The following is a 110,200-nucleotide window of genomic DNA, read 5'->3' on the forward strand; positions in this document are numbered from 1 at the left end:
AGGTTGACGGCGAGCACCGACGACCAGCGGTCGGGCGCCATGTTGACCAGCAGCTTGTCGCGGGTGATCCCGGCGTTGTGCACCATCACGTCCAGCCGGCCGTGCCGGGCGCGGACGTGCTCGAGGATCCGCTCCCCGGCGTCGGCAGCCGTCACGTCCAGCTGCAGCGCGGTGCCGCGCACCTTGTTGGCCACCGCCGTCAGCTGCTCACCGGCGGCCGGCACGTCCACCGCGACCACGTGCGCGCCGTCGCGGGCCAGCGTCCGGGCGATCGCCGCGCCGATGCCGCGCGCAGCGCCGGTCACCACGGCCACCCGGCCGTCCAGCGGCCGCTCCCAGTCGGCCGGCAGCGTGCCGGCGGTCGAGTCCACCGCGAGCAGCTGACCGTCCACGAAGGCCGACCGCCGGGACAGGAAGAACCGCAGCGCGGCCACGGCGCTCGGCGCCGTGACCGGCACCGAGCCGGTCAGCACCACGCCGTTGCCGGTGGACCCGCCGCGCAGCTCCTTGGCCAGCGACCGCAGCAGGCCGTCGACCCCCTGCCGGGCTGCGGCGACCGCCGGGGCGTCGTCCGCGGTGGCCGCCCGGGACACCGTGACCACCGGGCCACCGCTGCGCAGTCCCTTCACGGGACCCGCCGCAGCGAGCACCGGCTCGGTCAGCTGGTCCGGACGTTCGACGGCCGTGAGCACCAGGACGACGGCGCCGTACCGGACGTCCGGCGCCGGGTGCCGGTGCACCTCCAGGTCCCAGCCGTCGAGCACGGCCGGCATCCCGGCGGCGGCTGAGCGGGCCTCCGCCCCGGCCCCGGGCGCCACGCCGCCCGCCGGCCCGGACAGCAGCCGCGCCAGCGCATCGGCGTCGTCCCCGCGGCCCAGCACCAGCACGGGCCCGTCGACCAGCGGCGCGCCGGGGGTGTAGCGCCGCAGCACGGCGGGCCGCGGCAGCCCCAACCGCTTGGCCATCGTGGCCGTCGGACCGCTGTTCACCAGCTGCAGGTAGGTGTCCGGCATGTCACGCCGCCTCGAGCAGCACGGCGACACCGAGCCCACCGGCGGCGCACACCGTCACCAGCGCCCGCACCGGGGAGTCGTCGCCCGCGGCGACCTGCGCCACGTGCCGGGCGTGCAGATCCTTGGCGGTGCTCGCCACGATCCGCCCCCCGGTCGCGGCGAACGGGTGCCCGGCCGCCAGCGACGACCCGTGCACGTTCAGCCGCTCCCGCTTCACCGACCCGAACGCGCCGGGCAGACCCAGCCGTTCCCGCCCGAACTGCTCCGACTCCCACGCCGCCAGGATCGTCAGCACGGTGGAGGCGAACGCCTCGTGGATCTCCACGTAGTCCAGGTCGTCGAGCGTCAGCCCGTGCCGGGCGAGCAGCCGCGGCGCCGCGTAGGCAGGGGCCATCAGCAGCCCGTCCTCCCCGTGCACGAAGTCGACGGCGGCGACCTCGGCGTCCACCACGGCGGCGAGCGGCGTCAGGCCGTGGTCGGCAGCCCACTGCGCCGAGCCCAGCAGCACCGTCGAGGCGCCGTCGGTCAGCGGCGTCGAGTTGCCGGCCGTCATGGTCGCGGGGGCGGTCAGGTGGTTGCCGAACGTGGTCCGCAGGCCGGCCAGCTTCTCCAGCGACGTGTCCGTGCGCAGGTTCGCGTCCCGTGCGAGCCCGCGGTAGCCGGTGACCAGGTCGTCGAAGAACCCGCTGTCCCAGGCAGCGGCGAGGTTGCGGTGGCTGGCCAGCGCCAGCTCGTCCTGCGCCTCGCGCGTGATGCCCCACTCGGCGGTGGTCAGCGCCTGGTGCTCGCCCATCGACAGGCCGGTGCGCGGCTCGTCGACCCGCGGCGGGTTGGGGGTCAGGTCCTTCGGTCGCAGCCGGGCGAGCACGGCGGCTCGCTGGCCGACGGTGCGCGCCCGGGAGAGGTCGAGCAGCACGCGCCGCAGCCCTTCGCTGACCGCGATCGGCGCGTCGGACGCGGAGTCGACGCCGCCGGCGATGCCCGACTCGAGCTGGCCGAGGCGGATCTTGTTCGCCAGCAGCAGCACGGTCTCGACGCCGGTGGCGCACGCCTCCTGCAGGTCGACCGCGGGGGTGCGCGACGAGAGCGCGGAGCCCAGCACCACCTCGCGGGTGAGGTTGAAGTCGCGGCTGTGCTTCAGCACCGCACCGGCGGCGACCTGACCGATCACCTCGTCCTGCAGCCCGTACCGGGCGACGAGCCCGTCGAGCGCGGCCGTCAGCAGGTCCTGGTTGCTCGCATGGGCGTAGGGGCCGCCGGCGCGGGCGAACGGGACCCGGTTGCCGCCGAGCACGTAGGCCGGACGTGCGGCAGACGGCGACGTGGGGGACGGAGAGCTGGGGGACGGAGAGCTGGGGGACGGGGAGGTGCGGGCCATGGGAGAAGTCCTCTCGCATCGTCACTGATGGGCCTGCTGCGGTGGCTCAGAGATCGCGGGTCAGAGGTGCGGCGCGCCGTCCCGACATCGGCGCGGGACCTTTGTCCCTTGGATCTGTCCGGAACCGATGGTACCTGATACCGTCGGTTTCGTGAGTGGTCGTGAACCGACCCGGTCGACGACGACGGGCCTTCGGGCGGTGGGCGAGGACGCCCCACCGGCGGACGGTCGCGCCACCCGGTGGGCGGACCACCGCGAGGCCCGGCGCGCGGTGCTGGTGCAGACGGCCCGCCGCACGGTGCACCACGACGGCCCGGACATCTCCATGGACGAGATCGCCGCGGCGGCCGGCACCTCCAAGTCGATCGTCTACCGGTACTTCGCCGACAAGACGGCGCTGCAGGTGGCCGTCGCCGAGCTGGTCGTGCGGGACATCCGGGACGCGCTCGCGGATGCGCTCGCCGCGCACGGCACGCCTCGCGAGGGGCTCCGCGCGATGGTCGACGTGTACCTGGAGATGATCGAGTCCTCGCCGTCGGTGTACGCGTTCGTCACCCGCGACGGGTCGGTGGAGCACTTCCTCGACCAGGTGACCGCCCTGGTGGCGGGCCCGTTCGCCCGCGAGGTGGCCGCGCGGTCCGTCGACTCACCGGGCAGCGCGGCCGCACTGGCCGCGGCATGGGCTGCCGGCGCCGTCGGCTTCGTCCGCGGCGCCGGGGAGTGGTGGCTGCTGCACCGCCACGAACCCGCGGCACCGAGCCGGGGCGAGCTCGCCGGCCGCGTCTCCACCTGGTTGTGGGCCGGCCCCGTCGGCCTCGTCGTGCGCCCCGGCGCCGCAGCTCGTCCCGAGGAAGGCACTTCGACGATGAAGGAGACCTCATGACCACCACCGCCGAACGTCCGGCCACCGCCCGCACCGCGGACGCGCGCGTCGACGTCCCGACGCTGGAGCAGCACCTGCTCGGCCGCTACGCGGACCTGCGCCGCAGCGCCCGGGCGATCGTCGCCGACCCGGCCTTCCAGAAGATCGAGGGCCAGCCTTACGCCGAGCACCGCGAGCGGGTGCTGACCCAGCTGCGCCGCCTGGTCGCGGAGACGGACGTGCTGCGGGCCTTCCCGACGGCGCTCGGCGGCGCCGACGACCACGGCGGCAGCCTGGCCCGGTTCGAGGAGCTGGTGGCCGGCGACCCCAGCCTGCAGATCAAGGCCGGTGTGCAGTGGGGCCTGTTCGCCTCGGCGATCCTGCACCTCGGCACGGCCGACCACCACGAGCGGCTGCTGCGGGACGCGATGTTCCTGCAGGTGCCGGGCGCGTTCGCGATGACGGAGACGGGCCACGGCTCGGACGTCGCCTCGATCGGCACCACGGCCGAGTACGACGCCGCCACCCAGGAGTTCGTCCTCCACACGCCGTTCCGCGGCGCCTGGAAGGACTACCTCGGCAACGCCGCCACCCACGGCACCGCCGCGGTGGTGTTCGCGCAGCTGATCACGGCGGCGCCCGGCGGCGAGCGGGTCAACCACGGCGTGCACGCGTTCTACGTGCCGATCCGCGATGCGGTCACCGGCGAGTTCCTGCCCGGCGTCGGCGGTGAGGACGACGGGTTCAAGGGCGGCCTCAACGGCATCGACAACGGCCGCCTGTGGTTCGACCACGTCCGCGTGCCGCGCCGCGACCTGCTCAACCGGTACGGCGACGTCGCCGCGGACGGCACCTACAGCTCGCCGATCGAGAACCCGGGCCGGCGGTTCTTCACCATGCTGGGCACGCTCGTGCAGGGGCGGGTCTCCCTGGACGGCGCCGCCACCAACGCCAGCAAGCTCGCCCTCGCCATCGCGGTCACCTACGCCAACCAGCGCCGGCAGTTCGCGGGTGCGGACGACGACGAGGTGGTGCTGCTGGACCACGGTGAGCACCAGCGCCGGCTGCTCCCGCTGGTCGCGGAGGCCTACGCCTCGACCTACGCCCACGAGGAGCTGCTCGCGGCGTTCGACGACGTGTTCTCCGGGCGGGCGGACACCCCGGCGACCCGTGCCGACCTGGAGACGCTGGCCGCGACCCTGAAGCCGACGTCGACCTGGGCCGCGATGCGCACCATCCAGACGTGCCGCGAGGCCTGCGGCGGCGCCGGCTTCCTCGCCGAGAACCGCCTCGTCGGACTGCACCAGGACCTCGACGTGTACGTGACGTTCGAGGGCGACAACACGGTGCTGTACCAGCTGGTGGCCAAGCGGCTGCTCGGCGACTACGCCAAGGGGCTCAAGCTGCACTCCGCCGGTGACATGGCGCGGCTGGTGGCCGAGCGGGCGGCAGACGCCGCCCTGCACCGCACGCCGCTGGTGCGCGCCGCCCAGACGATCGCGGACGTCGGCGACGCCCGCCGCTCGGTGGGCCAGCTGCGCGACGAGTCCACCCAGCGCCAGCTGCTGACCGACCGCGTGGAGACGATGGTCGCCGAGGCCGCCGCCGCACTCGCACCCGCGCGCAGCCTGCCGCCGGCCGCGGCGGCGGCCCTGTTCGAGGCCCACCAGCACGAGCTGATCGAGGCGGCCCGTGCCCACGCCGAGCGCGTGCAGTGGGAGGCGTTCACGCGGGCCCTGGCCACCGTCGACGACCCCGGCACCCGCCGGGTGCTCACCCGGCTGCGGGACCTGTTCGGGCTCACGCTCGTGGAGCGGCACCTCGCCTGGTACCTGATCCACGGGCGGCTGTCCGCGGGCCGTGCGCGGACCGTCTCGTCGTACATCGACCGGTTGCTGGTGCGGCTGCGTCCGCACGCGCAGGACCTGGTGGACGCCTTCGGCTACGGACCGGAGCACCTGCGCGCAGCCATCGCGTCCGGTGCCGAACAGGTGCGGCAGGACGAGGCCCGGGCGTGGAACCGGGCGCAGCGCGCGTCGGGCGAGGCGGCGGTGCCGGAGCGGCACGTGCGGGGCTGAGGCCGCGAGGTGGGGACCTGCAGGGCTCGCGCCCCGGTCCCCGCCCGTCAGCCGTTGGCCGCGGTCGGGGCAGGCGGGGTGGCGACGTCGGCAGCCGTCGGGTTGCACCGCGTGCGCAGCATCGTCAGCGCGTCGACCTGAGGCCGCCACGGCTCGATGTGCCAGGTGGACTTGCCGGCCGCGCCGAGCACGTGGCACAGCAGCTGCTCGTGCATCGTCGGGCTGTTCGCATCCGGGTGCTGGGCGACGAGCTGGCTCCACAGCGCCTGCTGCGCGGCCAGCGTGCCGGTGCGGGCCCACTCGCTCGGGGTCACCTCGAGCGAGCGACCGCCCTCGGCCACGCCCCAGGTGGCTGCCACCACCGCGCTGCCGGACAGCCAGGTGGTGACCGGGCCGCCGGTGGCCGTGGCCCCGAGCCCGCTGGCGGTGACGTGGTCGATCCGCAGCACGGCCGCGGGGGTGCCGACCACGGTGAACCGCGCGCTCGGCGTCGGTGCGCTGAGCCCGATCAGGAAGGACCCGTCGGAGGCGGAGATCACCGCGGACCCGTCCTCGAGCACGGCGGCGGTCGAGCCGGCCGGACCGGTCAGCCAGGCCAGCGGCACGGCAGGCGGTGCGGTGGTCGTCGGGCTCGTGGCGGCGGTGGTCGGTGACCCGCTCTCGGTGTCGACCTTGACCGCGAGGTGCAGGTGGACGGAGCCGTCAGGGTCGGCGCTGGAGTCGGCGGTGACGGAGGTGTCCGGGACCGCGGCGGCGCTGACGCCGTTGGCGGTCAGGGCCACGCCCCTCGTGCGGACGTCCGCCGCCGAGGGGTCGGTCGGCGCGGGCACAGCCGTGGCCCCCGTGGGTCGGGCGTCGGTCGGCCCGGCCGCGTCGCCGGCCGTGCACCCCGCCGCGAGGCCGACCAGGACGCAGACCAGGGCGAACGCGCGGCCGGCGCGCACCCGCCGGCGACGGTCCGTGCTCGGCCCGCGGTGGCTGGACACGCAGGCACCCTAACCGGGCGGGCGCGGACGGACCCGGTGCCAGGCGGTCCGCCGGGCGGCGTCACCCTGGTCCCCCGCCCCGCGCCGTCGGTGGACGAGAATGCGGGGAGGCGGCCGCCGGGCGCGCCGTGGCGGCCGAGGACGGTCCCGCCGAGCCGCCCGGGCCGACGCCGCGCGGCACCACCGCCGCGCCCCTGCCCCGACACACCTCTGGAGTGAGCTGACGATGCGGGCCTGGCCCACGGTCCCGAGCCACCTGGCATGGCTGGACCGCCACCTGAACTCCCTGCTGGCCTTCGGCCGGCACACCCCCGCCCCGGGCGGGGGCGCCTACTGGCTGGACGACGACGGCACGCCGCTGCCGGCGCAGGGGGTGCAGACGTGGATCACGTGCCGCACCGTGCACGTGTACTCGCTCGGCACGCTGCTGGGCATCCCGGGCAGCCGGCCGGTCGCCGAGGCGGCGCTCGCGGGGCTGACCGGCCCGCTGCGGGACACGCAGAACGGTGGCTGGTACCCCGGCGTCGGCGCCGACGGCACCCCCGACCCCGACAAGACCGCGTACGCCCACGCCTTCGTCGTGCTCGCCGCGTCGTCGGCCACCGTCGCCGGCCTGGCCGGTGCCCGTGAGCTGCTGACCGACGCGCTGGCCACCTACGAGCGCTGGTTCTGGGACGAGGCCGCGGGCAAGGCCGTCGACACGTGGGACACCACGTTCACCACGCTCGACCCGTACCGCGGCATCAACGCCAACATGCACACCGTCGAGGCGTTCCTCGCGGCGGCGGACGTCACCGGCGACCGCGTCTGGCTGGACCGCGCCGCCCGGATCGGCGCCTTCGCCGCCTCGGCCGCCGCACGCAACGGCTGGCGGCTGCCGGAGCACTTCGACGAGGCGTGGACCGCCCAGCCGGAGTTCAACGACGACCAGCGGGACGACAAGTTCAAGCCGTACGGCGCCACCGTGGGCCACGGCCTGGAGTGGGCCCGCCTCCTGCTGCACCTCGAGGCCTCCGGGGCCACCGGCGCCGACTGGCTCGAGGCGGCGCGCGCGCTGTTCGACCGCGCGGTCGCCGACGGCTGGGCGGCGGACGGTGCCGACGGCTTCGTCTACACCACCGACTGGTCCGGCGCCCCCGTCGTGGCCGACCGGATGCACTGGGTCGCCGCCGAGGCGATCGGCGCCGCGGCGGCGCTGCACCAGCGCACCGGTGACGAGCAGTACGCGCAGCGCTACGCGCAGTGGTGGGACTACGTCGACCGGTACGTGATCGACCACGTCAACGGCTCGTGGTTCCACCAGCTCGACGAGCAGAACCAGCCGGCCGGCACCGTCTGGCCCGGCAAGGCGGACCTGTACCACGCCGCCCAGTGCACGCTGATCCCGCGCCTGCCGCTCGCGCCGTCGCTGGCCACCGCGGTGGCGCAGGGGCTCGTGCGCTCCTGAGCCTGCCCGACGTCAGTTCCGGGTGCGGTGGGGGAGTCCCCGCCGCACCCGGACCTGTCTCCGGGTGCGCGCCGGGCCAGGCCCCTCACCAGCGCGGCGGCCGCCGCCCGTACGGGTCGTTCCGGTACAGGTCCTGCGGGTAGCGGCGCGTGGTCGCCAACCGGTGCTCCACCCCGCCGGCCCGGGCGAACGGCCTGGCCAGCACGGCCCCGAGCATGAACCCGCCGACGTGCGCCCAGTACGCGACCCCGCCCGCCGCCAGCGCGCCGAGCGAGCTGAGCCCGGACCAGAACTGCAGGAAGAACCAGCCGCCGATCAGCAGCCACGCCGGCAGCAGCGGCCAGACGAACAGCGGCGGGACCAGCACCACGATGGTGCGCACCATGCCGCGCGGGAACAGCACCACGTAGGCCGCGAGCACGCCGGCGATGGCGCCGCTCGCGCCGACCAGCGGGGTGGTCCCCGACGGGTCGACGGCGACCTGCGTCAGCCCGGCGACCACGCCGCACAGCAGGTAGAAGCCGAGGTACCGCAGGTGCCCCATCGCGTCCTCGACGTTGTCGCCGAAGATCCACAGGAACAGCATGTTCCCGCCGAGGTGCAGCCAGCCGGCGTGCATGAACATGCTGGTCAGCAGCGTGAGCCAGGCGGCGGGTCCGTCGTGCAGGACCGCGCGGGGGACCGCCGCGTAGGTGGCCATCAGCCGCGCCTGCTCGGTCGGCGTCGCGCGCACCACGGCGAGGAACACCAGCACGTTCACCGCGACCAGCAGGTAGGTGATGCCGGGCGTCGTCCGGCGCCTGCTGTTGTCGTCCGCGATAGGGATGACCACCCACTGACGCTAGCAACGGGTCTCCATACCCGCCCGGCTATCCTCGGGGATCGATGACCAGCCACGTGCAGTCGCCGGCCCCCCGTCCCGCCGCCACGTCCGACACGGTGGAGCACGCGCTCGCCACCCCGGACCTCGAGCAGCCGTACGTCGAGCTGGGCCTCAAGCCCGACGAGTACGCGCGCATCCGTGACCTCCTGGGCCGTCGGCCCACCGCCGCCGAGCTCGCCATGTACTCGGTGATGTGGTCGGAGCACTGCTCGTACAAGTCGTCGAAGCTGCACCTGTCGACGTTCGGCGAGAACCAGACGCCGGCGATGCGGGAGCACCTGCTGGTCGGCATCGGGCAGAACGCCGGGGTCGTCGACATCGGCGACGGCTGGGCGGTCACGTTCAAGGTCGAGTCGCACAACCACCCCAGCTACGTCGAGCCGTACCAGGGTGCGGCCACCGGCGTCGGCGGCATCGTGCGGGACATCATCTCGATGGGCGCCCGCCCCGTCGCCGTGATGGACCAGCTGCGGTTCGGCGCCGTCGACCACCCGGACACCGCACGCGTGGTGCACGGCGTCGTGTCGGGCGTCGGCGGCTACGGCAACTGCCTGGGCCTGCCGAACATCGGCGGCGAGCTCGTCTTCGACCCGTCGTACCAGGGCAACCCCCTGGTCAACGCCCTGTGCCTGGGCGTGCTGCGGCACGAGGACATCCACCTGGCCAACGCCGAGGGCGTGGGCAACCAGGTGGTGCTGTTCGGCGCCCGCACCGGCGGCGACGGCATCGGCGGCGCCTCGATCCTGGCCAGCGAGACGTTCGACGACACCAAGCCGTCGAAGCGGCCGAGCGTCCAGGTGGGCGACCCCTTCATGGAGAAGGTGCTCATCGAGTGCTGCCTGGAGCTGTTCGCGGCGCACGTCGTCGAGGGCATCCAGGACCTCGGCGCCGCCGGCATCAGCTGCGCCACCAGCGAGCTGGCGTCCAACGGCGGGTCCGGCATGCACGTCGACCTGGAGAAGGTGCTGCTGCGCGACCCCACGCTGACCGCGGGCGAGATCCTCATGTCCGAGTCACAGGAACGGATGATGGGCATCGTCCGGCCCGAGAAGCTGGACGAGTTCCTCGCCATCACGCGCAAGTGGGACGTGGAGACGGCGGTGATCGGCGAGGTGACCGGTGACGGCCGGCTGACCATCGACCACTTCGGCGCCCGCATCGTCGACGTCGACCCGAAGACGGTGGCGCACGAGGGCCCTGTGTACGACCGCCCCTACGCCCGTCCGGACTGGCAGGACGCCCTGGTCGCGGACTCGGTGAGCACCTCCGACGGCCAGGCGCGCTACCCGCGCGCCGAGACGCCCGACCAGCTCCGCGACACCGTCCTCGCGCTCGTGTCCTCGCCGAACCTGGCGTCGAAGGCGTGGGTCACCGACCAGTACGACCGCTTCGTGCAGGGCAACACGGCCCTCGCCCAGCCCGACGACTCCGGCGTGGTCCGCGTCGACGAGACGACGGGTCTCGGGGTCGCCCTGGCGACCGACGCGAACGGCCGCTACGCCCAGCTCGACCCGTACGTCGGCGCCCAGCTGGCGCTGGCGGAGGCGTACCGCAACGTCGCGACGACGGGTGCCAAGCCGCTGGCCGTCACCGACTGCCTCAACATCGGCAGCCCCGAGCGGACCGACTCGATGTGGCAGCTGGTCCAGGTGATCCACGGCCTCGCCGACGCCTGCGTCGCCCTCGAGGTCCCGGTGACCGGCGGCAACGTCTCGCTCTACAACACGACCGGTGACCAGGCGATCCACCCGACCCCGGTGGTCGGCGTGCTCGGCGTGCTGGACGACGTGGCCGACGCGGTGCGGTCCGGCTGGACCAACCCGGGGGACGCCGTCTACCTGCTGGGCACCACCCGGCCGGAGCTCGACGGCTCCGCGTGGGCCGACGTGGTGCACCACCAGCTCGGCGGCACCCCGCCGAAGGTGGACCTGGAGGCCGAGCGCCGCCTCGCCCTGGTGCTGGCCCAGGCCGCCCGCGACCACCTGGTCGACGCCGCGCACGACCTGTCCGAGGGTGGCCTCGCGCAGGGTCTGGTCGAGGCGTCGCTCCGCTTCGGGGTCGGTGTGCAGGTGGACCTGGACCCGTTGTGCACGCGGGACGGGCTGACGCCGTTCGAGGCGCTGTTCTCCGAGTCCACCGCCCGGGTGCTGGTCGCCGTGCCGCGCTCGGAGGAGGTCCGGCTGATCGACCTGTGCACGTCTCGCGGCGTGCCGGTGCTGCGGCTGGGCGAGACCGCCGAGACGTGCAGCCCCGGTGCCGGCTGGCCGGTGGACCCCTCCGACCACGTGCACGCGCCGTCGGTCGAGGTGCAGGGCCTGTTCACCATCCCGCTCACCGAGCTGCGGACCGCGTCCGAGGGCACGCTGCCGCACCACTTCGGCTGACGCGAGGGGCTGACCGTGCCCCGGTCCCGCGTCGCCCGCCTCGCGGACGCCCAGGTCGCAGCCGCGCTGGCGCAGGTCCGTGCCGAGCTGGGCATCCCCACGGAGTTCGCCGCGGCGGCGGCCGACGAGGCGGCGACGGCAGCGCGCACGGGACCGTTGGACGTCCCGGGTCGGTCGGTCGCGCGGGTGGACGCGACCGACCTGCCGCTGCTCACCATCGACCCGACCGGTTCGATGGACCTCGACCAGGCGCTGCACGTCGCACCCGCAGGTGACGGCTGGACCGTGCACTACGCCATCGCGGACGTCGGCGCTTTCGTCGTCCCGGGAGGCGCCCTGGACACCGAGACCCATGCGCGAGGCACCACCTGCTACGGCCCGGACGGCACCGTCCCGCTGCACCCCACGTCCCTGTCGGAGGGCGCCGCGAGCCTGCTCCCGGACCAGGAACGCCCGGCGGTGCTGTGGCGGTTCGACCTGGGAGCCGACGGCGAGCCGGCCGCGGTGCACGTCGGCCCCGCCACGGTGCGCAGCCGGGCGCAGCTGGCCTACCCGCAGGCCCAGCGCATGCTCGACGAGCACGAACCCGGGCCGCTGACCGACGTGCTGGTCGGGGTGCGCGCGGTGGGCCGGCTGCGCGAGCGGGCGGAACGGGACCGCGGCGGGGTGTCGCTCTCGGTGCCGGAGCAGCAGGTGGCCGCCGACGGCCACGGCGGCTGGACGACGAGCTTCCGGGCGGTCCTGCCGATGGAGCGCTGGAACTCGCAGCTGTCGTTGCTGACCGGCATGGCCGCGGCCCGGCTGATGCTCGACGCGGGCGTCGGCCTGCTGCGCACCATGCCGCCGGCGGACGACCGGGACGTCGCGCGGCTGCACCGCACGGCCGCGGCCCTCGACGTCGACTGGCCCGCCGACGAGCCCTACCCGCACCTGCTGCGGCGCCTGGACTCGGCACACCCGGCGGAGGCCGCGTTCCTCGATGCCGCGACCTCGCTGTTCCGCGGCGCGGGCTACGTCGCGTTCGGCGGGTCGGACGGTGCCGCACCCCCGACGGGGTCCGCCGCCCGGCACGCGGCCATCGCGGCGCCCTACGCCCACGTCACCGCACCGTTGCGCCGCCTCGCGGACAGGTACGCCTCGGAGATCGCGATCGCGGCGTGCGCGGGGTCGGCGGTGCCGGAGTGGGTCCGCGCGGCGCTGCCCGCTCTGCCGTCGGTGATGGGCCGCACCGGTCAGCGGGCCGCCGCCTACGACCGCGAGGGGACCGACGTGGTGGAGGCGGCGGTGCTGGCGCCGCGGGTGGGTGGCACCTTCGACGGCGTGGTGGTCGACCGGCGGGACGCCGAGCCGACACGCGGCGAGCTGGTGGTGCGGCACCCGGCGGTGCGGGCCCGGATCGAGGCCGACGACGGTGCCGACCTCCCGCTCGGCGTGCCGGTCCACGCGCGGCTGGCCGAGGCGTCGGTGCCCCGGCGCACCGTGCTGTTCCGGCTGCCCTGACCGGCCCCCGAGTCGGCCGAAATCCGCTCGCCCGCGCCGTCGGCGCACTCCTACGGTCGTCGCATGGACACCGTCCGAGTGGTGCGCGCCGACCGCGGCGCCGTCCTCGTCGTGCCCGCGGACGTGCCGCAGCGGCCGACGGACCAGCGACACCCGGGCGCCGACCAGGCCCTCGACACGATGGACTCAGCCGCTCCGGTGCGCGTCCCGCTCGACCACGACGGCCTCGTCGCCGACCAGGACGGCGTCCGCCTGCCGCCGACGGTCGGCGACGTGCTGGTCCTCGATGCGTCGGCCCCCGGCGACCAGCCGCACGTGCACCACCTCGTGCCTCGCCGCACCGCGCTGGTCCGTGACACCGCCGGCGCCACCTCCCGGGAGCAGGTGCTCGCGGCGAACGTCGACGTGGTGCTCGTCGTCGAGCACCTCGACCCGGACCCGTCCCTCGGTCGCGTCGAACGTCTGCTGACTCTCGCGTGGCGGTCCGGCGCCCAGCCGGTGGTCGTGCTGACCAAGTCCGACCTGGTGCCGGACGCCGCGTCGATGGCGGCGGAGGTCGCGTCGGTCGCCCCCGGCGCCCCGGTGCACGCCGTCAGCGTGGTCGACGGGTCCGGCCTCGAGGGGCTGCGGGCCCTGCTGCGTCCCGGGACGACCCTCGTCATGGTCGGCCCGTCGGGTGCCGGCAAGTCCTCCCTGGTCAACGCCCTGGCCGGGCACCCGGTGATGGAGACGGGCGAGCGCCGTGCCGACGGGCGCGGGCGGCACACCACCACCCATCGCGAGCTGGTGCCCCTGGGCGACGGCGTGCTGCTGATCGACACCCCGGGCGTGCGGGGGATCGGCCTCGTGGCCGATGCCGAGGCGCTGGACGAGACCTTCGCCGACGTCGTCGCGCTCGCGGCCCGTTGCCGGTTCGCGGACTGCGCGCACCTGTCGGAACCGGGCTGCGCCGTGCTGGCCGCGGTGGAGGACGGCGAGCTGCCGGAGCGCCGCCTCGAGTCGTGGCGTCGGCTCGCGCGCGAGGCCGCCCACCAGGCTCGCCGGGCAGACGCGCGCCTCGCGGCGCAGGAGCGCGCGCGTGTCCGGCAGTGGAGCCGTGACGTGCACCGGTCGCTCCGCGAGCGCGACCGGGTCGAGGGGCGCGGCACCGGTCGCCGCTGAGCCCGCGGCGTCGGTGGTCGGGTCAGGGAGCCGGGCCAGGAAGTCGGGCCAGGAAGTCGGGCAAGGGGCCGGGCTCGCCCCGGGGCGGTCGCGCGTCCGCGACCGGGGCAGGATGTCCGGGTGGCGGTACGACGCAGGACGGATCCGGCCGACGGGCGGGCGGCACTCGCCGTGTGGCGCGCCGCGCCCGACGAGGTCCCGGTGGGCGCCCGACGCACCGCGGTCCGGTTCACCCTCGAGGAGCTGGCCGACGTCGCACCCGGCAACTCGGTCGAGGTGCGCGTCCCGCCGGACGGCGCCGTGCAGGCCGTCGCCGGCCCGCGGCACACCCGCGGCACCCCGCCGAACGTCGTCGAGACCGACCCCGACACCTGGCTCCGCCTCGCGACGGGTGCGCTGACGTGGACGGACGCCGTCGCCCAGGGGAGGGTGCACGCGTCGGGCGCCCGCGCCGACCTCGCCGACTGGCTGCCGCTCCAGGCTGCCCGCCCCCGCGCCTGAGTCCCGCCTAGGATCGCCGCGTGCCGGATCCCCAGCCGACCCCCGAGCCCGACGACACGGCCGTGCCGGACACCGCCGCGACGCCCGCCGACGGCGCTGCGCCCGCCGACACCGCTGCGCCCGCCGACACCGCTGCGCCCGCCGACTCCACCCTGACAGCCGACGCCGCGGCGCCTGCCGACACCGCTGCGCCCGCCGACACCGCTGCGCCCCCCGCCGACGCCGCCGTCCCCACGGAGGACGAGCTGCTCCGCACCGCCGTGCCGGCCACCGTCCGCCACGCACCCCGCTACAGCGCCTTCCTCACCACCGGCACCCTGGTCGGCCTCGTCGTCGGCCTGATCGTCGCCGTGCTGCTGGCCGACGGCTCCGTCAGCAGCACCGGCGGTGTGCTGCCGTTCCTCGGCGGCTCCAACGGCGTCCGCCTGCTCTCGGCGCTGTCCGGTGCCGTGCTCGGCCTGGGCATCGGTGCCGGTCTCGCCCTGTGGGCCGACCGGCGGTCGCTGCACCGCTGAGGTCGGATCCGCCGTCGCCCCTGTGCGACCATGGTCGCGTGGCCCCCCGCGCGGACGGACGCTTGTCCCACGACCTGCTGCCGAACGAGAAGGGCCCGCAGGACGCCTGCGGGGTCTTCGGTGTCTGGGCTCCCGGCGAGGAGGTCGCCAAGCTCACCTACTTCGGCCTGTACGCGTTGCAGCACCGCGGCCAGGAGTCGGCGGGCATCGCGACCAGCGACGGCCGGCACCTGCTGGTCTACAAGGACATGGGCCTGGTGTCCCAGGTGTTCGACGAGACGGCGCTCAACGCGCTGACCGGGCACATCGCCATCGGCCACACCCGCTACTCGACCACGGGCGCCTCCACCTGGGAGAACGCGCAGCCCACGCTCGGCGCCACCGCCGGCGGCACCGTCGCCCTGGGCCACAACGGCAACCTGACCAACACCGCCGAGCTGATCGAGCTGGTCGCCGAGCGGTACGGCAGCAAGCGCCGTGGGGAGCTCGCCCGCGGCAACACCACCGACACCGCCCTGGTCACGGCCCTGCTGGCCGGCGACCCGGACCACACCCTCGAGGCGACGGCGCTCGAGGTGCTGCCCCGCCTGCGAGGCGCGTTCAGCCTCGTCTTCATGGACGAGACCACCCTCTACGCCGCCCGTGACCCGCAGGGTGTCCGGCCGCTGGTGCTCGGCCGCCTCGAGCGCGGCTGGGTGGTCGCCTCCGAGACGCCGGCGCTCGACATCGTCGGTGCGTCCTACGTCCGGGAGGTCGAGCCCGGCGAGTTCCTGGCGATCGACGCCGACGGGCTGCGCAGCAGCCGGCTCGCGACGCCGGACCGTGCCGGCTGCATCTTCGAGTACGTGTACCTCGCCCGTCCGGACACGACGATCGCGGGCCGGTCGGTGCACGCGTCGCGCGTGGACATGGGCCGGCAGCTCGCCATCGAGCACCCGGTCGAGGCCGACCTGGTGATCCCGGTCCCGGAGTCCGGCACTCCTGCCGCGGTCGGCTACGCGCAGCAGTCCGGCATCCCGTTCGGTCAGGGGCTGACCAAGAACGCCTACGTCGGCCGCACGTTCATCCAGCCGTCGCAGACGCTGCGCCAGCTCGGCATCCGACTCAAGCTCAACCCGCTGCGCGAGGTGATCCGCGGCAAGCGGCTGGTCGTCGTCGACGACTCGATCGTCCGCGGCAACACCCAGCGCGCCCTGATCCGCATGCTCCGGGAGGCCGGTGCCGCCGAGGTGCACGTGCGGATCAGCTCCCCACCGGTGAAGTGGCCGTGCTTCTACGGCATCGACTTCGCCTCCCGCGCCGAGCTGATCGCCAACGGGCTGGCCGTCGACGAGATCGCCGCGTCGCTGGGCGCCGACTCGCTCGGCTACATCTCCATCGAGGGTCTCGTCGAGGCGACCGAGCAGCCGGTCGGCCAGCTGTGCACCGCCTGCTTCACCGGGAAGTACCCGATCCCGCTGCCGCCGGACGACCGGCTGGCCAAGAACCTGGTCGACCAGCAGCAGCTGCCCCTCGGCTCGCCCGAGGACGGGCTGGTCACCCTCATCCCCAGCGCCGGCGCGGCCGGTGCGCTGGAGCACCCGTGACCGGGCACAAGGTCACCTACGCGGAGGCCGGCGTCGACGTGCACGCCGGCGACAAGGCCGTCGAGCTGATGCGCGAGGCGGTGCGCGCAACGCAGGGTGCCGAGGTGGTCGGTGGGGTCGGTGGCTTCGCCGGCCTGTTCGACGCGTCGGCGCTGCTCGGCTACCGCCGGCCCCTGCTGGCCACGTCGACCGACGGCGTCGGTACCAAGGTGGCCGTCGCCCAGGCTCTCGACCGGCACGACACCATCGGCTTCGACCTGGTCGGCATGGTGGTCGACGACATCGCCGTGGTCGGTGCGAAGCCCCTGTTCATGACCGACTACATCGCCTGCGGCAAGGTGGTCCCGGAGCGGATCGCCCAGATCGTCCGCGGCATCGCGGCCGCCTGCCAGGTGGCCGGCACGGCACTGGTCGGTGGTGAGACGGCCGAGCACCCGGGGCTGCTCGCGCCCGACGAGTACGACGTGGCCGGCGCCGCGACCGGTGTGGTCGAGGCGGACGGCCTGCTGGGTCCGCACCGGGTCGAGTCCGGAGACGTGCTGATCGCCCTCGGGTCCAGCGGGCTGCACTCCAACGGGTACTCGCTGGTGCGCCGGGTCATCGAGGTGTCCGGCTGGCGGTTCGACCGGTACGTCGACGAGCTCGGCCGCACGATCGGCGAGGAGCTGCTCGAACCCACCCGCGTCTACGCCGCCGACTGCCTCGCGCTGACGGAGCGCGCCGCGGGCGGGATGCACGCGTTCAGCCACGTCACCGGCGGAGGGCTCGCCGCCAACCTGGCCCGGGTGCTGCCGACCAGCTCCGTGGCAGAGGTGTCCCGCGCCGGCTGGCAGCTGCCGCCGGTGTTCTCCCTGGTGCAGCGCCTCGGCGAGGTGCCGTGGAACGACCTCGAGTCGACCCTGAACCTGGGGGTCGGCATGGTCGCCGTCGTCGCGCCGGACGCCGCCGCCGGTGTGCTGTCCCACGCGGGCGAGCTCGGGCTGCCCGCGTGGGAGCTGGGCAGCATCCGGCCGTTCGACGCGGAGCGCGACGTGCCCGGGACGCCGGACCTGGTCAGCGGCACCAAGGGCGTGCAGGGCGGAGCCGTCCTGATGTCGGGCAGCTACCGCGTCTGAGGGACGCGTCGCCGGCGGGTCACGGCCTGACCCCAGGGTCGCCTCGCCAGCGGAGAGCGGTACCGGCAGCTCGCCCGCCGCTCAGGCGGTGCGGGCCGGACACCGAACGACGACCGTTCAGCGGTCGTCGTCGTCCTCGTCGTCCGAGGACCAGCTCTTCCACGAAGGGTTGGTCTCCTCGCTCACCGGGGGACGGGTCTCGGTGACGAGATCGTTGTGGCCACGCGACGAGAGCTCCTGCTCGAGAGCCCTGTAGTTGGTGTCCGGGCTGAAGTACTTCAGCTCCCGGGCCACCTTCGTCTGCTTAGCCTTCTGACGGCCGCGCCCCATGGCATCGACCCCCTCTAACGTGGAAGCGGGGCGGCTCCGTGCTCACACGTGCGGCCCCGGGGTGCTGTTTCGTCTGTTCGCAGGGCAACGCTACATGGTCCGTGAGCATTCCGACCACCGAGCCCCGGCGCCCTGGACCGGAGCCGGACCGGAGCCGCAGGCGGCCAGGACCTCCGTCCCCGAGTGTGACGAAGGTCGCACGCGACTTGTGGTGAACTGCGCCACAAGTCCGGCATGGTGCGGTATAGGCGGCCGATCGCCGGATGTACCGTTGGCGGCGAGTCGGGTAGTTCGTCCCTCTCTGGCACTCTGACGAGGACTTCCGTGCGCCGGTCAGCCCAGCGGTGACTGATGTCACAGCTGTGTCACCCATATGGGTGGCAAAGTGGCCCCGTACGAAGTGCGGCATCTGAGGCATACGTCCATGCTGGACGTGTGAGGCAAGAGGGGGAGCGACCTGCAGGCTCAGTCCCAGGTCCGTCAGGAGGTACGTCCAGGATGTCGTCCAACCACGTCGACCCCGAGACACTGCTCACGCCATCGGAGGTCGCGAGCCTGTTTCGGGTCGACCCCAAGACCGTGACGCGGTGGGCGAAGGCCGGCAAGCTCTCGTCCATCCGGACCCTGGGCGGCCACCGCCGCTACCGCGAGTCCGAGGTGCGGGGCCTGCTCGACGGCCTGCCGCAGCAGCGCCAGGTCGACTGAGAGCTGTACGGGACGCCGGACGAGGTCCGGCGTCCATCGAGCTGCGCGCCACCGCCGCTCCGGCCAGAGCCGGCAGGAGCAGGTCGTGCCGACCGCACCGCCACCGGCACGAGGCGGACTCAGTGCCGAGCGATCCGCCGCACCACGCCGGTCACCAGCAGCACCGCCACCGCACCGGCGAGCCCCAGCACCACCCGCGCCCGCTTGCGCGCCTCGGGTGCGGCCGAGGGATCCGTCGCGTCGGCCACCAGCCGCTTGCCCTCCGCGACGGCTCGCTCAGCCTGCGTCTTGGGGTTCAGCCGGTCGGCCAGCTCGTCCACCGTCGCCGCGAGCTCCCCGCGCGTGAGCTCGAGCTCCGCTTCCAGCGCCTTCATGCGCTCGGACGTGCCCAGCTTCGGTGTTGCGCTCGAGTCGCTCATCAGTGCAGGCCCTCCTTGACGGCTGCCACGTCCTGCTGGACGTTCTCCATCGCGTGCTCCGGCGTCGGCGGCATCCCACGCTTCAGGCGCCGGACGCCGACCAGGGCCAGCAGGCCGACCACCAGGAAGATCGCCACGGTGATGATCAGGGCCGCGAGCCACGGCGCCACGGCGTTCGACAGGCCGATGATCGCCGTGGCGATCGCGGCGCCGACGCCGTAGAACGCCAGGAACCCCGCGGCGATCAGCAGCCCGCCGCCGATGCCCGCCTGCTTCGCCTTCTCGGCGAGCTCGGCCTTCGCCAGGTCGATCTCCGCGCGGACCAGGCGACCGGCCTGCTCCGACAGGTCGCTCACCAGCTGACCGAGCGACCTCGTGTCGCCCGGTACCGACGTCTGCGTGACCATGGCCCGACCCTTCGTCCGTCCGCGTCCTGCGACCTCAGTCTGCTGGTCAGCGGCCCAGCACGCGAGTCCTTCGGCGTCCGGACGGGGGTGTCAGTCCGCCCAGGGGTGCACCAGCTCCTCAGCCGGGTGCGTCGGCATGGGCGCCGGCGGGACTCCCAGCACGGGCCCCGGAGGCAGGTGGTTGCGACCCCAGGCGGCGGCGCCGGCCGCGAGCAGGAGCAGGGCGACGCCGACGATCAGCAGCGCCAGCCACAGCGGCAGCACGTGGGCCAGGCCGACCACCGCTGCGCCGACCATGAGTGCCAGTGCGAGGACCGTCAGGACGGCCGCCACGGCGAAGGCGATCGCGGACGGTCGCACCTGCACGGCGCGGGCTCGCACGGACCGGCTCACCGCGTCGAGCTCCGCCATCACGGACGAGCGGACCCGGTCCTCCATCCGACCGATCCGCTCCTTCGCCCGGTCGGCGATCGGCTCGGTGGTCCGGCCGGCGAGCCGGTGGGCGAGGCGGTCGAACAGGCCGTGGTGCTCGGGCTGCGGGGCGGAGGTCACGATGACGTCCTCGGTGGATAGGCGGCGATGGCTTGGTCCAGCTTAGGAGGACGGTCACCCTGTCACCGGGACGATCGGCCCCGACACGGCGCTGACGAGGGGTGACGTGGTGCACGGACGTGCACCGGGGCTATGGGTGCCCTCCGCTCAGGGGTTTCCCGGGCGCAACCAGGGTCCGTTCAGGGTCGGTGCCTGATGCCCGCGCCACCGCACGGCTCGCAGGATCGAGCCATGCCGACCCCGAGCCCTGCCCCCGACCAGCCCGCGGGCGCCACCTCCACTGCACCCGGTGCCGAGCCTGAGCCGCCGGATGGCAGCCGGGCGCCTGGTAGGCCGAGACGGCTCGCCGCCGTGGCGGCCGCGCTCGGTGCCGGCGCCCGCCGGGCGCCGTTCGTGGAGGACGAGGTGCTCGGCCTGGCCCAGCTGGTCGGCCCCGGAGCCGTCTGCGTGGACGTCGGCGCGGAGTTCGGGCTGTACACCTGGACCCTCGCGCACCTCGTCGGCCCCGCGGGTGCCGTGCACGCCATCGAGCCCCAACCCGACCTGACCCGGGTGCTCAGACTGGCCAAGCGCCTGGTCGGTGCGTCCCACGTCACGGTCCACCAGCTCGCCCTCGGTGCCGAACCGGGACGTGGGCACCTGTCGCTGCCGAGCCGACGCGGGATGCGGGTCCACGGCCGCGCGTTCCTGTCCGACGGCACGCACGGGCTCGGCTCCAACGCCGAGTTCAGCCGGCACCGCAGCCTGCCCGTGGAGGTCGACACCCTCGACGCCGTCGCGGCACGCCTCGCGCTGGCACGACTCGACCTGGTCAAGGCAGACGTCGAAGGCGCCGAGGAGCGGCTGCTCGCCGGCGGCAGCACGACGCTCCGCACCTTCCGGCCGCACCTGCTGCTCGAGCTCGAGGACCGCCACCTGGTGCGGTTCGACACGTCGGCGCGCAGCGTCGTCGGGCGGCTCGAGACGTTCGGCTACACCCCGTCGCACTGGGCGGACGGCGCCTGGCGGCCGGGCATCGTCGGCCGCAACGTCCTGTTCCGGGCCGGCGTGACGCCCGACGACGGACCTCGACCCTGAGGCCCTCGGTGCTCGTCGCCGGCCAGACTCACCTGCTCGGACGGCTGCGCTCGGACGGCGCACTCCCGACGGCGACCGGACGGCGAGCAGCGCGCCGCGGATCGAGGCCGACGAGGACCGCCGCCCCCACCGAGACGTGCATGGCGAGCAGCGCGCCCAGTGCCGGCAGGGACGCGGCCCCGAGAGGTCCGAGCAGCGAGACGCCGAACGTCACCAGGCAGATCACGCGCCACAACCCCACCCTGCGCGCGGGCTGGACGACGCGCAGCAGCACGGTCCGCACACCCCACGCCGCGACCGTGGCGAGCACCGTGACCACGACCACGGACGGCAGGTTGACGGTCGCCGGCGGCTCGCCCGCCACGAGACGGACGCCACCGAGCGGGACGGCGAGCACCCAGACGGCCGACGCGGCGAGCGCGGCCGCGACGGCGACGGACCAGACGGGGAACGGGCGGGACGGGTGCATGGTGCGGTCTCCTTCGGACGGGGTCCCGGGGTGGGACACGTCCGACGCTGGTGCACGGCGGTCGACGGCGGATCGTGCGATGGTCGAGCTGCGGGCCGACCGAGGGACCGGGCACCCCCTACCGAGGTAGGTCGACCGTGGTGGTGCCCGTTCCTAGGCTCGGCGCATGACCTCCGACCTCGTCGAATGCCCGCCTGAGGGGGTGCTGCGGGCTCATCGCGGCTCCCTCGTGCCGGCGCTCGTCGGGCTCGCAGTGCTGACCGTGCTGGCCGCGTGGCCGCACGCGTCCGGTGGGGTCCCACCGGCACCGCTGGTCCTCGACGTCGCCGTCGGCGTCGCCGCGCTCGCCACCGTCCCGCTGCTGCTGCGCCGGCCGACCCTGGCGGGTGTGCTGCTGGGGGTGCTCGCGGCGCTGAGCCCGGCGGCAACCCCGGCCGCCACCGCGGGGACGTTCGTGGCGGCACGGCTGCATCCCGTGCGCCTGTCGTGGCGGGTGGCGGCCGCCAGCACCGCCGGGCACGCGGTCCTCGTGCTGTGGCGGCCGACGGGCCTGCCGTGGGGCTGGTGGATGCTGTGCGACGTCGCCGTGCACGCCGCCCTCCTCGGGTGGGGTGCGTACCTGCGCGCCAGGGCGTCGCTGCTGGACGTGTGGCGCGAGCGTGCGGTTCGCGCCGAGCGCGAGCAGGCCAGGCGGGTCGACGAGGCACGGCTCGCCGAGCGGACCCGGATCGCCCGGGAGATGCACGACTCCCTGGCGCACCGGTTGTCGCTGCTGGCGACCACGGCCGGCGCCCTCGAGTACCGCCCGGACCTGCCGCCGCAGCGGGTCGCCGCCGCGGCGGGCGTGGTGCGGCAGCAGGCCGGTGCGGCGCTCGACGACCTGCGCACGGTCGTCGGCCTGCTGCGGTCCGGCCCCGACGAGCTGCACCCGCTGCCGGGGCTGGCCGACCTCGCCGCGCTCGTCGAGCAGCAGCGGGCAGCCGGGGCGCACGTCGACCTGCAGGTGCCCGACGACCTCGACCTGCCGGCCGCCGTCGGCCTCGCCGTCTTCCGCACCTGTCAGGAGGGGCTGACGAACGCCCGCCGGCACGCGCCCGGGAGCGCGGTGCGGGTGGAGGTCGCGCGATCGCACGACGCGGTGCACGTGCGGGTGCAGGACGACGGTCCCCGCGGCCGCGCGGACGTCCCGATCGAGGGGACGGGCACGGGCCTCGTGGGTCTGCGCGAACGGGTCGGGCTCCTCGGGGGACGCGTGGAGGCCCGTCCCGCGGCGGCCGGGTTCGTGCTCGACGTCGAGATCCCGGTGGTCCGATGACCGCGCCGGTCCGGGTGCTCGTGGTGGACGACGACCCGCTCGTGCGGTCCAGTCTCACGCTGATGCTCGACGGTGCGGACGGCATCGTCGTCGTAGGTGAGGTCGCGGACGGCGCCGGCGTCCCGGCGGCGCTCGACGCCCACCCGGTCGACGTCGTCCTCATGGACCTGCGCATGCCGGGGGTCGACGGTGTCGGGGCCACCCGGGCGGTGCGGGCGCGGCACGATCCACCGGCGGTCGTGGTGCTCACGACGTTCGACACCGGCGCGGAGATCGACGGTGCGATGGCGGCGGGCGCGAGCGGCTACCTGCTCAAGGACACGCCGCCACGTCGCCTCGTCGCCGCCGTCCACGCGGCCGCCGCCGGGGAGCCGGTGCTGTCCCCGACCGTCGCCCGTCGGCTGATGGACACCACGGCCCGCACGGGATCCGTCCGCGCGGACGCCCGGGCGCTGCTGGCCGCGCTGACCGCGCGCGAGCGGGACGTGGTGCTGGCGATCGGCGCAGGGGCGTCGAACGCCGACGTCGGGCGCCGGCTGTACCTGTCCGTGCCGACCGTCAAGGCCCACGTGTCGGCGATCCTGCTCAAGCTCGGGCTCGACAACCGGACCCAGATCGCGCTGCTGGTGCACGACGCGGGGCTCGACGACGGCCCGGAGTGAGACGTCGCGAACCGGCGCGGCGCGGGGCATGACGCACAGGGAGTGACGCGGTCGGGGAAACAGAAGAACCCCCTGGTCACCAGGGGGTTCTCGGCAGTGGCTCCGACCGGCGTCGATCCGGTGACCTCACGATTTTCAGTCGTGCGCTCTACCAACTGAGCTACAGAGCCTCGATACGACGACGCCGGTCCGAAGACCGGCGCCTCGAGCGACCCCGACGGGACTTGAACCCGCGACCTCCGCCGTGACAGGGCGGCGCGCTAACCAACTGCGCTACGGGGCCTTGGTGTAAGGCCTTTGCACTGCTCCGTACCCCCAACGGGATTCGAACCCGTGCTACCGCCGTGAAAGGGCGGGGTCCTAGGCCGCTAGACGATGGGGGCTCACGCCCCAACGTCGAGGCGTCGGAAGACCGGTGACGATCATACGGGTCAGGCGCCGAACCACCAAAGCGGGATCCTGTGGGGCGCGACACGTCGGCGCGGGACGGGAGGATGGGTCCGTGGTCGAGATGAGCCGGGAGGACTTCGAGGACGCGGTCCGCGACGCCCTCGACAGCATCCCGCCGGAGCTGGGCGAGCTGATGGACAACGTCGTCGTGCTGGTGGAGGACGACGGTCCGGAGGACGAGCCGGCGCTGCTCGGCCTGTACGAGGGCACGCCGCTCACCGAGCGGACCGATGCGTGGTTCGGCTCGCTGCCGGACCGCATCACCGTGTTCCGCAACCCGACGCTGGCCGTGTGCCACGACCGTGCCGAGGTGGTCGAGGAGGTGGCGGTCACCGTGGTGCACGAGGTGGCGCACCACTTCGGCATCGACGACGAGCGGCTGGAGGAGCTGGGGTGGGACTAAGGCGGCGCGTGGCGGCCGGGCCGCGGAGGCAGGGGAGCGGTCGATGACGGCGGCCGAGGGACACGGGCACGGCGGGCACGGTCATCCGCACGGCGCCACGGCTGCAGGTGCGCAGCGGGGGCGGCTGCTCGCGGTGCTCGTCGTCACCCTGGCCGTCATGGTCGCCGAGGTGGTCGGCGGGGCTGTCTCCGGGTCGTTCGCGCTGGTCGCCGATGCGGGTCACATGCTGACCGACGCCGGCGGGCTGGCCCTCGCGCTGGTCGCCACCGGGCTGGCCGCGCGACCGGCGACGGCCGCGCGGACCTACGGCTGGCAGCGGGCCGAGGTGCTGGCCGCCCTGGTCAACGGCATGCTCGTCGCCGTCGTCGGCGTGGTGGTGCTGGTCGAGGGCGTCCAGCGGCTGGTGCACCCGGGACCGGTCCGGGCCGGGCTGATGCTGGCCGTCGCCGCCGTCGGGCTCGTCGCCAACGGCGTGGGGCTCGCCCTGCTGCACCAGGGGCAGCGGCGGTCGCTCAACGTGCGGGCGGCCTACCTCGAGGTGCTCGGGGACCTGCTGGGCTCCGCCGCAGCGGTGGTCGCTGCGCTCGTCGTGCTCGGCACCGGCTGGACCCGTGCGGACGGCGCGGCGTCGGTGCTCATCGGCCTGCTGATCCTGCCGCGCGCTGCGGTGCTGCTCCGGCAGGTCGCCGACGTGCTGCTCGAGGCCACCCCGGAGGGTGTGGACCTGGAGACGGTGCGGACCCACATCGGCGGGCTGCCCGGCGTGCGCGGCGTGCACGACCTGCACGCCTGGACCATCACGTCCGGGGTGCCGGTGCTCTCGGCGCACGTCGTGGTGGACGACGACGTCCTTGCCGCGGGTGGCACCGGTCGTGTGCTCGACCAGCTGCGCGGCTGCCTCACCGGGCACTTCGACGTGGAGCACTGCACGTTCCAGCTGGAGCCGGCGTCCGGTGGACCGTCGGAGCCCGTGACCCACGCCTAGGCTCCCGGCATGCGCATCGGAGTGGTGATCCTGCCGCAGGAGAGGTGGTCGGTCTCCCGGCAGCACTGGCTCGAGGCGGAGCAGCTCGGCTTCGACCACGCGTGGACGTACGACCACCTGGCGTGGCGGTCGCTGGCCGACCAGCCGTGGTTCGCCACCGTGCCGCTGCTGGCCGCCGCCGGTGCCGTGACCAGCCGCATCGCGCTGGGCACCTGGGTCGCGTCGCCGAACTTCCGGCACCCCGTGCCGTTCGCCAAGGACGTGATGGGCCTCGACGACGTGACGGGCGGCCGGCTGCTGCTCGGCCTCGGGGCGGGCGGTGAGGGGTTCGACGCGCGCGTGCTCGGGCCGGCGCCGACCAGGGGCGAGCGGACGTCGCGGTTCGAGGAGTTCGTCGAGCTGCTGGACCAGCTGCTGACGCACCCGGTGACCGATCATGCGGGGCGCTGGTACACCGCGAACGACGCCCGGATGGTGCCGGGGACCATCGCCCGGCCGCGGCCGCCGTTCGTGGTGGCGGCCAACGGTCCGCGCACCATGGCGCTCGCGGCGCGGTTCGGGCAGGGGTGGACGACGTACGGCCCGGTGCCTCCGGACGAGCGCACCGCGGCAGCCCAGGACCAGTGGTGGGCCGGTCTGGCGGAGCTCGTGGCGGCGTACGACGAGATCGAGGCGGGCGCAGGACGGCACGAGCCGGCGCGTCGCTACCTGAGCATCGACGGTGCGCCGGAGTTCTCGCTGGAGTCCGTGGAGACCGCCGTCGAGGGCGTGCACCGGGCGGCCGAGCTCGGGTTCACCGACGTGGTGCTGCACCGGCCGCGGGCCGACGGCATCTACGCGGGCTCGCTGGACACGTACCGAGCGTTCGCCGAGCGGCTGCCCGAGCTGCAGCGGGTGGAGACCACGCCGCGTCGCTGAGGACCGCTCCGGTGCCTGGGGGCGGCGGACCGTCAGCGCGTCACGAGCGCCCGCCACGCCTCGCGCCGCTCGGCCTGCTCCACCGGGTCCGGCACCGGCAGGGAGGCCAGCAGCCGCTGGGTGTAGGGGTCCTGAGGCGCGCCGAGCACCTGAGCCCCGGTGCCCTGCTCCACCAGCTTCCCGTGGTGCAGCACGGCGATCCGGTCGGCCAGCAGGTCCACCACCGCGAGGTCGTGGCTGATGAACAGGCACGCGAAACCGAGCTCCTCCTGCAGCCGCGCGAACAGGTCGAGCACGCGGGCCTGCACCGACACGTCCAGGGCGGACGTCGGCTCGTCGGCGATCAGCAGCTCGGGGTCGAGCGCGAGGGCACGCGCCAGGGAGGCGCGCTGGCGCTGGCCGCCGGACAGCTCGTGCGGGAACCGGTCGCCGTACGCCTTGGGCAGCTGGACGGCCTCGAGCAGCTCGTCCACCCGCGGACGGGCGGCGTCCAGGTCCTTGGCGACGCCGTGCACCAGCAGCGGCTCGGCCACGCAGGCCGCGATGGTCAGCAGCGGGTTGAAGCTGGTGGCCGGGTCCTGGAACACGAAGCCGATGCGGCGCCGGACTGCCCGGAAGTCGCGCTCGTGGATGCCGCGCACCTGGGTGCCGAGCACCGTGAGCTCGCCGCCGGTGACCGGCGTGAGGCCGGCGATGGCCCGGCCGATCGTCGTCTTGCCGCTGCCGGACTCGCCGACCAGGCCGAGCACCTCGCCGGCGTGGATCGTCAGGTCGACACCGTCCACCGCGGTGAACCCCGGACGGCGGAACCGGCCCGGGTAGGTGATGGTGAGCGACCTCGCCTCGACCACCGGTGCGGCGGTCGACGGCGCCGCCGTCAGCGCGGTCTCGCCGACCGGGGCCGTCCGTGCCGAGGCGAGAGCCGGGCGCAACCGGGGCCCGCCCACCCGCGGCACCGCGTCGAGCAGCGCCCGCGTGTACGGGTGCTGCGGTGCCGAGAACAGCGTGCGGACGTCCGCCTGCTCGACGATCCTGCCGTGGTACATCACCGCGACCTGGTCGGCCAGGTCCGCCACCACGCCCATGTTGTGGGTGATCAGCACGATCGCGGTGCCGAACTCCTCGGGCAGCCGCCGCAGCAGGTCGAGGATCTCGGCCTGCACCGTGACGTCCAGGGCTGTGGTCGGCTCGTCGGCGATCACCAGGCCCGGGTTCAGCACCAGCGCCTGGGCGATGACGATGCGCTGCTTCTGCCCGCCGGAGAACTGGTGCGGGTAGTGCTTGGCGCGCTCCTCCGGGTCCGGGATGCCGACCCGGCGCAGCACGTCGACCGCCTCGCGGTGGGCCTCGGCTCGGCTCAGCCGGCGGTGGGCGCGCAGACCCTCGGCGATCTGCCAACCCACCGGGAACACCGGGTTCAGGGCCGTGGACGGCTCCTGGAACACCATGGCCGCGTCGCGGCCGCGGACCTCGCGCAGCCGGGAGGGGCTGAGCGAGAGCACGTCGGAGGACGCCGCGTCGTCGTTGCGGCGCAGCACCACGGCACCGGACGCCAGCGCCGTCTCGGGCAGCAGGCCCAGGATGGAGCGGGCGGTGACGGTCTTCCCGGAGCCCGATTCGCCGACGATGGCGAGCACCTGGCCAGGGTCGACGTGCAGGCTGACGCCGCGCACGGCGGCGACGTCACCCGCGTCGGTGGCGAACGTGACCTTCAGGTCCCGGACGTCGATGACGGGCTCCTGCGCGCTCATCGGGCACCTCCCGTCGTCTCGTCGTGCGAACCGGTCTCGTCGTGCGAGGCCGCCTCGTCGGCCACCGGCGGCGCGTCCAGCGGATCGACCTCGACCGCGTCCGCCTCGGACTGCACCGCCGCCCGTGCGCCCCGCCGACCGGCCGCGCGCCGCGTCCGCAGCCGCGGGTCCGCCAGGTCGTTGAGCGACTCGCCCACCAGCGTCACCCCGAGCACGGTCAGCACGATGGCGACGCCGGGGAACACCGACGTCCACCAGATGCCGCTGGTGACGTCCGAGAGGGCCTTGTTCAGGTCGTAGCCCCACTCGGCCGCCGCGGACGGCTCGATGCCGAACCCGAGGAAGCCCAGGCCGGCCAGCGTGAGGATCGCCTCGGAGCAGTTGAGCGTGACGATCAGCGGCAGCGTCCGCACCGAGTTGCGCAGCACGTGGCGCACCATGATCCGGGCCGGCGGCGTGCCGATCACCTTGGCCGCCTCGACGAACGCCTCCGCCTTGACGCGCACCACCTCGGACCGCACCACGCGGAAGTACTGCGGCACGAAGACGACGGTGATCGAGATGGCGGCCGCGAGGATGCCGCCCCACATCGAGGACTGCCCCTTGCTGATCACGATGGCCGCGACGATCGCCAGCAGCAGCGACGGGAAGGCGTAGATGGCGTCCGCGACCACCACGAGCACGCGGTCGATCCAGCCGCCGAAGTACCCCGAGACCAGGCCGAGGAAGATGCCGAGGAAGATCGACAGCACCACGGCGGCGATCATCACCAGCAGGGCGGTGCGGGTGCCCCACACCACCCGGGAGAGCACGTCGTAGCCCCCGACGGTGGTGCCGAGCAGGTGCGCGGCGGACGGTGCCTTCTGGGCGCCGAACGCGACCGAGCCGCTGCGCAGCTGGGAACCGCCGTAGGGCGCGATCAGCGGCGCGAGGATCGCCGTGACCAGGAAGGTCGCGGTGATCACCACGCCGGTGACCAGCATGCCGCGCTGCAGCCCGACGCTGGTGCGCAGCTGGCGCACCACGGGCAGCCGCTTCCAGAGAGGTCCACGGGTCGGCAGGGCGTCGACGGGGATGTCCGCCGGGTCGGCCGGGGTGTCGTTGGGGACGGAGACGTCGGCGGTCATCAGTAACGGATCCTCGGGTCGACCAGGGCGGCGATGACGTCGACCACGAAGTTGGTCACCGCCACGATGACGGCGAGCAGGGCCACCATGCCCTGCACCGCCACGAAGTCCCGGGCCAGCAGGTACTGCACCAGCTGGAAGCCGAGGCCCTTCCACTCGAACGTGGTCTCGGTCAGCACCGCGCCGCCCAGCAGCATGGCCACCTGCAGACCGATCACCGTGATGATCGGCACCAGCGCGGGCCGCCAGGCGTGCGTGCGCAGCAGCCGCCGCTCCGAGACGCCGCGGGAGCGCGCCGCCTCGACGTAGCCGGTCTGCAGCGTTCCGATCACGTTGGTGCGGACCAGCCGCAGGAACACCCCGGCGGTCAGCAGGCCGAGGGCCACCGCGGGCAGCACCGCGTGCTGCAGCACGTCGCCGACCACCGCCGGGTCGCCGGTGGAGATCGCGTCGATCAGGTAGATGCCGGTGCCGGCGCCCTGCGTCTTCATGGTGAGGATCGAGCGCGTCGTCGCGCGACCCGCCACCGGCAGCACGTTGAGCCACACGGCGAACACGAGCTTGAGCACCATGCCGGCGAAGAACACCGGGGTGGCGTAGGCGAGGATCGCCGAGACGCGGAGCACGGCGTCGGGGCCCTTGTCCCGCCGCGCCGCGGCGATGCGGCCCAGCGGGATGCCGATGAGGAACGCCACCACCAGGGCGTACACGGCGAGCTCCAGCGTCGCCGACCCGAACGTGGTGAGCACCTGCGTCACCGGCCGGTGGTCGGTGATCGTGGTACCGAAGTCGCCGTGGGCGATGCCGGACACGTAGTGCCAGTACTGCACCAGGATCGGCTTGTCGTACCCGGCGGCGTGGATGCGCTCCTTCAGCTGCTCCGGCCCGAGCCGGCCGCCCAGCGCCGCGGTGATCGGGTCACCCGTCGACCGCATCAGCACGAAGACGACGGTGACCAGGATCAGCACCGTGGGGAAGATCAGCAGGAACCGCACCAGCAGGTAGCGGCCCAGCCCGCCGCCGCGGTGGCGGGACGCCCCGGCGGCCGGGGCAGGGTCGGCGGCGGGCTCAGCCGTCGCCACGTCGGTTGTGGACACGAGGACCTCGAGGAAGCAGGCGGCGCGATGCCGCGCGGACGTGCTGGAGGACGGGCAGGGGGGCGGCCCCCTCGACGTGCGAGGAGACCGCCCCCGTCAGCCGGGAGTCGTCCGTCAGCTCTTGGACAGGGCGCCGTAGCGGAACTTGAAGGACGCGTCGAGCGTGTCCTTCGCACCCTGCACGTTCTTGCCGACCACCGCGACCTGGGCACCCTGCAGCAGCGGCACGGTGGACAGGTCCTGGGCCACCGTGTCCTGGATCTTCTGGATCAGGGCGGTGCGGGCCGACGCGTCCGTCGTGGTGGCCTGCTGCTGGATCAGCTGGTCCACCGTCGGGTTGTCGTAGTGGTTCTTCAGGAAGCCGCCCTGCAGGAAGAACGGCGTCAGGTAGTTGTCGGCGTCCGAGTAGTCCGGGAACCAGCCGAGCTGGTACTCGGGGTAGACGTCCGACGTGCGGTCCTTGGAGTACTGCTGCCACTCGGTGCTCTGCAGGTTCACCTTGAACAGGCCCGAGCTCTCCAGCTGGTCCTTGACCAGCGCGTACTCGTCGGCGGACGACGGGCCGTAGTGGGCCGGCGTGTACTGCAGGTTCAGCGTGACCGGGGTGGTGACGCCGGCGTCGGACAGCGCCTTGGTCGCCTTGTCCTTGTCCGGACCGCCCTTGCCGTCCCCGTACAGACCCTTGAGCGACTCCGTGGCACCGGTCAGACCCTGGGCGACGTAGGAGTACAGCGGCGTGTAGGTGCCCTTGTAGACCTGGTCGGCGATCGCCTTGCGGTCGACGACGTCGGCGACGGCCTGACGGACCGCGAGAGCCTTGGCCGGGTCGGCCTGGGGGGTCTTCGCGCCGTACGGCTGGGTGTCGAAGTTGAAGACGATGTAGCGGATCTCGCCGCCGGGACCGTCGACCACCTGCACCTTGCTGTCCGAGCGCAGCGAGTCGACGTCGGTCGCCGACAGGCTGCGGAACGCGACGTCGATGTTGCCCTGCTGGACGTCCAGCTTCAGGTTCGACGAGTCCGCGTAGTACTGGACGTTGACGTTGGCCGTCTTCGGGGCGCCGTAGATGCCCTGGTAGTCCGGGTTGGCCTTGTACGAGATCAGCTCGTTGAGCGTGTAGCTGGTGATCACGTACGGACCGGCGAAGGCGTTCGCCTTGACGATGTCCGCGTCCGGGGTCAGCGCCGTCGGCGAGAACACCTTCTCGTCGACGATCGGGCCGGCCGGGCTGGACAGGACCTGCGGGAACGTCTGGTCGTTGGGCGACTTCAGGTGGAAGACGACCGTGGTCGGGTCCTTCACCTCGGTGCTGTCCAGGTTGAACAGCAGCGAGGACGGGCCGTTCTGGTCGTTGATCTTCAGCACGCGGTCGAACGAGAACTTCACCGACGTGGCGGTGAGCGGGTCGCCGTTGGCGAACTTCAGGTTCGGCTTCAGCTTGACCGTGTACTCGGTGGGGCTGGTGAACGAGGCGGACTGCGCGATGTCGGGCTTGACGTCCGGGCTCCCGTACGGGGTGTTCATCAGGAACGGGAACACCTGGTTGATCACGGCGAAGGAGCCGTTGTCGTACTCGCCCGCGGGGTCGATCGTCGTGATCTTGTCCGTCGTCCCGATCGTCAGCGCGGTGCTGGAGCCACCGGTGGAACCCGTGGTCGCGTTCGCGCCGCTCTTGCCACTGCTGCACGCAGCGAGCAGGAGCGTGGTCGCCGCAAGCCCAGCCGTGATCGCCCACACACGGCGACGTGTCGTCGCGGATGCCATCCGCCACCTCTTTCGTCGTTGCTCGATCGCCTCGCGCCCCGCGCGACGGCGTCCCGACGCGCCCCGAGCGGGCGCGCACCGCCTCAGGAGAGCACGGGAGGTTTACCGACCGGTAACCCGATGATCACGAACAGGTCTCGGTCCGCGATCCGAGGCCAGAAATCTCAGCATCCGGACGCGGCGCGGCCGGCCGGGGCGTTCTCCAGCTCGAGCAGCCGCTGCTTGCGGACCAGCCCGCCGGCGTACCCGGTGAGCGCCCCACCGGCGCCGACCACCCGGTGGCACGGCACCACGACGCACAGCGGGTTGCGGCCGATGGCGGCGCCCACGGCTCGGACCGCCGTCGGTCGGCCCAGCTCCCGCGCCACGTCGGTGTAGGTGCGCGTCTCGCCGTACGGGATGCGCGCGAGCGCGTCCCACACCGCGCGCTGGAACGGGGTGCCGAGCGGTGCGTGCGGCACGTCCAGGGAGCGGCGGGTGCCGGCGAAGTACTCCTGGAGCTGGTCGGCCGCCTCGGTGAGGACCGCCTCGGCGGGATCGGCGTCCGGGCCGGCGGGGACGGTGACGGCCGGGCCGAACCGCTCGTCGGCGGGGCGGTAGCGCTGGTCCTGCATGTACAGGCCGGCCAGGCGTCCCTCGTCGTCAGCCACCAGGGTGAGCGGGCCGAGCGGGGAGTCGACGACGGTGTGGATCATCACAAGACCTCCGATGCGTGGAGCGGGTTCCGGGGCCGGTCGGGCAGATCGGTGTCCGGGAGCTGGTTGACGGCGTGGGTGCCCGTGGCCCACAGGTGCTGCACGGCATAGGCGCGCCACGGTGACCAGGCGCGGGACTCCTGCTCGAGGGCGGCCGGTGACGTGGGCAGCCCGAGGCGCCGGGCGGCCTGCCGCACACCGAGGTCGCCGGGCAGGAAGGCGTCGGGGTCGCCGAGCGCCCGCATGGCGACGGTCTCGACGGTCCACGGCCCGATGCCCGGCAGCGCCGCCAGTGCCGCGCGAGCGGCCGCGCGGCCGGCGCCCGCGTCGAGCACCACGTCGCCGTCGGCCAGCGCGCGGGCCAGGCCGAGCAGCGTGTCGCGCCGGGACGCCGGCATGGCGAGCAGCCCGGCGGTGACCGCCTCGTCCGCGAGCAGCTGGGCCGGCCGCGGGAACAGGTGGGTCAGGCCGCCGTCGGGGTCCGTGACCGGGGTCCCGAGCGCCGTCACGAGCCTGCCGGCGTGCGTGCGGGCCGCCGACGTGGACACCTGCTGACCGATCACCGCGCGCAGCGCCATCGCGTCGGGGTCCAGGGTGCGCGGCACCCGTCGTCCTCGGGACGACCGCACGAGGGGCCGCAGCCGGCGGTCCGCGGACAGCGCCTCGTCGATCGCCACGGGGTCCGCGTCGAGGTCCAGCAGCCGGCGCGTGCGGGCGACCGCCGCCGGCAGGTCGCGAAGGTCGGTCAGCCGCACGGTGACCGGGAAGGCGCCCTCCCGCGGCGGGTGCACGGCGACCACCCCAGGGCCGTGCGGCAGCGGCACGGTGGAGCGGTAGGCGCCGCGTCGGTACTCCTCGACGCCCGGGACCGCGGTCGCCACCAGGTGGCCCAGCAGGTTCGACGGGTCGAGGGGCAGCCGGTACGGGAGCCGCAACGAGAGAGCCCCCGGGTGGCTCGGTGCACGGCGGGAGGCCGCCGCTCGCAGCTCGGTGGGCGTCAGGGCGTAGGTCGCCCGGACGGCGTCGTTGAACGCCCGTACGGAGGCGTAGCCGGCCGCGAAGGCGACCTCCGTCATCGGCAGCTGCGTCGACTCGACGAGCGTGCGGGCCGTCTGCGCGCGGCGGGCCGCCGCGAGGGCCAGCGGGCCGGCGCCCAGCTCACCCTGCAGCAGCCGCTCGAGCTGGCGGGTGCTGTAGCCGAGCGCGGCAGCGAGTGCGGGCACGCCGCCGCGGTCCACCAGCCCGTCCTCGATCAGCCGCATCGCCCGGGCCACGACGTCCGAGCGCACGTCCCATGCCGGTGAGCCGGGGCTGGCGTCGGGGCGGCACCGCTTGCAGGCGCGGAAGCCCGCCTGCTGGGCGGCCGCTGCCGAGGGGTAGAAGCGCATGCGGTCGTCCCGCGGGGTGCGGGCGGGGCAGCTGGGACGGCAGTAGATGCCGGTGGAGAGCACCGCCGTGTAGAACCAGCCGTCGAAGCGGGGGTCGCGGCTGCGGACGGCCGCCAGGCAGGCGTCCGCGTCCGGGATGCCGGGACGTGGTGCGGTGGTGGCGGCCGGTCGCACCGCGGGCGGCGCGGTGGCCGCGGGAGGGATCGGGGCGGGCACCCGTCGATGGTGCGCCCTGGGCGGCGGCTGAGGCTAGCGAGAATCCGACATCGCGGTGCTGCGGGCGGTGCTCGCGCCCGCGGTCAGGACGGCCGGTGCGACCGGCGGAACTCCAGTGCGGTCTGCTGCGCCTGCGTGTGGACGATGCGGCGGAACGAGTCGTGCAGCAGCTGCTCGCGTGGTGAGCCTGCGCACTCCTCGACGGCGGCCAGCCACGCACGCCGCGCCGCGTGCACGTCGTCGTCGCTCACGGTCACCCACGGCTCGTCCGCGGTCTCGTCGCTGGTCACCGGCATATAGTGCCTGGAAGGCGGTCGGCGTTCGGCCGACTTGTGGACATCTCACCCGCGAACCACTCGAACGTGGGCGTGTCAAGGAGCGGACAGAACCGTTCCGCGTCCGGCCGGGTGGGCGTCGGCGAGCTCCGGAGCATCGGGCATGCTGGGTCCGTGCTCGACGACTTCGACGGGGTGCTGAGCCGCGCCCGCAGCGGAGCGGGCGAGGCGTTCACCCTCCTGTACGGCGATCTGTCGAAGCCTGTCGCCGCCTACGTCCGCGCGCAGGGCGTGCGCGAGGTGGAGGACGTGACGAGCGAGGTGTTCCTCGCCGTCTTCACCGGGCTCAGCGGCTTCACCGGGGACCAGGCGCACTTCCGGTCGTGGGTGTTCACCATCGCGCACCGTCGGGTGATGGACCACTGGCGCCGCAGCGCCCGCACCGTGCCGCAGGTGCCCTACGAGCCGGCGGACGACGACCGGGCCGTCGGCAGTGCCGAGGCCGACGCGATGGACGTGCTGGGTCACCAGCGGGTGCTCGCGCTGCTGGGCCGGCTGACGGGCGAGCAGCAGGAGGTGCTGGTGCTGCGGGTGGTGGCCGACCTCACCGTCGAGCAGGTCGCGGAGGTGGTCGGACGGTCCGAGGGGGCGGTCAAGGCGCTGCAGCGGCGGGGGCTGGCGACCCTCCGCAAGATGATCGAGACGGAGACCGTGCCCCTATGACCGGTTTCGACGATTACGAGGGCATGAGGTCTCAGGACGACGAGCGGCTGCTGACCGGGCACGCAGTGCCCGGCGACGGCGCCCTCGTCGACCTGTTCGACTCGCTCCGCGCCATGGCCCAGGAGCCGGCGCCGGCCCCCACGGCCGAGCTGGCCGCGCTGCTCGAGGCCGGGCTGCCACCGCGCGTCGCGCCGGTGCCGTTCCCCGTGCTCGTGGGACGTGCCGTGCGGCAGCGCGCCAGTGCCGCGAGCCGGTGGGTCGGTGGCCTCGGGCTGGCCGGCAAGGTGGTGCTCGGCGCCGGGATCGCGATGGCCGGCGTGACCGGTGCCGCGACCATCCCGGCGGTGCCGGACGTGGTGCAGCAGCCGGCCCACACCGTGCTGGTCGACGTCGGCCGCGTCTTCGGAGGTGGTGGCGTCGAACCCGCACCGGCGCCCAGCAGCTCCACCACCGCCCCGCACCGCGACGACACGCGCCGGACGGGACTGCCTGACGACGTCTCCGGGGAGACCGCCGGTGCGGTCGGGGACCCGGGCGCCGAGCCCGCGACGTCGGCGGGAAGTGCCGACGCGAAGGACGGCCGGGACGGCTCACGTCCGGAGCAGGGTCGTTCGCCGGCCGTCGCCGGGACCGGGTCGCCCGCCGTGGCGGGGCAGGGGACGTCCGCCGAGCGCGGCTCGTCCGGCGGCCGCACGTCGTCCGACCAGGGGTCGTCGGGCGACCGCTCGTCGAGCGACCAGGCGCCCGCGACCAGCTCGAACGAGTGGATGACGCGCAAGCAGGACGTCGCCCCCGCGCCCTCGCCGGAGCCGTCGTCGTCCCCCTCGCCGAAGCCCGACGCCAGCCCGTCGCCGTCCGAGCACTGAGCGGACCGGAGCGCGTCGCGCTGATCCGGCCGGAGAAATCTCGGCGGACCCCGTAACCCTCCGCGCGGCGCCCGCGATTGCGGGGGTGAGGGCGGCACGAGCCGCCGGACAGACGGCGCGGTCCCGACGGACCGCGCTCCTGCGAACCGGAGGAATCACGTGAGCACTTCGACAGCTGCGGCCGTTCTGGCCAAGATCGCCGGGCTCAGCGTCGCGGGCAAGGCCACCGTCGGCGTCGTCATCGCCGCGGGCGTGGTCGGTGTCGCCGCCAGTGCGCCCGCCATCGCGGACCAGTTCACCGGCTCGGCCACCGCCCCGGTGCCCGGCGTGACCAGCTCCGCCGACGCGAGCGAGTCCGCCGAGGCCGTGGAGACCGAGAAGCCCGAGGCCACCGAGACCCCCGAGGCGAGCGAGACCCCCGAGGCGAGCGAGACCGCTCGTCCGCTGCCGACGGACCTGCCGTCCGCCGCGGCGTTCGGCCAGAGCGTCGCCGCGGATGCGCGCGACGGCGGTGTCGACGGCCCGCAGATCGCGCTCCGCGCGCACGAGCGCAACGACCTGCGCAAGGACGCGGCCTCGCCGGAGCCGTCCGAGACGGCCGACGCCACCGAGTCGGCGGACGTGCACGCGCCTCGCGTGCTGCCGACCGCCGTCCCGACCGCGGCCGTCGAGTCGCACCACTGAGCCGAGCGGCCCTCGAGGCCGCTCACACACGTCGCCCGGCGGACCCCCTGCTGCCGGGCGACAGCACGGGACGGCCCTCGTAGGTCGCCCAGCACGAACGCCGCCCGGTGGACCCCCTGCCACCGGGCGGCGTTCTGCTGTGTGAGACCCGCTCAGACCTGCTCGGACCCGAGCGGCGACCCCGCCTCCCCGGTCACAGCCCGCGGCCGGACGGCGAGACGAGGATCTTCACGGCCGTCTCGTTGTGGTGGATCAGGGTGTCGAACCCCTGGTCGATCAGGTGGTCGAGGCCGATCCGGCCCGTGATGAACGGCGCCAGGTCGACCTTGCCCTGCTCCACCAGGGGGATCACCTTCTGGTGCGAGTTGACGTAGGCGATGGTGCCGCGCACGTCGAGCTCTTTGAGCACGATCTTGGTGAGGTCGAACGTGCCGGGGTGGGCCCAGATGGCGATGACGACCAGCACGCCCTGCGGGGCGAGCGCGTCCACCAGCGTGTCGAGGGCCGGCTGCACCGAGGTGCACTCGAACCCCACGGCGGCACCGGCCCCGCCGGTCAGCTCGCGCACCCGTGCGACGACGTCCTCCGACCGCGGGTCCAGCACGTGCTGCGCCACGCCCGAGTCGACGGCCTTCTGCCGGCGCAGCGGGCTCGGCTCGCTGATGATCACCGTGACGCCGATCGCCTTGAGGACGGCGGACGTCAGCAGCCCGATCGGGCCGGCGCCGACCACCAGCGCCGTGTCGCCGGCCTTGGCGCCGCTGCGCTCCACCGCGTGGTACCCGACCGAGAGCGGTTCGATCAGCGCCGCCTGGTCGAGCGGGACGGTGTCGGCGATCTTGTGCACCCAGCGGCGCTTGACGGAGATCTTCTCGCCGAGCCCGCCGCCGCGGCCGCCGAGGCCGATGAAGTTCATGTCCTTCGACAGGTGGTAGCTGCGGCTGTCCGGGCCTGTGTCGACGTCGTCCGCGACGATGTACGGCTCGACCACCACGTGGTCGCCCACGGCCAGGTCCGTCACACCCTCTCCGACGGCGCTGACGACGCCCGACATCTCGTGGCCCAGCGTGATGGGCGCCGACTCGCCGCTGATCGGCTGCGGGTGCCCGGCGGGCGGCACGAAGATCGGTCCCTCCGCGTACTCGTGGAGGTCGGATCCGCAGATCCCGCACCACGCCACGTCGATGCCGACCTCGCCAGCCGCGACCGGCGGCTCCGGGATCTCGTCGATGCGGATGTCTCCGCGGTCGTAGTAGCGCGCTGCCTTCATGGCTCATCTCCCTTGATGAGGCCGGGCCTGAGAACACCCGGCCGTACGTCCATCCTGCGCCCGGCCGGACGGTGCCCCGTGGCGTGGAGGGCGTCGACGGGCACCCTCGATCGGCCGGTTCTTCCAGGTCGGCGCTATGTAGGGGACGTTCGTCCTAGGTGGATGCGCGCATCGACTCAGGCGTGCTCGGTGACGAGCCGGACGGCGAACCCGATCAGCGCCACCCCGGTGACCCGGTCGAGCGCACGGCGCACCGCGGGCCGCCCGACGACGTGCCGGGCACGCGTCAGCAGGTGGGCGTAGCCGACCTGCCAGGCGAAGGTCAGCACCACGTGGATCACCACGAGCACCGCCAGCCCGCGGGCGCCCGGCAGGGACGGGGGAGCGAGCGTCGGCAGCATCGCCGTGTAGAACACCGCGATCTTCGGGTTGAGCAGGTCGGTGGTCAGGCCGGTGAGGAATGGTGCTCGCGCGGTCGTGCCCGCGGGCGGCGTCAGCTCGACGTCGGTGCCGGCGACGGGCGCGTGCTGCGTCCGGAAGGCCTGGACACCGAGGTAGAGCAGGTACAGCACCGCGAGCACCTTCACGACGAGGTACGCCCGGGGTGATGCCGTCAGCAGCGCCGTCAGCCCGAGCACGGCCAGCGTGCCCCACACCAGCAGGCCGGTGACGATGCCGGCCGCGGCACGGGTGGCGGCCTGCCGTCCACCGACCAGCGCGGCGCGGGTGATCACCGCCATGTCCGGTCCGGGCAGGACGGTCAGCAGCGCCAGCACCCCGGTGGCGACCAGCAGGTGGCTCAGCATGGGCACAGTGTGCGAGCCGGGGGGTGCGGTTCCCAGGGGGTGTTCGGCAGTCGGTCGGTGGTCGGTCGGCGGCAGGCCGGGACGTCGCCGCAGCCGGCCGGCTCAGCCGGCCGTCGGGACCGGCAGGGTCGAACCGGCAGGCAGGGGCTGGTGCGGGCAGCCGGCCAGGACACCGGCCATCGCCGTGCGCTCGGCGGTGGTGACGGTCAGCCCGTACGTGTACTTCACGCCGACCTGCCGGGCGACGTAGGCGCAGCGGTACGCGGCGTTCGGCGGCAGCCACTGCGCGGCGTTGCCGTCGGACTTCTGCGTGTTCAGCGGGCCGGAGACCGCCAGCAGGTTGAGCGGGTCGTTGCCGAGGCGGAACCGCGTGGTGGGGTCCCAGGCGGCTGCGCCGCTGGCCCACGCGTCAGCGAGGGCGACGACGTGGTCGATCTGCACGTCGTTCGAGGTGCTGGTGCCGCGCGTGAAGGCGATGGTCGTCCCGGAGTAGGGGTCGGCGAGCGTGCCCGAGAGCACCACGCAGTCGTGCGTGCCGGGCTTGACCATCACGTCGTGCAGGTCGCGGCGCAGGATGTCGTTGCGGGTGTCGCAGCCGTTGCGGTCCAGGTCGACGGCCCGGTAGCCGAACAGGTCGCGCTGGTAGCCGGACGTGCTCGGGGAGTCGTGGACGCGCAGCGCGGCGAGGGCGGCGAGCGCATCCTGACCCCGTCCCGCGGGGAGTGCCGCGGAGCTGTCGGCGGCCGCGGCGGCGGAGGCTCGGGGCGTCGCCGACGCGGGCGTCGGCTCCGCGCGCGTCGCCGCTGTCGCGGTCGGCTCGGTGTGCGGTGCCGCCGTCGCGGCGGCGACGCCGACGCCGATCAGGCACAACGCCACCAGCAGCGCGCCGGCGCGTCCCCTACGAGCCGTCAGGGCGATTCCATTCCGCTGCATCGACGCCATCGTGTCGGCACCGGGCGGCCGTCGCGTCGCACCGGCTGCGCGACTCGCCGGGCCGTGTTGTCGATCCGTGCCTGTGCCGTTCGACCACCAGGTGAGAGGGTCGACGACCGACCCCGAACCGAGAGGTGACCACCGTGGCGAAGTACATGCTGATCATGCGGCCGTCGGACGAGACGTTCGCGGCGATGATGTCCCGGCCGTTCGAGGAGATTCTCGAGACGGTCGGGAGGTTCAACGACGAGCTGATCAGGGCCGGCGTGCTGCTCGCGGCGGAGGGGCTGGACCCGGAGGTCAGCGTCGTCGTCGACTACTCCAGCGAGCCGCCGCTGGTGACCGACGGGCCGTACGGCGAGACCAAGGAGCTGTTCGGCGGCTACTACCTGCTCGACGTGGCGAGCCAGGAGGAGGCCGTCGAGTGGGCCAAGCGCATGCCGCCGTTCCCGGGGGCGAAGACGGAGATCCGGCGCGTCACGGAGATCGACGAGTTCCCGCAGGACAACGAGTGGGTGGTCAAGGAGCGGGCGTGGCGCGAGCAGACGGGCCAGCTCTGACCCCCGACGCCGACCCCGCCGCGCCCCGACCGGCAGTCGCCGGGACGCCTCGCGACCCGCACGAGGCGTCCCGGGCGGCGGTGGAGGCGGTCTGGCGGATCGAGTCCGCGCGGATCGTCGGCACGCTGGCCCGCTGGACCGGCGACTTCTCGCTGGCCGAGGACCTGGCCCAGCAGGCCCTGGCCGAGGCGCTGGAGAGCTGGCCGCGGGACGGCGTCCCGGCCAACCCGGGCGGGTGGCTGCTGACCGTCGGGCGGCGGCGGGGGATCGACGGCTTCCGGCGCCGGGCAGCCCTCGACGAGCGCTACGCAGCGCTGGCGCAGGGGCTGCGCGAGGGGGAGCTGGTGTCGTCGTCGGGCGCCCCGCAGGCGCACGCCGGGCTCGACGCGTTGCTGCCAGACCCGGACGAGATCGACGACGACGTGCTCGCCCTGGTGTTCATCGCCTGCCACCCGGTGCTCTCCGCCGAGGCGCGCGTGGCGATGACGCTGCGGGTGGTGGCGGGACTGACGACGGACGAGATCGCGCGGGCCTTCCTGGTGCCGCGCGCCACGGTCCAGGCCCGCATCACCCGCGCGAAGAAGACCCTGGCCGCCGCGAAGGTGCCGTTCGCGCTGCCGGCGCCCGACGAGCGGCGCCAGCGGCTCGGCGGCGTGCTGAGCGTGCTGTACGTCGTCTTCACCGAGGGCTCCACCGCGACGGCCGGCGACGACCTGCTGCGCGTGGACCTGGCCCGCGAGGCGCTCCGACTGGCCCGGGTGCTGTCCCGGCTGCTGCCGGCGGAGCCGGAGGTGCACGGTCTGCTGGCGCTGATGGAGCTGACGGTCGCCCGGTTCCCGGCCCGCACCGGGCCGGACGGTGAGGCGGTCGGCCTGCAGGACCAGGACCGCCGGCTGTGGGACCGCGCCGCCGTCGCACGCGGGCAGGCCGCACTGGCGCGCGCGGTGCAGGCGGGGCGGGGTCTCGGTCCGTACGGGCTGCAGGCCGCGATCGCCTCGTGCCACGCGGCCGCGCCGTCGGTGGACGCGACCGACTGGGAGCGGATCGTGCTGCTCTACGAGGCCCTCGGGCGGGTCGCGCCGTCACCGGTGGTGGAGCTGAACCGGGCCGTCGCCGTCGCGATGCTGCACGGCCCGCTGACCGCGCTCGCGATCGTGGACGAGCTGGCGGCGGACGGGCGCCTCGCGGCGTCGCACCTGCTGCCGAGCGTCCGCGGCGAGCTGCTCGCCCGGCTCGGGCGTCCGACGGAGGCCCGAGCGGAGCTGCTGCGCGCAGCCGAGCTGACCACCAACCGGCGCGAGCGGGAGCTGCTGGAGCGCAAGGCCGCCGACCTGTCCGACGGCTGATCGCTCAGCGGTCCGCGGCCGTGCAGATGCAGGACCGGTTGCCGTCCGCGTCCTCGACCACCCAGTACCGCGGCGCCGCACGGTCGCTGACCAGGCGGCCGCCGGCGTCGAGCACCGCCTCGAGCCGCCGCTCGCCCTCGTCGATGCCCACCCACACGTCGAGGTGCCACCGCTGCTCGAACGGCTGCGCCGGCAGCGCCAGCGGGGCCTCCGCGTCTCCGGGCTCCTGCCACCACAGCGTCGGCACCTGCCCGGACGGGTCCACCGCCTCGCCGTTCGCGACCGTGCCGCCCAGCAGCGCGGCGTAGAACGGCGCGAGCCGCGACCCCGCGGCCGTGTCGAGCCCCAGCTCGAGCTGCGTGAGCCCGACGACGTCGGACGCGATGCCCTGCGCCGCCGCCACCTCGCTGATGCGCCGCGCCAGGTCGACGTCCCGGTCGGTGACCCCACCGGCATCGTGGCTGGTCAGCGTGACGATCACGTCCGGATAGGTCAGCTGCACGTCCGGGTGGTGGTTCGCGGCCTCGGCCAGCTCGCCGATCCGGTTCATCAGTGCCAGCCCGGTGGCGAAGTCGCCGGTGCGGAACCGGGCCTTGAGCCGTCCCAGCAGCTGCCGCCAGTCGGCGAGACCGGCGTCACGCACCTGGGTGGTGGTCAGCGGGGCATCAGCCATCGTGCGCTCCCTCGGTGGTCCTTCGGGGCAGGACGACCTCACGGTAAGCCGGGGACGCTCGCGGCCGCCCGATGTGCCGATCAGAACGCCCCGAAGCGCAGCCCCCACACGATGACCAGGTTCACCACGCCGATCGCGATGCCGATCCACGCGAGGACGCGGCCACGGGGGCCGTACCCGGCGGCGTCCAGGGCGTTCGCCTTGCGCAGGCCGGCGACGCCCAGCCAGACGACGACGAACGACCCGATGTAGAACCCCGTGAAGAGGCCGGCGGCCAGCATCACCAGGGACACGACGAAGGACGCCACCGCCATGCCGTTCTTCGGTTCCACGACCGGGGTCGGGGCGTACATCGGGGCGCCGATCGGCGGTGCGGGGTAGACGGGACCCGCGGGGTAGCCGGGGGCACCGTACGACGGGGTGCCGTACGACGGGGTGCCGTACGACGGGGCACCGGTCGGCGAGCCGTAGGCGGGTGCACCGGTGGGCGTTCCGTAGCCCGGGGTGCCGGTCGGGGCACCGAACGTCGGGCTGCCGTAGGCCGCGGTGCCGTAGGTCGGCGTTCCGTAGCTCGGTGTGCCGTACGGGTTCGGTACCTGGTGGTCCGGCGTGGGCGGGGCAGGGGCCGGAACCGGTGCCGCGGCCGACCAGGGCTGCGCCGGCGCGGCCCACTGCGGTGCGGGTGCGGGGGAGGCGTACGGGTCCGGCTGTGCCGGCTGCCACGACGTGAGGCCCACCGCCTCGCCGTCCGGTCCGGCCTGGCCCGACGGCGGGTAGGAGTCGTTGCTCGACACGGTGCCCCCTTCGCGATGATGCAGTCGGGGACTGTCATCGGCGCGTGGACCTGCGAACTTGAGCCGCCGATGGGCCGCGCCGGGCGCCCGCTAGACCCGCACCTGCACGCCGGCGAGCTGCTCGAGCTGGTCCCAGACGCGGCCCGCCGTCGCGGCATCCGGTGCGGCGGTGCGGGCCAGCGGCTCGACCCGCACAGGCAGGCCGCGCAGGGCGCCGGTCGGGGCGTAGTACTGCCCGCCGGTGGCGTGCGGGTCCGTCAGCGCGCGCACGGCTGACCAGGCCGCCGAGTCCTTGCCCTGCGCCCACGGCGTGTACGGGTTGCGCCGGTAGGGCGTCGTCGCGTCGCGGACACCGACCCGCTGCGGCGTCTTGGCGTCCACGCCCACCCCGGGCCGGCTGACGATCGAGGCGACGGGGACGTCGGCGGCCTGGAGTCGGCGGTCCAGCTCGAAGGCGAAGATCTCCGTGAACGTCTTGGCCTTGACGTAGGCCGCGATCAGCAGGCGAGGGGTGGCCAGGGCGTCGTCCGGCTCGAGGGCGAACCTGCGGACGAACCCGGTCGAGGCGTGCACGATCCGGCCGGTGGTCCCGTGCTCGGTGGCGGTGGAGGCCAGCCGGTCCAGAACGCCCGCCACCAGGGCGACGTCGGCCACCACGTGCGTGCCGATGGCCACCGGCAGGCCGTCGGCCGTCAGCTCGCCACGCCGGGGGTTCATGGCGCCGCCGTTGAGGAAGACCCCGTCGAGCCGGGGCAGCCGGGACAGCTCGTCGGCCGCCTCGCGCACCGATGCGAGCGAGGCGAGGTCGACGACCGTGGTGCTCACGGTCGCGGAAGGCACGTGCTCCAGCAGCGTGGCGCGGACTCGCTCCAGCCTGGTGGCCGACCGTGACACCAGCACCACGTGGGCTCCCGCGGCGGCGAGCTGCTCGGCGGCGAAGTAGCCGATGCCGGCGGTCGCACCGGTGACCGCCACGGTGCGTCCCGTCTGGTCGGGCATGTGGGCGGGGTCCCAGGGCATGGGTGTTCCTCCGGGCGGATCGAGTATGTGGATGGAGTATCCGGATCACGGTAGCACTGTAAGTGGATGAACGATCCGCTTTGGCCTAGGCTGGTGGGGTGGCCGGCCGGAGATCTGATGCGGAGCGCAACCGGGAGAAGATCCTCGGCGCCGCCCGCGGTCTCGACGGGTCGTCCCTCCGGCTCAACGAGGTCGCCCACGAGGCGGGGGTCGGGGTCGGCACCGTCTACCGGCACTTCCCCACCGTGCACGCCCTGCAGGAGGCGTTGTCGGAGCAGACGTTGCTGCGCCTGCGCGACCTGGCGAGGCAGGCTGCCGGCATGGCCGACGCGGGGGAGGCGCTCGCGGCGGTCCTCGGCTGGGCGCTGGCGCTGCAGCTGGAGGACGGCGGCCTCACGACGGTGCTCGTCTCACCGGCGGACGAGGATCCCGAGGTCGCGGCGCTGAAGCGGGAGATCCTCGACGGCTTCGGCGCCGTGTTCGACCGCGCCCGTGCCAGCGGCGCCGTCAGGCCGGAGCTGACCGTCGGGCACCTGCAGCACCTGGTGTGCGGCATCGAGGCGGCCGTCCGGCTCGGTTCGCCTTCCGACCGCGAGCTGCTGCTCGACGTGCTCCTCGCAGGCGTGCGGCCCAGGTAGGCGACCCCGCTGTCCGGGCGCGGCGTTCTCCTGCGGCCCGTCCCGGAGCGGGCCGGTCGCTGCCGCACCGGATGCGGTCAGCCGCGCCGCGCGACCGATCCGCGCTCGCGCAGCGGCATGCTCACGCGGTGCACCGGCTCGGGGGACGTGCCGGCGGTCGCACCGTCCGCGCCGATCTGCTCGACGAGCAGCTCGACGGCCCGTCGGCCCAGGTCGTGGTGCGGGATGGCGAAGGTCGTCAGGCCCGGGCGCAGCCACTGGGCGAGCGGTGCGTCGTCGAAGGAGACCACCGAGACGTCGGCGGGAACGGTCAGACCTGCCTCCTGGATCGCCTGGTAGACGCCGAAGGCGAGGCGGTCGTTCAAGGTGATGATCGCCTGTCCGGGACCCCACTCCTCGAGCAGCCGGTGCGTCGCCTCCCAGCCGACGCGGGGCTCCCACTCGGACACCAGGTGACCGCTGGCCAGCTCGAGGCCTGCGGCGTGCAGCGTCTCCCGGATGCCGGCGAGACGTTCGACGCCCGCCACGGTGCCGGGTGGCACGTCGTGCTCGTCAGGGCCCGCGCCGACCAGGTGGATCGAGCGGTGGCCGGCGTCGAGCAGCAGCTGCGCCGCCGCGCGTCCCGCCGTCAGCTCGTCCGGGATGACGGCCGGGATGGAGGTGGTGCGCTGCTCGGGCAGGGCGTTGAGCAGGATCGCCGGCACCTGGTCCAGCCCCGAGGGCAGGGGACGCGTGCGGGTGAACATCGAGGCCAGGACGATCCCGTCGACCTGCCGGTCGAGCATCGCGTCCAGCAGCTGGCGCTCCAGCTCCGGGTCGCCCTCGGTCTCACCGATGAAGAGCATGAAGCCGTGCGCACGGGCGGTCTCCAGTGCGCCCTTGATCATGTCCCCGGCGAGCTGGGAGGTGGCGACGGTGTCGGAGACGAACCCCAGCGTGCGGCTCGAGCCGTTGCGCAGGCCGATCGAGACGATGTTGGGCCGGTAGCCGAGGGTGGCCGACGCCTCACGGACCCGTTGCTGCACCGTCGGGGAGATGCGCAGCTCGTCCCCACGGCCCGAGAGCACCAGCGAGGCGGTGGTGCCGGAGACCCCGGCTGCGCTCGCGACGTCCGCGAGGGTGACTCTCTTTCGGCCCAACTCAGCTCCTCGGCTCACGCGGATCGTAGTGGGCACCGTGGAGCCCGTAGGGCGCCCGAACGCCGCCCGCACGGTCCTCACGGGGGCGCCCCGTGAGCAGCCGGGAGCGCACCGACGGCGCGGAGCCGGCGGTGGCTGCGGCGCTTGACAGGGCGGCGCCCATAGGGGACCTTAGCCGGGCTAAGCCGATTTAGCACCCGTCGGGCCACCGTTGGCCGACGACCATGGCCCGCTCCACGAAGGGAGACACCGGTGTCTCGACCTGGATCAGCTCGACGAACGGCCCTCACCACCAGCGTGATCTTGGGAACCGCGCTCGCCCTGGCGGCGTGCAGCGCCCCCGGGGGCACGGCAGCCACCTCCACGGCTGCGTCCACCGGTTCGGCGACCTTCGCCGGCGGCTCGCCCACGTGCGGCACCTCGCCGGTGACGCTGAGCACCTACATCGAGACCGGGTTCCCGCTGCCGAAGAACCTCACCGACGAGTTCACCAAGCAGTACCCGAACGTCAACTTCAAGATCCGCGAGGACCAGTTCGCGGTGATCACCCAGAACGCACCGCGCGTGCTCGTCGACGACCCGCCGGACCTGATGCGGCTCCCGCAGGTCTCCGGCCTGGTGAAGGACGGGCTGCTGCTGAACCTCGACCCCTACGCCAAGGCGTTCGGCTGGGACAAGTGGCCCGCCTCGCAGCTGGAGCAGATGCGGGTGGACGCGGACGGCCGCCGCGGTGACGGTCCGCTGTACGCCATGGGCCTGAACTTCTCGATGACCGGCGTCTTCTACAACAAGGACCTCGCCGCCAAGTTCGGCATGACCGAGGCGCCCAAGACGCTCGACGACCTCGACGCCGCGCTGAAGAAGGCCAAGGACGCCGGCATCACGCCGATCGTGCAGTTCAACGGCGGCGCCACCGGCGGGCTCGCGTTCCCGCTGCAGGGCCTGATGGCCTCCTACGGCGACGCGTCGGCGATCAACGCGTGGATCTACCAGAAGTCGGGCGCGACCATCGACACGCCCACCAACCTCCAGGCCGCGCAGCACCTGCAGCAGTGGATCTCGTCCGGCTACTTCGCCAGCGACGTCAACTCGATCGACTACGCGACCATGATGAGCCGGTTCATCGACGGCAAGAGCGCGTTCATCTTCGACGGCGACTGGGAGTCCGGGAACCTCGACCAGAAGATGTCCGGCAAGGTCGGCTTCTTCCTGATGCCCCCGGCCCAGGCCGGCGGCAAGTTCGGGGCCATGTCCGCCCCGCTGACCTACGGCATCTCCGCCAAGGCCAAGCACGCCGACTGCGCCGCCTTCTTCCTCAACTGGGTGGCCACCAACCAGCAGGCACGCACCATCGACGTCCAGGTGGGCGGCTCCCACCCGATGGGCCCGGCCGACGCCTTCATGCCCGCCGTCGACAAGAGCACCGTCACCGGCCAGACGCTGGCCGCCGGCGCGCAGATCGGCGCGGACAACGGTGCGATGGACTTCATCGCCAACGCGACCGGTGCGATCTACGCCAAGAGCTGGACCCCCAACCTGCAGAAGCTGGTGGCGGGCCAGATCGACGCCAAGGGGCTGCTGACGGCCGTCCAGGCGGACTACAAGACCCAGATCGGCAGCTGAGGGAACCACCATGCAGAAGCGGTCGACGACCATCCGGCGTCACCGCGAGGACGAGGCCGCAGCTCGCTTCACGACGGACCGCAGGCGTCGCGCACTTCGCGCGCGGCGCCTGCGGCGCGGCGGGCTGGCCCTGGCGCTCACGGCACCCGCAGTCCTCGCCTACGTGATCTTCGTGATCCGGCCCATCGTCATGACGGTGCAGTACTCGTTCTACAAGTGGGACGGGATCACGCCGTCGACCTGGGCAGGACTGTCGAACTACCTCGCGATCCTGCACAACCCCGAGCTGTCCGGCTCGATCGTCAACGCGTTCACGCTGATCCTGTTCTTCAGCTTCGTCCCGGTGGCGCTCGGGCTGTTCACCGCCAACGCGATCCGCGGGTTCGCCGCCAGCCGGCTGGCCGTCGTCGCCCGCACCGTGCTCTTCCTGCCGCAGATCATCCCGCTGGTGGCCGCCGGCATCATGTGGAGCTGGCAGCTGTCCACGGACGGCGTGGTGAACCAGGTCTTCCGGCTGCTCGGGCTCGGTCGGTTGGCACGCCCCTGGCTCGGCGACTTCGGCACGGCCCTGCCCGCGGTCGGTGTGATCGGCGCGTGGGTGCTGTTCGGCCTGTGCATGCTGCTGCTGCTCGCGGGGATGACCAAGATCGACCCCTCGCTCTACGAGGCGGCCCGCGTCGACGGCGCCGGTCCGGTGCGCGAGTTCTTCTCCATCACCCTGCCGAGCCTGCGGCAGGAGGTGGTCGTCTGCCTCACCGTGACGATCATCGCGGCGCTGGCCAGCTTCGACATCGTCTACATCGCCACGCAGGGCGGACCCGGCAACCGGACGCTCGTGCCCGGCCTGGAGATCTACTACCTCGCGTTCTTCCAGCGACAGGTGGGCAGCGCGTCCGCGCTGGCCGTGGTGCTCATGCTCCTCGTGCTGGCCGTCGTCCTGCCGCTGCAGTCGCTCAGCCGGGAAGGCAAGTCGTGATCGTCTCTCGTCGCGAGCAGTGGCTCGGCCGCGTGCTGCTCGTCGTCCTCATGGCCGTGACGGTGCTGCCGTTCGTCAGCCTGTTCGTCACCGCCCTGCACCCGTCGGGCACGTACCCGGCCGGGCTGTCGTGGCCGGCCACCCCGCACTGGTCCAACTTCACCGCGGCGTTCAAGGCGGCCGACATGGGCCGGCTGCTGTGGTCGAGCGTGCTGATCGAGGTGGGCGTCGTGCCCGTCTCGCTGCTGATCTCGACCATGGCCGGCTTCGCGCTGGGCCACCTACGGCCGCCGGGCGGCCGGGCGCTGTTCATCGGGTTCCTGCTGGGGCTGACGCTGCCCTTCGAGGGCATCATCATCCCGCTCTACTACCAGATGCGTGACCTCGGCCTGCTGAACACCAGGTGGGCGATCATCCTGCCGCTGATCGGCCTCTACATGCCGTTCGCGGTGTTCTGGATGCGGGCGCACTTCATCACCATGCCGGACGACATCTCGGAGGCCGCTCGCATCGACGGCGCCAACCTGTGGCAGCTGTTCTGGCGGATCCACGTCCCGCTGTCCATGCCCGCGCTCTCGTCGCTGGCGATCCTGCTGTTCCTGTGGAGCTGGAACCAGTTCCTGCTCGCCGTGGTGCTGGTGTCCGACCCCCTGCAACGCACCATGGCCGGCGCGCTCGGTGCGTTCCAGGGTCAGTGGGGGACCGACATCCCGCTGCTCTGCGCGGGATCGCTGCTGATCCTCACGCCGACCTTGGTGATCTTCCTGGTGTTCCAGCGGCGCTTCGTGTCCGCGCTGCTGCAGGGCTCGCTGAAGGGATGAGCGCCTCGACGCCCCGACCCCCGTTCGACCCGCAGATCGCAGCGGCGCTGGCCGCCGACGGTGACGTGGTGACCTCGCTGGCGGCGGCCGACATCCCGGCGCTGCGCCGCCGGGTGGCCCCGCCCGACGTCGCGGCGATCACCCGTGGCGGCACGTACCGCATGACGTCCCACCGGGTGCCCGGCACCGGGACGGCTCCGGACGTGGCGCTGACCCTGGTGCGGCCCGTCGTCGCGGACCACCCGTTGCCGGTCCTGTACCACCTGCACGGCGGGGGCATGGTGACCGGGGCCGCGCACGAGGAGCTGCCCTGGCTGGTGGACGTCGCGGCGCAGCTCGGCGCGGCGGTCGCGGCGGTGGAGTACCGGCTCGCGCCCGAGTGGCGCTACCCGGCGGCGCTCGACGACAGCTACGCGGGCCTGGTGTGGCTGGTGGACCACGCGACGGAGCTGGGCCTGGACCCCGGCCTCGTGGTGGTCTCCGGCGTCAGCGCGGGGGCCGGGCTGGCCGCGGCCACCGCGCTGGCGGCCCGCGACCGCAGCGGTCCGCGCCTGGCGGGGCAGCTGCTGGTGTACCCGATGCTCGACGACCGCAACGACAGCGCGTCGGGCCACCAGATGGCCGGGGTCGGCGCCTGGGACCGGGAGGCGAACGCCACCGGCTGGGGGGCCTACCTGGGGGACCGCGTCGGCGGTCCGGACGTGCCGGCCTATGCCGCGCCGGCGCGTGCGGAGGACCTCGGCGGGCTGCCGCCGACGTACCTCGAGGTCGCCTCGGCCGAGACGTTCCGGGACGAGATCGTCGCCTACGCCGCCCGGCTGTGGGCAGCCGGCGGCGACGCCGAGCTGCACGTGTGGCCCGGCGGCTGTCATGGCTTCGACTTCCTGGTGCCGAACGCCGACCTGTCCCGTGCCGCCCGCGCCGCGCGCGTGAGCTGGCTGACCCGCACTCTGGCGCGCACGGCCCGCGACGGGGTGCTCGCGTGCGCCGCAGCGAGCACGCTGGACGACGAGCAGACCCGATGACCGCCCTGGTCGCCCAGGGTGCCGCAGCGACGAAGGACCGCAGATGACCACCACCCAGCCGTCCACCGGACCGCAGCTGATCACGTACGCCGACCGGCTCGGGGGCGACCTGCGCGCGCTCGACGCGCTGCTGACCGGCCCGCTGGCCGGTGCGTTCGGCGGCGTGCACGTGCTGCCCTTCTACACGCCGTTCGACGGTGCCGACGCGGGCTTCGACCCGCGCGACCACACCGCCGTCGACCCCCGCCTGGGCGGCTGGGACGACGTACGGGCGATCAGCGCCACGCACACGGTGATGGCCGACGTGATCGTCAACCACATGTCCGCGCAGTCGGCGCAGTTCCTCGACGTGGTGGCCCGCGGCGACCAGTCACCGTGGGCGGGCATGTTCCTCACCCTGTCGTCCGTGTACCCCGACGGCGTCACCGAGGAGGAGCTCGCCGGCATCTACCGGCCGCGTCCCGGGCTGCCGTTCACGCCGATGACGCTCGGTGGTCGCCGTCGCCTGGTGTGGACCACCTTCACGCCCGAGCAGGTCGACCTCGACGTGCGGAACGCGCTCGCCTGGGAGTACCTCACGTCCGTGATCGACGCCCTGACCGGGGCCGGGGTGCGGATGCTGCGGCTCGACGCCGTCGGGTACACCGGCAAGGAGCCGGGCACCGACTGCTTCATGACGCCGTCCGCGCACGCGCTGACCGACCGGATCAGTGCCTACGCGCACGAGCACGGGGCCCAGGTGCTGGTCGAGGTCCACGGTCACTACCGCCAGCAGCTCGAGATCGCCCGGCAGGTGGACCTGGTCTACGACTTCGCGCTGCCGCCGCTGGTGCTGCACGCCCTGACGGCGGCCGACCTGGGACCGCTGGACCGGTGGCTCGCGGTGCGGCCGGCCAACTGCGTCACCGTGCTGGACACGCACGACGGCATCGGCGTGGTCGACGTCGGCGCGAGCGACCTGGTGCCCGGGGTGCCCGGGCTGATGGAGCCCGAGCAGATCAGCGCCCTGGCTGACGCCATCCACGTCAACAGCCGAGGCGGCAGCCGCCAGGCGACCGGCGCAGCCGCGTCCAACCTCGACCTCTACCAGGTCAACTGCACGTTCTACGACGCGCTCGGCGGCGACGATCGCCGGTACCTGCTGGCGCGGCTGATCCAGGTGCTGCTGCCCGGGGTCCCGCAGGTGTACTACGTCGGCCTCCTGGCCGGCTCCAACGACCTGGACCTGCTGCGACGCACCGGCGTGGGGCGCGACGTGAACCGGCACCACTACACGCCGGACGAGGTGGAGCGGGAGCTCACCAGGCCGGTGGTGCAGGCGCAGCTGACCGCGCTGCGGCTGCGGAACAGCCACCCGGCGTTCGGTGGGGCGTTCGCGTGGACGCTGGACGGGACGGCCGCCGAGATGACGTGGCAGCGCGGGGCCGACCGGGTGGCGCTGTCGTTCGACGTGCGGGACGCGTCCTTCACGCTCAGCGCGTCCGACGAGGGCGGCACGCGGGTGGTGCTGACCGAGCGGTCCGTATAGGGGGTTGTCGTGCGGCCGTTCTTGGCAGGCGACCACTCGGCACGCCTGCGGGCACAAGGTTGCGTATCCCGAACGATATTCAAGGTTAGTGCTGCTAACCTTGAATAGTGGCCGACATCCTCAAGGTTATTGCAGACCGACGGTGAGCGCGCAGGGCGGCGCAGCGGCCTGGCCGGCACACACGCACGAGCCGCGTCCGTGGCGGTCTGGCAGGCGAGGGCCCAAGGAAGACCGGATGTTCGCCGAGGTCAGCGTCAGCCTCCCGCCGCTGATCGAGGGACTCACGCTGAGCGTCCCGGGCGACACCCTCGCCGTCATCGAGCGCGCCACCGTTGCGATCGCCACGCTCGACGCCACGTACGGCGACCGTCTGGCGACCTTCGGGAGCTTCCTCATCCGCTCGGAGGCGGTGTCCTCATCAAGGATCGAGCGTGAGAACGCCGCACTCGACGACGTCGCGAAGGCCAGCATCGGGCTGAAGGCGCCCGCAGCGGCGCGCCTCACTGTCGCAGCTGCGCGCGCGGTCCAGCAGATGGTCGCCGACGCCGACTCCGGCAGCATCACGCTCGCTGCCATCCTGGCGGCGCACAAGGCGCTTCTTGCGGGCGACCCCAACGACGGGACGTACGCGGGCAAGACCCGCACCGTGCAGAACTGGATCGGAGGGTCTGACTACACCCCCCGGGGTGCGATCCACGTGCCCCCTCCGCCAGACATGGTCAACGCCTACATGGCGGACCTGGTCGAGTTCGCGAACCGCGATGACATGCCCGCCCTTGTTCAGGCCGCGCTGGTCCACGCGCAGTTCGAGTCCATCCACCCGTTCACCGACGGGAACGGGCGCATCGGGCGTGCCCTTATCAACGCGGTCCTGCGGCGTCGCGGTGTCACCCGTCGTCTTGTCGTTCCCATTGCGTCCGCGCTGGTCGCAGACATCGCTGAGTACTTCGCCGCCGTGAACGTCTACCGCGAAGGGGACGCCCTCAGCTTCGTCAGCCATCTGGCCGACGCTGCCCGACGGGCAGCCGAAGCCGCGCGCGACTCTGCCGACACGTTGGCCGCGCTTCCGGAGGAGTGGCGCAGCCACGTGAAGCCCCGAGCCGGTTCAACCACCGCCAGAGTGCTCGACATCCTCCTCGAGTACCCCGCGATCGACGTCCACACCGTGACGGCCCGGCTCGCCGTGTCGAACCAGGCGGCGGGCGAGGCGCTCAATCGGCTCACCGAGGCGGGCGTGCTGCACGAGCTGACCGGGTCGCGACGGGACCGTGCGTGGGTGGCGACCGCCGTGATGGACGAGCTCGACGGGCTCAACGCCCGTCTTCGCGGGGTCGTGGGGTAGTCCGCGCGCCTGCCGATGAGTCTGGTGGGCCCCGTGGGGATCGAACCCACAACCCGCGGATTAAAAGTCCGCTGCTCTGCCAGTTGAGCTAGAGGCCCGGATGCGTCGTCTGCGGTTCAGACGCCCGCGGTGTGCAGCGATGACGCGGTCCGAGCCTATCTGCGGCCCGGTGACCGCTTCGGTCGACGCAGCGCGGAGTGGACGGTCAGCCGCGCCGGCCGTCCACCACCACGACGGTGCGGCACATCTTGTCGGCGAACGTCTGCCGCTTCGGGTCCCACAGCGGCCAGAGGTAGCCGACGTACATCGCGGCACCGTCGACGTAGTGCGCCAGGTCCCGGACGAACGCCATGCCGGCGCCCATCGGCGCCATCGTCTGCTCGTTGAGCAGGCGCAAGCCGACCAGCTGCTTGCCCAGCGACTGGCCGGTGCGGCCCTGTCGGAAGGCGCGGTTCCAGACGGAGAACGCCAGGCCGGCGAGGCTGAGCAACGTCATCACCAGGTAGGCGGTCCCGAAGATCGGCACGGCCTGCATCGTCGCCCTGCCCTGCTCGGCGGAGGCAGCCATCGTCCGGACGAACGCGATGTATCCCGGCAGCCAGATGGCGAGCCCGACCAGGCTGAGCAGGCCGGGGACGGCCTGGTCCACCAGGAACGCCGCGACGCGGTAGGGCCACGTGGCCAGCGGGGGCAGCGGTACGAAGGGGTAGGGCGCCGGCGGGTAGCCGTACGGAGTGCCGTAGGCCGGTGCCGGCGGGTAGGGCGGGGCGGCCGGGTAGGGCTGCGCGGGTGGGTAGGCCGGTGCCGGCGGGTAGTGCTCGTCGTGCGGTGTCATCGCTGCTCCGTGGGGCGTCGGGCGGGGCATCCGGCGCGAGTATGGCAGCGCGTCCGCGCCCTGGTCGCGAGGCAGGGCGCACACGCGCACCTGCGCGCCCCCGCCCGTGGCAGCCTCTGATCCACCGCCACGGACAGGAGGACCCATGGACCGCATCGCGGCGCTGCCCAAGGTGGAGCTGCACCTGCACATCGAGGGCACGCTGGAGCCGGAGCTGATCGCCGACCTGGCCGCCCGGCACGGCATCGACGTGCCGTTCGGCTCGTTGGCGGCGCTGCGGTCCCGCTACCGGTTCGAGGACCTGCAGGACTTCCTCGACCTGTACTACGCGAACCTGGTGGTGCTGCGCACGGCCGACGACTTCGCCGAGCTCACCCGCGCCTACCTGCGGCGCGCGGCGGCCGGCGGCGTGCGGCACGCCGAGATCTTCTTCGACCCGCAGGCGCACCTGGCCCGCGGTGTGCCGCTGCGGGACGTGGTCGACGGGCTGGTCGAGGGGTGCCGGGCAGGGGCAGTCGAGACGGGGACGACGAGCGCCCTGATCGCCTGCTTCCTGCGGGACCGGAGCGTCGAGGAGGCCCTCGACGTGCTCGAGCAGCTGGTCGCCCTGGAGGCGCCGATCATCGGGATCGGCCTCGACTCGGCCGAGGTGGGCAACCCGCCGTCGAGGTTCGTCCCCGTCTTCGAGCGTGCGCGCGAGCTCGGCCTGCACCGCGTCGCGCACGCCGGGGAGGAGGGCGGTCCCGAGTACGTGCGCGAAGCGTTGGACCTGCTGGGCGTCGAGCGCGTCGACCACGGCATCCGGTCCGTCGAGGACGCCGACCTGCTGCGGCGTCTGGCGGCCGAACGGGTGCCGCTGACGGTGTGCCCGCTGTCGAACGTCCGCCTGCACGCCGTCCCGGCGCTGTCCGCGCACCCGCTCCCGCGACTGATGGCCGCCGGCGTGGTGACGACGATCAGCTCCGACGACCCCGCGTACTTCGGCGGGTACGCCGAGGACAACTACGCGGCGGTCACGACGCAGCTGGGCCTGACCGACGACGACCTGGCCGGACTCGCGCGCAACGCGGTGCAGGCCAGCTTCCTGCCGCAGGAGCGCAAGCGGGCGCTGCAGGACGAGATCGACGGGTGGCTGGCGGCCCGCTGACCCGGCTGCCTGACCCGCTGCACGGCCGCGCCCGACGAGCCAGGGCGGGACGGCCGTCGGCTACCGGCGCGGCTCGCGGATCAGCTCCTCGAGCGGCAGGATCGCCGCCCCGACCGCCACCGTGTCCCCGCCGAACGTGGACGGCAGCAGCTCGAACTGCGAGCCCGGCCGCTCGAGCGAGCTGGCCCGGACCGCCGTCTCGATGCGGCCGGCGAGCGCGTCCATCAGCCGGATGCCCACCCAGCCGCCCACCACGATCCGCGCGGGGTTGGTGAGGTTGACCAGGTTGGCCAGGCCGTAGGCGAGCGCCTCGATCGCGTCGTCGACCACCGCGACGGCGGCCGCGTCACCGGCGGCCGACGCGTCGAGCAGCTGCCCGACGGCACGCCAGCCGGTGCCCTCGAAAGCGCCGCCGGCCTGCGCCCACGCGTCGAGCATCGCCTGCGCGCCGACGTACGCCTCGATGCAGCCACGACCGCCGCACCGGCACAGCCGGCCACCCCGCTGCACCTTGGTGTGGCCCCACTCGCCGGCGCTGGAGTGCGAGCCTGCCTGCAGCCGCCCCTCCTGGATCAGCCCGACGCCGACGCCGCGGCCGAGCAGGGCCACCACGGCGTGGTCGATGCCGCGGGCAGCACCGAACCACTGCTCGGCCTTGGCCTGCGTCTTGCCGCCGTTGTCGGCGAACACCGGCACGTCCAGCGGCAGCAGCTCGTCGATCACCACCGGCGGCCAGCCCAGGCTCTGGGCGTAGAGCGTCTGCACGCCGGCCTCCGTCTCGACGATGCCCGGCATCGCCAGCCCGACCCCGAGCACTCGTGGCCACTCCCCGGCGTGCCGCTGCTGCAGCGCCGCCACCGCCTCGCGCAGGTCCCGGCCGATCGCCACCGGGTCCTCCTCGGCGTGGCCGCCGCGGAACTCCTGGTCGACGCGGGTCATCGTCAGGTCGAACAGCTCGACGGCGACCCCGCGCTCGCCGATGTCCGCGCCGATGCTGTAGGCGCCGTCCGGCCGCGGCTCGATCAGGGCGATCGGGCGACCGCCGCCGGACGCCACGGTCCCGGTCTCGTGCACCAGACCCTCGGCCACCAGGTCGGACACGAGGTTGGCGGCGCTCGCGGGGGAGAGGCCGCAGTCGCGGGCGATGTCGGCGCGGGTGGTGCGGCGGTTGAGGATCACGTGCTGCAGCACGGCGGAGCGGTTGCGCAGGCGCAGCGTGGTGACGGTGGCCTGGTCGCCACCGTTCCGCGGCCGTCCCGTCAGGTCGGTGGTCATCGGGCCTCGTCGTCGGTGTGGTCGTCCGTGCGGACGATACGCAGCAGGGTCGCGTCGGTGCGGGCGATCGCGCGCAGCCCTCGTGGCGCCGGCTCCAGGGTCACGTCGCCGCCGTCGAGCAGCACGGGCCGGTACGACGTGCCGGCGGCGGGGTCGGTCAGCTCGAACTCGAGCCAGTCGCCGGCCGCGAGCCGCACACCCAGGTCGCGGTCGGGGCGCACCGCGGGGTCCAGGTCGTGCGTGAAGGGGTTCTCCGGCAGCGGCCCGGCGCCGGTCCAGGTCAGCGCTGAGGCATCGTCCGCGCGCGCCACGTCGAACCGGCTCGGCCGCGCGACGGAGTACGACGCGCCCGCGCCCCGGAACCCGTACCCCCACGCGGGCATCACCGCGGGCCGCTCACCGGTGACCGCCGCGAGCACGTCCGGCTGCCAGTCCGCCGCCTCGAACCGCACGTTGCGCACCAGCTCGTCGAGCACCGCACCCGCCTCGGTGCCGGTCAGCTGCGCCGGTCCCTGCGCGCTCGCGAGGAACCGGTCCCAGCCCGCGGGGGGCCGCACGCTGACCGGGGACGTCGCCGTGTCCAGCTTCTTCCACGTCCACAGGTTCCAGCCGATGCCGAACGTCTCGTACAGCCGGAACGCGGTGTACAGCCAGTCGAGGTGGTTCTCGCCGCCCTCGCCCATGTACAGCGGCAGCCCCAGCCGGTCGCGCACCCGCAGGTACGGCTCGATGCTGGCGACGTCCGGCGCCGACCAGTACTTGTGGAAGTGCAGCACCGCGTTGTCGTCCCAGCGCTGGGTGAACGCCGTGAAGTTGGTCGCCCAGTGGGTGCCCTCGTACTGGATCAGGTGCACCTGGTCCACCTCGCGCACCGTCGCCGTCAGGTCCCGGTACAGCGCCACCAGCTGGTCCGCCAGCTGGTGCTGCCACTCGTTGGGCAGCGGCTCGTTGAGCAGGTCGTAGCCGAGCACCGTCGGCTCGTCCGCGTACCGCGAGGCGAGGTCGTGCCACAGGCGGAGCGTCCGCTCGCGGTAGCGCCGCTCGAGGAACAGCTCCGGCAGCCCGCGGGGGGAGTCGTCGATGTTGGTGCCCGTCTGGCCGCCGGGGGCGCCGTGCAGGTCGAGCAGCACGCGCAGCCCGTGGGTGCGGCACCAGCTGATCACCCGGTCCAGCAGCGCGTAGCCCGCCTCGATCGGCTCGCCGGACTCGTCCTGCACCACGCGGGAGTTGATCGGTACCCGCACGTGGTCCAGCCCGCTCGCGGCGATCCGCGCGATGTCCACCTCGGTGACGAACGCGTCGCGGTAGGCGCCCCAGAACTCGTCGGCCGGGCCGGGCCCGACGAGCCGCGCCACCAGCGCCTCGATCTCCCGCGGGGACTGCGCCCCGTCGCCGAGCCGCCACATGTAGCCCTCGGGCAGCAGCCAGCCGCCCAGCGCCACGCCGCGCAGCAGCAGCGGCCGCCCGGCGCCGTCGACGATCTGCCCGTCCTCGACGTGGACGAACCCCGTCGTCGTCGAGACGCCCCCTGCTGCGATGGTGCTCACGCGTGCGCTCCTGCTCTGGTGCGGCTCATTTGAGGCCCGACAGGGCGAAGCCCTGCACGATGTGGCGCTGGAAGACGACGAACACGACGAGCACCGGCACGACCATCAGCGACGCGGCGGCCATCTGCAGCGACGGGTTGGTGGCGACCTGCTGGTTCAGCAGCGCGATGCCGACGGACAGCGTGTAGAGGTTCTGGTCGGAGGCGATCACCAGCGGCCACAGGAAGCTGTTCCAGCCGGTGATGAAGGTCAGCACCACCTGGACGGCCAGGATCGGCCGGGACATCGGCAGCACGATGCGGGCGAAGATCCGTCCCTCGCCGGCGCCGTCGATCCGGGCCGCCTCGATGACCTCCGTCGGGATGGTCGTCATGAACTGCCGGAACAGGAACACCCCGAACGCGCTCACCAGCGTCGGCAGGGCGATGCCGACCAGGGTGTTGGTCAGGCCGAGCCCGTTGAGGATCAGGTAGGTGGGGATCATCGTCACCTGGACCGGGATCATCATCGTGGTCAGGACCAGGAAGAAGATCGGCTCCTTGCCGCGGAACGTGAACTTGGCGAACCCGTACCCGGCCATCGCCATCAGCAGCAGGCCGACCATGCTGATCAGCACCACGGCGAGCGTGTTGAGCAGGTAGCGGCCGAAGTCGAGCTGGCGCACCAGCTGCGTGAAGTACTGCAGCGTCAGCTGCTGCGGCAGCAGGTGCGGCGGGTACGCCATCGACTCCCGGCGCGGCTTGAGCGCCGAGACGATCATCCAGGCGAACGGGAACGCGGTGGCCAGGGCGCCGACGGACAGCGCCACGCCGGTGACCCAGGGGTGCCGGCGGCGCCGTCGCCGGGCCGGGGTGGCAGCCGGCGTGACCGCCGGGCGGGCCAGGGTCTCAGTACTCGACATCGCTCCTCCTCCCGCGCAGCTGCAGCACCGTGATGACGGCGATGACGACGAACAGCACCACCGAACCGGCGCTGGCGTAGCCGAACCGCGCCCCGGCGAAGCCCTGCTGGAACAGGAACAGGGAGATCGAGGTCGACGCGCCCAGCGGACCGCCCTTGGTCAGCACGAACGCCTCGTCGAAGAACTGCAGCCACGCGATCACGGTGGTGACCGTGACGAAGAGGATGGCGAACCGCAGCAGCGGCAGCACCACCGACCAGGTGGTGCGCAGCCGGGACGCGCCGTCGAGCGCGGCCGCCTCGAGGTACTCCTTGGGCACCCCCTGCAGCGCCGCCAGGAAGATCACGGTGTTCAGGCCCGTGCCCCGCCAGATCGCCACCAGGGCGACCGACACCTTGACCAGGCCCGGGCTGGACAGCCACGGCACGGGGCCGAGGCCGACGAGCGAGAGCAGGTAGTTCACGAGCCCGAACTGGGTGTTGTACAGGTACCCCCACACCAGCGCGATCGCGACGATGCCGGTGATCGCGGGCAGGAAGTACAGGGACCGCAGGAAGCGGAAGAACCGGCTCTGCGACCGGTTCAGCAGCAACGCGATCACCAGCGAGACGACGACGACCGACGGCACGCCGACCGCCACGTAGAACGCCGTGTTCCGCATCGCCTGCCAGAACGCCGCGTCGCCGAACAGCTCCGCGTAGTTCGCCAGGCCGACGCCCCGCACCCGGGACACGTCACCGAGGCCGGCGGCGTCCAGGTCGGTGAGGCTGACGGCGCCCGCCACCAGGATCGGCAGCACGCCGAACGCCAGCAGCAGCAGGGTCGCCGGGCCGACCAGGACGTACGGCGTCGCACGGGGTCGCACGGGGTTCAGCTCCCTTCGGTGGGGCGTCGGGGTGACGGACGGTGGCCCGGTGGTGGAGGAGGCGCCCACCACCGGGCCACCGCGGCGTCCTCAGCCGATCGACTGACCCTTGGTGGCCGCGAACAGAGCCGTGAGCGCGGTCTCCTTGTCGGTGCCCTTGAGGGCGATCGAGTTGAGGGCGTCGAGGAGCGCCTTGCCCGTGGCGCCGTCCCAGTTGGGGACCAGCGGCACGATCTTGGCGTTGGCCAGCTGTGCGGCGTAGACCGACACGAGCGGGTCGGAGGTGAGCGCGCTGTCGGCCAGCGCCGCCTTGGCGGTCGGCAGGTCGCCGTTCAGCTGGAACCACTTCACCTGGGTGGCCGGGGTGGACAGGTAGTCCAGCAGCGCCAGCGCCGCGTCCTTGTGGGCGGTCTTGGCCCAGACGGCCATGTTCGAGCCCGCGAGCAGCGAGGTGTTGGTGGTGCCCTTCGGCAGCTGCGCGACGGACCACTTGCCGGCCAGGTCGGGCGCGGCGTCCTTGATCGCAGCGGCCAGGTACGGGCCGGAGACGAGCATCGGCGCGGCGCCGGAGACGAAGCCTTGCGTCTGGTCGAAGTCACCGGCGGTCGGCACGCTCTTGTCCGCGTACAGGCCGGTGTACAGGTCGACGGCCTTGCGGAACTCCGGGGTGTCGAAGTTGACCTTGCCGTCGGCGCCGATGATGTCGCCGCCGAAGTCCCAGGTCATCTCCACGGGCAGCGGGCTGTCCCACTGCGGGATGTAGTAGCCGTACTTGCCCGCACCGCGACCGGCCAGCTTCTTCGCGTCGGCACGCAGCTCGTCCCACGTCGCCGGCGGCGTGCTGATGCCCGCCGCGGACAGGATGTCCGACCGGTAGAACAGCACCCGGGTGTCGGCGATCCACGGGACGCTGACCACCTTGCCGCCCACGGCGGTCGCCTTGCCGGCGACCCCGTCGAGGAAGTTCGAGCTGGCGAGGTTCGCGTGGCCGGCAACCGTCGCGTCGTCGAGGGTCAGCAGGGCGCCGGTGTCGGCGTAGGTGCGCAGCTTGGACAGGCCGACCTGCACCACGTCCGGACCGTCACCGGAGGCGACCGCCGTGGTCATCTTCTGGTCGACGCTGTCCCACGGGATCGCCACCGTCTTGACCTTGATCCCGGTGGACGCCGTGAACGGTGCGACCAGCGTGTCGAACTTGGTGGTCGCGTCGCCCATCACCCACACGGTCAGCGGGCCGGTCGGCGCGGCGGAGGAGGACCCGGTGCCGCCGGAGGTTGCCTGCGGCGACGTCGCACCGCCGGACGAGCAGGCCGCGAGGGCCAGTACCGCAGCGAGTCCGGCGGGCACCAGCGCGCGCCGGACGGAGGAGTTCGCCATCGAAGGATCCCTTTCAGTGGGTGCAGCGCACGCCGAGGGTGGGGTGGGACCGGTCAGCAGCCCGACGCGGGCCGGGTCGCGCGTCGCCGTGCCGACAGCTGTGTCGGGCGGGCGTCGCGGCGTCGTCACCGTCGCCGAGAGGCTTATTACACGACTTAGGCTAAGGCGTAGAGATAGCCCCGCGCAAGCCCCTCTCCTCCGGGCTGGGAGACTGTGGCGTCGTCGACGAAGGGAATCCGGTGGAGCTCGACCTCGCGGCCGCACTCGCGGACGGTCGCACCGAGTACGAGAAGATGGTCGCAGGCGACTGGTACCGCTACCGGTTCGGTCCCGAGCTCGGCGACCTGACCACCGCCACGCAACGCGCGTGCCGCCGGATCACGGCCCTGTACGACGAGGACCGCGAGGCCGCCGCCGCGATGTTCCGTGAGCTGCTCGGCACCGTCGGTGAGGGCGTCGACTTCCGCCCGCCGTTCTACCTCGACTACGGCCACCGCCTGCACCTCGGCGACCGGACCTTCGTCAACGCCGACTTCCTGACGCTCGGCGGCGGGGAGATCCGCATCGGCGCCGACGTGCTGATCGGCCCGAGCGTGCGCCTGTACACCCCCACCCACGTGCTCGACCCCGAGCTGCGGCCGCAGGGCTGGGAGCGGGTCTCGCCGATCACCATCGAGGACGGCGTGTGGCTGGGCGGCAGCGTCGTGGTGTGCCCGGGGGTGACCATCGGGGCGCGGTCCGTCGTCGGCGCGGGGTCCGTGGTGACCAAGGACGTGCCGCCGGACGTCGTCGTCGCCGGGAACCCGGCACGCGTGGTCCGCTCGCTGCTGACCGACGCCGCCGACTGACCTGCCCCGGCGCAGAAGCCCGGTCAGTCGCCTGCCACCAGCGGCAGGCGCCGCACGCTGGTGAACCGCCGCTCGCGCCCGTCGACCGGGTCGGTGAACGCCAGCTCCCCGGCGAGCAGCTGCAGCGGCCGGCTGAAGTCGTCGACCGCCACGGCGCGCACCTGCGGGTAGAGCGGGTCGTCGACGATCGGGATGCCGAGGCCGTGCAGGTGCAGGCGCAGCTGGTGGGTGCGGCCCGTCCGGGGGGTCAGGCGGTACACGCCGTGCTCGCCGGTGCGCTGCTCGAGCTCGACGAGGGTCTCGGCGTTCACCGGCGCGTCCGGCACCACCTCGGCGCGCCACTGCCCGCGTTCCTTGCGGATGTGGTTGCGCACCACCGTGGGCAGCTGCAGCTCGGGGTTCAGCGGCGCGAGCGCCCAGTACGTCTTGCGCATGCCCCGGTGCTCGAAGACGCCCTGGTAGGGCGCTCGCCAGCGACGTTCCGTGGCGAGCATCAGCAGGCCCGACGTCACCCGGTCGAGGCGGTGCACGGGGGACAGCTCCGGCAGGCCCAGCTCGGCGCGCAGGCGTACGACGACGCTCTGCGTCACGTGCCGACCGCGCGGGATGGAGGAGAGGAACGGGGGCTTGTCGATGACGACCAGCCGCTCGTCGCGGTGCACCACGTGGACGGTCCCCGGCACCTCCGGCTCGTCCCGCAGGTCCCGGTGGAACCAGACGAAGGTGTGCGGCGTGTACGGGTCGTCGTCGCGCACCGGGTGTCCGGTCTGGTGCACGAAGCGACCCGCCGCGAGCATCCCGTCGACGTCGACGTGCGCCGGCAGCTTGTGCCGCAGCCAGGCGCCCATGGTGGGCCACGCCTGCCGGCCGGGGTCGCGGTCCGCGGTGCGCAGCCAGGCCGCGGCCAGCCCGTGGCGAGGCGGCAGCGGCGAACGGGGTGGCACCTGCAGATGGTAGGAGCCGGGGACGGCCCTGCCGACGGTCGGCCCTAGCCCACCGGCAGGCCGACGCGGGCGGCCTCCAGGCTCCGCCGCAGCACCGCGAGCGCAGCACCCGCGGAGCGCGCCTCCTCGGCGCCGAGCACCGTGCCGACCAGCTCGGCGAGCCGGGCGTCGAACGTGCGTTCCGCCGCCGCCACCAGAGCCGCACCGCGCGCGGTCAGGCTGATCAGCGAGGAGCGTCCGTCGGCGGGGTTGGGCTGCCGCGAGACCAAGCCGCGGGCCTCGAGCCGGTCGGTGCCCTTGCTCATCGCGCCGACGCCGGCCGCGAACGCCGTGGCCGCGTCAGCGACGCGTGAGCCCGGGTGGTCGCGGAGCCAACGCAGCAGCTCGAACTGCGAGGTGACGATCCCGTGCTCGGCACGCAGGGACCCGCCGAGGGCGTTGTACAGGCGCGTCTCGCAGCGGACCAGGTCGTCGAACAGGGCGGACAGCTCCGCGGCCGGCAATGTCGTTGCCACGGCATACAGTCTAGTGATGCATGCCGTGGCATACAGATGGCCTGGCGAGGAGACGAGGAGCCGTTCATGAGCAGGGCACAACGAGACGCGCTGGACGTGATGCTGCGCGCCGCGCCGGCACCCGAGGGACCGCAGACGGTCGACCAGCTGCGGACCGGGTTCGCCGCGATGATGGCCGCCTTCGCCGTGCCGGAAGGCGTGCGGCAGACGGCCACCGAGCTGGCCGGGGTGCCGGCGGTGCTCGTCGAGCCGGAGGCGCGGGCCGCGGGTGGGACGGGTGGCGTGATCCTGTACCTCCACGGCGGCTCCTTCGTCGTCGGGTCGCCGCAGACCGCCATGGCGCTGACCGCGCACCTCGTGCTCCGCACCGGCGTCCGGGCCATCTCGCTGGACTACCGGCTCGCGCCCGAGCACCCGTTCCCCGCGGCGATCGAGGACGGCCTCGCTGCGTACCGCGCCCTGCTCGACGACGGCACGCCCCCGGAGTCGATCGCGTTCGCCGGCGACTCCGCCGGCGGTGGCCTGACGGTCACCACCTGCCTCGCGGCGCGCGACGCCGGCCTGCCGATGCCGGCGGCGATCGTGGCGTTCTCCCCAGGGCTCGACCACACCCGCTCCGGCGCGAGCATGACGACGAAGGACGGCCGCGACCCGTACTTCACCCCGGAGTCGTTCGGCCGCACCGGCCCGATGTACCTGGCGGGAGCAGATCCGGCGCAGCCGCTGCTGGCCCCGGCGGTGCACGCCGACCTCACCGGGTTGCCGCCGATGCTGCTGCAGGTGGGCACCCACGAGCTGCTGCTGGACGACTCGGTGCGGCTGGCGCAGCGGGCGCTCGACGCGGACGTCGACGTGGTGCTCGACGTCACGGCCGGCGTGCCGCACGTGTTCCCGGCGTTCGTCGGGACGCTGGACGAGGCCGACCGGGCGCTGGACCGTGCGGCGCTGTTCCTGCGGCAGCACCTGGAGCGCCCGGTGGGGGCGTTGCACTGAGCCGTGCGCCGTTGCTGATACCCCCTGGGGTATCGTCGTCCGGTCGGTCGAACCAGGTCGGCTGACGCCTACCCGGAGGGCCGATGATCCCCAGCGTTCTCGCCACGACGGAGCCGCGCCGCACGCTGCGCGCCGCCGCGCTCGCGCTCCGCGGTTGGACGCCCCGGCAGGCCGGTGCCGCGGTGCTGCTCACGCTGGCCTTCGCCGTGCTGCTCGGCATCCCGACCGTGCTGATCCCCAACCCGGTGTTCGGCCGGGAGGTGCCGCCCCAGACGTGGAGCTACGTCACGTGGGTGCTGTCCTCGGCGCTCGCCGGCATGCTCGCCGCGACGTACGTGCGGCCGGCGGCGCTCGTGGAGACCGGGGTGCCGGTGACGCCGACGCAGCAGGACGCCACGTCGGCCCAGGTGGCGGCCGGGCCGGCGGCCACCGACCGGCCGAGCCGCTGGGGCGTGGCCGGTGGAGTGCTGACGTGGTTCGCGGTCGGCTGCCCGGTGTGCAACAAGATCGCGCTGCTGGCTCTCGGCTACGCCGGCACCATGCGGTGGTTCGCCCCCGCGCAGCCGGTGCTGGCCGTCGTGGCGGTGGCGATGACCGCCGGGGCGCTCGTCGTCCGGCTGCGCGGGCAGGTGCTGTGCCGCGCCTACCCGAGGCGCTGAGGGCTCGGCGGCAGCGGCACCCGGATCGTCACCGTGGTGCCGACACCCTCGTCGGACGTGACCTCGATCGTCCCGCCGTGCGCGAGGACGATCTCGCGCGCCACCGCGAGCCCGATGCCCGACCCCGCCACCCGCGCCGCCCCGCGGCCGCGCCACAGCCGGTCGAACACGTGCGGCAGCTCGTCCGCGGGGATGCCCGGGCCGGAGTCGGCCACCTCGAGCACGGCGTGCCCGTCCGCCGTCCCCACCCGCACACCCACCCGGTCACCCGACGTGCAGTAGCGCGCGGCGTTGGCCAGCACGTTGCCGAGCGCCTGGTGCAGCCGGTCGGCGTCGGCGAGCACGTCCGCCGGGCCGTCGACGGTCAGCTCGACGTCGAGCCCCGCGGCGCGCAGCTGCGGATCGCGCGCTGCGACCTCGTCGGCGGCCAGCCGCGCGAGGTCGACCGGGACGCGCTCGACGGACACGCCCGCCTCAGCCTCGGCAGCGGAGAGCTCCGCCAGGTCGGCGACGATGCGTCCCAGGCGCAGGGCCTGGTCGTGCAACCCGGCCAGGCGGGCGGCATCCGGTTCGACGAGCCCGTCGCGCAGCTCCTCCAGCCCGGCCTGCAGCGCCGCGAGCGGCGTGCGCAGCTCGTGCGCGACGTCGGCGGTCAGGTTGCGGCGGTCGCGCTCCGAGCGGGTGACCGCGTCGGCCATCGCGTTGAACGCCTGCGCCAGCTCGGCGAGCTCGCCCGGCCCCGTCACCTCGGCGCGTGCCGTCCGGTCACCCGCGGCGAAGGACCGGGCGGCGCGGGTGGTCAGGGCGATGGGACCGGTCAGCAGCCGGGTGACCAGCCACCCCGCGGCGAGCGCCAGCAGCAGGGCGGCAGCGGCGGCCACGCCGACCCAGGTCCACGCGACGTCGCGCGCGCGGGTCAGGGTGGACGCCGGGAAGACGAGGCGGACGGTGCCGGCCTGGGCGCCGTCGACGGTGACGGCGGCGCTGTACACACCGGTCCCGCCCACCGGTCCGGCCGCGCCGCGCCCCTGACCCGCCTGCCCGGAGGGGCCGCCCTGGCCGCCCGGCATCCCGCCGGTGCCGGCCGCCCCACCCAGACCCACCGACTCACCGGTGGCCGAGACGACGAACAGCCGCGCGCCGGCGGCTTCCGCGACGGCGGACGCCTGGGACAGGTCCGCACCGGACCACGTGCCGGCGGCGGCGTAGGCACGCGCTGCGGCGGCCGCTGCGGCGGTGGCGGCGTCCTGCCGGGTGACGTCCTGCGACGACGACAGCCCGCGGCCCACGCCGATCAGCGCGGCGCCGGTCACGACGACCACCGAGAACGCCGTCACCAGGACGAACGCGAGCAGCAGCCGGTGGCCGACGGGCCCGAGCCGTCCGAACCGCCCGCGGCGGCTCATCGCTCGTCCCGCCGCAGCCCCAGCCGGTAGCCGACGCCGAGCACCGTCTCCACGACCGTGCCGCCGTCCGGACCGAGCTTGTGCCGCAGGTTCTTCACGTGCGAGTCGATGGTGCGCTCGTAGCCGGCGTACTCGTACCCGCGCACCCGGTTGACCAGCTCGTACCGCGAGAACACCCGCCCCGGCGCACCGGCCAGCGCCGCGAGGATGCCCCACTCGGTGGGGGTCAGGTCCAGCTCGCGCTCGTCGAACCGGGCGACGTGCCGAGCCTCGTCGATGCGCAGCCGGCCGCCGCCGAACGTGGGTGCCGCCGCCTCCTCAGGGGTGCCTCCGCTCCGCTGCAGGATCGCGGCGACCCGCAGCACCACCTCCGCGGGGCTGAACGGCTTGGTCACGTAGTCGTCGGCACCGAGCCGCAGGCCGCGGATGCGGTCCTCGACGGCGCTGCGGGCGGTGAGCACCAGCACCGGGGTGCGGCCGCCGGAGCGGACCTCACGCAGCACGTCCGCGCCGTCGACGTCCGGCAGGCCGAGGTCGAGCACGACGAGGTCGGCGGCGGAGGTCTCGACCAGCCGCAGCGCCTCCGCACCGGAACCCGTGGTCAGCACCGCGTACCCGGCCCGCTCGAGGTAGCGGCGCAGCACCTCGCGGATGTCCGACTCGTCCTCGACGACCAGCACGGTGGGCATGGCCTCATCCTTCTCGCCCGCGGCCGGTCACCGGTGCCCGTCGGGCCTCGAGCCGCCCCGGGCGGCCAGAACTCCATCCCGTCTCCACACGGGCGGCAGCCGCGCTCCACCCCGTCAGCCGAACCTCGAGGTGCACGCAAGGACCACGACGGACATCGAGGAGCACATCATGCGAACCAGGACCCGACTGACGATCGCCGCGACGACGGGTGTCGTCGCCACGGCGCTGATCGCCGCACCGTCGCTCGCGGCGGCGCGCGGCGACGCACCCGCGCCGAGCCCGAGCGCGGGCAGCACGGCCGGCCCCGGCACGGGCGTCTGCGACGGTACGGGCGCCGGCATGCGCGCACGTGGCGGCCAGGGCACCCCCGGCGCGGGAAACGGGCTCGGCGCGGCGAACGGCTACGGCGCCGGACGCGGTGCGGGGCAGGGCATGGGGCAGGGCATGCGTCAGGGGCCCGGTCAGGGCACCGGCACCGGCCTGACCGGCGTCGAGAGCGGCACGCTGACCGACGCGCAGAAGGAGCAGCTGGCCGCGATGGCGGAGGAGGAGCTGCTGGCGCACGACCTCTACACGGCGTTCGCGGCGGACGCGACGACCCCGGTCTTCGAGCACGTCGCCGACGCGGAGAGCCAGCACCTGATCCAGATCCGCATCCTGCTCGAGCGGTACGGCGTGACCGACCCGAGCGCGGACCACACCGCGGGCCGGTTCTCGGCCACCGACGTCCAGGCGACCTACGACCGGCTCCTGGCCGAGGGCTCCGCCTCGACGGATGGAGCCTACGCCGCGGCGCGCAGCGTCGAGCAGGCGGACATCACGGACCTGACCGACGCGAAGGCCTCGGTGACGGCGCCGGACGTGCAGCTGGTCTACAGCCACCTGCTCACGGCGTCCGAGCGACACCTGGCGGCGTTCGGCGGCTGAGCCGGCGGACGGTCGCGTGGTCGACGGGGGGCGCCTTCGGGGGAGGCGCCCCCACCGTCGGGACGAGGCGTGGACCTGGTCGTGATGCCGGGCTGCACGGCCTCGCCGATACTCGAACGATGCGTGCGACGCGATCGACCGAGTCGCCGGGCGGCTTCGACGTCGGCTCCGGCCCGGGTGCCGGCCCCGACCTCGGCACCGACGCCGTGCAGGGGACCCTGCTGGCCGGCCGGTACCGGTTGGGGCCGCTGCTGGGGAACGGTGCGACCTCCGACGTGCGGCTGGCCCGGGACGAGCGGCTGGGCCGTGAGGTGGCCGTGAAGCTGCTCCGCCGGACGGGGGCAGGGCTGGACGGTCGCCGCGAGCAGGCGGAGGCGCGGCTGCTCGCCTCCCTCAGCCACCCGCACCTGGTGACGGTCTACGACGCGCACCTCGACGGCGACCAGCCGTTCTTCGTCATGGAGCTGGTCACGGGGCAGAGCCTGGACCGGCGGCTGCAGCAGGGGCCGCTGTCCACCGACGACGTCCGGCGGGTCGGCACGCAGGTGGCCGACGCGCTGGCCTACGTGCACGGGCGCGGCCTGGTGCATCGCGACGTCAAGCCGGGCAACATCCTGCTGGGGGCGGACCTGGACGGGGCGGTGGACGCACGGCTCGCCGACTTCGGCATCGCGCGGCTCGAGGACGGCACCCGGTTGACCGCCACCGGGCAGCTGGTCGGCACGGCCGCCTACCTCAGTCCCGAGCAGGTGCGCGGTGCGGCCGTCGGGCCTGCGACCGACGTCTACGCGTTGGGCCTGGTGCTGCTCGAGGCCCTGACCGGGCAGCTGGTGTTCCCGGGTCGCGCGGTGGAGTCGGCGGTGGCGCGGCTGCACCGGCAGCCCGAGCTGCCCGCTGCCGCGGGGCCGATCGGCGAGGTGCTGGAGCGGATGACCGCGCTCGAGCCCGACGAACGGCCGACCGCTGCGCAGGTGGCGGCGGCGCTGGCCGCCGAGGACGCCGCAGGGTCGACGGCGACCGTGCGGCTGCCGCTGCCAGTCGACGCGGTGGACGAGGCGGACGCACGGGCGGGTGCACCCGGGTCGAGCACGGCGGTGCTGCCCGTGACGTCGGCAGAGGCGCTCGCGCCCACCCGACGGCTCGACCTCGGCGGCGACGCCGGCACCGACCGCGCGGCGGTGCGGCCGCCGGCGAGCCCGTCGCAGCGGCAGACGGCGCGGCGGCCTGTGGGGGCCCGGTCGCTGCTCGGCGGCCGGCGACCGGTGCTGCTGGTCACGGTGATCGTGGCGCTGCTGGTGATCGGCATCGCGGCGCTGTCGGCCACGACACGCCACCGTCCGCCCGCCGGCACCATCACCTACCCGACGGTCAGCGGTCAGCTCGGGCAGGACCTGAACCGGCTCCAGCAGGCGGTGCGGCCGTGATCCGCCGCGTGGGGCGCAGGGGTGTGGTCGCGGCTGTCGCGCTCCTCGTCGTCGGGCCGTCCCTCGCCGCGTGCTCCGCGACGCCACCGCGCCCGACGGCCCTCCAGGCGGACGCCCTCGCCGTCTCGCAGGCCGCCGCCGCCCACGACCTGGCGGCGACCACCGCGGCGACCGGTCGGCTGAACGCGGACGTGGTCGCCGCACGTCAGTCCGGCACGCTCGACGCGGCGCGCGCGGCGACGATCGAGAGCGCGGCCGCGGCGGTGCTCGCGGACGTCACGGCCGCCGTCCAGCCACCGGCCACCACGGCGGCGAGCCCCTCTGCACCGCCGCCCGCCCGGGCACCGGCCCCGGCCCACCAGCCCAAGGGCAAGGGCAAGGGCGGCGGGGACTGAGGCCCCGCCACGTCCACGCGCGCGGAGGTTCAGGCGGACGCGGCGCGCTTCTGCTTCGCCAAGGAGTAGAAGAACAGCGCCACCGGCCGGTACATCACGTGCGCGAACTTGGTGAACGGCAGCAGCAGCATGAGCTCCATCGCCACCGACACGTGCAGCAGGAACACCCAGTAGCCCCACGCGGGCGCGGGCGGCAGGTACAGCGCCACCTCGATGAGGAACCCGGTGGCGCCGGTGACCCACAGCAGGGCCAGCAGCATCCAGTCCGAGCCGGTGGAGGTGGCCGCCGACGCGCTCCAGCGCCGCCGCCGGCCCACCATGAACATGGTGACGCCGTACATCAGCGCCAGGCCGGCCACGGTGCCGAGCAGGCGGGTCGGGTACCAGATCGGCACCGGCGTCCCGGTCGCCTTCACGTGCAGCAGGGCCAGGCCCCAGTCGCTGATCGTCGCGACGAAGAGGCCGAGGAACCCCCAGATGCTGAGCGCGTGCAGCACCCAGCGGCGCCGGTACAGCGGTTCCACCGGTTGGTCGTCGTGGCAGTCGTCGCGGAACCGCTTCTGGCCCAGGGACTCCACGCCGATCGAGTCCCACGCGGCGCGCAGCGTGCGGCCCCACGCCTCGCGGCCGTGCACCGTGGTGGCCAGGCTCTCCCCGTCCCGCCGGGCGACCTGCCGCATCATGCGCACGATGCCGATCACCCCAGCGAGGACGAGCAGCACCATGACGGCGATGCCCGTCCAATGGATCAGGCCCTCGGGGACGAAGTCGAACAGCGCCAGCTGCGTGGTGTCCTGGTTGCCCAGGCCGCCTGCGGTGAGCATGAACGTCCCGAAGAACGCGGCGACCAGCACCGCGATCGCGGTGCCGAGCACCGGCCGGGTGTAGAGGATGCGCGCGAGCCCCGTCGGGTCGTACGAGGCGACCGCGTACCGCCGGGCTGTCGCCATGAACTCGCCCGGGTCCGCCTCGGTGGGGCAGGACTCGGAGCAGAGGCCGCAGTGGTAGCAGGTCCACAGCTCCTTGGAGCCGAGCAGGTCGTCCTTCATGCCGACCTGCGCGTACCGGATCACGCGTCGCGGGAAGGTCGCGTCGTTGTCCGCCAGCGGGCAGATCGCCGTGCAGTTGCCGCAGCTGAAGCAGGCGGTCACGTCGGCCGCGCCGAACTTCTGCAGGTCCGCCAGCAGGCCGGTGTCGACGGTCGTCGTCACTTCGACGCCTCCTTCGCGAGCGCGTACGGGAAGTAGCCGTCGTCCTCGTCGGCAAGCTCGACGAGGTGGCCGTAGCGGCGCATCCCCATCACCCAGAAGACGACCTCGTCCGCCGGGCGGCTGATCGCCTCGGCGATCTGCGGCACGGTCAGCGGCCCGTCCGCCAGGGCGGCCGTGATCACGCCGTGCATCGTCATCTCCTCGCGGATGATCTCCCGCGGGTCCCTCAACGTCTGGCTCATCCCACCGGCTCCTTCACCGACAGCCCGTCGATCGCGGCCAGCATCTGGGCGCTGGTGTACCCGAGCAGGTCGATCGCGTCCTCCGGGCAGAACGGCACGCAGCCGCCGCAGCCCTTGCACGTCGCGGCCGAGATGGTCGCCTTGGTGCCGGAGTCGCACACGTAGCTGCTGATCGCGTCGTAGGGGCAGGTGGTCAGGCAGGCGTCGCAGCCCGTGCAGGCCGCCTCGTCGACGGTCGCGACCAGCGGGTCGAGCTCGGCGAACCCCTTCTTGAGGATGCCGGCGCTCTGGGTGACGGCCGCGAGCCCACCGCTGACCGCCTCGGTCGCCGTCTTCGGCCCCTGGCAGGCGCCGGCGATCATCACGCCGTCCACCACGGTCTCCACCGGGCGCAGCTTGGGGTGGATCTCGTTGTAGAAGCCGTCGTCGCCCACGGGCAGCTTCAGCAGCGTCGACAGCTCGGTGTTCTGCGCGGGCACCATGCCGGTGACCAGCACCACGAGGTCGGCCGGGATGGTCAGCCGTGCACCGGCGGTCAGCTTGTCGGTGACCGTCACCGCCAGCCGCTTGTCGGCGGTCTGCTCCACGCTCGGGAGCTCGTCGTCCGGGTAGCGCAGGTACACGGAGCCGCGCTCGCGGGACTCGGTGTACAGCAGCTCGAACCTGCCGTAGGCCCGTACGTCGCGGTGCAGGTGGTACTGCCTGATGGTCGGGTCGATGTCCGCGACCTTGATCGAGGCGTGGATCGTCGCCGTGCAGCAGAACTTCGAGCAGTACGCGTTGCCGTCCGCCTGCCGGTTGCCGACGCAGTAGACGTACGCGATGGACCGGACCGGCCGGCCGGACCAGGTGAGGACGCCTCCGCCCTTGGCGGCGTCGACCAGCGTGCCGAACTCGCCGAGCGTGACCACGCCGTCGATCCCGTAGCCGAGCTCGCCGACCTCGGGGGAGTAGACGTCCGCACCGGTGGCGATCACGAAGGTGCCGACCTGCAGCGTGCGCAGCTCGTCGGCCCCGCCGCTGCGGATGTGGACCTTGGCCGTGTAGTTGCCGAACGTGCCGGACTTGCCCACCAGCTCGGCGTCGGTCAGCACGGTGATGGTCGGCCGCTTCTCGATCTCGCTCAGCAGCTGGGCGATCTGCTCGCGGCCGCTGCGGTCGTGCGGGAACATCGGGCCCAGCCGGCCCAGCCAGCCGCCCACCTGCGGCTCGCGCTCCACCACGGTGACCGCGATGCCGATGTCCGCCAGCCCGATCGCCGCCCGCAGCCCGGTGACGCCGCCGCCGACCACCATGGTCGCCGGCACGGTGTCGACCCGAAGCGGCTCCAGCGGGACGGACAGTCGCGTCTTGGCGATCCCAGCCTTGACCAGGCCGATCGCCTTGGCGGTGGCGCCCTCGTGGTCGTCGGTGTGCGCCCACGAGTCCTGCTCGCGGATGTTCACCTGGGTGTACGCGTACGGGTTGAGGTTGGCGCGCTTGGAGACGCCGCGGAACGTCACCTGGTGCAGCTTGGGCGAGCAGGACGCGACGACCAGGCCGTCGAGGTGCTCCGTCTCGATGTCGTGCACCATCTCGTGCTGCTGGCCGTCCGCACAGGCGAACAGAGTCGTCTCGGCGACGACGACCTCCGGGTCGTCCGCGAGGGCGTCGCGCACCTTGGCCACGTCGACGTAGTCGGAGATGTTGCCGCCGCAGTGGCAGATGTACACGCCGATGCGGCGCCGGGCGGTGCCGGGCTCCTGCGCGGCGGGTGTGCCGGTCGCCTCGGGCGTCGTCCCGCGGTCGGCCGCCGGGTCCAGGGTCTGCGTCATGCCAGCACCTCCGCGGCCTTGACGTGCTCGAGATGGGCCGCGACCTGGGCGACGGCCGCGCCGGCGTGCACGATCGAGTCGACGATGTCCTTCGCGCCGGACGCGGTGCCGGCGACGAAGACCCCCGGGATGTCGGTCTGGCCGGGGTCCAGCTCGTCGCTCGGCTCGGCGACGTAGAAGTACTCGTCGAGCCCGAGCGGCTGGTCGGTGAACAGGCGCTCGACGTCGCGGTTGGGCTGGATGCCCACGGCCAGCACGACGAGGTCGTACTCGGCCTCGACGATCTCGCCGGTGCCCTCCGTGTCCTCGTAGCGCAGCACCAGGTCGCCGTTGGGCTTCTCGGTGATCTTCGAGACCCGGCCGCGGATGTACTGCGCGCCCATGTCCTTGGCCTGCTCGTAGAACTCGTCGTACCGCTTCCCGGCGGCCCGCATGTCCATGTAGTGCATGGTCACGTCGGCCAGCGGCAGGGCGCCCATGATCAGCTGGTTCTGCTTGATCGAGTACATGCAGCAGACCTTCGAGCACAGCGGGTTGCCGACCTGCTTGTCGCGCGACCCGGTGCACGAGATGTACGCGATCCGCTCGGGCACCTTCCCGTCGCCGGGCCGCAGCACCGTGTTGTACGGGCGGGTCGGCGCCAGCAGGCGGTCCATCTGCATGCCGGTGATCACGTTGGCGTACCGGCCCCAGCCGTACTCCGGCTTGGCGTCGGCCGCGAACAGCTTGTAGCCGGTGGAGACGACCACCGCGCCGACGGTCACCTCGGAGACCTTCTCCCGCTGGTCCATCCGGATCGCGTCCGCCGGGCAGGCGTGCACGCACTCCTGGCACTCCGAGCAGACGCCGCAGTCCAGGCAGCTTCCCGCGCCGGACCGCGCCTGCGCCTGGGTCAACGGCGCCTCGACCTCGTGGAAGTCGCGGGGACGGGGGACCAGGTCGACGTCGGGCTTGATCGGGTTGCGGTGGCCGTAGGCGGACTGGCGGGAGAGCACCTGGTCGGAGCCCACGGTGGGGAGCCGGTCGTCCAGCGCCGTGAACCCGTCCAACGGCTGCCCGGTGACCCAGCGGTCCACCATGTGCGCCACGCGGCGGCCCGCGCCGATCGCCGTGGTGATGTCGGTGGCGCCGGTGGTGACGTCGCCCGCCGCGAAGACGTAGGGCAGCTTGCTCTGCAGCGTGCGGGGGTTCACCTTGATCCGGCGGGACCGGCTGACGCCGACCAGCTCCTCGTACAGCGAGGAGTCCGGGCTCATGCCGATCGTCGAGATCACCAGGTCGCACGGCACGGTGGTCTCGGCGCCGGGGATCGGCTCGGGGCTGCGGCGCCCGGAGGCGTCCGGCTCGCCGAGCTGCATCTTCTGCAGCCGCAGGCCGGTGACGGCGCCGTCGGTGGCGATCACCTCGAGCGGGCTGACCAGGAGCTCGAAGACGGCGCCCTCGGCCTCGGCGTCCTCCGACTCCACGTGGTGCGCCGGCATCTCCGCGCGCGTCCGGCGGTAGACGACCTTGGCCTCCGCGGCGCCGAGCCGCAGGCTGACGCGGGCGGCGTCCATCGCGACGTTCCCGCCGCCGACGATCACCACGCGCTTGCCGGTCAGGTCCGGTGCCGCCCCGTTCGCCACGTCGGCGAGGAAGTCCAGGCCGTTGACGGACCCGCGCACGTCCTCGTTGGGGATGTTCATCGGCGTGGCGGCCTGCGTCCCGGTGGCGACGATCACCGCGTCGACCCCCTCGCGCTCCTTCAGCGCGACGAGGTCGTCGACGTCGGCGTCGCAGACGATCCGCACGCCGAGCGACGTGAGGTTGGCGATGTCGGCGTCGACCACGTCGTGCGGCAGCCGGTAGGCCGGGATGGCGTGCCGCAGGTAGCCACCGGGCTGCGCCCGCTTCTCGAAGATCGTCACCTCGTAGCCCTTGCGGGCCAGCTGCCAGGCTGCCGTCAGCCCGGCGGGGCCGGAGCCGACCACGGCGATACGGTGCCCGTTGGGCGCCTCGACCTCGACCGCCGGGCCGCTGGGCGTCGCGCCCTGGGCCGCGTAGTGCTGGTCGGCCGCGTACCGCTTGATCAGGCGGATCGGCACGGTGCCCTCGAGCTTGGTGCGGGTGCACTCGGACTCGCACGGCGCGTAGCAGGCCCGCCCGAGCGTGCCGACCAGCGGGGTGGCGTCCAGCACCAGCTGGAAGGCCTCCTCGTCCTTGCCGTTGCGCACCAGGGAGACGTAGCCGTGCGCCTTGATGCCGGCCGGGCACGCGCCGATGCACGGCGACGTGCCCTCGCGCGTGAGCACGGCCTTCTTCGGCACCGCCTGGGGGAACGCGATGTACGCGGCGCGGCGGGCGACCAGGCCGGAGTTGAACTCGTCCGGGACGGCCACCGTGCACGCCGTCTGGCAGTCGCTGCACCCGGTGCACGCCGCCCAGTCGACGAACGTCGGCTTCTCCTTGACGGTCGCGTGGAACCGTCCGTCGGCGTCCCGCCGGATCCCGCTCACCTCCGAGTACGTCTTGGTGGTGATGTTCGGGTGGTTGATCGTCGACGACATCTTCGGGCCGGAGATGCAGCTCGCGCAGTCGAGCGTGGGAAACACCTTCGACAGCAGGATCATCCGGCCGCCGACACTCGCCTCCTTCTCGACGAGCAGCACCTTGTAGCCCATGTCGCCGAGCTTGATCGACGACTCCATGCCGCCGATCCCGCTGCCGATCACCAGGACGTCGTAGTCCATTCGATGGCTCCTGCTTCCGGACAGGCCCGTGGCCCGCGCCTGGTCAGATGAAGAGGTTGACGTTCGACTCGTCCGCGTCACCGAGGTAGGACGCGACGCCGGCGTACTCGATGTCGTCGAGCAGCTCTTCCTTGCGCAGGCCCATGACGTCCATCGACATGGTGCAGGCGACGAGCTTGATGCCCTGCTCGCGGGCGGTGGCGATCAGCTCGGGCAGCAGCATCACGTTCTGCTGCTTCATCACGCGCTGCATCATCTTGGGACCGGCACCGGCGAAGTTCATCTTCGACAGCTGCAGCTTCTTGGGGCCCCGCGGCATCATCGCGCCGAACATCTTCTGCAGCGGCGTCTTCCCCGTGGTGGGGACGTGCTGGTCCTTGCGGAGCGCGTTCAGTCCCCAGAACGTGAAGAACATGGTGACCTCGTCGTCCATCGCCGCTGCGCCGTTGGCGATGATGAATGCGGCCATCACCTTGTCGAAATCACCGCTGAACACGATGATCGTCTTTCTCGTGGACTCCATCGTCCCTCTCCTGGTCTTTGTCCCGGCCCCGTGGTGGGGCGGTCAGCCGACGGTGGCCGGCTGGGGCCGCAGCTCGTCGAGCGCGGCTGCGAACTCACGCATGTACTTGGCGAACGGTTCGGCGCAGACCGAGCAGACGGCCGCCATCTTCAGGCGCTGTGGCGCGATGCCCCTGGCCTTCATCAGCTCCTGCGCCTGGGTGGCGATCCGGGCGGTGCGCTCGGCGCAGTCCGGCAGGTAGGCGCACTCCTCGCCGTCGGAGGCGATGAACACGCCGTCCTGCCCCGACTCGAGGGCGTGCACGATCCACGACGGCTTGATGCCGCTGCTGCACGGGACCGCGAGCACCGAGACGGTGGCGGGGTAGTGCAGGTGGCGGCTGCCCGCCAGGTCGATGCCGGGATCCGAGATGTTGTTCGTCGAGAAGACGAGGATCCGCGGCAGCGACCCGGCGGCGTCGCTGTGGTCCATCAGCGGATCACTTCATCTTCTTGAGGAACAGGTGCAGGTAGCCCTGGTCCTCGAAGTTCCCCAGGAACTCGTGGCCCATCTTCTTCGACCATGCCGGCAGGTCCTTGAGCGTGCCGGAGTCCGTCGCCAGCACCTCCATGACGCCACCGACCGGCACGCCACCGATCGCCTTCTTGGCCGCGAGGATCGGGCCGGGGCACGAGGTGCCGCGGGCGTCGACGACGGTGGTCGTGCCCTCCAGGGCCTTGAGCTCTTCGATGGCTACCGACATGGTCAGTCCTCCTCCGGGACGGGTGGGCGCCGGTCCGCCGGTGACGACGCCGGACGCGGCAGGCCGCCGGGCCACAGTGCCCGGGACCAGCGGCGACGTGCGTCCGCGCGCGGAAGGGCCCCCGGACGGGGACCCTTCATCGGGTCGGGCGACGTCGCCACGGAGCAAGGTTCGACCTCGCCGGACCGCCTCATGGGGGTCGAACGTCCTGTACCCCCACGGGTATGTGTCGCGTTTGCGGGGGTAGGACCTAGGTCGGACCGGGACACCGTGCGGGCACCCCTACACTTCAACCGTGGCTGATTCAATTGCGCTTGAGCTGACCCTCTCTCCCACTGCGGTCGACGGTGCGCTCGCCGTGCTCCAGGCGGTCGCCGACCCGGTGCGGTGGACGGTCCTCGAGCAGCTCTCGGTGGGCCCGTCGTGCGTCTGCAACTTGCAGGAGCACGTCCAGGTGCCGGGCAACCTGCTCAGCTACCACCTGAAGGTGCTGCGCGACGCCGGCCTGGTCACGTCCAGCCGGCGCGGTCGGTGGATCGACTACGCGCTCGCGGACGACGCACGGTCCCGGATGGCCGCCGCGCTGCCCGGCGGCCGGTCGGTGGCACGGGCATGAGCGTCGCGGAGCGGGTCCGCGCCGGGAGCCCGGTGCGCCGGTGGACCGGCCTCGCGGGTGCCGCGGTGGTCTGGTTCGCGCTGTACGCCGTCAACGGGCGGTTCTGGATGTGGCTGGTCGGTCACGTCGCCGGCCTGGACCTGACCAGTCGGCTGAGCTCGGGCGTCCTGTTCTTCGTCACCGACTCGGTGAAGATCGTCCTGCTGCTGGTCGGCATCATCTTCGTGGTCACCGTCCTGCGGTCGTTCATGAGCGTGGAACGGACCCGGGCGCTGCTCGGCGGGCGCCGCGAGGGCGTCGGCAACGTGATGGCTGCCGGGCTGGGCGTGGTCACGCCGTTCTGCTCGTGCTCCGCGGTGCCGGCCTTCATCGGGTTCGTCGCGGCGGGTGTGCCGATCGGCGTGACCCTCAGCTTCCTCATCGCCAGCCCGCTGGTGAACGAGGTGGCGATCGCGATGCTGTTCGGCATGTTCGGCGTCGGTCCGACGGCGCTCTACGTCGTCGCCGGCCTGGTGATCGCCGTCGTCGCCGGCTTCACGCTGGGCCGGCTGCACGTCGAGCGGTGGGTGGAGCCGTTCGTCTTCGAGACGCGCCTGCGCGGCCAGGTGGTGGACCCGAGCATCGGGCTGAGCTGGGACGACCGGATCCAGATGGGCCTGGAGGAGGTCCGCACCATCCTGCGGCGCATCTGGCCGTACCTGCTGGTGGGCATCGGGCTCGGCGCCGCGATCCACGGCTGGGCTCCGGCCGACCTGTTCACCCGGTACGCCGGTGCGGGCAACCCGTTCGCCGTGCTGGTCGCCGTCGCCCTCGGCGTGCCGCTGTACTCCAACGCCGCCGGCGTGATGCCGCTGGTGCAGGCCCTGCACGACAAGGGGCTGCCGATGGGCACCCTGCTCGCCTTCATGATGGCCGTCGTCGCGCTCAGCCTGCCCGAGCTGATCCTGCTGCGCCGCGTGCTCAAGCCACCGCTCATCGCCGCGTTCGTCGCGGTGACCGCCCTCGGCATCGTCGCCGTCGGCTACCTGTTCAACGCCGTCCTGCCGGCCTGACGCCGGCACCGCTCATCACAGGAGAGACAGACCATGATCATCAAGATCCTCGGCTCCGGCTGCGCCAACTGCGTCAACCTCGAGCGCGTCACGCGCGAGGCCGCCACGGAGCTGGGCCTGGACGCACAGTTCGAGAAGGTCACCGACTACGGGGAGATCGCCGGCTACGGCGTCATGCGCACGCCCGGGCTGGTGGTGGACGAGCAGGTGGTCATGTCCGGTCGGGTCCCCACGGCGGCCCAGGTGCGCGAGCTCCTCGCGCCCCTCGCCTCCTGACCGCCGGGCCGAGGAAGGCGCCTCGTCATGACGACCCGTAGCCCGGCCGGTCCGGCCGCGCCGCCGGTCGAGGTGGCCCGGGAGGCCACCTCGGCACCGATGCCGCCACCCGTGCCCACCGACCGTGCGTCGCGGATGCGTGACCTGCACCCCGGCTGGTTCGCCGCCGTGATGGGCACCGGCATCGTGGCGGTGGCCAGCGACGGCAACCCCGGCGGCCTGAGTGCGTTGCAGCCGGCCGCGCACGCCGTCGGCGTGGCGTTCGCCGTGCTCACGTACCTGCTCGGCGCGGTGCTCCTGGTGGCCTACGTGGTGCGCTGGGTGCGGCACACGGACGCGTGCCGTGCCGACCTGCGGCATCCCGTGCTCGGCGCGATGCACGCCACCCTGCCGGCGGGGCTGCTGGTGCTGTCGGTGATGACCACCGCCGTCGGCCCGCGGTTCCTGCCGTCCGGGGTGAGCGTGCCGCTGGCCGGTGCGCTGCTGGCGGTCGGCGCGGTGGTCGGGCTGGTGCTGGGCGTGGCGTTCACGTACACGCTGTTCACGGGTGAGGTGGCCGCCGGCTCGGTGAACGGTGGCTGGTTCATCCCGCCGGTCGTCACCATCATCGTGCCGGTCGCCACGGCGGCGCTCGTCCCGCACGTCGGTGCGCGCGACGCACGGCTGCTGCTGGTGCTGGGCTACGCGACGTTCGGCATGGGGTTCGTGCTGTTCCTGCTCACGCTCGGCCTGCTGTTCGCCCGGCTGGTGCTGCACCCGCTCCCGCCGGCGGCACTCGCACCGACCGTGTGGATCGCGCTCGGCCCGGTCGGGGTCGGTGCGCTGGCGGCCCTCGGCCTGGCGCGGCAGATGCCGGTGGCGAGCAGCGCGACCGCCGGGGCGGTCGGCACGGTGTCGCTCCTGTTCGCCTCGGCGCTGTGGGGGTTCGGCCTGTGGTGGCTGGGCATCGCCGCAGCGTTGCTGGTCCGGTACCTGCGAGCCGGCGGGTTCGGGTTCCACCTCGGCTGGTGGGCGTTCACCTTCCCGCTCGGCGCCTTCACCGTGGCCACGCTGACGATCGGCCGCGCCTGGCAGACGCCGGTGCTCGAGGTGCTGGGGGCCGCGCTGTACCTGCTGCTGGTCGCGACCTGGGTCACCGTCACGGTCCGGACGGTCGCGGGGGCGCGCACCGGCGTCGTGTGGCGGCGGTGAGCGCGGGTCACGAGGCCGGCCCGCAGGGCCTCAGGGGCGCAGCACCCGCCACGCCTCGGAGACGTAGGGCAGCGGCCACGGCGGCGGTCCGGCGAGAGCCGGGTCCTCGTTGAGCAGCCCGTCGATCTGCGCCAGCAGCTGCCGGCGTCGCTCGTCGGACGCCGTGATCACGTAGCTGCGCGACAGCGCCAGCTCGTGCAGGCGCTCGCGGTCCACCGGCTGCGACCAGCGGTGCGTCATGGACTCGACGGGGCCGAGGGCGGTCGGTGGCACGTGCTCCTCGGCCGTGGAGCCGCGGCTCGCGGCGTCGGCGGCGAGCAGCGCACCGAGCGCGCGCACCCACGGCACCGACTCGTCGCGGGTGTTCCAGACGAGGCCGAGCACACCACCGGGCCGCAGCACGCGGGCCACCTCCGGCATCGCGCGGGCCGGGTCCACCCAGTGCCAGGCCTGGGCGACCACCACCGTGTCGACGCTGGCGTCCGGCAGGGGGATGGCCTCGGCGGTGCCGACCAGGGTGGTCACCCCGGGGACGGCCTGCCTCAGCTGGTCGAGCATCCGCGGTGACGGGTCGACCGCGGTGACGTGCTCGGCCCGACCGACGAGGCTGCGGGTCAGCTTCCCGGTACCGGCACCGAGGTCGAGCACGTCCCGCGGCCGGCCGGCGAGGAGCCAGTCGACCACCGGGTCGGGGTAGCCGGGCCGCGACCGCTCGTACACGTCCGCGGCGGTGTCGAACGACAGCGCGTGCCTCGTCGTGCCGTCCACGTCCGTCCCTCCGGTCTCCGGCCCCCGCCCATGATCGCGGCGTCGGCCGCGGTGGACCAGCTCAGCCGGTGGGGTCGAGCACGTGCCGGTCGCCGCTGAAGGGCTGGAGCGCCGCCGGGGCCGGGAACGGCAGCTCGATGGAGTCCACCTTGGTGTGCACGTCGCCGTGGTCGTCGTACGTCACGACGACCCGCTCGGTGGACACCTCGCGCAGCCGTACCCGCACCTGCCGCCCGTCGATCTCCAGCTCCCACAGGTCGGCGAGCCAGCCGATGCCGCGCTCGTCGAGCACCGCCTCGGCCTCGTCCCAGGGCAGCACGCCGGACGCCGTCCGGCCGAGCCGGTCGATCGCGACGGCGCCGTCGTCCTCCAGGCGCAGCCAGCCGAGCAGCTCGCGGTCACCCGCGCGGCGGTGCTCGATCCAGTCGGTGGGCGTGGCGGTCACGGTCGCACCGCCTGTCGGTGCGTGCGCAGGGTCGTGAGCATGGGCGGGACGGTAACCCGCCGGCCCCCGGCTCCCGCCACCTGTTTCCCGTACGGCCGATCAGGCCGGCAGGAGCTCGCCCAGCAGCGTCTCGACCCGGCCGCGGATCTCGTCGCGCACGCGGCGGACCGTGTCGAGGTCCTTGCCGGCTGGGTCCTCCAGCTCCCAGTCCTCGTACCGGACGCCGGGGAAGAAGGGGCACGTGTCGCCGCAGCCCATGGTGATCACGACGTCCGACGCCTGCACGGCGTCGCCGGTGAGGATCTTGGGGCGCTCGGCGGTGATGTCGATGCCCACCTCGGCCATCGCCTCGACCGCGACGGGGTTCACCTGGTCGGCGGGCACGGACCCGGCGGAGCGGACCTCGACCCGGCCGTCGGACAGGGCGGTCATGAAGCCGGCGGCCATCTGCGAGCGGCCCGCGTTGTGCACGCAGACGAACATGACGGACGGGCGGTCGGCGGCGGTGGGGGACATCGGTCTCTCCAGGGGTCGGGTCAGGCAGGGACGACGAGGGGTGCCAGGTGCTCCACGCGGTCGGTCAGCTCCGCCAGCGCGGCGTCGAAGGCGTCGGTGGTGCCGGTGCGGACGGGGTCCGGGACGGACCAGTGCACGTCGGCCGGCACGGGCAGCTCCTCGTGCGCCCGGTCGCACACGGTGACCACGAGGTCCCCGTCGCGGTGCACGTCGGCCAGCGCTCGCGGTCGCAGCCGGCGCATCGGCAGGTGGTGGCGGGCCGCCGCGGCGACCGCGCCTGGGGCCAGCCGGTCAGCCGGATGGGTGCCGGCCGAGGCGGCGGGGACGTCCGACGCCTGCCGCCACAGCGCGGCGGCCAGGTGCGAACGGGCGGAGTTCGCGGTGCAGACGAACAGCACCCGGTGCGCGGGACGGACGGCGCCGGGTGCCAGACCCTCCAGCGCCCCCGGCACCAGCCGGACGTACGTACGGCGGCCGTCCCCCTCGGACCGGTGGCGGCTCACCAGCCCCGCCTGCTCGAGCACGCCGAGGTGGTGCGCCACCAGGTTGGACGGCATGGTCAGCAGCTGCGCCAGCTCGGACGGTGAGGCGTCGCCGAGGGCGAGGGTGTCGACCACCTGCAGCCGCGCGGGGTCGGCGAGCGCCGCGTGCACGGCGGCGCGGCGCGTCACTCCCCAGCTCTGGTCGTCGCTCATTGAGTCAATGATGATTGAGCGATCGGCGGCCGGTCAAGCCCCGCTCGTCAGGCCGGGATGGTGACCACGAACCGGCAGCCCGGTGCCTGGTTCTGCACGGCGACACGGCCGTGGTGCGCCTCGACCAGCCCGCGGACGATCGCGAGCCCGAGCCCGGCTCCCGCGTCGGGGTCCGGGGTGCGGGCGCTCCCGCCGCGCCAGCCGACGTCGAACACCCGGCCGAGGTCGTCCGCCGGGATGCCGCCGCAGGCGTCTGCGACGGCGACCGTCACGGTGGGCCCGTCGGCCTGGCCGGTGATCACCACCGACCCGTCGGACGGGGTGTGCCGCACGGCGTTCATCACCAGGTTGGCCACCACCCGTGCCAGCGCGTCCGGGTCCGCCCGCACCAGCACGTCCCCGGCGACGGCACCGCCCACCCGCACCCCCTTGGCACGCGCGACCGGGTCCGCGGCCGCGATCGCCTCGCTCACCACGTCCGCGAGCTGGACGGTCTGCGGGGCGAGCTGCAGGGTGCCGGCGTGGATGCGGGACAGCTCGAACAGGTCGTCGACCATGCGCACCATCCGGTCCACCTCCGTGCGCATCTGTGCCCGGTAGCGCGCGGGGTCGGGGGCCAGACCGTCCTCCAGTGCCTCGGACATCGCCCGGATGCCGGCGAGCGGCGAGCGCAGGTCGTGCGACACCCAGGCGACCAGCTCGCGGCGCGAGCGTTCGAGCCGGCGCTCCCGCTCGTCGGCCTCGCGCAGGCGCTCGGCGCTGCGGCTCAGCTCGCCCGCGACGTCGGTGAGCTCGCGCGGGCCGGCGGAGGGCGCCTCGAAGCCTCCACCGTCCCCGAACCGCGTCGCTGCGTCGCGCAGCCGGCGTGCCGAGGCGACGAGTCGTTCCCCGAGCCACAGCGCGACGGCCACCGAGACCAGGCCCGAGACGACGCACACCGTGATCACGACGTGCAGGTCGTGCTGGGACAGGAACATCGCGTGAGCCGTCCCCAGCACGCCGGCCGCCACGCCGCCCACCGACACGAGGGCGACCACCGCGGTCGACCACCGCAGCGAGGCCCGCCGCAGCAGAGCCGCCGTCACCACCCCGGCCAGCACCACCCCGGCGGACCACGAGACCGCGACCAGGGCCACCTGCACCACGTTCATCGAGCGGCCTCCCAGCGGTAGCCCGCGCCCCAGACGGTGAGCAGTCGGACGGGGTGCGTCGGGTCGGCCTCGACCTTCTCGCGCAGCCGCCGCACGTGCACCGTCACGGTGGACCGGTCGCCGAACGACCAGCCCCACACCTCTCGCAGCAGGTCGTCGCGGGACCAGACGGGCCCGGCGTGCGCCACGAGGAACCGCAGCAGGTCCAGCTCGCGGGCGGTCAGCGCCAGCGGCCGTCCGCCGAGGGTCGCCGATCGCTTGGCCGGCTCGACCACGAGGTCCCCGTCGGTCAGCACCTCGGCCTCCGGCGCGGCCTGCTGGCCGGCGCGGCGCAGCACCGAGTCGACCCGCAGCGCCAGCTCGCGGGGGCTGAACGGCTTGGTGACGTAGTCGTCGGCACCCAGTGCGAGCCCCATGATCCGATCGGTCTCGGCGCCCAGCGCGGTCAGCATGATGACTGGCACGTCACCGTCCTGCCGCAGCCGGCGGCACACCTCGAGACCGTCGATGCCGGGCAGCATGAGGTCCAGCACCACGAGGTCGGCCCGCGTCGCGGCCATCGCCTCCAGGGCCCGCTCACCGTCCGCCGTCTCGACCACCGCGTGACCACCGGCGCGCAGGTAGGACGTGACGACCTCCCGGACCGTGGCGTCGTCGTCCACCACGAGGATCTTGGCCATGCCCCACCTCCACGCGGACGTGCCCGGCCCGCGGCGGGTGCCGTCGGGCCGGGCCGTCCTGATCATGACGCCTGGTGCGCTCGCCGTCAGCGGGCGGCGATGCCCTCCATGCCCGTCGTGGTGAACGCGGGCAGACCGGACACCGTCTGGATGCGGGTGAGCGAGCCACCGGCCGAGACCGCGTACGCGCCCACGCTGCCCGCGACGGACTCCTGGACGTAGACGAACCGGCCGTCGTGCGAGGCGGCGAGGTCGATCGGTCCGGCGTTCGTGGTGGTGGCGACCGGGGCGGTCAGCACCGCCGGGCCCGAGCGCGGCACGGACCAGGACGACAGCGTCGCCGACCCGGCGTTCGCGCCGAGCAGCGTGCGGCCGGCCAGCACGTTCCAGCACAGGGCCGCGCCGCCGTCCGGGGCGGACGAGCCGACCAGGGACAGCGCACCGTCGGTGGCGACCGTGTAGGTGCTGGTGCGGCCGGTGCCGGCCTCGGTCACCTGCAGGCGGTCGTGCCGGTCGACGACGAACGAGAACGGGACCGCCCCCGCCGACGGCGTCGTCACCGGGCTCGCCGCGGGCACTCCCTGGGCGTCGAGCGGGAACGCCAGCAGCTCGCCGTGGCTCTTGGTGGTCACCACCAGGACGTGCCCGTCGGCACCGAAGCCGATCTGGGCGGGCGAGGCGAGGAACGCCGGCGGGTTGGTGCCGCCCAGGCCGAGCGACCGCGTCGAGCCGGGGATCGGCACGAGACCTCCGTGCACCAGGCGGAAGCCGGACACGGCGCCGTCCCCGCCGGCGTCCAGCACGTACACCAGGTCGCCGTGCACCGCGATGCTCGTCGGGAACTGCCCGCCCGACGGCACCGTGCGGGGCGCGCTCAGCGCGGCACCGTGCACGCCGAACGCGGTGACGCTGTCGCTGCCGGCGTTGACCGCGAGCAGCACGTCGTGCCGGTCGTCGAGCACCAGCGACCCCTGCGACGCGAGGGCGTCGAGCGGCGCACCCACCTGGGTGCCCCCCAGGCCGCCGGTCGCGTACCGGCCGGCGGCCGTCAGCGTGCCGTCGGCGTGCCGGGCGTAGGCGGCGATGGTGTTCCCCGCGGTGCCGTTGAGCTGGACGAAGACGGCACCGGGCGAGCCGTGGTCGGTACCGCCCTGCGGTCCACCGTCCGAGGCGAAGGCGCCCGAGGCGCCGAGCGGCACGAGGGCGAGGGCTGCGGCGGTGCCGAGCGTGGCGAGCAGCGTGCGACGGCGCGCGAGTGGCGTGCGACGAGACATGACGGATCCTCCAGGACGCAGGTCGGCAACGCCCTGACCAGGGCGTTCACCGTCTTCCGGACGTCACCACCATGCGGACCGCGCGCGTCGACGGACAAGGGATCCGCTGCTTACAAGACTGTGACGTCCTGTCCCGACCGCGGTCGGGACGTCTGCACCGTCCGCCAGAAGTAGCCGCTCGCTCAGCGACGTGGCTGCGCGGCGAGCGCCGACGACGGCACGTCCGCCTCCGGCCCGGCCTCGCCGCCCAGGCTGGCCGCCAGCAGCTCGCGTGCCCGCGCCAGGTGCTCGTCGAGCATCGCCGCCGCACCGGCGCCGTCGCCCGACTCGATCAGCTCGAGGATCCGGGCGTGCTCCGCGACGATGATCTGCGGGCTCAGACGCTGGCGGCCCTGGAGCTGGGCCATGCACAGCTTCACCTCGAAGGCGAGGGAGTGGTACATCGCGCTGGTCCGGGCGCTGCCGAGCGCGTCGATCAGGCTGGTGTGGAACCGCATGTCCGGCTCGACGATCGCGTACGAGCCGGTGCCCCAGATCGCGGTGATCTCGGCGATGGCCGTCCGGGCCGCCTCGGGCACGTGGCGATCGGCGGCGAGGCGGCGCAGCACCTCGGACTCCAGGTAGGTGCGCGTGCGGTAGATGTCCCGCACGTCGTCGGGGCCCAGCTCCACGACGCGGGCGGTCTTGTGCACGCCGCGGTCGAGCACCTTCTCGGCGGTCAGCCGCTCGATGGCGGCACGGGCGCTGGCCCGGGCGACGTCGTACCGGGTGGCGACGTCCTGCTCGGTGAGCGGCGTGCCGGGGGACAGCTCACCGGCGACCACCCGGGTGCGCAGGTCCTCGACGACGGCGTCGACCAGGCTCGTCACCACGATCCCGCGTGCCATCGCGTCCTCCTCGTCTCCGGGTGGGCGGCTCGTCGCCGTCGCCGCGCCCATCGTGCCCGCCCGTGGGGCCACCGCTGGCACGTTCGGCACCTCTTGCTCAGGGTGCTGGTCTGGGGCGGTGCAGGTGGACGACATGCCGGGGACTATTGTCCCGCTGGTCTACTTGTCCGACAATCGCGTGACCCTGCGGTGGCCGCCGGGCGGCTCGAGGGAGATCCATGACGCTCACCGCGACGGCACCGGGCCGGCTCGGCGCCCTGCTGGGCGAGTGCGTCGGCGGCGCCGCCCAGGTGCGGACGGACGAGCTGATGCGCCGTGCGCTCGCTCACGACGCGTCGCACGTGCTGCTCGTCCCGCAGGCCGTGGTGGCCCCGCGCGACGCCGACGAGGTCGGCCGCCTGCTGCAGGCCACCGCGGCCGCCGGGCTGCCGCTGACGTTCCGGTCCGGCGGCACCAGCCTCGCCGGCCAGGCCGGCACGGCCGGCGTGCTGGCCGACGTACGGCGGCACTTCGGTGGCATCGAGGTGCTGGACGACGGGGCTCGCGTCCGCGTGCAGCCGGGCGCGACCGTCCGACGGGTCAACGCGCAGCTCGCGAGGTACGGGCGCAAGCTCGGGCCGGATCCCGCCAGCGAGGCGGCCTGCACGGTCGGGGGCGTCGTCGCCAACAACTCCTCGGGCATGGCCTGCGGGACCGTCGAGAACAGCTACCGCACCGTGGAGTCCCTGGTCGCGGTGCTGCCGTCCGGAACCGTCGTCGACACCGGCGCCCCCGACGCGGACCAGCTGCTGCGCACCCGCGAGCCCGCGCTGCACGCCGGCCTGCTGGCGCTGCGCGAGCGGCTGCTGGCCGACCCGGCGGCGGTCGCGGAGGTGCGCCGCCAGTTCGCCATGAAGAACACCATGGGCTACGGCATCAACGCCCTGGTCGACTTCGACACCGCGCCGGCGATCCTCGCGCACCTGCTGATCGGCAGCGAAGGCACGCTCGCGTTCATCGCGTCCGCCACGTTCCGCACGGTGCCGGTGCGACCGGTCGCCGCGTCGGCGCTGCTCGTCTTCGAGGACCTGTACGCCGCCAACCGGGCGCTGCCCGCGCTGGTCGCCACGGGCGCGACGGCCCTGGAGCTGATGGACGCCACGTCGCTGCGGGTGGGCCAGCAGCTGGCCGACGCGCCGGGGGCGGTGCGGGCCCTGGACGTCCACCGGCAGGCAGCCCTGCTGGTGGAGTACCAGGCCGCGACGGCCGACGAGCTGGCCGGGCTCGCCTCCGCGGCCCGGCCGACCCTCGACGCGCTGCCGCTGCTGGCGCCGGTGGCGCTGAGCAGCGACGCGGCCGTCCGCGCGCAGCTGTGGAAGCTGCGCAAGGGGCTCTACACGTCGGTGGCCGGAGCTCGTCGCAGCGGCACCACCGCGCTGCTGGAGGACGTGGTGGTGCCCGTCGAGCGCCTCGCGGACACCTGCGACGCGCTCGCCGTCCTGTTCGAGAAGCACGGCTACGACGACGCGGTGATCTTCGGCCACGCCAAGGACGGGAACATCCACTTCATGCTGACCGACCGGTTCGAGACGGCCGAGCAGCTGGGGCGGTACGCCGACTTCACGGAGGCGATGGTGGACCTGGTGCTCGGCGCCGGGGGGTCGCTCAAGGCGGAGCACGGCACAGGGCGCGTGATGGCGCCGTTCGTCCGACGGCAGTACGGCGACGAGCTGTACGACGTGATGCGGCAGGTGAAGGCCCTGTTCGACCCCGCCGGCCTGCTGAACCCCGGCGTGCTGCTGGACGACGACCCGCAGGCCCACCTGCGGCACATCAAGCTCGCGCCGTCGGTCGAGGACGAGGTGGACCGCTGCGTCGAGTGCGGCTACTGCGAGCCGGTATGCCCGTCGCGGTCGATCACGCTGACGCCGCGGCAGCGGATCGCCCTGCGGCGCGAGATCCGCTCGGCCGAGCTGGCCGGCGACACCGTGACGGCCGACCGGCTGAAGCAGGACTACACGTACCCGGGTGTGCACACGTGCGCCGTCGACGGGATGTGCGGCACCGCCTGTCCGGTCGGCATCAACACGGGCCTGCTGGTCAAGCGGCTGCGCCGCGAGGACGTCGCCGCGCCGGTGAAGGCCGGGTGGACGGCAGCGGCGCACGGGTGGGAGGTCACGACGACGGTCGCCCGCACGGCGCTGACCGTGGTCGACGCCGTCCCGGCGCCGCTCGCACCGGTCGTCACGGCGCTCAACGCCGCGGCACGCACGGTGCTCGGCTCGGACACCGTGCCCCTGTGGAGCCCGGAGCTGCCGCGCGGCGGTGCGCCCCGACGCCGACCGGCACCGACGGGTGCGCCGGACGCGGTGTACCTGCCCGCCTGCGTCAACGTCATGTTCGGCCCCGCCGAGGGGCCCGGGGTGCAGGTCGCCTTCGAGGACCTGTGCGCCGCCGCCGGTCTCACCCTGCTGGTGCCGTCGGCGATCGAGCAGATGTGCTGCGGCACGCCGTGGTCGTCCAAGGGGATCACGGCCGGGCACGACGCCATGCGGGACGTGGTGCTGCCGGTGATCCGGCAGGCGACCGACGGCGGACGGCTGCCGGTGGTGTGCGACGCGTCGTCGTGCACCGAGGGCTTCCGGCACCTGGTCGAGAGCGACCCGACGCTGGACGTGCAGGTGCTGGACGTCGTGGAGCTCGTCGCCGACCGGGTGCTGCCGGCGCTGCCGGAGCTGGGCGAGTACCGCCGGCTGGACTCGCTCACGCTGCACCCGACGTGCTCGTCCACCCAGCTCGGGCTGAACCCGGACCTGGTCACCGTCGCCCGGGCGGTGGCCGACCAGGTGGACGTGCCGCTGGACTGGGGCTGCTGCGCCTTCGCCGGCGACCGCGGCATGCTCCACCCCGAGCTGACCGCGTCCGCCACCCGCCGGGAGGCCGCCGAGGTGGCCCGGCTCGGCGCCGAGGCCCATGCGAGCTGCAACCGCACCTGCGAGCTCGGCATGACGCGTGCCACCGGCCAGACCTACCGGCACGTCGTCGAGCTGCTCGCCGACCAGGTGCTCGGCACGGACCGGACCTGACCCGACCTGACCGCACCCGCGACCGCACCCAACCACGACACCCAGAACGGAACGCACAGAACCGACCGACCAGCACGGCCCGTCCGCACCACATCCAGCAAAGGAGCAGCGATGAACCCCGAGACGACCGCCCTTGTCCTGATCGAGTTCCAGCACGACTTCACCAGCGAGGGCGGCGCCCTGCACGGCGCGGTCCAGGGCGTGATGGAGAGCACCGACATGCTGACCCACGCGCGGGAGGCGCTCGAGGCGACCCGCGCCGCCGGTGCGACCGTGATCCACAGCCCGATCGCGTTCCAGAAGGGCTACTACGAGATCAACGCGCACCCGTACGGCATCCTCAAGGGCGTCGTCGACTCCAACGCCTTCGTCAAGGACACCTGGGGCGCGCAGATCGTCGACGACGTCGCTCCGGCGGACGGCGACATCGTCATCGAGGGCAAGCGCGGGCTGGACGCCTTCGGCTCCACCAACCTCGACTTCATCCTGCGGTCCAAGGGCATCAGCACCGTGGTGCTCGCGGGGTTCCTCACCAACTGCTGCGTCGAGTCCACCATGCGCTCGGCGTACGAGAAGGGGTTCGAGGTGATCACGCTGACGGACGCGGTCGGCGCCACCTCCGCCGAGGAGCACGCGAACGCCATCCGGTACGACTACCCGATGTTCTCCAAGCCCATGACCACGGCGGAGTACGTAGGCGCGCTGCGCGGCACGGCCGTCACCGCCGACTCCTCGCGCGGGTACTGACCTCGTCGCAGGCGACCGGCCGGCGCTCGGACCTTGTCCGGCCTGCCGACCGGTCGCCTGCTGCCCGTCCGACGGCGCCCGCCGGGGACGGGGTGCCGCGCCCGTCCACGGAGAGGTCCGCCATGCCCAGCACGTTCAACGGTCTGCCCCTGCACCCCCTGGTGGTGCACGCCGTGGTGGTGCTGGTGCCGCTCGCGGTCGTCTGGCTGCTGGTGCTGACGTTCGTGCCGCGGTGGCGGGACCGGTACGCGGGGCTCGGTGCGCTGGTGGCCCTGGTCGCGCTCGTGCTGACCCCGCTCGCCTCGGAGACCGGCGAGTCGTTGCAGGCCCAGATCGGTCCGGTGGGCGAGCACGCGGAGCTGGGCGACCAGCTGAAGTTCTTCGTCTTCCCCGTTGCGGTGCTCGCCGTGGCCCTGTGGTGGGTGACCCGTCGGGCGCGCTCCGGCCCGGTACTGGCCCGTCCGCTCGCGCTGACGCTCGCTGTCCTGTCCGTGGTCGCGAGCCTGGCCACGGGCTGGCAGGTGTACCGCGTCGGCGACTCCGGGGCCCGCGCGGTGTGGCAGCACAGCACCAGCCAGCTGTCGAGCGTCGGCAAGGGCTGAGGCGCAAGGACCGCCCCGCGCCGCAGCGCTCGACAGGCGCTCGCGGCCGGATCGACGGATGGTGGTTGTCCCGACAGCGACCGGAGGGACCCGCACCATGAGCACCAACACCTTTGTCCGATCCCTGCACGACCTCGGTGCCGCCGCCTGGTTCGGTGGCGGCCTGATGGGCGCCATCGGCCTCAACGGTGCCTCCGAGGAGGTCGAGGACCCGCGTCAGCGCGTGCACACCGCGTCCATGGGCTGGGCGAAGTGGGCACCGGTGAACGCCCTGGCCATCGGCGCGCACCTGGTCGGCGGTGCCGGCCTGCTGCTGGCCAACCGCGGCCGCGTCCAGGCCCAGGAGGGCGTCACGGCCAACACCGTCGTCAAGACGGCGCTGACGATCGCGGCCCTCGGCACCACCGCCTGGAGCGGCATGCTCGGCACCAAGATCGCCAAGGGCTCCTCCGAGCCCGCGCACAGCGGCGTCACGCCGTCGTCCAGCACGTCCGACGAGGTGGCGGCGGCCCAGCGGCAGGAGCGCATCCTGCAGTGGGTCACCCCGGCACTGGTCGGCACGATCATCGTGCTCGGCGCCCAGCAGGGCGAGATGCAGCGGCCCACCCAGGTGTCGAAGGGGCTGCTCGGCCGCATCCTCGACTGACGCCGTACCGCTCGAGCCGAGGGGCGCCGCCGCTGCCGGGGGCGCCCCCCCGGCGTGCGACGGACGCTGCCCGGCCTCGCGGCTGAGCCGCTCTCGGCGGTCAGCCCCGACGCGTCGCGACAGGTGCCGGTCGCAGGCGCAGCCGCTGGGCGGCGGCGGCCCGTGCGCTGTCGGTGAGCACCGTGTACGCGGCCGGCTTGCGCCCACGCTCGCGGATGGTCCGGTCGAGGTAGTCCCGCAGCAGCCACATCTGCACCGGGTCCGACGTGGGGCGCACCGCGAGCTCGCGCTCCAGCTGGTGCGGCGTCAGCCCGAGGTCGCGCTGGATGTCGTCCCGGCTCAGGCCGGCGAGGTTGTAGCTCGCCATCAGCTCCTGGCTGGCCTGTGCGCGGTCGGCGCCGTTCAGGGACATGGGTCACACCGTTCTGTCGGGGTGGGTGGGGGACGGGACGGTCATGGCGGCGGCCCGCTCGCGGAGCCGGTGGAGCTGGGTGGACAGGGCGGCCTGCTGCTCCGAGGTCAGGTCGGCGAACACCTGGTCGACCGCCTGACGACGGGTGGTCAGCGCCGCTTGGTAGGTGCGTCGGCCGGCGGCGGTGAGGTGCACCAGCCAGGCGCGCCGGTCGTCCGGATCGGCGGCGCGGCGCACCAGCCCGTCGCGCTCCAGCGCGTCGACCGCCTCGGTGATGGTGCGCGGCGCCAGCTCGAGCGTCTCCGCGAGCACCGCCTGCCGTGCGGGACCGTCCGCCAGCGCGCCGAGCACACGGGTGCGAGCCACCGAGACGCCGTGCACCTGCAGCCGCGAGTCGAGCACGCGGCGGATGCGGGTGACGCACTCCACGAGCTCGTCAGCCAGGTCTGTCGTCTCCACGGACCGCCTCTCCGAGACCAGTGTAGTCCCACATGGTGAGGTACCTCACGGAATCCACCGCCGCCGTCGCGGCAGCACTGGCCCGGGTGCGACGGCCGGAGAAGACTGGCGGCAGGCGCCACCTCACCGGTGAGCGGGTCGCCGGTGTCCTCGGGCAGCGCCGCTGGACGGGCACGGTGGACGGAGGGTCATGAGCACGGAACAGCTCCAGCAGATGGCCACGGGCCGCGGCTTCATCGCCGCGCTGGACCAGAGCGGCGGCTCCACCCCCGGTGCGCTCAAGCGGTACGGCATCGAGACGTGGGCCGACGACGCGCAGATGTTCGAGCTGGTGCACGCGATGCGCTCGCGGATCATCACCAGCCGGGTGTTCGGCGGCGACCGCATCGTCGGCGCGATCCTGTTCGACCGGACCATGGAGAGCCAGATCGGCGGCATGGGCGCCGCCGAGTACCTGTGGCAGGTCAAGCACGTCGCGCCGTTCCTCAAGGTGGACAAGGGGCTGCTCGACGAGGCGGACGGGGTGCGGCTGATGAAGCCGATCCCTGACCTCGACGATGCCCTGAGCAGGGCGAACGGGCACGGGGTGTTCGGCACCAAGATGCGCTCGCTGGTGGTGCAGGCGGACAAGGCGGGGGTCGCGGCGATCGTCGACCAGCAGCTGGAGCTGGCGCAGCGGATCCTCGCGGCCGGGCTGATGCCGATCGTCGAGCCGGAGGTGGACATCCACAGCCCCACCAAGGGCCAGGCGGAGGACATGCTCCGCTCGGCGCTGCACGACGGGCTCGACCGGCTGCCCGGCGACGCCCGGGTGATGCTCAAGCTGACGCTGCCCGAGCAGGACGGCTGGTGGACACCGCTCGTCGAGCACCCGCACGTGCTCCGCGTCGCGGCCCTGTCCGGCGGGTACACCCGTGCGGAGGCGGTGCGGCGGCTGGCGCGGCAGGCCGGCGTGATCGCCAGCTTCTCGCGGGCGCTGACCGAGGGGCTGACCGCGCAGCAGTCCGACGACGAGTTCGACGCGGTGCTCGACGGCTCCATCCAGGCGATCTACGACGCGTCGCTGACCTGACCGGCGGCCCGGGACGCCCGCCCGGGCCGAACCACCCGGGGCGAACGACACGGCGCCGTCGTCGCGACACGCCGACGGCGGCGCCACGCTCGTTCTCAGAATCCTCTGAGAATCGGCTGGTGCCGTGGGCCCCATGACGACGAGCGCGCCGACCCCCACCGGCGCAGCGCGCCCGGCGACCGTCCGATGACGCCGCCGTCCCGCGGCTCCGCCCTGTACGCCGCCACGCTGGTCACCATCGGTGCGGCCGCCGGGGTCCGATTCTTCACCACGGCGCCGGAGCTGCACGCGGCCGCTGCGCAGGGCGCCGCCACGGGCGCACCGGTAGCGGCGGCGGCCGTCGCCACGCCGTCGTCCACCCCGACGGCGACCGGCAGCAGCCTCAGCTGGGGCCGCGGGCCGCACCCGTCGGCCACGCCGTCGCCGACGCCGTCGCGAACAACGACGGTCCCCACGCAGCGACCGTCCCCGACCGCGACCCCGACCCGGACCACGGCCCCTGCGCCCGCCCCGAAGCCCGCCGCTCCGGCACCCGCGGCGCCACCCCCCGCGCCGGTGACCACCGTGGTGGTCGGCTCCGCCGTGCAGACCCGGTACGGACCCGTGCAGGTGCAGGTGACGTTCACCGGCACCGCGATCACCGCGGCGCAGGCGCTGCAGGCGCCGTCCGGCGGCTACAGCAGCCAGGTCAGCGCGTTCTCCATCCCGGTGCTGTCCAGCGAGGCGGTCGCCGCCGGCTCGGCGAACATCGCGGCGGTGTCCGGGGCGTCCTACACGTCCGCCGGCTACCAGCAGTCGTTGCAGTACGCGATCGACCACCGCGGCTGACGTCGGCTCAGCGGACCGCCTCGCGCGCAAGCACCAGGTAGCAGCTGGCCGTCCACGTGTACGCGCGGTCCCGCAGCCCCTCGCCGGTCAGCGCGTCGAAGTTCTCCGCGAACCCGTGCGCCTCGCACAGCCGCCGGAACCGCGTGCTGACCTCGTCCGCCGGCCCGTCCCGGCCGGCCCGGCGCAGGCCGTCCACCAGGAGCATCGTCGACGGCGCCCAGATGGGCCCGCGCCAGTACCCGTCGGGCTCGTACTGCGGTGAGTCGGGCCGCTCGGTGGCCGGTCCCCACGGCGTGAGGAACGCGTCCAGCTGCTCGACCAGGGCGTCGACCACGTCGGCCGGCAGGTGCTCGGCGGCCAGCAGCGCGAGGTGGGGGAGCAGGCTGGTGGTGGTGCTGCCGCGACCCGACACGGGGTTCCGGGCCACCAGCGCCGAGCCGGTCCACAGCTGGTCCACCAGCGCCTCGGCGAGCTGGTCGCGCAGCGCCGCCCAGTCCGCGGCGGTCCGCCGGTGCGCACCGTCGGCCGCCGGGTCCGTGCCGGTCTCGGGCCCCGACCCCAGCTCGTCGGCCAGCCCGGCCAGCACGTCGAGCTGCACCACCAGGAACGCCGCGAGGTCCGGCGCCTCCACCACCCGGTCCGTGTCGAACATCGTCGCGTTGTCCCAGCCGCTGTCGTTGCCGTGCTGGTAGTGCGGCAGCACGTGCCCGGGCACGCGGCGGGACGTCAGCCAGAAGTCCGTCCACCGGACCAGCGCGTCGTACAGCTCGCGCAGCGTCGCGGCGTCCAGCGGCTCGTCGAGCGAGGCCCGCAGCCGGGCGACGGCCCAGCCGTGGATCGGCGGCTTGACGAAGTTGTGCAGCACCTCGGAGTGCGTCACCGAGTCCGGCAGCGCGCCCGTGGCGTCCTGGTGGTCGAACGGCAGGAGCAGCTGGTCGAGCGCCTCCGCCGGTCGGCCCGGCGCGAGGGCCAGCGCGTTGAAGCAGTGGTCCCAGCTCCACACCTTGTCCATCCAGTGCTTGGACATCAGCACGGCCTCGCGGCCCAGGAAGCCGGCGGGCCGCACGGTGGCGGACCACATCACGTACGCGGCGAGGGCGGCGGCGGGCGTCGAGCCGTCGCGCCACGGCGCCACCTGGTCGAGGTAGGTGGCGAAGTCGTGGGCGCTCGTCGTGACGACGTCGTCGAACGTCCGCCGCCGCCGGTAGGGGGGTCGGGCCGTCTCCAGCTCCTCGACGACGAGCTCCCACTCGTCGCCGACCACGGTGACGGTGCGGGTCGCCTCGCCCAGCGCCTCGGCACCGAGCACGTCCAGCTCGCCGGTCAGCGCCGTGATGCGGTAGCGGCGTCCCGTCTCGTACGACGTCAGCACCGCCGACCCGTCGATCGGGTCCCGGAACAGGTACAGGCCGGTGAACGGCGTCAGTGACGACGTCGGGTCGGCGAGCACCAGACCGAGCCCGCGACCCCGCAGCCGCACCGCGTCGACCGACTCGAAGGCGGCTTCGACGGTGCCCGCCGCGCCGCCCGTGGCCGCGTCATCGTCCGCCGTCCACGTCAGCACCCCCGGCGTCGCGGTCAGCGTCGTCGCGACCCGCTCCCCGGCCAGCGTCGGCACCAACCGCAGCACCGGGTGCATGCCGGTCTGGTGGGACACCAGGTGCACGTCGTCGGCCCGCTGGTGCAGCCCGATCACCGGCGACAGGTCCAGCCAGGAGCCGCGCCGGCTGAACGGCACCTCCTGCACGTCGAACAGCGGCCCGGCGTCCACCCCCGCGACCGCGGGACTCGTCGCGGCGCTCATCGGACCGGCAGCCAGACGCGCATCTCGCCAGGTTCACGTTCGGCCCACCGGTGGTAGGCGATCAACGGCAGGTCGAGGCGTTCGCCCTGGTCACCGGCCTGCGTTCCGTCGTACGGCCAGGTGCGTTCGGCCGGCGGGACGGCGGTGGCGGCGACGGTGACCCGGCCGTCCCGGCGGACCGGTGCGACGGAGGCGTCGACGACGAGGTCCGCGAGGTCGATCCCGGCCGGCACGTCGGTCTGCTCGGCGCACAGCACCAGCGGCCCGGCCTCGACCGCGACGCAGCCGCGGACGGCGTCGATCCGCCGGTCGGGCCAGGTCAGCCGGGGCGACACGTCGAGCCGGAGCGTCAGCTCGTCACCGGCCTGCAGCACGCGCACGACGGAGACCGACCGCCCGCCGTCGGCACCCAGCGGACCGTCCGGCGTGCTCAGCACGGCGTCCGGGCTCCACGCCGGCACGCGGAACGTCAGGGTGACCGGCGTGGCCGGTGCCTCCAGCACCCGCACCACCACGGCACCGTCGTCCGGGTAGGACGTCTCGACGTCCAGCGCCAGCGTGCTCCCGTCCGCGAGGGTCGTGCGGATGCGGCCGCCGGCATACTGCAGCAGCACCAGCTCCTGGCCGCGGACGGCCGCGGCGTAGGTGTGCCAGCTCGCGAGCGTCCGGGCGACGTTGGTGGGGCAGCACGACACGTCGAACCACGCCGCGCGGCTGCCGCCCTCGGCGCGGGGGCTGACCTGGTCGTCGTCGGACGGCTGGCCCGCCGCCCGCAGGTGCAGGGGGTTGGCGTAGAAGAAGGCCCGCCCGTCCGAGCGCGGGGAGGTGGCGACGACGTTGTACGACGTGCGCTCGATCAGGTCGGCGTACCGCATGTCACCGCTGGCCAGGAACAGTCGCCACGACACCATCGTCGACGCGATCCCCGCACAGGTCTCGCAGTAGGCGCGGTCCGGCGACAGCTCCCAGTCCTCGCCGAACCCCTCGTCCTGGTGCCGGCTGCCCATGCCGCCGGTCAGGTAGGTCCGCCGGGCCACGGAGCGCTCCCACTGCCGGACGACGGCGTCGACCAGCTCGTCGTCCGCGGTGTCGACGCCGACGTCGACCGCCGCTGCCGACAGGTACAGCGCCCGGACGGCGTGCCCGCGCCACACGTCTGCCTCGCGGATCGGCACGTCGTCCTGGAAGTACGCCCGGCCCAGCGGGATGTCGGCGAGGGTGCCGTGCCCGCGCCGGTCGAGGAACAGCCGCGCCTGCTCGGTGTACCGCGGCTCGTCCAGCGCCCGGCCCAGCTCGGCCAGGCCCACCTCGATCTCCGGGTGGCCGCAGATGCCCTGCACACCGTCGGCGCCGAACGTCGTGCACACGTGGTCCGCGGCCCGCCGCGCCGCCTCGACCAGGGCGTCCACGCCGCGGGTCCGCACCCGGGCGACCGCGGCCTGCAGCAGGTGGCCGGTGCAGTACAGCTCGTGACCCATCTCCAGGTCGGAGTACCGCGGCGGCTGGCCGGCGTGCCCGAAGCAGGTGTTCAGGTACCCGTCGTCGTCCTGCGCGGCGACCACCCGCGCGGTGAGCCGCCGGAACGCCGCCTCCGCCCGCTCGTCGCCGGTGCGGCCGGACTCCCAGGCCAGCGCCTCGAGCAGCTTGTAGACCTCGGAGTCGGAGAACTGCCAGCCGGGCCGGTCCGCCCCGGCGGTGCCGCGCGCGGCGACCCGGTCGAAGTTCGCGAGCCAGCCCAGCCGCTCCATCCAGCGCTCGCAGTGCTCGAGCGTCGCGTCGGCGTTGGTCCGCTGCAGCCCGGCCCAGAAGCCGTCGGTCAGGGCCACCTCGTGCAGGCCGAGCGGACGCAGCGCGCCGCGGGCGGGCACCACCGGTCGACCGCCCGTGGGGTCGAGCCGCCGGCTGAGGCCGGCGCGGTCGGCGTCGACGAGGTCCGAGGTCATGGGTGCAGAGCTCCGTTGTCGAGATGAGGGCACGTTGAGGGCACGAGCGGGCACGCCCCGGCGCGGCCGGGCGCCCACCTGAGCCGGTCAGTCCTTGATGGCGCCGGCGACCACGCCCGCGGCGACGTACCGCTGGGCGACCACCAGGAGGATCGCGGCCGGGATCGAGGCGATCACCGCGGTGGCCATGATCGAGTTCCACTCGGTGGTGTTGTTGCCGATGTACTTGTAGATGCCCAGGGTGATCGGGATCAGCCGGCCGTTCCGGTCGATGGTCGACGCGAAGATGAAGTCGGACCACGCCCACAGGAAGGCGAACAACGACACCGTGATGGCAGAGTTCCGGCTGATCGGCATGACGATCGACTGGAACATCCGCCACGTCCCGGCGCCGTCGATGCGGGCGGCCTGCATCAGCTCGTTCGGGATCCCGCTCATGAAGGCGGTGAACAGCAGCACGCCGAACGGCACCGCCACCGTCGAGTCGGCGACGATCAGGCCCCAGACGGTGTTGAGCATCCCGGCCTTGAGGTAGATGACGTAGAACCCCATCGACATCACCACGGCGGGGATCATCTGCACCACCAGCAGCACGAAGTTCAGCGCGCCGGCGCCGCGCGGCCGCAGCTTGGCCAGCGAGTACCCCGCCGGTGCCGCGATGGCCACGGTCAGCACCACGCAGCCGAGGCCCACCAGGAGACTGGTGCCGAGCGCGGGCAGCTGCTGCCGGAACACCGCCTGGTACCCCTCGACCGTCGGGTCCCAGGGGAACCAGTGCGGCGGTGTCGCCCGCATGTCCGACGTCTTCGTGAACGAGACGTTCACCATCCAGTAGACGGGGAACAGCATGACCGCGGTCAGGACCACGCCGACCGCCGTCCGCCAGCCGCTGCGCCTGCTCATGACTGCTTCTCCTGCCGGCGCTGGAGGTAGAGGTACACGAACCCGAACACCAGCGCGATGACGATGAGGACGTTGCCGATGGAGGCGGCCGGTGAGAACGCGGGCTGGCCGGTGCCGAACGCCTGCCGGTAGGACCAGGTGGCGAAGGTGGTCGAGGCGTCCGCCGGACCCCCCTTGGTCATGATCCAGATGATGTCGACGACCTTCAGCGTGTAGATCAGGCCGAGGAGGATCGTCACCGCGGACACGGGGCGCAGCAGGGGGAACGTGATCCGCCGGAACTGCTGCCAGCCGTTGGCGCCGTCCAAGGACGCGGCCTCGTACAGCTCCCCGGGGATGTTCTGCAGGCCCGAGTACAGGATCACCAGGTTGAACGGGATCCCCAGCCAGATGTTGGCGATGATCACCGACCACAGCACCCACTGCGGCGAGGTGAGCCAGTTGATCTGGCTGCCGCCGAACGCCTTGATCACCGAGTTGACGATGCCGTTGTCGCTGTTGAGCATCCACGCCCACGACGAGCCCGAGACGATCAGCGGCAGCAGCCACGGCACCAGGAACATGCCGCGCAGCACGCCGTTGAGCCGGAAGCTGGTACGGAAGAACACCGCCAGCGCCAACCCGATCGTGTACTGGAACAGGATCGACAGCAGCACGAAGAGAGCCGTGTTCACGGCCGCCTTCGCGAACGTGCTCGAGGCGACGATGTCCGAGTAGTTCTTCAGGCCCACCCAGGCGGCGTTGCCCTGGACGAAGGCCCGCGGCGTGTAGTCGTGCAGGCTCAGGTCGATGTTCCGGTACAGCGGGTATGCGTAGAACACGACGAGGTACACGATCAGCGGGGCGATGAACGCGAACGCCGCCCACCGGGTGCTGGCGGCGGGCCGACGGTCCGGCCGGACGGCAGGTGCGCCCGTGCGGGTCGCACCTGCCGTCCGTGCCGTCGTCCCGACCGTGGTGGTCAGGGATTCCATGAGGACAGTCCTTGCGTCGTGCCGGTCAGCCGCGACCGGGCGTCACTTGGTGGCCGCAGCGGCCTTCTGCTGGGCCGCCTTGAGGGCGTCGGCCGGTGTCGCCGAGCCGGACAGCGCGTTCTGCACGGCGGTCCACAGCTGCTCGGAGATCTTCGGGTACTTGGTGCCGAGGTTGTCGCTGGTACGGCCCTTGGCGGCCTTGACCGCGTCGACCCACGGCTGCAGCGAGGAGTCCTTGGCCAGCAGGGCGGTCTGCCCGTCGGCCGTCGGCGGGATGTAGTAGGCGAAGGTGGTCGCCGTCTGCACCATGCCGTCGGTGCTGGTCATGCAGTCGACGATCTTCTTGGTGGTCGCGTACCGCTTGGTGTCCTTCTGCACCGGCATCTCGATGAACTCGCCACCGGTCGGGGCCGGCGCGGCGCCGCCCGTCTTCGCCGGGATGGTGATCACGCCGGTCGGGAACTTCGCCTTCTTGGCGGCGTCCACCTGCCAGGTGCCGTTCTCACCGAACGCGAAGTCGCCGGTGAGGAACTCCTCCCAGGTGGTGTTCTGCGAGTTCTGGATGACGGAGTTCGGCGCCAGGCCCTGCTTGACCCAGTCGGTCCACAGCTGCAGCGCCGCGGTCGCCTCCGGCGAGTCCAGCTGGGTCAGCTTCGCGCCGGCCCCCCAGAACCAGGGGAGGAACTGGAACGAGCCCTCCTCGGTGCCGATGCCCGCGAACGTGATGCCCTTGTGGCCGGCGGCCTTCACCTTCTGCAGCGCGGCGGTCAGGCTGTCCCAGTCCTTGATGGACGTCGGGTCGATGCCGGCCGCGTCGAGGATCGTCTTGTTGTAGTAGAGGGCGAGCGTGTTGGCGCCGATCGGGATGCCGTACGTCTTGCCGTTCATCTGGCCGGCCGCGAGCAGGTTCGGGTCGATCTTCGAGGTGTCGAGGCCGAACTCGTCGGTGGTGGTGAGCATGCCGGTGTCCGCGAGCGTGGAGACCGCCGGGTTGTCCAGCAGGATCACGTCCGGTGCGGTGCCCTCCTGCGCGGCGAGCAGCGCCTGGTTGGTCAGGGCGGTGGTGTCGTACGCCGTGCGCTGCACGGTGACGCCCGCGGCGTCGCCGCAGGACTGGACGCGCTTCGCCCAGCTGGACGACGCGTCGTGCTGGGGGTACGGGTCCCACCAGGTGTAGGTCTTGCTGCCGCCGGCCGCGCTGGCGGTCGCGCCGCCGGCCGTGCCGGCGCTCGACGAGCAGGCCGCCAGGCTGGCGACCGTCACGGCGATGCCCAGCGCGCCGAGGGCGCGCCGGTGGGTGGAGATGCGCATCACGGGGTTCCTCCTTGAATCAGTGATGAGTGCAGCTGCGCCGGTGGGTGGGCCGCCGGCGCATGACGGTCAGCGGGCGCCGGTGGGCGGCGCCGCTGTGCTCCCCCTGTCCACGAGCTCCGGCGAGATGAACCGGACCACGTGCGGCTCTGTGCGTCCCGCCGCCGACTCGATCCGGCGGACCAGCTGGCGCACGGCCATCTGCCCCAGGCGGTCGGGTGCGCTCTCGATCGAGGAGAACGGCAGCGAGAAGGTGCGGGCGAACTCGTCGGAGTAGCGCCCGATGACGGACATGTCCTGGGGAGAGCCGAGGCCGCGCTCGCGCAGCACCGCGGGCAGCGCGGCGGCCGCCGCCTCGTTGTTCACCAGCAGGCCGGTGACGCCGGGGTGGGCGTCCAGCGCCGCGTGCAGGTCCCGCCCGACGTCCGGCTGGTGCGAGGAGCCGAAGATCGCGTGCAGCCTCACGTCGCGCAGCTCGGCCTCCTCCGCCGCCGCGTCCGCCAGGCGCCAGACGTAGGCACCGCCGCGCTCCACCACGTGCTCCGGCTGCGACACCAGCAGCAGCTCGCGGTGCCCCAGCCGGGCCAGGTGCTCGACCATGAGACGACCGGCCTCGGCGAAGTCGAGGTCGAACACGTCGAGGTGGCGGGGGTCGGCGGGGAGCCCGACGAGCGCGCCGGGCTGCTCGGCGGCCCGCAGCACCTCGAGCCGGTCGTCGCGGTCGGCGACGTTGAGCAGCACCACGCCGTCGACCATCCGCGAGTCCGTGATCCGCTTCAGCGCCCGGGCGCCGTCCGGCTCGGACACCAGCAGGATGTCGTAGCCCAGCTCCCGGGCGGTGTTGGAGACGCCGAGGATGTACTGCAGCATCGCCGGGGCGAACTCGTCCTCGAAGAACTGCGCGAGCAGGCCGATCACCTGCGTCTGCGCCGTCGCCAGCGCGCGTGCGCCGGCGTTGGGCGTGTAGCCCAGCTCCTCGACGGCGCGGCGGACGCGCTCCTGGATCTCCGACGACGTCGACTTCTTCCCGGACAGCACGTTCGAGGCCGTGCTGCGGGAGACACCCGCGAGGCGGGCCACGTCCCCGATCGTCGTCATCGTCCATCCTCACGGTGCGGCAGCGAACCGGTTCGCAGATTACGCACACGCGAGCGCGTCAGGCAAGCACGAATGTGGCGCCCGTCACGCCGGATCCCGACGCGCGGGAAGACCTTCCGGCGGCGATAGTGCGCCTGACCTGCAGCGACGTGTCGATCAGGCGCCCAAGAACTGACACCCTCGTTGTCGCGAACTCATCCGCCCGGATCGCCTCGGGCGCTCTCTCGCGGAGAACCGGTTCGCCACGGAGTCCGACGAAGGCGTCGACGCGCGCGAATCACGGCGAGGGCGTCGTCCCCCACGGCGACGCCCCGCCGCTGCGATCAGATCGCCGACCACCCGCCGTCGCACGGGATCACCGCGCCGTTGACGTTGCTCGCGTCGTCGGACAGCAGCCACGTGATCAGCGCGGCGAGCTGGTCCGGCTGCGCCACCGAGGTGACCATCGCCTGCATGAAGGGGCCGAGCACCGCACCGGCGTGCGCCGAGTGGAACGGAGCCTCGATGTTGGTCGCCACCGCGCCGGGCGCCACGGCGTTGCACCGCACCCCGTCGCCCTTGTAGAAGACGGCCGTCGCCTTGGTCAGCCCGTTCACCGCATGCTTCGAGGCCGTGTACGCGACGCCGGACGCCGAGGCCCGCAGGCTCGCCTCCGAGGACACGTTGACGATCGCGCCCTTGCCCGCCGCGAGCATCAGCGGCAGGACCGCCCGGGTGGTGCGCATGGGGGCGGTCAGGTTGATCCGCAGCACCCGCTCCCACGTCTCGTCGTCCACCTCGGCGGGCGGCAGGAACGCGTCCATGATCCCGGCGACGTTGGCCAGGCCGTCCACGCGCCCACCGGCCGCGGCGACCACCCGGTCCACCACCTCCTGTGCGGAGATGTCGCCCGGCACCGTGACGAACGTCAGCCCCGGGTCCTCCTCGACCAGCTCGGTCAGCCGGCTCTCCACGACGTCGGTCGCCACCACCGTGGCCCCCTCACGGGCCAGCCGGAGCGCCGTCGCCTTGCCGATGCCGGAGCCCGCCCCGGTGACGATCACCGTCCGGCCGTCGAACCGACCGGGTACCAGTGCAGCTGCAGGAGACATCGTCGTCCCTCTCGACGCGGGTCCGGACGACCCGGCCGGTCGCCCGCCCTCAGTGCCGACGCTAGGAGTGCCGGAGGGTACCGACAAGCGGTCCCACCACCCCGTCGGGGTGAAGCCCGCGGGCGTGGCGCCCGGTGCGCGCGGGCCGCTCGCGGGAGGGCCCTTCGGCCCTGGCGGTCCTCTGACCAGCGAGAAACGCTGGAGGGGTCACCAGACCGCAACGGAGCGTTCGGAGGACGGGCGATGAAGGCACTCGTGGTGTACGAGTCGATGTTCGGCAACACCCAGCAGATCGCGCAGGCCGTGGCGGCCGGTCTCGGCAAGCACGTCGACGTCGAGGTGACGGAGGTGGGCCTGGCGCCTGACGAGATCTCCGCCGAGCTGGACCTGCTCGTGGTCGGCGCACCGACGCACGCCTTCGGCATGAGCCGCGCCAGCACCCGCGCCGATGCCGTCAAGCAGGCGCCGGGCGGCACGATCGTCTCGACCGGCCGGGGTGTCCGCGAGTGGCTGGAGACGGTGCACCCGGGTGGCGTCGGCACGATGGTCGCCGCCTTCGACACGCGTGTCCGGGCGCCGCTGCCCGGCTCCGCCGCCCACAAGGTCGCCAAGGCGCTGCAGCGCCTGTCCTTCCCCGAGGTGTCCGACCCGGAGACGTTCTGGGTGAAGGACAGCACCGGCCCGCTCAAGGACGGTGAGCTGGAGCGCGCCGAGCGCTGGGGTGCCGACCTGGGGCTGTTGGTGAACAGCCGCTAGGCCGCACCCGCGTCGGCCGTCAGCTCGCGCTCCGCGCCAGCCGCTCGCCGTCACAGCCCGACGAGCAGCGGCCGCCTTGCCGCGGCCCGGGTGCGCAAGGCTGCAGCCCGATCGAGACGGCGAGACGCCCTGGACCACCGAACGGTCCGGGGCGTCTCGTTGTGACTGGTGCCTGCTGCGTCAGCGCAGGACGGCGGCCAGCACCCCGGTGACCAGGAGCGTGGCGAGCGACCAGGCCACCACGCTGCCGACGACGTAGCCGACGAAGGCGAGCCGTCCGGCCCGGTCAGGGCCGTAGCTGGGGGTGCGGCCGAAGTAGATCTGCTCGCCGAGGTCGCGGATGCGGGCGGCGGCACGGCGGGCGAGCTGGGGCTCGACGCGCGCCAGGGACAGCGTGGTCATGGTGGTGCGCTCCTTGTGGGTGCGTGGCGACGGGTGCCGGGGTTGCCGACGTGTCCCATGGTCGCGGGACGCCACCATGATGTCATGGGCGTTAAGGCCTATGACTCATGACCTGCCTGGTCGGACGCGAATCTCGCTGCTCGGGACACCGCGTCCCGCGGTGCGGTCAGCTCGTCGCGCGATCCCGTCCGAAGGCGTCGCCGAGGATCGACTCGGTGTGCAGCGCGCACACCCACGTCCCGTCCCGCCGGACCCAGGTCGAGGTGTCCGCGGCGTCGAGCGAGACGTCCTCCCCGTCCACCTCGAGGTCCTCGTGCACCCGGTACGCGACGACGGCGACGTCGTCCGCCACCCTGTGCGCCACCACGTCCGTGATCTCGTACGAGCGCAGCACCCAGCTGTCCGACATCAGCATCGACGTGAACATCGCCCGGTCGATCGTCGCGGCACCGCTGGCCCCGGCCACCATGGTCGGCTCGTCGCACAGCGCGGCGGCCGCCGCGGCATCCCGCTCCACCATCGCGTCCCAGAACCGCTCCTCCAGCGATCGCATCAGCCCGGTCAGCTCGTCGTCCGCCATCTCGACCCCTCCCCGATGTCGTCGCGCGCCCGACGGGTGCGCCGCCGGGCCAGCATCGCGCCGACCACCGACACACCACCTCAGCCGCCGGCCGTACCGTCCTCGAACCAGGCGGGCGTCGGTTCGAGCAGCTCCGCGAGCCAACCGGGCACCGCGTCGGACCACTCGGCCGCCTCCTGCGGTGGTGCGCCGTGCAGCGCCCGTCGCCACGCCAGCGCGCGCCCGACGCACCCTGTCCACGCCGCGAGCCGGGCCAGTCGCACCCCCTCGGGTCCCTCGACCTCCCACCCGGACAGGTAGGCGTCGCGCGTCGCGCGCAGCGCGGGGTGGTCGGTGGGCAGCCCCGACGTGGCGGCCATGCTGCGCAGCGTCACCAGGAGGCTGGTGAAGGGGTGCGCGACGCAGGCATCTCCCCAGTCGAAGAACCGGTCGGGGCGGCCCGGTCGGTCAGCGGGCAGCACGTTGCCGGGGTGCAGGTCGTCGTGCTGCACGCTGACCGGCTCGCGCCCGAGCGTGCCGCCACCGGCCGCGAGCTCGGCGCAGGCGTCCGCGAACGCCGGCCGCAGGCGCAGCAGGGCGGCCCGGACAACGCCGTCGAGCGGCAGCAGCGGGTCGTCCAGCAGCTCGTCGAGCAGCGCGGGCAGTGCCGTGGGTCGATGGTCAGGGACGCCGAGCGCGAGCAGCTCCGGGGTGTGCGCCGCCACCGCCCGCTGCAGGCCGGCGTACCGGCGCACGAAGCGGGTCCAGCCCGCCGGTTCCGCCCCGTCGGCCCGCTCACGCAGCGGCGTCCCACCGTCCGGCAGCAGCAGCCAGCCCTCGTCGTCGTCCGTCGCCAACGGGGTGAGCACCAGGTCCGGGACCCACGCCGCGAGGGCCCGGTTCAGCGGCGCTTCGTAGCCGGTCCGGCCGCCGCACGCCTTGACCCACACCACCCCGCGGTCCACCGGTAGCCGGTGCACCGCCGACCAGGGCCGTCGCTTGACCAGCTCCGGCGTGCCGGTGGGCGCCGTGCCGAGCTCGAGCAGCCGGTCCGTCGCCCACGCCAGTGCGCGGTCGGTCGGTCCAGCGCTCGCCACCCCAGGCCGCATGGCGCAGACGGTAACCGCGCTCCGCCTGGTCCGGCGCGGATCCAGCGGGCCGAACCGACGAACGAGGCCCGGCCGTCCACCCTCCGTGGACGACCGGGCCTCGTCGGACCGGGTGCTGCTCCGGCCGCGATCAGGCCGCGATCAGGTCGAACGCGTTCCCCTCGGGGTCGGTCAGCGTGACCCACCCGCTGCCGGCGCTGACGCCGCCGAGGCGGCGGGCGCCGAGCCGCACCAGTCGCTCGGACTCGCGCAGCAGGTCGGCCGTCACCAGGTCGAGGTGCAGGGCGTTGCGGGCCGGTCGGCCGTCGGTGACCTGCTCGAAGACGATGCGCGGCAGACCCTGCGCGGCGTCGTCGAGCAGCTCGGCATGCGCCGACGAGGCGCCGGGGGCGACGTCACGGCCCAGCGCGGCGGCCCAGAAGAGGGCGGTCGACTGCGCGTCGTAGGCATCGAAGGTCAGTCCACGGAAGGTGGCCATGGGGATCTCCTCACGGTGGGAAGGGTGGTGGGGGAGGGCGGTCGGCGGGAACGTGCCGGGCGGCCACCGGGACGGGTCAGGCGCCCGCCCCGTACTGCGCGAGCAGCGACACCGGCTGCCAGTCGCGCCAGGTAGCCACGCGCTCCTCGTAGTCGGCCGTGGCCATGCCGAGCGGCGCCGCGCCGAAGAAGACGCGCAGCGGCGGGTTCTCGGCGTCGACCACCCGGAGCAGCGCCTCGGCCGTGTCCCTCGGGTTGCCTCGGTCGGCCACCCGGGTCGCGCGCCAGGCCGCCGCCTGGGCGTGCGCCTCCTCGTAGGCCGGCAGGGGCGCGGCCTGCCGGGCCGACGGGCCGGCGAAGTCCGTGGCGAACCCGCCCGGCTCGACCAGAGTCACGTGGATGCCGAACCCGGCGACCTCCCGGGCCAGCGACTCGCTGAACCCCTCGAGCGCCCACTTGGAGGCGTGGTACGCCCCGATGCCGGGGGCAGCGACGATCCCGCCGATCGAGGACACCTGCACGATGTGCCCGCCGCCCTGCTCGCGCAGGTAGGGGAGCGCAGCCTGGGTGACCCAGAAGGCGCCGAAGAGGTTGGTCTCCAGCTGGTCGCGCAGCTCGGCCTCGGACAGCTCCTCGATGAAGCCGAACTGCCCGTAGCCGGCGTTGTTCACCACGACGTCGAGGCGGCCGAAGTGCTGGTGTGCCTGCGCGACGGCGGCGAGGTCGGCGTCTCGGTCCGTCACGTCGAGCTGGATCGGCAGCACCGCGTCGCCGAAGCGCTCGACCAGGTCGTCGAGGGTGGAGACGTCACGGGCGGTGGCGGCGACGCGGTCCCCGCGCTGCAGGGCGGCGACCGCCCACTCGCGGCCGAAGCCGCGGGACGTGCCGGTGATGAACCAGGTCTTCATGGTGGTTCCCTTCGAAAGATGCCGACGCTGCGCCGGTGGGCACGGGGTGCGGGCTGCGGGCTGCGACGGGGTGCCGGTGGCCGAGCGGGGACCGGCGGTCGACGCTCCGACCGGGTACGCGTACCCTGTAACGGAGGCGACTATCGTTTGTGGTCACCACCATAAGCGGAGGTTCCTCCGGTACGCAAGGGCAATTGCCCGCCGAGCACGCAGGACGACGACCCGCAGGACGACGACGCAGGACGACGACGAAGGAGCAGCACTCGTGAGCACCGCAGCAGCCCGGCCGCAGCGCGCGGACGCGCAGCGCAACCGCGAGAAGCTGCTGGTGTGCGCCGCCACGGCACTCGCGCACGACGGCGACGTGCCGCTGGAGTCGATCGCCGAGCAGGCCGGGGTCGGCATCGGGACCCTGTACCGGCACTTCCCCAACCGGAACGCGCTGGTCGAGGCGGCCTACCGGCAGGAGGTCCAGCAGCTGTGCGACGCGGCGCCGGCCCTGCTCACCCCCGACCGGTCCGGCGTCGACGCGCTGCGCGAGTGGATGGGGCGTTTCGTCCGCTACGCCGCCGCCAAGCGCGGCATGGGCGCGGCGCTGCGCGCGGCGGTCGGCTCCGACTCGCCCCTGTTCGGCGAGACACGCGGCCGGATCGTCGACGCGATCGGCGTGCTCCTCGCCGCCGGCCAGGCCGACGGCTCCGTCCGCCCGGACGTCACCGCCGAGGACGTGATGTGTGCGATGTCGGCCGTCTGGATGGTCCCGGACGGCGACAGCTGGGCGCCGCAGGTGCGCAAGCTGCTCGACCTCGTCGTCGACGGCCTCCGCTTCGGCGCCCCCGCCTCCGACTGACCGCCCGGGCCGCGTCGGCTAGTCCGCCACCGCGTCGTCGTCCGCCTCGAGCTCCTCGAGGACCTCGAACGGCGACTCCACCTCGCCCCGCCAGGCCTCGACGCCTTCCCGCACCGCCAGCGCCGCCACCACCAGCGCCGCCACCGAGTCCGCCCACTGCCAGTGCAGCAGGCTGTTCGCCAGCAGGCCCACCAGCACGGTGCCCGACAGCTGCATGCACACCAGCAGCTGCCGGGAGTCGGCGACGACGCTCGCCGAGCCCAGCTCCCGCCCGGTGCGCCGCTCCAGCCACGCCAGCACGGGCATCGTCACCAGGCTGAGCGCCGCGATCCCGATGCCGACGGTGCTGTGCTCCACGCGCTGCACACCCGTGAGCGTGAGCACCGACTCGACCGTGACGTAGGCCGCGAGCAGGAAGAACGCCACGGCGACCAGCCGGGCGGTCAGCGCGTCCCACCGTTCGGGGTCGCGCCTGCTGAACTGCCAGGCGACGGCGACGGCGGACAGCACCTCGACCACGGAGTCCAGCCCGAACCCGAGCAGTGCCGCCGACGACGCGGCCGCCCCGGCGCCGATCGCCACCGCCGCCTCGAGCACGTTGTACGTGATGGTGGTGGCGACGATCCGACGGACCCGACGGTGCAGCACGGCCCGCCGTTCGGCGCCGAGCGTCGGGCGGGCGGGGACGGGCGTGGTCACCGGGGGAGGGTCCATCGCCGGAGCCGCGGTGTCCAGCCGGGCGTCGTCGCCGCGGGCCTCAGTCCTCCGCGGCACGCTCCTGCGGGACGATCGGTGCCGGCTGCGGACGCTTCGGCCTGCGGGCGTCCCCGCTCGACGACCGCCGCAGCCGCCGTGTCGCCCACGGGTAGGCGTGCACCCGCAGCCAGCGGGCATCGGCCCGCAGCTGCTCCACGCGGGGGACCGGCGGCAACGGTGCCAGCGGGTCGTCCCAGTCGTCCCGGTCCGGCGGCAGCCCGAGCGCGACCAGAGCCGCCTGCGCCACCCGCGCGTGCCCGTCGGTGGTCAGGTGGATGCGGTCGTCGGCCCACATCCGCCAGTCCGCCAGGGAGCGCATGCCCCACAGGTCCACCACGTGCGCACCGTTACGGCGCGCGATCGACCAGATGTGGGTGTTGTACACGCCCACGCGCGGCCGGATCCGGCGCACCAGCGGGCTCTCCTTGGTGTCGTACCCGGTGCCCAGCAGCACCTCGATGCCGGCGGACCGCAGCTTGCGCACGGCGTGCTCGAGGTCACGAGCCAGCCGGTCCGGGTCGCCGGTGGGGCGGAGCAGGTCGTTGCCGCCGCCGACCAGGCTCACCAGGTCCGGCTTCAGGTCGAGCGCCACCGGCACCTGCTCCCGCAGGATCGGGCGCAGCAGCCGGCCGCGCACCGCGAGGTTCGCGTACTCCAGCGGCTGCTCACCCGCGGCCGTCCGCCGCT

112 protein-coding genes and 4 tRNA genes (2 of these 116 running past the window's edge) are annotated in these 110,200 nt (G+C 73.5%); 48 read left to right on the forward strand and 68 right to left on the reverse strand.

Annotated features, from left to right (window positions below; all coding sequences use genetic code 11):
- Together QMF98_RS02080 and QMF98_RS02085 are read right to left on the reverse strand one after the other, a co-directional pair.
- On the reverse strand, positions 1–1,013 hold the 5' portion of the coding sequence (locus QMF98_RS02080) for a 3-oxoacyl-ACP reductase (protein ID WP_337974431.1). The gene continues 406 nt to the left of window position 1, outside the view; 1,013 of the gene's 1,419 nt are visible here — the first part of the coding sequence; it begins with the start codon at positions 1,011–1,013; its stop codon lies beyond the left edge, outside the window.
- 1 nt (position 1,014) lies between these two features.
- Entirely contained in the window at positions 1,015–2,391 is a 1,377-nt protein-coding gene (locus QMF98_RS02085) for an acetyl-CoA C-acetyltransferase (protein WP_337974432.1), read from the reverse strand.
- A 151-nt stretch (positions 2,392–2,542) separates the two neighbouring features.
- Here QMF98_RS02085 and QMF98_RS02090 point away from each other — a divergent pair, with 151 nt between their 5' ends.
- Both QMF98_RS02090 and QMF98_RS02095 read left to right on the forward strand, forming a co-directional pair.
- Positions 2,543–3,274 (forward strand): TetR/AcrR family transcriptional regulator, encoded by a 732-nt coding sequence (locus QMF98_RS02090; RefSeq protein ID WP_490715638.1) that lies wholly within the window; start codon positions 2,543–2,545, stop codon positions 3,272–3,274.
- The gene (locus QMF98_RS02095; RefSeq protein WP_337974433.1) at positions 3,271–5,331 is read left to right on the forward strand and encodes an acyl-CoA dehydrogenase family protein; all 2,061 of its coding nucleotides are present in this window, start codon (positions 3,271–3,273) and stop codon (positions 5,329–5,331) included. Before QMF98_RS02090 ends, QMF98_RS02095 begins: the two co-directional genes overlap by 4 nt.
- 47 nt (positions 5,332–5,378) lie before the next feature.
- Here the strand turns inward: QMF98_RS02095 and QMF98_RS02100 are convergent, their stop codons facing one another.
- Positions 5,379–6,317 carry a DUF2599 domain-containing protein gene (locus QMF98_RS02100; RefSeq protein ID WP_337974434.1) on the reverse strand — a complete coding sequence of 313 codons (939 nt, stop codon included), beginning with the start codon at positions 6,315–6,317 and terminating at the stop codon, positions 5,379–5,381.
- Positions 6,318–6,543: 226 nt separating this feature from the next.
- On the opposite strand from QMF98_RS02100, the gene QMF98_RS02105 reads away from it, so the two are divergent.
- On the forward strand, positions 6,544–7,764 hold the full coding sequence (locus tag QMF98_RS02105; protein ID WP_337974435.1) for an AGE family epimerase/isomerase: 1,221 nt from the start codon (positions 6,544–6,546) through the stop codon (positions 7,762–7,764).
- Between the two features lie 85 nt (positions 7,765–7,849).
- On the opposite strand, the gene QMF98_RS02110 is transcribed toward QMF98_RS02105, so the two are convergent.
- Positions 7,850–8,596 (reverse strand): rhomboid family intramembrane serine protease, encoded by a 747-nt coding sequence (locus QMF98_RS02110; protein WP_337974436.1) that lies wholly within the window; start codon positions 8,594–8,596, stop codon positions 7,850–7,852.
- 53 nt (positions 8,597–8,649) lie between these two features.
- Between QMF98_RS02110 and purL the strand changes: the two genes are divergently transcribed.
- The 7 genes from purL (at position 8,650) to purM (ending at position 17,409) form a co-directional block, all read left to right on the forward strand.
- Positions 8,650–11,031 (forward strand): phosphoribosylformylglycinamidine synthase subunit PurL, encoded by a 2,382-nt coding sequence (gene purL, locus QMF98_RS02115; RefSeq protein WP_337974437.1) that lies wholly within the window; start codon positions 8,650–8,652, stop codon positions 11,029–11,031.
- 15 nt (positions 11,032–11,046) lie between these two features.
- The gene (locus tag QMF98_RS02120; RefSeq protein WP_337974438.1) at positions 11,047–12,531 is read left to right on the forward strand and encodes an RNB domain-containing ribonuclease; all 1,485 of its coding nucleotides are present in this window, start codon (positions 11,047–11,049) and stop codon (positions 12,529–12,531) included.
- A 63-nt stretch (positions 12,532–12,594) separates the two neighbouring features.
- Positions 12,595–13,692, forward strand: a complete 1,098-nt coding sequence (gene rsgA / locus QMF98_RS02125; protein WP_337974439.1) for a ribosome small subunit-dependent GTPase A — start codon at positions 12,595–12,597, stop codon at positions 13,690–13,692.
- A 120-nt stretch (positions 13,693–13,812) separates the two neighbouring features.
- The gene (locus QMF98_RS02130) at positions 13,813–14,193 is read left to right on the forward strand and encodes a sterol carrier family protein (RefSeq protein ID WP_337974440.1); all 381 of its coding nucleotides are present in this window, start codon (positions 13,813–13,815) and stop codon (positions 14,191–14,193) included.
- Positions 14,194–14,213: 20 nt separating this feature from the next.
- Positions 14,214–14,708, forward strand: a complete 495-nt coding sequence (locus tag QMF98_RS02135; RefSeq protein WP_337974441.1) for a histidine kinase — start codon at positions 14,214–14,216, stop codon at positions 14,706–14,708.
- Positions 14,709–14,746: 38 nt separating this feature from the next.
- The gene (gene purF, locus QMF98_RS02140) at positions 14,747–16,294 is read left to right on the forward strand and encodes an amidophosphoribosyltransferase (RefSeq protein ID WP_337974442.1); all 1,548 of its coding nucleotides are present in this window, start codon (positions 14,747–14,749) and stop codon (positions 16,292–16,294) included.
- Positions 16,291–17,409: a phosphoribosylformylglycinamidine cyclo-ligase gene (purM, locus tag QMF98_RS02145; RefSeq protein ID WP_337974443.1), complete on the forward strand. Its 1,119-nt coding sequence runs from the start codon at positions 16,291–16,293 to the stop codon at positions 17,407–17,409. Before purF ends, purM begins: the two co-directional genes overlap by 4 nt.
- Before the next feature lie 117 nt (positions 17,410–17,526).
- Here the strand turns inward: purM and QMF98_RS02150 are convergent, their stop codons facing one another.
- A complete protein-coding gene (locus QMF98_RS02150) occupies positions 17,527–17,739 on the reverse strand; it encodes a DUF3073 domain-containing protein (protein WP_263731470.1) in 213 nt (70 codons plus the stop codon).
- Positions 17,740–18,237: 498 nt separating this feature from the next.
- Here QMF98_RS02150 and QMF98_RS02155 point away from each other — a divergent pair, with 498 nt between their 5' ends.
- The gene (locus QMF98_RS02155) at positions 18,238–18,444 is read left to right on the forward strand and encodes a BldC family transcriptional regulator (RefSeq protein WP_263731471.1); all 207 of its coding nucleotides are present in this window, start codon (positions 18,238–18,240) and stop codon (positions 18,442–18,444) included.
- Positions 18,445–18,563: 119 nt separating this feature from the next.
- On the opposite strand, the gene QMF98_RS02160 is transcribed toward QMF98_RS02155, so the two are convergent.
- The 3 genes from QMF98_RS02160 to QMF98_RS02170 form a co-directional block, all read right to left on the reverse strand.
- Complete coding sequence (locus QMF98_RS02160; RefSeq protein WP_337974444.1) at positions 18,564–18,863, reverse strand: DUF3618 domain-containing protein; 300 nt, start codon at positions 18,861–18,863, stop codon at positions 18,564–18,566.
- Positions 18,863–19,270 (reverse strand): phage holin family protein, encoded by a 408-nt coding sequence (locus tag QMF98_RS02165; protein WP_337974445.1) that lies wholly within the window; start codon positions 19,268–19,270, stop codon positions 18,863–18,865. The genes QMF98_RS02160 and QMF98_RS02165 overlap by 1 nt, the downstream gene beginning before the upstream one ends.
- Before the next feature lie 90 nt (positions 19,271–19,360).
- Entirely contained in the window at positions 19,361–19,822 is a 462-nt protein-coding gene (locus tag QMF98_RS02170) for a phage holin family protein (protein WP_263731474.1), read from the reverse strand.
- Between the two features lie 351 nt (positions 19,823–20,173).
- On the opposite strand from QMF98_RS02170, the gene QMF98_RS02175 reads away from it, so the two are divergent.
- On the forward strand, positions 20,174–20,899 hold the full coding sequence (locus QMF98_RS02175) for an FkbM family methyltransferase (RefSeq protein ID WP_337974446.1): 726 nt from the start codon (positions 20,174–20,176) through the stop codon (positions 20,897–20,899).
- 28 nt (positions 20,900–20,927) lie between these two features.
- Here the strand turns inward: QMF98_RS02175 and QMF98_RS02180 are convergent, their stop codons facing one another.
- On the reverse strand, positions 20,928–21,368 hold the full coding sequence (locus tag QMF98_RS02180; protein WP_337974447.1) for a DUF6069 family protein: 441 nt from the start codon (positions 21,366–21,368) through the stop codon (positions 20,928–20,930).
- Positions 21,369–21,534: 166 nt separating this feature from the next.
- On the opposite strand from QMF98_RS02180, the gene QMF98_RS02185 reads away from it, so the two are divergent.
- Together QMF98_RS02185 and QMF98_RS02190 are read left to right on the forward strand one after the other, a co-directional pair.
- Complete coding sequence (locus tag QMF98_RS02185) at positions 21,535–22,683, forward strand: sensor histidine kinase (RefSeq protein ID WP_337974448.1); 1,149 nt, start codon at positions 21,535–21,537, stop codon at positions 22,681–22,683.
- A complete protein-coding gene (locus QMF98_RS02190; protein WP_337974449.1) occupies positions 22,680–23,345 on the forward strand; it encodes a response regulator transcription factor in 666 nt (221 codons plus the stop codon). Before QMF98_RS02185 ends, QMF98_RS02190 begins: the two co-directional genes overlap by 4 nt.
- A 97-nt stretch (positions 23,346–23,442) precedes the next feature.
- On the opposite strand, the gene QMF98_RS02195 is transcribed toward QMF98_RS02190, so the two are convergent.
- The 3 genes from QMF98_RS02195 to QMF98_RS02205 form a co-directional block, all read right to left on the reverse strand.
- Positions 23,443–23,515: transfer RNA gene (locus QMF98_RS02195), tRNA-Phe, on the reverse strand.
- Positions 23,516–23,554: 39 nt separating this feature from the next.
- Positions 23,555–23,628 (reverse strand) — tRNA-Asp (locus tag QMF98_RS02200).
- Positions 23,629–23,655: 27 nt separating this feature from the next.
- A tRNA-Glu gene (locus QMF98_RS02205) sits at positions 23,656–23,728 on the reverse strand.
- A gap of 128 nt (positions 23,729–23,856) precedes the next feature.
- On the opposite strand from QMF98_RS02205, the gene QMF98_RS02210 reads away from it, so the two are divergent.
- From QMF98_RS02210 to QMF98_RS02220, 3 genes are read left to right on the forward strand one after another with little or no spacing between them, the layout of a single operon-like run.
- Complete coding sequence (locus tag QMF98_RS02210) at positions 23,857–24,198, forward strand: metallopeptidase family protein (RefSeq protein ID WP_291761562.1); 342 nt, start codon at positions 23,857–23,859, stop codon at positions 24,196–24,198.
- Between the two features lie 43 nt (positions 24,199–24,241).
- Positions 24,242–25,183: a cation diffusion facilitator family transporter gene (locus QMF98_RS02215; RefSeq protein ID WP_337974450.1), complete on the forward strand. Its 942-nt coding sequence runs from the start codon at positions 24,242–24,244 to the stop codon at positions 25,181–25,183.
- 9 nt (positions 25,184–25,192) lie between these two features.
- The gene (locus QMF98_RS02220) at positions 25,193–26,101 is read left to right on the forward strand and encodes an LLM class flavin-dependent oxidoreductase (protein ID WP_337974451.1); all 909 of its coding nucleotides are present in this window, start codon (positions 25,193–25,195) and stop codon (positions 26,099–26,101) included.
- 32 nt (positions 26,102–26,133) lie between these two features.
- Here QMF98_RS02220 and QMF98_RS02225 read toward each other — a convergent pair whose 3' ends face one another.
- The 7 genes from QMF98_RS02225 to QMF98_RS02255 all read right to left on the reverse strand — a co-directional run bounded on the left by QMF98_RS02225 (position 26,134) and on the right by QMF98_RS02255 (position 34,429).
- A complete protein-coding gene (locus QMF98_RS02225; protein ID WP_337974452.1) occupies positions 26,134–27,852 on the reverse strand; it encodes an ABC transporter ATP-binding protein in 1,719 nt (572 codons plus the stop codon).
- Complete coding sequence (locus tag QMF98_RS02230; protein ID WP_337974453.1) at positions 27,849–28,979, reverse strand: ABC transporter permease; 1,131 nt, start codon at positions 28,977–28,979, stop codon at positions 27,849–27,851. The genes QMF98_RS02225 and QMF98_RS02230 overlap by 4 nt, the downstream gene beginning before the upstream one ends.
- Positions 28,979–30,061, reverse strand: a complete 1,083-nt coding sequence (locus QMF98_RS02235) for an ABC transporter permease (protein ID WP_337975529.1) — start codon at positions 30,059–30,061, stop codon at positions 28,979–28,981. The genes QMF98_RS02230 and QMF98_RS02235 overlap by 1 nt, the downstream gene beginning before the upstream one ends.
- A gap of 129 nt (positions 30,062–30,190) precedes the next feature.
- A complete protein-coding gene (locus tag QMF98_RS02240; protein ID WP_337974454.1) occupies positions 30,191–31,840 on the reverse strand; it encodes an ABC transporter substrate-binding protein in 1,650 nt (549 codons plus the stop codon).
- A 164-nt stretch (positions 31,841–32,004) separates the two neighbouring features.
- On the reverse strand, positions 32,005–32,535 hold the full coding sequence (locus QMF98_RS02245; protein WP_337974455.1) for a methylated-DNA--[protein]-cysteine S-methyltransferase: 531 nt from the start codon (positions 32,533–32,535) through the stop codon (positions 32,005–32,007).
- The gene (locus QMF98_RS02250) at positions 32,535–34,139 is read right to left on the reverse strand and encodes an AlkA N-terminal domain-containing protein (RefSeq protein WP_337974456.1); all 1,605 of its coding nucleotides are present in this window, start codon (positions 34,137–34,139) and stop codon (positions 32,535–32,537) included. The genes QMF98_RS02245 and QMF98_RS02250 overlap by 1 nt, the downstream gene beginning before the upstream one ends.
- A gap of 83 nt (positions 34,140–34,222) precedes the next feature.
- Positions 34,223–34,429: a hypothetical protein gene (locus QMF98_RS02255; protein ID WP_291761362.1), complete on the reverse strand. Its 207-nt coding sequence runs from the start codon at positions 34,427–34,429 to the stop codon at positions 34,223–34,225.
- A gap of 159 nt (positions 34,430–34,588) precedes the next feature.
- Between QMF98_RS02255 and QMF98_RS02260 the strand changes: the two genes are divergently transcribed.
- From QMF98_RS02260 to QMF98_RS02270, 3 genes are all read left to right on the forward strand, one after another.
- Positions 34,589–35,137 (forward strand): RNA polymerase sigma factor, encoded by a 549-nt coding sequence (locus QMF98_RS02260; protein ID WP_337974457.1) that lies wholly within the window; start codon positions 34,589–34,591, stop codon positions 35,135–35,137.
- A gap of 23 nt (positions 35,138–35,160) precedes the next feature.
- A complete protein-coding gene (locus QMF98_RS02265) occupies positions 35,161–36,003 on the forward strand; it encodes a hypothetical protein (protein ID WP_337974458.1) in 843 nt (280 codons plus the stop codon).
- 159 nt (positions 36,004–36,162) lie between these two features.
- Positions 36,163–36,687 (forward strand): hypothetical protein, encoded by a 525-nt coding sequence (locus QMF98_RS02270; RefSeq protein WP_337974459.1) that lies wholly within the window; start codon positions 36,163–36,165, stop codon positions 36,685–36,687.
- A gap of 193 nt (positions 36,688–36,880) precedes the next feature.
- Here QMF98_RS02270 and QMF98_RS02275 read toward each other — a convergent pair whose 3' ends face one another.
- The 3 genes from QMF98_RS02275 to QMF98_RS02285 form a co-directional block, all read right to left on the reverse strand.
- Positions 36,881–37,957 (reverse strand): 2,3-butanediol dehydrogenase, encoded by a 1,077-nt coding sequence (locus tag QMF98_RS02275; protein ID WP_337974460.1) that lies wholly within the window; start codon positions 37,955–37,957, stop codon positions 36,881–36,883.
- Between the two features lie 176 nt (positions 37,958–38,133).
- Complete coding sequence (locus QMF98_RS02280) at positions 38,134–38,763, reverse strand: LysE family translocator (RefSeq protein ID WP_337974461.1); 630 nt, start codon at positions 38,761–38,763, stop codon at positions 38,134–38,136.
- 102 nt (positions 38,764–38,865) lie between these two features.
- Complete coding sequence (locus QMF98_RS02285) at positions 38,866–39,696, reverse strand: HNH endonuclease family protein (RefSeq protein WP_337974462.1); 831 nt, start codon at positions 39,694–39,696, stop codon at positions 38,866–38,868.
- A 143-nt stretch (positions 39,697–39,839) separates the two neighbouring features.
- Between QMF98_RS02285 and QMF98_RS02290 the strand changes: the two genes are divergently transcribed.
- Both QMF98_RS02290 and QMF98_RS02295 read left to right on the forward strand, forming a co-directional pair.
- Positions 39,840–40,256 (forward strand): YciI family protein, encoded by a 417-nt coding sequence (locus QMF98_RS02290; protein ID WP_337974463.1) that lies wholly within the window; start codon positions 39,840–39,842, stop codon positions 40,254–40,256.
- A gap of 80 nt (positions 40,257–40,336) precedes the next feature.
- Positions 40,337–41,602 (forward strand): RNA polymerase sigma factor, encoded by a 1,266-nt coding sequence (locus tag QMF98_RS02295; RefSeq protein ID WP_337975530.1) that lies wholly within the window; start codon positions 40,337–40,339, stop codon positions 41,600–41,602.
- A 4-nt stretch (positions 41,603–41,606) separates the two neighbouring features.
- Here QMF98_RS02295 and QMF98_RS02300 read toward each other — a convergent pair whose 3' ends face one another.
- The 3 genes from QMF98_RS02300 to QMF98_RS02310 form a co-directional block, all read right to left on the reverse strand.
- Complete coding sequence (locus tag QMF98_RS02300; RefSeq protein WP_337974464.1) at positions 41,607–42,275, reverse strand: 4a-hydroxytetrahydrobiopterin dehydratase; 669 nt, start codon at positions 42,273–42,275, stop codon at positions 41,607–41,609.
- Between the two features lie 80 nt (positions 42,276–42,355).
- Entirely contained in the window at positions 42,356–43,069 is a 714-nt protein-coding gene (locus QMF98_RS02305; protein WP_337974465.1) for a DUF4190 domain-containing protein, read from the reverse strand.
- A 90-nt stretch (positions 43,070–43,159) separates the two neighbouring features.
- Positions 43,160–44,089: an SDR family NAD(P)-dependent oxidoreductase gene (locus QMF98_RS02310; protein WP_337974466.1), complete on the reverse strand. Its 930-nt coding sequence runs from the start codon at positions 44,087–44,089 to the stop codon at positions 43,160–43,162.
- A gap of 98 nt (positions 44,090–44,187) precedes the next feature.
- Here QMF98_RS02310 and QMF98_RS02315 point away from each other — a divergent pair, with 98 nt between their 5' ends.
- Entirely contained in the window at positions 44,188–44,727 is a 540-nt protein-coding gene (locus QMF98_RS02315; protein ID WP_337974467.1) for a TetR/AcrR family transcriptional regulator, read from the forward strand.
- Between the two features lie 77 nt (positions 44,728–44,804).
- Here QMF98_RS02315 and QMF98_RS02320 read toward each other — a convergent pair whose 3' ends face one another.
- Positions 44,805–45,866, reverse strand: coding sequence for a LacI family DNA-binding transcriptional regulator (locus QMF98_RS02320; protein WP_337974468.1), 1,062 nt, complete (start codon positions 45,864–45,866; stop codon positions 44,805–44,807).
- 297 nt (positions 45,867–46,163) lie between these two features.
- Here QMF98_RS02320 and QMF98_RS02325 point away from each other — a divergent pair, with 297 nt between their 5' ends.
- The 6 genes from QMF98_RS02325 to QMF98_RS02350 all read left to right on the forward strand — a co-directional run bounded on the left by QMF98_RS02325 (position 46,164) and on the right by QMF98_RS02350 (position 53,181).
- The gene (locus tag QMF98_RS02325; RefSeq protein ID WP_337974469.1) at positions 46,164–47,489 is read left to right on the forward strand and encodes an ABC transporter substrate-binding protein; all 1,326 of its coding nucleotides are present in this window, start codon (positions 46,164–46,166) and stop codon (positions 47,487–47,489) included.
- A 10-nt stretch (positions 47,490–47,499) separates the two neighbouring features.
- Positions 47,500–48,465 carry a carbohydrate ABC transporter permease gene (locus tag QMF98_RS02330; protein ID WP_337974470.1) on the forward strand — a complete coding sequence of 322 codons (966 nt, stop codon included), beginning with the start codon at positions 47,500–47,502 and terminating at the stop codon, positions 48,463–48,465.
- Positions 48,462–49,286, forward strand: coding sequence for a carbohydrate ABC transporter permease (locus QMF98_RS02335; RefSeq protein WP_337974471.1), 825 nt, complete (start codon positions 48,462–48,464; stop codon positions 49,284–49,286). Before QMF98_RS02330 ends, QMF98_RS02335 begins: the two co-directional genes overlap by 4 nt.
- Positions 49,283–50,311 (forward strand): alpha/beta hydrolase fold domain-containing protein, encoded by a 1,029-nt coding sequence (locus QMF98_RS02340; protein ID WP_337974472.1) that lies wholly within the window; start codon positions 49,283–49,285, stop codon positions 50,309–50,311. Before QMF98_RS02335 ends, QMF98_RS02340 begins: the two co-directional genes overlap by 4 nt.
- A gap of 43 nt (positions 50,312–50,354) precedes the next feature.
- Positions 50,355–51,839, forward strand: coding sequence for a sucrose phosphorylase (gene gtfA, locus QMF98_RS02345; RefSeq protein WP_337974473.1), 1,485 nt, complete (start codon positions 50,355–50,357; stop codon positions 51,837–51,839).
- A 235-nt stretch (positions 51,840–52,074) separates the two neighbouring features.
- Complete coding sequence (locus QMF98_RS02350) at positions 52,075–53,181, forward strand: Fic family protein (protein WP_337974474.1); 1,107 nt, start codon at positions 52,075–52,077, stop codon at positions 53,179–53,181.
- A gap of 22 nt (positions 53,182–53,203) precedes the next feature.
- On the opposite strand, the gene QMF98_RS02355 is transcribed toward QMF98_RS02350, so the two are convergent.
- Positions 53,204–53,279, reverse strand: a tRNA-Lys gene (locus tag QMF98_RS02355).
- A 107-nt stretch (positions 53,280–53,386) separates the two neighbouring features.
- A complete protein-coding gene (locus tag QMF98_RS02360; RefSeq protein WP_337974475.1) occupies positions 53,387–54,016 on the reverse strand; it encodes an RDD family protein in 630 nt (209 codons plus the stop codon).
- Between the two features lie 145 nt (positions 54,017–54,161).
- On the opposite strand from QMF98_RS02360, the gene QMF98_RS02365 reads away from it, so the two are divergent.
- On the forward strand, positions 54,162–55,163 hold the full coding sequence (locus tag QMF98_RS02365) for an adenosine deaminase (RefSeq protein WP_337974476.1): 1,002 nt from the start codon (positions 54,162–54,164) through the stop codon (positions 55,161–55,163).
- Positions 55,164–55,223: 60 nt separating this feature from the next.
- Here the strand turns inward: QMF98_RS02365 and QMF98_RS02370 are convergent, their stop codons facing one another.
- The 5 genes from QMF98_RS02370 to QMF98_RS02390 form a co-directional block, all read right to left on the reverse strand.
- Positions 55,224–56,438 carry an ROK family transcriptional regulator gene (locus QMF98_RS02370; protein ID WP_337974477.1) on the reverse strand — a complete coding sequence of 405 codons (1,215 nt, stop codon included), beginning with the start codon at positions 56,436–56,438 and terminating at the stop codon, positions 55,224–55,226.
- Positions 56,435–57,985, reverse strand: coding sequence for a glycoside hydrolase family 5 protein (locus QMF98_RS02375; protein ID WP_337974478.1), 1,551 nt, complete (start codon positions 57,983–57,985; stop codon positions 56,435–56,437). Before QMF98_RS02375 ends, QMF98_RS02370 begins: the two co-directional genes overlap by 4 nt.
- A 25-nt stretch (positions 57,986–58,010) precedes the next feature.
- Complete coding sequence (locus QMF98_RS02380; RefSeq protein WP_337974479.1) at positions 58,011–58,886, reverse strand: carbohydrate ABC transporter permease; 876 nt, start codon at positions 58,884–58,886, stop codon at positions 58,011–58,013.
- A complete protein-coding gene (locus QMF98_RS02385; protein ID WP_337974480.1) occupies positions 58,873–59,751 on the reverse strand; it encodes a carbohydrate ABC transporter permease in 879 nt (292 codons plus the stop codon). The genes QMF98_RS02380 and QMF98_RS02385 overlap by 14 nt, the downstream gene beginning before the upstream one ends.
- Before the next feature lie 90 nt (positions 59,752–59,841).
- Positions 59,842–61,128 (reverse strand): extracellular solute-binding protein, encoded by a 1,287-nt coding sequence (locus tag QMF98_RS02390; protein ID WP_337974481.1) that lies wholly within the window; start codon positions 61,126–61,128, stop codon positions 59,842–59,844.
- Between the two features lie 239 nt (positions 61,129–61,367).
- Between QMF98_RS02390 and QMF98_RS02395 the strand changes: the two genes are divergently transcribed.
- The gene (locus QMF98_RS02395) at positions 61,368–61,976 is read left to right on the forward strand and encodes a sugar O-acetyltransferase (protein WP_337974482.1); all 609 of its coding nucleotides are present in this window, start codon (positions 61,368–61,370) and stop codon (positions 61,974–61,976) included.
- Positions 61,977–61,999: 23 nt separating this feature from the next.
- Here the strand turns inward: QMF98_RS02395 and QMF98_RS02400 are convergent, their stop codons facing one another.
- Together QMF98_RS02400 and QMF98_RS02405 are read right to left on the reverse strand one after the other, a co-directional pair.
- Positions 62,000–62,920, reverse strand: coding sequence for a pseudouridine synthase (locus QMF98_RS02400; RefSeq protein ID WP_337974483.1), 921 nt, complete (start codon positions 62,918–62,920; stop codon positions 62,000–62,002).
- A 44-nt stretch (positions 62,921–62,964) separates the two neighbouring features.
- Complete coding sequence (locus QMF98_RS02405) at positions 62,965–63,435, reverse strand: MarR family winged helix-turn-helix transcriptional regulator (RefSeq protein WP_337974484.1); 471 nt, start codon at positions 63,433–63,435, stop codon at positions 62,965–62,967.
- Positions 63,436–63,501: 66 nt separating this feature from the next.
- On the opposite strand from QMF98_RS02405, the gene QMF98_RS02410 reads away from it, so the two are divergent.
- Both QMF98_RS02410 and QMF98_RS02415 read left to right on the forward strand, forming a co-directional pair.
- Positions 63,502–64,428, forward strand: a complete 927-nt coding sequence (locus tag QMF98_RS02410; RefSeq protein ID WP_337974485.1) for an alpha/beta hydrolase — start codon at positions 63,502–63,504, stop codon at positions 64,426–64,428.
- Between the two features lie 83 nt (positions 64,429–64,511).
- Positions 64,512–65,087: a hypothetical protein gene (locus QMF98_RS02415; protein ID WP_337974486.1), complete on the forward strand. Its 576-nt coding sequence runs from the start codon at positions 64,512–64,514 to the stop codon at positions 65,085–65,087.
- On the opposite strand, the gene QMF98_RS02420 is transcribed toward QMF98_RS02415, so the two are convergent.
- Together QMF98_RS02420 and QMF98_RS02425 are read right to left on the reverse strand one after the other, a co-directional pair.
- Positions 65,072–66,493, reverse strand: coding sequence for a HAMP domain-containing sensor histidine kinase (locus QMF98_RS02420; protein ID WP_337974487.1), 1,422 nt, complete (start codon positions 66,491–66,493; stop codon positions 65,072–65,074). The genes QMF98_RS02415 and QMF98_RS02420 overlap by 16 nt on opposite strands.
- Positions 66,490–67,182 carry a response regulator transcription factor gene (locus QMF98_RS02425; protein ID WP_337974488.1) on the reverse strand — a complete coding sequence of 231 codons (693 nt, stop codon included), beginning with the start codon at positions 67,180–67,182 and terminating at the stop codon, positions 66,490–66,492. Before QMF98_RS02425 ends, QMF98_RS02420 begins: the two co-directional genes overlap by 4 nt.
- 169 nt (positions 67,183–67,351) lie before the next feature.
- Between QMF98_RS02425 and QMF98_RS02430 the strand changes: the two genes are divergently transcribed.
- From QMF98_RS02430 to QMF98_RS02440, 3 genes are all read left to right on the forward strand, one after another.
- The gene (locus QMF98_RS02430) at positions 67,352–68,110 is read left to right on the forward strand and encodes a DUF2202 domain-containing protein (RefSeq protein WP_337974489.1); all 759 of its coding nucleotides are present in this window, start codon (positions 67,352–67,354) and stop codon (positions 68,108–68,110) included.
- A gap of 119 nt (positions 68,111–68,229) precedes the next feature.
- On the forward strand, positions 68,230–69,534 hold the full coding sequence (locus QMF98_RS02435) for a serine/threonine-protein kinase (protein ID WP_337974490.1): 1,305 nt from the start codon (positions 68,230–68,232) through the stop codon (positions 69,532–69,534).
- Positions 69,531–69,929: a hypothetical protein gene (locus QMF98_RS02440; RefSeq protein WP_337974491.1), complete on the forward strand. Its 399-nt coding sequence runs from the start codon at positions 69,531–69,533 to the stop codon at positions 69,927–69,929. The genes QMF98_RS02435 and QMF98_RS02440 overlap by 4 nt, the downstream gene beginning before the upstream one ends.
- Positions 69,930–69,958: 29 nt before the next feature.
- Here the strand turns inward: QMF98_RS02440 and QMF98_RS02445 are convergent, their stop codons facing one another.
- Genes QMF98_RS02445 through QMF98_RS02475 form a run of 7 tightly spaced genes read right to left on the reverse strand, consistent with a single transcriptional unit; the run spans position 69,959 to position 77,190 of the window.
- Complete coding sequence (locus QMF98_RS02445) at positions 69,959–71,140, reverse strand: 4Fe-4S dicluster domain-containing protein (RefSeq protein WP_337974492.1); 1,182 nt, start codon at positions 71,138–71,140, stop codon at positions 69,959–69,961.
- The gene (locus tag QMF98_RS02450; protein WP_337974493.1) at positions 71,137–71,382 is read right to left on the reverse strand and encodes a hypothetical protein; all 246 of its coding nucleotides are present in this window, start codon (positions 71,380–71,382) and stop codon (positions 71,137–71,139) included. The genes QMF98_RS02445 and QMF98_RS02450 overlap by 4 nt, the downstream gene beginning before the upstream one ends.
- Positions 71,379–73,196, reverse strand: coding sequence for a CoB--CoM heterodisulfide reductase iron-sulfur subunit A family protein (locus tag QMF98_RS02455; RefSeq protein ID WP_337974494.1), 1,818 nt, complete (start codon positions 73,194–73,196; stop codon positions 71,379–71,381). The genes QMF98_RS02450 and QMF98_RS02455 overlap by 4 nt, the downstream gene beginning before the upstream one ends.
- On the reverse strand, positions 73,193–75,925 hold the full coding sequence (locus QMF98_RS02460) for an FAD-dependent oxidoreductase (protein ID WP_337974495.1): 2,733 nt from the start codon (positions 75,923–75,925) through the stop codon (positions 73,193–73,195). The genes QMF98_RS02455 and QMF98_RS02460 overlap by 4 nt, the downstream gene beginning before the upstream one ends.
- Positions 75,926–75,968: 43 nt before the next feature.
- The gene (locus QMF98_RS02465; RefSeq protein WP_337974496.1) at positions 75,969–76,448 is read right to left on the reverse strand and encodes a DsrE/DsrF/DrsH-like family protein; all 480 of its coding nucleotides are present in this window, start codon (positions 76,446–76,448) and stop codon (positions 75,969–75,971) included.
- A 42-nt stretch (positions 76,449–76,490) separates the two neighbouring features.
- Positions 76,491–76,919 carry a hydrogenase iron-sulfur subunit gene (locus tag QMF98_RS02470; RefSeq protein WP_337974497.1) on the reverse strand — a complete coding sequence of 143 codons (429 nt, stop codon included), beginning with the start codon at positions 76,917–76,919 and terminating at the stop codon, positions 76,491–76,493.
- Positions 76,920–76,926: 7 nt separating this feature from the next.
- Positions 76,927–77,190 carry a sulfurtransferase TusA family protein gene (locus QMF98_RS02475; protein ID WP_337974498.1) on the reverse strand — a complete coding sequence of 88 codons (264 nt, stop codon included), beginning with the start codon at positions 77,188–77,190 and terminating at the stop codon, positions 76,927–76,929.
- Between the two features lie 295 nt (positions 77,191–77,485).
- Here QMF98_RS02475 and QMF98_RS02480 point away from each other — a divergent pair, with 295 nt between their 5' ends.
- From QMF98_RS02480 to QMF98_RS02495, 4 genes are read left to right on the forward strand one after another with little or no spacing between them, the layout of a single operon-like run.
- The gene (locus tag QMF98_RS02480) at positions 77,486–77,806 is read left to right on the forward strand and encodes an ArsR/SmtB family transcription factor (RefSeq protein WP_337974499.1); all 321 of its coding nucleotides are present in this window, start codon (positions 77,486–77,488) and stop codon (positions 77,804–77,806) included.
- Positions 77,803–78,858 (forward strand): permease, encoded by a 1,056-nt coding sequence (locus tag QMF98_RS02485; protein WP_337974500.1) that lies wholly within the window; start codon positions 77,803–77,805, stop codon positions 78,856–78,858. Before QMF98_RS02480 ends, QMF98_RS02485 begins: the two co-directional genes overlap by 4 nt.
- Before the next feature lie 33 nt (positions 78,859–78,891).
- Positions 78,892–79,134, forward strand: a complete 243-nt coding sequence (locus QMF98_RS02490; protein ID WP_337974501.1) for a thioredoxin family protein — start codon at positions 78,892–78,894, stop codon at positions 79,132–79,134.
- A gap of 27 nt (positions 79,135–79,161) precedes the next feature.
- Positions 79,162–80,325 carry an SLAC1 family transporter gene (locus QMF98_RS02495; RefSeq protein WP_337974502.1) on the forward strand — a complete coding sequence of 388 codons (1,164 nt, stop codon included), beginning with the start codon at positions 79,162–79,164 and terminating at the stop codon, positions 80,323–80,325.
- Between the two features lie 30 nt (positions 80,326–80,355).
- On the opposite strand, the gene QMF98_RS02500 is transcribed toward QMF98_RS02495, so the two are convergent.
- The 8 genes from QMF98_RS02500 to QMF98_RS02535 form a co-directional block, all read right to left on the reverse strand.
- Positions 80,356–81,093: a class I SAM-dependent methyltransferase gene (locus tag QMF98_RS02500; RefSeq protein WP_337974503.1), complete on the reverse strand. Its 738-nt coding sequence runs from the start codon at positions 81,091–81,093 to the stop codon at positions 80,356–80,358.
- Between the two features lie 61 nt (positions 81,094–81,154).
- Positions 81,155–81,538: a hypothetical protein gene (locus QMF98_RS02505; RefSeq protein ID WP_337974504.1), complete on the reverse strand. Its 384-nt coding sequence runs from the start codon at positions 81,536–81,538 to the stop codon at positions 81,155–81,157.
- A 99-nt stretch (positions 81,539–81,637) separates the two neighbouring features.
- The gene (locus QMF98_RS02510; RefSeq protein WP_337974505.1) at positions 81,638–82,054 is read right to left on the reverse strand and encodes an arsenate reductase ArsC; all 417 of its coding nucleotides are present in this window, start codon (positions 82,052–82,054) and stop codon (positions 81,638–81,640) included.
- 20 nt (positions 82,055–82,074) lie between these two features.
- Positions 82,075–82,749: a metalloregulator ArsR/SmtB family transcription factor gene (locus QMF98_RS02515; RefSeq protein ID WP_337974506.1), complete on the reverse strand. Its 675-nt coding sequence runs from the start codon at positions 82,747–82,749 to the stop codon at positions 82,075–82,077.
- Between the two features lie 47 nt (positions 82,750–82,796).
- Positions 82,797–83,900, reverse strand: a complete 1,104-nt coding sequence (locus tag QMF98_RS02520) for a sensor histidine kinase (RefSeq protein WP_337974507.1) — start codon at positions 83,898–83,900, stop codon at positions 82,797–82,799.
- On the reverse strand, positions 83,897–84,580 hold the full coding sequence (locus tag QMF98_RS02525) for a response regulator transcription factor (protein WP_337974508.1): 684 nt from the start codon (positions 84,578–84,580) through the stop codon (positions 83,897–83,899). The genes QMF98_RS02520 and QMF98_RS02525 overlap by 4 nt, the downstream gene beginning before the upstream one ends.
- A gap of 86 nt (positions 84,581–84,666) precedes the next feature.
- Positions 84,667–85,854: a lactonase family protein gene (locus tag QMF98_RS02530; RefSeq protein ID WP_337974509.1), complete on the reverse strand. Its 1,188-nt coding sequence runs from the start codon at positions 85,852–85,854 to the stop codon at positions 84,667–84,669.
- Positions 85,855–86,036: 182 nt separating this feature from the next.
- Positions 86,037–86,741, reverse strand: a complete 705-nt coding sequence (locus QMF98_RS02535) for a GntR family transcriptional regulator (RefSeq protein ID WP_337974510.1) — start codon at positions 86,739–86,741, stop codon at positions 86,037–86,039.
- Positions 86,742–86,959: 218 nt separating this feature from the next.
- Here QMF98_RS02535 and QMF98_RS02540 point away from each other — a divergent pair, with 218 nt between their 5' ends.
- From QMF98_RS02540 to QMF98_RS02555, 4 genes are all read left to right on the forward strand, one after another.
- Entirely contained in the window at positions 86,960–89,806 is a 2,847-nt protein-coding gene (locus QMF98_RS02540) for an FAD-binding and (Fe-S)-binding domain-containing protein (protein WP_337974511.1), read from the forward strand.
- A gap of 111 nt (positions 89,807–89,917) precedes the next feature.
- Entirely contained in the window at positions 89,918–90,553 is a 636-nt protein-coding gene (locus QMF98_RS02545) for a cysteine hydrolase family protein (RefSeq protein ID WP_337974512.1), read from the forward strand.
- Between the two features lie 122 nt (positions 90,554–90,675).
- Positions 90,676–91,155, forward strand: a complete 480-nt coding sequence (locus tag QMF98_RS02550; RefSeq protein ID WP_337974513.1) for a DUF2231 domain-containing protein — start codon at positions 90,676–90,678, stop codon at positions 91,153–91,155.
- Between the two features lie 97 nt (positions 91,156–91,252).
- On the forward strand, positions 91,253–91,801 hold the full coding sequence (locus QMF98_RS02555; RefSeq protein WP_337974514.1) for a hypothetical protein: 549 nt from the start codon (positions 91,253–91,255) through the stop codon (positions 91,799–91,801).
- A gap of 100 nt (positions 91,802–91,901) precedes the next feature.
- Here the strand turns inward: QMF98_RS02555 and QMF98_RS02560 are convergent, their stop codons facing one another.
- Together QMF98_RS02560 and QMF98_RS02565 are read right to left on the reverse strand one after the other, a co-directional pair.
- Complete coding sequence (locus QMF98_RS02560) at positions 91,902–92,213, reverse strand: DUF2316 family protein (protein ID WP_337974515.1); 312 nt, start codon at positions 92,211–92,213, stop codon at positions 91,902–91,904.
- Between the two features lie 3 nt (positions 92,214–92,216).
- Positions 92,217–92,672: a MarR family winged helix-turn-helix transcriptional regulator gene (locus QMF98_RS02565; RefSeq protein WP_337974516.1), complete on the reverse strand. Its 456-nt coding sequence runs from the start codon at positions 92,670–92,672 to the stop codon at positions 92,217–92,219.
- 190 nt (positions 92,673–92,862) lie between these two features.
- On the opposite strand from QMF98_RS02565, the gene QMF98_RS02570 reads away from it, so the two are divergent.
- Positions 92,863–93,744 carry a fructose bisphosphate aldolase gene (locus QMF98_RS02570; protein ID WP_337974517.1) on the forward strand — a complete coding sequence of 294 codons (882 nt, stop codon included), beginning with the start codon at positions 92,863–92,865 and terminating at the stop codon, positions 93,742–93,744.
- 186 nt (positions 93,745–93,930) lie between these two features.
- The gene (locus QMF98_RS02575; protein WP_337974518.1) at positions 93,931–94,572 is read left to right on the forward strand and encodes an FMN-binding protein; all 642 of its coding nucleotides are present in this window, start codon (positions 93,931–93,933) and stop codon (positions 94,570–94,572) included.
- A 7-nt stretch (positions 94,573–94,579) separates the two neighbouring features.
- On the opposite strand, the gene QMF98_RS02580 is transcribed toward QMF98_RS02575, so the two are convergent.
- The 7 genes from QMF98_RS02580 to QMF98_RS02610 all read right to left on the reverse strand — a co-directional run bounded on the left by QMF98_RS02580 (position 94,580) and on the right by QMF98_RS02610 (position 103,696).
- Entirely contained in the window at positions 94,580–96,376 is a 1,797-nt protein-coding gene (locus QMF98_RS02580) for an amylo-alpha-1,6-glucosidase (protein WP_337974519.1), read from the reverse strand.
- A complete protein-coding gene (locus tag QMF98_RS02585) occupies positions 96,373–98,319 on the reverse strand; it encodes a glycoside hydrolase family 127 protein (protein ID WP_337974520.1) in 1,947 nt (648 codons plus the stop codon). The genes QMF98_RS02580 and QMF98_RS02585 overlap by 4 nt, the downstream gene beginning before the upstream one ends.
- An 87-nt stretch (positions 98,320–98,406) precedes the next feature.
- Complete coding sequence (locus QMF98_RS02590) at positions 98,407–99,222, reverse strand: carbohydrate ABC transporter permease (RefSeq protein ID WP_337974521.1); 816 nt, start codon at positions 99,220–99,222, stop codon at positions 98,407–98,409.
- The gene (locus QMF98_RS02595) at positions 99,219–100,196 is read right to left on the reverse strand and encodes a carbohydrate ABC transporter permease (protein WP_263731553.1); all 978 of its coding nucleotides are present in this window, start codon (positions 100,194–100,196) and stop codon (positions 99,219–99,221) included. The genes QMF98_RS02590 and QMF98_RS02595 overlap by 4 nt, the downstream gene beginning before the upstream one ends.
- Positions 100,197–100,238: 42 nt before the next feature.
- A complete protein-coding gene (locus tag QMF98_RS02600) occupies positions 100,239–101,507 on the reverse strand; it encodes a sugar ABC transporter substrate-binding protein (protein ID WP_337974522.1) in 1,269 nt (422 codons plus the stop codon).
- A 69-nt stretch (positions 101,508–101,576) separates the two neighbouring features.
- Positions 101,577–102,605 carry a LacI family DNA-binding transcriptional regulator gene (locus tag QMF98_RS02605; RefSeq protein ID WP_337974523.1) on the reverse strand — a complete coding sequence of 343 codons (1,029 nt, stop codon included), beginning with the start codon at positions 102,603–102,605 and terminating at the stop codon, positions 101,577–101,579.
- Between the two features lie 323 nt (positions 102,606–102,928).
- Positions 102,929–103,696: an SDR family NAD(P)-dependent oxidoreductase gene (locus QMF98_RS02610; protein WP_337974524.1), complete on the reverse strand. Its 768-nt coding sequence runs from the start codon at positions 103,694–103,696 to the stop codon at positions 102,929–102,931.
- Between the two features lie 243 nt (positions 103,697–103,939).
- On the opposite strand from QMF98_RS02610, the gene QMF98_RS02615 reads away from it, so the two are divergent.
- Positions 103,940–104,452: a flavodoxin family protein gene (locus tag QMF98_RS02615; RefSeq protein WP_337974525.1), complete on the forward strand. Its 513-nt coding sequence runs from the start codon at positions 103,940–103,942 to the stop codon at positions 104,450–104,452.
- A 180-nt stretch (positions 104,453–104,632) separates the two neighbouring features.
- Here QMF98_RS02615 and QMF98_RS02620 read toward each other — a convergent pair whose 3' ends face one another.
- The 5 genes from QMF98_RS02620 to QMF98_RS02640 all read right to left on the reverse strand — a co-directional run bounded on the left by QMF98_RS02620 (position 104,633) and on the right by QMF98_RS02640 (position 107,907).
- The gene (locus QMF98_RS02620) at positions 104,633–104,854 is read right to left on the reverse strand and encodes a hypothetical protein (protein ID WP_337974526.1); all 222 of its coding nucleotides are present in this window, start codon (positions 104,852–104,854) and stop codon (positions 104,633–104,635) included.
- Between the two features lie 166 nt (positions 104,855–105,020).
- On the reverse strand, positions 105,021–105,434 hold the full coding sequence (locus tag QMF98_RS02625) for a nuclear transport factor 2 family protein (protein ID WP_337974527.1): 414 nt from the start codon (positions 105,432–105,434) through the stop codon (positions 105,021–105,023).
- Between the two features lie 80 nt (positions 105,435–105,514).
- The gene (locus QMF98_RS02630) at positions 105,515–106,522 is read right to left on the reverse strand and encodes a phosphotransferase (RefSeq protein ID WP_337974528.1); all 1,008 of its coding nucleotides are present in this window, start codon (positions 106,520–106,522) and stop codon (positions 105,515–105,517) included.
- A 130-nt stretch (positions 106,523–106,652) separates the two neighbouring features.
- Complete coding sequence (locus tag QMF98_RS02635) at positions 106,653–107,000, reverse strand: VOC family protein (protein ID WP_291761493.1); 348 nt, start codon at positions 106,998–107,000, stop codon at positions 106,653–106,655.
- A gap of 76 nt (positions 107,001–107,076) precedes the next feature.
- Positions 107,077–107,907 (reverse strand): SDR family oxidoreductase, encoded by an 831-nt coding sequence (locus QMF98_RS02640; RefSeq protein WP_337974529.1) that lies wholly within the window; start codon positions 107,905–107,907, stop codon positions 107,077–107,079.
- Positions 107,908–108,172: 265 nt separating this feature from the next.
- On the opposite strand from QMF98_RS02640, the gene QMF98_RS02645 reads away from it, so the two are divergent.
- A complete protein-coding gene (locus QMF98_RS02645) occupies positions 108,173–108,757 on the forward strand; it encodes a TetR/AcrR family transcriptional regulator (RefSeq protein WP_337974530.1) in 585 nt (194 codons plus the stop codon).
- Between the two features lie 18 nt (positions 108,758–108,775).
- On the opposite strand, the gene QMF98_RS02650 is transcribed toward QMF98_RS02645, so the two are convergent.
- Entirely contained in the window at positions 108,776–109,471 is a 696-nt protein-coding gene (locus QMF98_RS02650; protein WP_490715639.1) for a cation efflux transmembrane domain-containing protein, read from the reverse strand.
- Positions 109,472–109,514: 43 nt separating this feature from the next.
- Positions 109,515–110,200, reverse strand: partial view of an SGNH/GDSL hydrolase family protein gene (locus QMF98_RS02655; RefSeq protein ID WP_337974532.1) — the 3' portion only. It continues 136 nt past the right edge of the window; 686 of the gene's 822 nt are visible here — the last part of the coding sequence; its start codon lies off the right edge, out of view; it ends in the stop codon at positions 109,515–109,517.

This window comes from Cellulomonas sp. NTE-D12 (assembly GCF_027923705.1).
Classification (GTDB): domain Bacteria; phylum Actinomycetota; class Actinomycetes; order Actinomycetales; family Cellulomonadaceae; genus Cellulomonas.

Bases quoted from the DNA above. Each gene is read 5' to 3' on its own strand.
- QMF98_RS02155 (WP_263731471.1), top strand. From the start codon at position 18,238: ATGTCGTCCAACCACGTCGACCCCGAGACACTGCTCACGCCATCGGAG.
- QMF98_RS02595 (WP_263731553.1), bottom strand. From the start codon at position 100,196: ATGGAATCCCTGACCACCACGGTCGGGACGACGGCACGGACGGCAGGT.
- QMF98_RS02380 (WP_337974479.1), bottom strand. From the start codon at position 58,886: ATGTCGAGTACTGAGACCCTGGCCCGCCCGGCGGTCACGCCGGCTGCC.
- QMF98_RS02465 (WP_337974496.1), bottom strand. From the start codon at position 76,448: ATGGAGTCCACGAGAAAGACGATCATCGTGTTCAGCGGTGATTTCGAC.
- QMF98_RS02495 (WP_337974502.1), top strand. From the start codon at position 79,162: ATGACGACCCGTAGCCCGGCCGGTCCGGCCGCGCCGCCGGTCGAGGTG.
- QMF98_RS02275 (WP_337974460.1), bottom strand. From the start codon at position 37,957: ATGAAGGCAGCGCGCTACTACGACCGCGGAGACATCCGCATCGACGAG.
- QMF98_RS02220 (WP_337974451.1), top strand. From the start codon at position 25,193: ATGCGCATCGGAGTGGTGATCCTGCCGCAGGAGAGGTGGTCGGTCTCC.
- QMF98_RS02190 (WP_337974449.1), top strand. From the start codon at position 22,680: ATGACCGCGCCGGTCCGGGTGCTCGTGGTGGACGACGACCCGCTCGTG.
- QMF98_RS02650 (WP_490715639.1), bottom strand. From the start codon at position 109,471: ATGGACCCTCCCCCGGTGACCACGCCCGTCCCCGCCCGCCCGACGCTC.
- QMF98_RS02340 (WP_337974472.1), top strand. From the start codon at position 49,283: ATGAGCGCCTCGACGCCCCGACCCCCGTTCGACCCGCAGATCGCAGCG.
- QMF98_RS02580 (WP_337974519.1), bottom strand. From the start codon at position 96,376: ATGAGCGCCGCGACGAGTCCCGCGGTCGCGGGGGTGGACGCCGGGCCG.
- QMF98_RS02160 (WP_337974444.1), bottom strand. From the start codon at position 18,863: ATGAGCGACTCGAGCGCAACACCGAAGCTGGGCACGTCCGAGCGCATG.
- purL (WP_337974437.1), top strand. From the start codon at position 8,650: ATGACCAGCCACGTGCAGTCGCCGGCCCCCCGTCCCGCCGCCACGTCC.
- QMF98_RS02475 (WP_337974498.1), bottom strand. From the start codon at position 77,190: ATGTCGGTAGCCATCGAAGAGCTCAAGGCCCTGGAGGGCACGACCACC.
- QMF98_RS02630 (WP_337974528.1), bottom strand. From the start codon at position 106,522: ATGCGGCCTGGGGTGGCGAGCGCTGGACCGACCGACCGCGCACTGGCG.
- QMF98_RS02185 (WP_337974448.1), top strand. From the start codon at position 21,535: ATGACCTCCGACCTCGTCGAATGCCCGCCTGAGGGGGTGCTGCGGGCT.
- QMF98_RS02280 (WP_337974461.1), bottom strand. From the start codon at position 38,763: ATGCTGAGCCACCTGCTGGTCGCCACCGGGGTGCTGGCGCTGCTGACC.
- QMF98_RS02360 (WP_337974475.1), bottom strand. From the start codon at position 54,016: ATGACACCGCACGACGAGCACTACCCGCCGGCACCGGCCTACCCACCC.
- QMF98_RS02560 (WP_337974515.1), bottom strand. From the start codon at position 92,213: ATGTCCCTGAACGGCGCCGACCGCGCACAGGCCAGCCAGGAGCTGATG.
- QMF98_RS02370 (WP_337974477.1), bottom strand. From the start codon at position 56,438: ATGACCACCGACCTGACGGGACGGCCGCGGAACGGTGGCGACCAGGCC.
- QMF98_RS02420 (WP_337974487.1), bottom strand. From the start codon at position 66,493: ATGAGCCGCCGCGGGCGGTTCGGACGGCTCGGGCCCGTCGGCCACCGG.
- QMF98_RS02350 (WP_337974474.1), top strand. From the start codon at position 52,075: ATGTTCGCCGAGGTCAGCGTCAGCCTCCCGCCGCTGATCGAGGGACTC.
- QMF98_RS02520 (WP_337974507.1), bottom strand. From the start codon at position 83,900: ATGAACGTGGTGCAGGTGGCCCTGGTCGCGGTCTCGTGGTCCGCCGGG.
- QMF98_RS02450 (WP_337974493.1), bottom strand. From the start codon at position 71,382: ATGAGCCAGACGTTGAGGGACCCGCGGGAGATCATCCGCGAGGAGATG.
- QMF98_RS02570 (WP_337974517.1), top strand. From the start codon at position 92,863: ATGAGCACGGAACAGCTCCAGCAGATGGCCACGGGCCGCGGCTTCATC.
- QMF98_RS02240 (WP_337974454.1), bottom strand. From the start codon at position 31,840: ATGGCATCCGCGACGACACGTCGCCGTGTGTGGGCGATCACGGCTGGG.
- QMF98_RS02415 (WP_337974486.1), top strand. From the start codon at position 64,512: ATGATCCCCAGCGTTCTCGCCACGACGGAGCCGCGCCGCACGCTGCGC.
- QMF98_RS02575 (WP_337974518.1), top strand. From the start codon at position 93,931: ATGACGCCGCCGTCCCGCGGCTCCGCCCTGTACGCCGCCACGCTGGTC.
- QMF98_RS02150 (WP_263731470.1), bottom strand. From the start codon at position 17,739: ATGGGGCGCGGCCGTCAGAAGGCTAAGCAGACGAAGGTGGCCCGGGAG.
- QMF98_RS02390 (WP_337974481.1), bottom strand. From the start codon at position 61,128: ATGGCGAACTCCTCCGTCCGGCGCGCGCTGGTGCCCGCCGGACTCGCT.
- QMF98_RS02455 (WP_337974494.1), bottom strand. From the start codon at position 73,196: ATGACGCAGACCCTGGACCCGGCGGCCGACCGCGGGACGACGCCCGAG.
- QMF98_RS02265 (WP_337974458.1), top strand. From the start codon at position 35,161: ATGAGGTCTCAGGACGACGAGCGGCTGCTGACCGGGCACGCAGTGCCC.
- QMF98_RS02210 (WP_291761562.1), top strand. From the start codon at position 23,857: ATGAGCCGGGAGGACTTCGAGGACGCGGTCCGCGACGCCCTCGACAGC.
- QMF98_RS02310 (WP_337974466.1), bottom strand. From the start codon at position 44,089: ATGCCCTGGGACCCCGCCCACATGCCCGACCAGACGGGACGCACCGTG.
- QMF98_RS02545 (WP_337974512.1), top strand. From the start codon at position 89,918: ATGAACCCCGAGACGACCGCCCTTGTCCTGATCGAGTTCCAGCACGAC.
- QMF98_RS02600 (WP_337974522.1), bottom strand. From the start codon at position 101,507: ATGCGCATCTCCACCCACCGGCGCGCCCTCGGCGCGCTGGGCATCGCC.
- QMF98_RS02605 (WP_337974523.1), bottom strand. From the start codon at position 102,605: ATGACGACGATCGGGGACGTGGCCCGCCTCGCGGGTGTCTCCCGCAGC.
- QMF98_RS02610 (WP_337974524.1), bottom strand. From the start codon at position 103,696: ATGTCTCCTGCAGCTGCACTGGTACCCGGTCGGTTCGACGGCCGGACG.
- QMF98_RS02530 (WP_337974509.1), bottom strand. From the start codon at position 85,854: ATGTCTCGTCGCACGCCACTCGCGCGCCGTCGCACGCTGCTCGCCACG.
- QMF98_RS02540 (WP_337974511.1), top strand. From the start codon at position 86,960: ATGACGCTCACCGCGACGGCACCGGGCCGGCTCGGCGCCCTGCTGGGC.
- QMF98_RS02225 (WP_337974452.1), bottom strand. From the start codon at position 27,852: ATGAGCGCGCAGGAGCCCGTCATCGACGTCCGGGACCTGAAGGTCACG.
- QMF98_RS02430 (WP_337974489.1), top strand. From the start codon at position 67,352: ATGCGAACCAGGACCCGACTGACGATCGCCGCGACGACGGGTGTCGTC.
- QMF98_RS02490 (WP_337974501.1), top strand. From the start codon at position 78,892: ATGATCATCAAGATCCTCGGCTCCGGCTGCGCCAACTGCGTCAACCTC.
- gtfA (WP_337974473.1), top strand. From the start codon at position 50,355: ATGACCACCACCCAGCCGTCCACCGGACCGCAGCTGATCACGTACGCC.
- QMF98_RS02165 (WP_337974445.1), bottom strand. From the start codon at position 19,270: ATGGTCACGCAGACGTCGGTACCGGGCGACACGAGGTCGCTCGGTCAG.
- QMF98_RS02485 (WP_337974500.1), top strand. From the start codon at position 77,803: ATGAGCGTCGCGGAGCGGGTCCGCGCCGGGAGCCCGGTGCGCCGGTGG.
- QMF98_RS02640 (WP_337974529.1), bottom strand. From the start codon at position 107,907: ATGAAGACCTGGTTCATCACCGGCACGTCCCGCGGCTTCGGCCGCGAG.
- QMF98_RS02300 (WP_337974464.1), bottom strand. From the start codon at position 42,275: ATGGCTGATGCCCCGCTGACCACCACCCAGGTGCGTGACGCCGGTCTC.
- QMF98_RS02620 (WP_337974526.1), bottom strand. From the start codon at position 104,854: ATGACCACGCTGTCCCTGGCGCGCGTCGAGCCCCAGCTCGCCCGCCGT.
- QMF98_RS02460 (WP_337974495.1), bottom strand. From the start codon at position 75,925: ATGGACTACGACGTCCTGGTGATCGGCAGCGGGATCGGCGGCATGGAG.
- QMF98_RS02095 (WP_337974433.1), top strand. From the start codon at position 3,271: ATGACCACCACCGCCGAACGTCCGGCCACCGCCCGCACCGCGGACGCG.
- QMF98_RS02105 (WP_337974435.1), top strand. From the start codon at position 6,544: ATGCGGGCCTGGCCCACGGTCCCGAGCCACCTGGCATGGCTGGACCGC.
- QMF98_RS02635 (WP_291761493.1), bottom strand. From the start codon at position 107,000: ATGGCCACCTTCCGTGGACTGACCTTCGATGCCTACGACGCGCAGTCG.
- QMF98_RS02215 (WP_337974450.1), top strand. From the start codon at position 24,242: ATGACGGCGGCCGAGGGACACGGGCACGGCGGGCACGGTCATCCGCAC.
- QMF98_RS02365 (WP_337974476.1), top strand. From the start codon at position 54,162: ATGGACCGCATCGCGGCGCTGCCCAAGGTGGAGCTGCACCTGCACATC.
- QMF98_RS02515 (WP_337974506.1), bottom strand. From the start codon at position 82,749: ATGAGCGACGACCAGAGCTGGGGAGTGACGCGCCGCGCCGCCGTGCAC.
- QMF98_RS02625 (WP_337974527.1), bottom strand. From the start codon at position 105,434: ATGGCGGACGACGAGCTGACCGGGCTGATGCGATCGCTGGAGGAGCGG.
- QMF98_RS02180 (WP_337974447.1), bottom strand. From the start codon at position 21,368: ATGCACCCGTCCCGCCCGTTCCCCGTCTGGTCCGTCGCCGTCGCGGCC.
- QMF98_RS02535 (WP_337974510.1), bottom strand. From the start codon at position 86,741: ATGGCACGCGGGATCGTGGTGACGAGCCTGGTCGACGCCGTCGTCGAG.
- QMF98_RS02410 (WP_337974485.1), top strand. From the start codon at position 63,502: ATGAGCAGGGCACAACGAGACGCGCTGGACGTGATGCTGCGCGCCGCG.
- QMF98_RS02285 (WP_337974462.1), bottom strand. From the start codon at position 39,696: ATGCAGCGGAATGGAATCGCCCTGACGGCTCGTAGGGGACGCGCCGGC.
- QMF98_RS02585 (WP_337974520.1), bottom strand. From the start codon at position 98,319: ATGACCTCGGACCTCGTCGACGCCGACCGCGCCGGCCTCAGCCGGCGG.
- QMF98_RS02555 (WP_337974514.1), top strand. From the start codon at position 91,253: ATGAGCACCAACACCTTTGTCCGATCCCTGCACGACCTCGGTGCCGCC.
- QMF98_RS02550 (WP_337974513.1), top strand. From the start codon at position 90,676: ATGCCCAGCACGTTCAACGGTCTGCCCCTGCACCCCCTGGTGGTGCAC.
- QMF98_RS02330 (WP_337974470.1), top strand. From the start codon at position 47,500: ATGCAGAAGCGGTCGACGACCATCCGGCGTCACCGCGAGGACGAGGCC.
- QMF98_RS02230 (WP_337974453.1), bottom strand. From the start codon at position 28,979: ATGACCGCCGACGTCTCCGTCCCCAACGACACCCCGGCCGACCCGGCG.
- rsgA (WP_337974439.1), top strand. From the start codon at position 12,595: ATGGACACCGTCCGAGTGGTGCGCGCCGACCGCGGCGCCGTCCTCGTC.
- QMF98_RS02525 (WP_337974508.1), bottom strand. From the start codon at position 84,580: ATGGCCAAGATCCTCGTGGTGGACGACGACGCCACGGTCCGGGAGGTC.
- QMF98_RS02425 (WP_337974488.1), bottom strand. From the start codon at position 67,182: ATGCCCACCGTGCTGGTCGTCGAGGACGAGTCGGACATCCGCGAGGTG.
- QMF98_RS02510 (WP_337974505.1), bottom strand. From the start codon at position 82,054: ATGTCCCCCACCGCCGCCGACCGCCCGTCCGTCATGTTCGTCTGCGTG.
- QMF98_RS02590 (WP_337974521.1), bottom strand. From the start codon at position 99,222: ATGAGCAGGCGCAGCGGCTGGCGGACGGCGGTCGGCGTGGTCCTGACC.
- QMF98_RS02085 (WP_337974432.1), bottom strand. From the start codon at position 2,391: ATGGCCCGCACCTCCCCGTCCCCCAGCTCTCCGTCCCCCAGCTCTCCG.
- QMF98_RS02245 (WP_337974455.1), bottom strand. From the start codon at position 32,535: ATGATCCACACCGTCGTCGACTCCCCGCTCGGCCCGCTCACCCTGGTG.
- QMF98_RS02470 (WP_337974497.1), bottom strand. From the start codon at position 76,919: ATGGACCACAGCGACGCCGCCGGGTCGCTGCCGCGGATCCTCGTCTTC.
- QMF98_RS02615 (WP_337974525.1), top strand. From the start codon at position 103,940: ATGAAGGCACTCGTGGTGTACGAGTCGATGTTCGGCAACACCCAGCAG.
- QMF98_RS02435 (WP_337974490.1), top strand. From the start codon at position 68,230: ATGCGTGCGACGCGATCGACCGAGTCGCCGGGCGGCTTCGACGTCGGC.